Raw genomic sequence first — 113,063 nt, forward strand, 5'->3', positions numbered from 1 at the left:
GCCCCATCACCTTGGAGCGCAGGTCGGTCGGTACGTCGTCCTGACCGCAGCAGCGCTTCACCAGCTTCTTCACGGCCTGTTCGAGACCGTACTTCTCCAGGCAGGGAGAGCACTCACCGAAGTGCGTCTCGAACTTGGTGCAGTCGCTGTCGGGCATCTCCCGGTCGAGGAACTCGTAGAGGTGGTCCAGGACCTCTGAGCAATCCGTCTCGTGCGGCTCTCCGCAGCTCATGAGCCCGAGCCTTTCCGATCGTCCGACTCACCGGCGCCCGCCGGCACGAGCCCGCGGTCACGGGCGTAGTCCTCCAGCATGCCGCGCAGTTGACGGCGGCCCCGGTGCAGTCGGGACATCACCGTACCGATGGGTGTCCCCATGATGTCCGCGATCTCCTTGTAGGCAAAGCCCTCGACATCGGCAAGATAGACCGCGATGCGGAACTCCTCGGGGATCGCCTGCAGCGCGGACTTCACATCGGAGTCGGGCAGGTGGTCGAGGGCCTGGGACTCGGCGGAGCGCAGACCCGTCGACATGTGCGACTCGGCACGGGCCAGCTGCCAGTCCTCGATCTCCTCGGCGGCACTGCGCTGGGGTTCGCGCTGCTTCTTGCGGTACGAGTTGATGAACGTGTTGGTGAGGATGCGGTACATCCACGCCTTGAGGTTGGTGCCCTCACGGAACTGGTGGAAGGAGCCGTACGCCTTGGCGTACGTCTCCTGGACCAGGTCCTCGGCATCCGCGGGGTTGCGCGTCATGCGCAGCGCGGCCGAGTACATCTGGTCGAGGAAACCGAGGGCATCGCGCTCGAAGCGCGCGTTGCGCTCGGCGGTCGTCTCCTGCGGGCGGCCGTCGTCGGTCCCTGTGTCGGTCCCAGTGACCGGACCCACCTCCTCCAACGCTGTGGCGGAGCCGAAACCGGACCCGCTCGAATCGGAGAATAGTCGACCTTGGTCCGGCGCGGGCTGTCGATCCGATCCGCTCAGTGCCCGCTCGGGAGTGGTCCTGGCCGCGTGCAGCACCGTCCACTCCAGGTCAGCGGCGTTCGAGCGACGCGGGCAGATGGTCGAACCCATGCGACGGACTCCCTCTCCACATACGACGTTGGTGTACCGACATCCCGCACAACAGCGGCCCCTCGCCCAACATTCCCGGCTGCCGCGTCACACGGTTTCGGCCAGCCATCCGGTCACCGCGGAGGTGAGGGTCCGCATCGCCTGATCCTCGGTCACCCCGGAGCGCTTCGGTACGGCGAAGCCGTGGTCACCGTGCGGCACCTCGGTGATCCGGTACTCACCCGGAGGGAATTCGGCGGGCCTGCCGAACGGGTCGTTGCCGCCCTGGACGACGAGCGTGGGCACGCCGGAGGCCAGCAACTCGTCCGCCCGGGACTTCTCCGGGCGACCCGGGGGGTGCAGCGGGAAGCTGAGCGCGAGGACCGCGCGGGCGCCGAGCCCGGACGCGGTGCGGCAGGCCACCCGGGCACCGGCGCTGCGCCCGCCGGCGACGACCGGGAGCCCGGTGGCCGCCAGGACCGGCCACAGACCCCGCCAGCCGGTGTCCAGGGTCTTCGGGGCGGGGGCGAGCTTCTTCCCGGCGACCCGCCAGGGCTGCTCCACCAGAGCGACGCTCACTCCGTGGGCGGGCAGTACGGCGGCCAGCGCCCGCAGGTCCCGGGCCTCGATGCCGCCGCCGGCCCCGTGGCCGAGGGCGAGCAGGAGACGGGGCTCACTCGCGGGCAGCCAGCTGATCCGGGCGGTCCCGGCCTCGGTCTCGACCGTCTCTGTGCGGGGGTCCTTCTCGGTGGCGTTCACACCCCCATCCAACCAAGCCGTGGCGGGCCGGCCGGGGTCCGGCGCGTGGCTCGGAGCAACGTCCGGCAGAGCAGCGCGGCCCGGAGCACCGGGGCTCAGAACGGCGCGGCCCGCAGCGCGGATCAGAACAGCGTGCCGACCTCGGGCGCGGCCAGCTCGTCCTTCAGCTCGGGGCCGTTGTTGCGGACGTTGCTGACGGCGGTGGCCACGGGGTAGGCCCGCATCAGGCCGCCGGGCGGGGGCGTGAGCAGCCCCCGCAGCTCCTCCACGTCGGTGCGGGAGGGGTCCAGCCAGTCGTCCCAGCGGTCCGGGGTGAGCATCAGCGGCATCCGGGGGTGGATGTCGGCGAGCGCGGCGGGGCCCTCGGCCGGGGCGACGGCGAGCGGGCTCGTCTCCGCCTCGGTGGTGATCACCGAACAGGTTACCCACCAGGCCCGCGGATGGTCGTCCGGCAGGGTGCGGTCGCGCCAGAACTCGTAGAGGCCGGCCATCGCGAAGACCGACCCGTCGGCGGGCGTCACGAAGTACGGCTGCTTGCGCGGCCGCTTCTTGCGGCCCTTCTCCTCCAGCTGCCGCTCCTCGCTGCCGGTCACCCACTCGTAATAGCCGTCGGCCGGCAGGATGCAGCGGCGCGAGACGAAGGGGCGGCGGAAGGACGGCTTCTCGTGCACGGTCTCTGCGCGGGCGTTGATCATCCGGGCGCCGCCCTCCGGCGATTTGGCCCAGGAGGGGACGAGCCCCCATTTCAGCGCGCGCAGCTGGCGAACCGGACGCTGGTCATCCGCGTCTTTCACCGGACGCTCCAGTACGGCGTAGACCTCCTTGGTCGGCGCCACGTTGTAGTCGGGCTCCAGGGTCTCGGCCGGTTCCCACTTCTCCACATGGAAGAGCCCGGTCAGATCCTCGGGCCGCCGACTCGCTGCATACCGTCCGCACATAAGTGCCAGACTGCCACGACCGTCATCCCGACCGGACGTCAATACCGCAAGGAGCCGCCCGCGCCATGGACAGCACCGATCTCGGCAATCTCTGGGACCGCGTCTTCGGCACCCAGCCGGCCCCGGAGCAGTGGCTGGTCGTGGTGACCGCCACGGCCGCGCTCATCGCTGTCGTGCCGAACGTCATATGGCGGCTGACCCGCAACGCGATCACCATCGCGCACGAGGGCGGTCACGGGCTGGTCGCGCTGCTCAGCGGGCGTCAGCTGTCGGGCATCCGGCTGCACTCGGACACCAGCGGGCTGACGGTGAGCCGGGGCAAGCCGACCGGCATCGGCATGGTCCTCACCGCGGCGGCGGGCTACACCGCGCCGCCGCTGCTGGGGCTCGGGGGCGCCTGGCTGCTGGCCGACGGCCGGATCACGCTGCTGCTCTGGCTGGCCACGGCGCTGCTCGCGGTGATGCTGGTGATGATCCGCAATGTGTACGGGGCGCTGACGGTGATCTTCACCGGTTCGCTCTTCCTGCTGATGTCGTGGCTGGCCTCACCCGACTGGCAGTCGCTGTTCGCGTACAGCGCGGTCTGGTTCCTGCTGCTGGGTGGGGTGCGTCCGGCGTTCGAGCTGCAGTCCAAGCGGCGGCACGGCGGTGCGCCGGACTCGGACGCGGACCAGCTGTCCCGGCTGACGGACGTACCGGCCGCGCTCTGGCTGTTCCTGTTCCACGCCGTGTCGCTCTGCTCGCTGATCGGCGGCGGCCGCTGGCTGCTGGGCCTGTGAACCGTGACCGGCCGCTGGGCCCGCGCCTCCGTTCCCCTTACCACTCTCGCGTTACGTCCCGGTTTCCGCGTATTTGATCAAGATCTGGGTTTGCGGGGAGCCATTAAAGTGAGCCCATGACCGAAAGTTCCGTGCACCCCGCCCTCTGGCCCGCCCCTCACGCGAGCGGAGCCGTAGACGCGACCGTCACCGTGCCCGGATCGAAGTCGGTCACCAATCGCGCGCTGGTGCTGGCCGCGCTCTCCTCCGAGCCCGGCTGGCTGCGCCGGCCGCTGCGCTCCCGCGACACCCTGCTGATGGCGGACGCGCTGCGCGCGATGGGCGTCGGCATCGAGGAGACGGTGTCCTCCAGCTCCTCGGTCGCGGGCGGCCCGGACGGCTCCGGCGAGGCCTGGCGGGTCATTCCGGCGGGGCTGCACGGCCCGGTCACCGTCGATGTCGGCAACGCCGGCACCGTCATGCGCTTCCTGCCCCCGGTGGCGGCCCTCGCGGACGGCCAGGTCCGCTTCGACGGCGATCCGCGCTCCTACGAGCGCCCGCTGACCGGGGTGATCGACGCCCTGCGGGTGCTGGGCGCCCGGATCGACGACGACGGCCGCGGTTCGCTGCCGATGACGGTGCACGGTGGCGGCGCGCTGGACGGCGGCCCGGTCGAGATCGACGCCTCCTCGTCCTCCCAGTTCGTCTCCGCGCTGCTGCTGTCGGCGCCGCGCTTCAACCAGGGCGTGGAGGTGCGCCACACCGGCGCCCGGCTCCCGTCCATGCCGCACATCCGGATGACCGTCGACATGCTGCGGGCGGTCGGCGCCCAGGTCGACGAGCCGGAGACGGGCGGCGAACCGAACGTCTGGCGGGTCTCCCCCTCCGCCCTGCTCGGCCGCGACCTGACCATCGAGCCGGACCTCTCCAACGCCCAGCCGTTCCTGGCCGCCGCGCTGGTCACCGGCGGCCGGGTCACCGTGCCGGACTGGCCGCAGCGCACCACGCAGCCCGGTGACGCGCTGCGCGAGATCTTCACCGCGATGGGCGGCAGCTGCGAGCTGACCGAGCAGGGGCTCACCTTCACCGGCTCCGGCCGGATCCACGGCATCGACGTCGATCTCGGCGAGGTCGGCGAGCTGACCCCGGGCATCGCGGCGGTCGCGGCCCTGGCCGACTCCCCCTCCACCCTGAGCGGCGTGGCCCATCTGCGGCTGCACGAGACGGACCGGCTCGCCGCGCTCACCAAGGAGATCAACGAGCTGGGCGGTGAGGTCACCGAGACCGCGGACGGCCTCCACATCCGGCCGAGGCCGCTGCACGGCGGTACCTTCCATACGTACGACGACCACCGGATGGCCACCGCCGGGGCCGTCATCGGCCTTGCCGTCCCCGGAGTGGAGATCGAGAACGTGGCGACGACCGCCAAGACCCTGCCCGACTTCCCGCAGATGTGGACCGGAATGCTCGGGGCCTGAGACATGCGCCGCTACGGCAAGAACCCCGACGAGGACGACATCCGGGTCCGCCCCAACCGCAAGGGCAACCGGCCCCGTACCCATACCCGCCCCAAGCACGAGGACGCCGAGGACGGCATGGTCCTCACCGTCGACCGGGGCCGCCTCACCTGTCTCGTCGAGGGCCGCACGGTCATCGCGATGAAGGCCCGCGAGCTGGGCCGCAAGGCCGCCGTGGTGGGCGACACCGTCTCCATCGTCGGTGACCTGTCCGGCGACAAGGACACCCTCGCCCGGATCGTCCGGATCGGTGAACGCCGCTCGGTGCTGCGCCGGACGGCCGACGACGACGATCCGTTCGAACGGGTGGTGGTCGCCAACGCCGACCAGCTCGCGATCGTCACCGCGCTGGCCGATCCGGAACCCCGCCCGCGCATGATCGACCGCTGTCTGGTCGCCGCGTACGACGGCGGGCTCTCGCCCCTCCTGGTGCTGACCAAGTCCGATCTGGCCTCCCCGGACAAGCTGCTGGAGGCGTACACCCCGCTGGGCGTGCCGTTCATCGTCACCAACCGCGAGGAGCTGGAGAACGGCGACGCGGCGGAGCGGGTCCGCGAGCAGCTGAACGACCGGGTGACGGCCTTCGTCGGGCACTCCGGTGTCGGAAAGACCACACTGGTCAACGCCCTGGTACCGAAGGACAGACGGCGTACCACCGGGATCGTCAACGCGGTCACCGGGCGCGGCCGCCACACCACCACCTCGGCGCTGGCGCTCCCGCTGCCGGACTACCGGGGCTGGGTGATCGACACCCCCGGAGTCCGCTCCTTCGGCCTGCACCACATCGACCCGTCCCGGGTCATCAACGCCTTCCCCGACCTCCAGCCCGGCACCGAGGAGTGCCCGCGCGGCTGCACCCACGACAGCCAGCAACCGGAATGCGCGCTGGACGCCTGGGTGGCGGCGGGCCACGCCGATCCGGCCCGGCTGGACTCACTGCGCCGGCTGCTCTCCACCCGGGAGCGACGCGAAGGCGACTGATCCGGGCACGTTTGCGATCACTCGCCACCGGTAAGTGCATAATCACGAATCACGCCCAGTGATATGAGGCGGTCACCGATGCGGGAGGGGCACTGACGATGGCGTGGCTGCTGGTCGTGGTCGCGGGACTTCTGGAGACGGGCTTCGCCGTCTGTCTGAAGCTCTCGCACGGCTTCACCCGGCTCTGGCCGACCATCGCGTTCTGCATCTTCGCGCTGGGCAGCTTCGGCCTGCTGACCATGTCGCTGAAGAAGCTCGACGTCGGGCCCGCCTACGCGGTGTGGACCGGCATCGGCGCGGCGGGCACCGCCATCTACGGCATGGTCTTCCTCGACGACGTGGTCTCCACGCTCAAGCTGATCTCGATCTCGCTGGTGATCCTCGGCGTGATCGGTCTCCAGCTCTCGGGGTCCTCGCACTGACCGCGTGGCTCAGGCCGGCACGGCCTCCCGGGGGAAGTGGCAGGCGGCCGTGTGGCCCGTCCGGTCCGTGACCGGCACCTCTCTCTCGCAGCGCCCCCGCTGCTGCCCGTCCAGCTCCGCGTAGACCGGGCAGCGCGAGCGGAATCGGCAGCCCTCGTGCCGCTGGGCCGGACTCGGCGGGTCGCCCGGCAGCAGGATCCTGGCCCGCCTGCGCTCACGCTCCGGGTCGGGCAGCGGCACGGCCGACAGCAGGGCGCGGGTGTACGGGTGTGCCGGGTGCTCGAAGACCTCCGCCGCGGTGCCCGACTCGACCGTACGGCCGAGGTAGATCACACTCACCCGGTCCGCGATGTGCCGCACCACCGACAGATCGTGCGAGACGAAGAGATAGGCGAGTCCCAGCTCGGCCTTGAGCCGCTGGAGCAGGTTGACCACCCCGGCCTGCACGGACACGTCGAGCGCTGACACCGGCTCGTCCAGCACCAGCAGTTCGGGTTCGACGGAGAGCGCGCGGGCGATCCCGACGCGCTGGCGCTGTCCGCCGGAGAACTCGTGCGGGAACCGCCCCGCGTGCTCCGGTTCGAGGCCCACCTGCCTGAGCAGTTCCGGGATCCGCCGTGCCACGGTGGCCCGGTCGGCGCGCTGGGCGCGCAGTGGTTCGGCGACGATGTCCCCGACCGTCATCCGGGGGTCGAGGCTGGCCATGGGGTCCTGGAACACGATCTGGACCCGGCTGCGCAGTGCCTTGCGGTCGCGCTTGGAGAGTCCGTCGAGCGAGCGTCCGAACAGCTCGATCTCGCCTCCTTCGGGGCGGACCAGGTTCAGCAGTTCGAACAGGGTGGTGGACTTCCCGGACCCGGATTCGCCGACCAGGGCCAGCGTCTCACCGGCCCGGATGTCGAGGTCGACGCCGTCCACGGCGTGGATGCTGCCGACGCGCCGCTTGAACGCGGTGCCCTTGAGGACGGGGAAGGTCTTGGTGAGCCCGGTGACGCGCAGGACCGGTTCGCCGGGCGGCCGGCCGCGGGCCGGGATCGCCGGCACGGGGAAGACCTCGGCCGGGGACAGCGCGCGCCCGCCGATCTCGTCGGCGCGTACGCAGGCGGCGAGGTGCCCGCCGCCGTCTCCGTCGTCGGTTGCGCCAGGCCTGGCCAGCGGCGGTTCGGCGGCCCCGCAGCGGTCCTCGGCCAGCGGGCAGCGCGGCGCGAAGGCGCAGCCCTGCGGCAGCCGGCCCGCCGCGGGCGGGGAGCCGGGGATGGGGACCAGCACGTCGGACGGGCCGTCGATCCGCGGCACCGCGCCGATCAGCCCGAGGGTGTACGGCATCCGGGGGCGCCGGAAGAGCTCCGCCGCCGGTGCGGTCTCCACGATCCGGCCGGCGTACATCACCGCGACCCGGTCGGCCGCCCCGGCGATCACCCCGAGGTCGTGGCTGACCAGCAGCAGCGCGGCGCCGGTCTCCTGCTGGGCGGTGCGCAGGACATCCAGGACCTGGGCCTGGACGGTGACGTCGAGGGCGGTCGTCGGCTCGTCGGCGACGATGACGTCCGGGTCGTTGGCGATGGCCATGGCGATCATGGCGCGCTGCCGCATGCCGCCGGAGAACTCGTGGGGGAAGGCCTGCGCCCTGGTCCGGGGTTCGGGTATGCCGACGAGGTCCAGCAGGTCCACGGCTTCGGCGCGGGCGCGTTCGCGGGAGACGGCGCGGTGGGCGCGGATGGCCTCGGCGATCTGGTCCCCGATCCGGTACACCGGGGTGAAGGCGGAGAGCGGGTCCTGGAAGACCATGCCGATGCGGTTGCCGCGTACCGAGGACAGCACGCGGTCGTCGGCCCCGACCAGCTCGGTCGTCCCGCTCCTGTCGCCGCCGGCCGCGAGCCGGACGGATCCGCGTACGCCCGCGCCGGCCGGCAGCAGCCCCATCACGGCGAGGGCGGTGGCCGACTTCCCGGACCCCGACTCCCCGACCAGGCCGAGCACTTCGCCCCGGCGCAGGGTGAAGCCGACCCCGCGCACGGCCGCCACACCGTCGAAGTCGACGGCGAGGTCCGTCACTTCCAGTACGTCGGTCGTGCTCATCGGCCCTGCTCCTCTGTGTTCTTCTTTTCCCTGGTCTTCTTCGCCGTGGAGGTACCCCCGCGGCCGTGTCCGCTGGTCGGGTCGAGCGCGTCGCGCAGTCCGTCGCCGGCCAGGTTCACGGCGAGGACGAAGACGATGAGCAGCCCGGCGGGGAAGAAGAACATCCACGGGTACGTCACCGCGCCGCCGGTCGTGGAGGCGATCAGCGTGCCGAGCGACACGTCGGGCGACTGCACCCCGAAGCCGAAGTAGGAGAGTGCCGTCTCACTCATCACGGCTCCGCCCACCGCGATGGTCGCGTCGATGATGAGGAAGGAGGCGACGTTCGGCAGGATGTGCCGCCAGATGACGCGGAAGGGACCGACGCCCATGTACCGGGCGGCCTGGACGAATTCGCGTTCCTTGAGGGAGAGCGTCATCGAGCGCACCACCCGTGCGGTGATCATCCAGCCGAAGACCGCGAGCAGCCCGACGAAGGCGATCCAGCCGCCGCCCCGCAGCCTGGGCGAGATGATCGCGATGATCAGGAAGGCCGGGAAGACCAGCAGCAGGTCGATGCCGAACATCAGCAGCCGGTCCGTCCAGCCGCCGAAGTAGCCCGCGCAGGCACCGGCCAGCGAGGCCAGCACGGTCGAGAACAACGCCACCATCAGGCCGATCAGCAGCGACTTCTGCAGTCCGCGGACCGTCTGGGCGAAGACGTCCTGGCCGATCCGGTTGGTCCCCCACCAGTGCCGGCTGTCCGGTCCCTCGCGCAGCGCGGTGTAGTCGATGTGGGTGTAGTCCCAGTGGCTGATCAGCGGTCCGGCGAAAGCGAGCACGAAGAGCAGCAGCAGGACGGCCCCTCCGGCGAGCGCCCCGCGGTTGTGTACGAAACGGCGCAGCACCACGCCCGCCCGCCCGGCCGGGCGCGGCGGCTCGGCTCCCCCGGCGGCGGCGTCCGCGGCGGTCTCTATGACAGCGGTCATGACAGTCGTACTCCTCGGGAGGGTGTTCAGGCGTTCCGGATGCGCGGGTCGAGCGCGGCATGCAGAACATCCGCGAGGAAGCCGGACAGCAGGACCATCACGGCGGCGAACACATTGACGGCGACGACGGAGTTGACGTCGTTCTTGCCGACGGACGAGACGAACCATTCGCCCATCCCGTGCCAGCCGAAGATCGTCTCGGTGAAGGTGGCACCGGTGAACAGGGCCAGGAATCCGTAGCTGAAGTACGTCGACATGGGGATGAGGGCGGTGCGCAGGCCGTGCTTGAACAGGGCGGCGTTGCGGGTGAGTCCCTTGGCCTGGGCGGTGCGCAGATAGTCGGAGCCGAGGACGTCGAGCATGGTGGAGCGCTGGTAGCGGCTGTAGCTCGCGATGGTGCCGAGCGCGATGGAGACGGTCGGCAGCAGCAGGTGCACCGACCGGTCCTTGAGCACGGTCCAGAATCCGGAGTCCACTCCGGGGCTCTTCTCGCCGGTGAACTTGATGACGTCGGTGCCGGTGCGCTGGTTGAACCAGATGGCCCCGATCTTCAGCAGGACGGCCAGCAGGAACACGGGCGTCGACAGGAGGACGAACGAGACCACGGTGGTCAGCCGGTCGGAGAGCCGGTACTGGCGGATGGCCGTCCAGGCGCCCGCCAGCACGCCGACGACGGTCCCGAACACGGTGCCGAGCAGCAGCAGCCGCAGGCTGACCCCGATCCGGCGCCCGAACTCCTCCCCCACCGGGGTGCCGTCGATGGTCTGCCCGAGGTCCCCGTGCGCCACCTGCCCGGCCCAGGTGGTGAAGCGGGTGAGCAGCGGCTGGTGGTCGTTGACCCCGAGCGCGGTGAGGTGGTGGTCGACGGAGACCGGCGAGAGGGGCGGTTGCCGCCCCTCGTAGTACGCCCGCGGATCGAGCGCCAGCGAGGCCAGCAGGTACGAGAGACAGACGGCGGCCAGCAACAGGACCACGTAGTAGCCGAGTCGCTTGGCCAGGAACGCGGCCACTGGTATTGGTCCTTTGCTGGGGCGTTCAGGAGCCGCGCGAGGGGATCACCACCGCGGCGGGCTCCGTCGATGCAGGTTGTCGGGGTGCGGGACCAGCTTGACGGTTGATTGTTGCGGCCATGCAAAGAAAATATGAAAGCACCCCGGCTGCCCTCCCGCCAGGCCCGTGAATGGATCTACCGTCTGCGGAGCCTGTGGCCCCGATCGGGCCGCACACCGAACCGGAGGAATAAAACCCGATGCGCAGAACCACCCTGATCGCCATCGCCGCAGCCGTGTCGGCCACCCTGGCGGTGAGTGGCTGCGATTCCTCCGGCGGAGACGGAAAGGCACCCCGGAAGCAGGCGGCGCCCAAGGCCGACGGACAGAGCATCAACGTCCATCCGGCGAGCGACCTGAAGCAGGGCGGGTCGCTGCGGTTCGGCATCGACCAGTGGATCACGCAGTACAACATCAACCAGGTAGACGGCCAGCAGGGCGACGCCCAGGACATCATCACGGCCGTGCTCCCCGACCTGTTCGACTCCGACGCCAAGGGCGCGATCCACGCCAACCCGAACTTCCTCGTCTCGGCGAAGGTCACCTCGACCAGCCCCCAGGTGGTGGAGTACCAGCTCAACCCGAAGGCCAAGTGGTCCGACGGCAAGCCGCTGAGCTGGCAGGACTTCCAGGCCCAGTGGAAGGCGCTGAACGGCTCCGACGACGCCTTCGAAGCCGTCGACACCTCGGGCTACGAGCAGATCTCCAAGGTCGAGCGGGGCTCCGGCGCTCACGGCGTGAAGATCACCTTCTCCTCGCCGTACGCCGACTGGCAGCGCCTGTTCGACCCGCTGTACCCGGCGCCGTACATCGACACCCCGGAGAAGTTCAACAAGGGCTGGTCGCAGAAGGCCCTGGTGACCGCCAGCTCCTTCAAGGTCGGCAGGTACGACAAGACCGCGCAGACCATCACCCTCGTCCCGGACCCCGAGTGGTGGGGTGACAAGCCGAAACTGGATTCGGTCGTCTACCGCGTCATCGACTCCGCGGCGGAGACCGAGGCGTATCTCAACAAGGAGATCGACCAGGCACCCGCGCTGCTGCCCGAGGACTACAAGCGACTGGTCAAGGCCCCGGACACCGACATCAGGCGAGGAGCTCGCTGGGACGAGGTGCACATCACCCTCAACGGCGGCCGCGGTCCGCTGAAGGACGTGGCGGTGCGGCACGCCGTTCAGGCGGCGATCAACCGGAACGGCGTCAACGAGAGCTTCAGCAAGGACCTCTCCTTCGAACTGAAGCCGCTGAACAACCACTTCTTCATGCCCAACCAGGAGGGGTACCAGGACAACTCCAGCGAGTTCGACAAGTACGACCCCGAGAAGGCGAAGAAGCTCCTGGACGCGGCCGGCTGGAAGGGCCAGGGGGAGGGCAAGCCGCGCACCAAGGGCGGCGAGCAGCTCGCACTCGACTACACGCTGAGCGCGGGGTCCACGTCGTCCGCGACCGACCAGGCCGAGCTGGTGCAGCAGATGCTCGGCGCGGTCGGCATCAAGGTCAGCATCAAGCAGGTCCCGGCGAACGACTACTTCAACAAGTTCGTCAACACCGGCAACTTCGACATCGTCAGCTTCCGCAACGTCGACGCCGTCTACCAGACGATGCTGACCCCCGTCTTCATCAGGCCCAAGGGGAAGAACCTCTTCCAGAACTTCGGTTCGGTCGGCTCCCCGAAGATCGACGAGCTGCTGACGAAGGCCGCCGGAACCACCGACCACGCCGAGGCCGTCAAGCTGTACAACGAGGCCGACGTCGAGATCTGGAAGCTCGGCCACTCCATCGAGCTCTACCAGCGCCCGCAGATCAACGCGGTCCGCAAGGGCCTGGCCAACTTCGGCGCGTCCGGCCTCGGCAGCACGGACTACGCCAAGGTCGGCTGGCTCAAGTAACCTCCGCCCCCGGCGCGCCACGACCGGTTCCGGCAGCCGCGCCCGCGGCCCGCTCCACCACGTCCCGCACCAGCGGCACCCCGTCCCCCGGCGTCCCGGGGGACGGGGGCACCAGGGCGTACGACAGGGCGAGCCGCAGAACGAGTTCGCAGGTCGCCGCCAGCGCCGCCGGGTCACGCGGCGGGCGCCCGCCGTCGTCCAGCGCGGCCACCGCGCGGTCCCTGACCTGGCCGAGCAGCTCGGCGGGCGTCGGCGGCGCGGCATCGGCAGTCCGCCGCGCCGGTACGGGCGAGCCGGGCGGCCGGGCCCGGTGAGCGGAAGCGGCGGGGCCCGGTAACCGGTCCTCCCAGCAGCCGGTGAGCAGCCCCCGGACCAGGTCATCCGTCCGGGTGACGCGGGCCGTCCAGGCGGCGGTGGCGGCCAGTCTGTCGCCGGTACCGCCCGCTGTCCCCAGCGCCTGTTCGACCCCGGCCAGGTAGGCGTCGGCGGCCCGCCGGACCAGGGCGCGGGCCAGCCCGTCCTTGCCGCCGAACTCGTTGTGGAGGGTCTGCCGGGAGACTCCGGCGGCGGCTGCCACATCGACCATCCGCACGGCCGGCCAGGGCCGGGTGGTCAGGGCCGCGCGGGCGGCGTCCAGTAGTGCTTCTCGCGCTGTCGGCATCGTTGCCTCCCACGCCGGGGCCTGCGATTCAGCGTTGAGGCGCTCCCCCGGACTGTCAAGGGTCCAAGCAGCGTCGGGCCCCTGTGGCTCTGTTCACCTGCGGTCGATACTGTGACGGTCATGCCCGACTACCACGATGATCTGCGCCTTGCCCACGTGCTGGCCGACGCCGCCGACGCGACGACGATGGACCGGTTCAAGGCCCTGGACCTCAAGGTCGAGACCAAGCCGGACATGACGCCGGTGACCGAGGCCGACAAGTCCACGGAGGAGCTGATCCGCGGCCACCTCCATCGGGCCCGCCCGCGCGACGCGATCCTGGGCGAGGAGTTCGGAGTCGAGGGGACCGGCCCCCGGCGCTGGGTGATCGACCCGATCGACGGGACCAAGAACTACGTACGCGGTGTGCCGGTCTGGGCGACGCTAATCTCGCTGATGGAGGCCGGTGAGGACGGATTCCAGCCGGTCGTCGGCCTGGTGTCCGCGCCCGCGCTGAACCGGCGCTGGTGGGCGGCGAAGGGCGCGGGGGCGTTCACCGGCCGCAGTCTGACCTCGGCGTCCCGGCTGCGGGTGTCGAACGTGGAGCGGATCGCGGACGCGTCGTTCGCGTACTCCTCCCTGAGCGGCTGGGAGGAGCAGGGCCGGCTCGACGGCTTCATGGATCTGACCCGGGCCTGCTGGCGCACTCGCGGGTACGGGGATTTCTGGCCGTACATGATGGTCGCCGAGGGATCGGTCGACATCTGCGCCGAGCCGGAGCTCTCGCTCTGGGACATGGCGGCGAACGCGATCATCGTGGAGGAGGCGGGCGGCCGTTTCACCAGCCTGGACGGGGTCTCCGGACCGGGCGGCGGCAACGCGGCGGCCTCGAACGGAACGCTCCACCACGAACTGCTGGGCTATCTGAACCAGCGCTACTGAGCGCCCAGCCTCACGAGGACCTGGGCTGCCACGCGTCCCGGGCCCGGCGGTACGGCGCCGGCGGGCGTACCGGTCGCCGGAGGGGCGTGCCGCACCACCGCACGCCCCTCCGATGATCTTCACCACCCCTTGTTGCCACCTCTGATCAGTGCGACTCTGAGAGCTCCCCCGCTTGTGAACTTGTGAACCGACTCACAGAGTCGCTCACGAAGGAGGTGGCTCCCTTCATGCTCGTACGTGACGCCATGAGCACGGTGGTCCTCACCATCGGCCCCGCCCACACCCTCCGGCAGGCCGCCCGGCTGATGTCGGCGCGCCGGATCGGAGCAGCGGTCGTCCACGACCCGGACACCTGCGGTCTCGGCATCATCACCGAACGCGACATCCTCAACGCGGTCGGCTCCGGCCAGAACCCCGACGTCGAGACCGCCGCCGCCCACACCACCACCGACGTGGTCTTCGCCGCGCCCGCCTGGACCCTGGAGGAGGCGGCCGAGGCCATGACGCACGGCGGCTTCCGGCACCTGATCGTGCTGGACGACAACGGCCCGGTCGGCGTCGTCTCCGTGCGCGACATCATCCGCTGCTGGGCACCGGCCGGCCGGCCTCCGGCGGCACTGGTCGGCTGAGCGGGCCGGGACGGACGGCCGGACCCCGCGCGGGAGCAGCAAGGTGGCGGACGGCCGGGCCGCCACCATCGAACGCGCCGGCTCACGGCTGCGCGGGGTGGAGCAGCGGATTCGCCGCCCCACCCCGCGCCCGTCCGCGTCGTCGTCCTCAGCTGCGACGGGCCCGGACCGCCTCGTCCAGCCGCTTGCCGAAGTCGCCGTCGGCGCGGCGGAAGTTGCCGACCGCGCGTTCGGCGATGTCGTCGCGCGAGACCTTCGCGATGAACTGCGCCAGGTTGTCGATCAGCCGGGCCTTCTCGTCCTCCGAGAGGAGCCGGTAGAGGTCGCCGGCCTGCACGAAGTCGTCGTCCTCCGCGTGCACGGCGGCCTCGTGGTTGCCGGTGGCGCCGGTGACCTGGGTGGGCTCCCAGAGCGGGCGGCCGGTCTCGACCGGACCGCCGAAGCTGTTCGGCTCGTAGTTCTTGGCGCCCTTGTGGCGGCCGTCGTACAGGTAGCCGTCGCGCCCGTGCGTCCGCGCCTCGGCGGCGTGCGGGCGGTTCACCGGCAGGTGGTCGGCGTTGATGCCGACCCGGTAGCGGTGCGCGTCGCCGTAAGCGAAGAGACGGCCCTGGAGCATCTTGTCCGGGGACGGGCCGATGCCGGGCACGAAGTGCGCCGGGCTGAAGATCGACTGCTCGGTCTCCGCGAAGATGTTCTCCGGGTTCCGGTTCAGCTCCAGCTTGCCGATCTCGACCGGCGGGTAGTCCCCGTGCGGCCACACCTTGGTGAGGTCGAACGGGTTGAAGCGGTAGGTGGCCGCCTCGGCCGCCGGCATGATCTGGACCTGCACGGTCCAGGACGGGAACTCACCCCGCTCGATGGCCTCGCGCAGATCGCGCTGGTGGCTGTCCGGGTCCACACCGGAGAGGCGGTTCGCGTCGTCGGTGGTGAGGTTCTTGATGCCCTGGTCGGTCTTGAAGTGGTACTTGACCCAGAAGACCTCGCCGGCCTCGTTGTTCCACTGGTAGGTGTGCGAGCCGTACCCGTTCATGTGGCGCAGCGTGGCCGGGATGCCCCGGTCGCCGAAGAGCCAGGTCACCTGGTGGGTGGACTCGGGTGACAGCCCCCAGAAGTCCCAGACGTTGTCCGCCTCCTGCGAGCCGGTGTACGGGTCGCGCTTCTGGGTGTGGATGAAGTCGGGGAACTTGATGGCGTCCTTGATGAAGAACACCGGGGTGTTGTTGCCGACGAGGTCGTAGTTGCCGTCCTCGGTGTAGAACTTCAGCGCGAAGCCGCGGGGGTCACGCACCGCGTCGGCGGAGCCGAGGTTGCCCGCGACGGTGGAGAAGCGCAGGAAGGTCTCGGTCTGCTTGCCGACCTGGGAGAGGAACTTCGCGCGCGTCCACTGCGAGACGTCACGCGTCAGCGTGAAGGTGCCGTACGCGCCGGCGCCCCGGGCGTGCACGACGCGCTCCGGGATGCGCTCGCGGTTGAAGTGGGCGAGCTTCTCCATCAGCGACTGGTCCTGCACCAGCACCGGACCGCCGACGCCGGCGGTCTCGCTGTTCTGGTTGTCGGCGACCGGTACTCCGGCCTCTGTGGTGAGCGGTCCCTGCGTCACGTGCGCCTCCTGCGTCATTCCTGCACATTCGTCATGTCGTCATGCCGTGCACAGCCTGTCCCCTGGCCTGCCTCAAACATGATCCTACATTGGACTTAATCCAAGTCAAGGAGACATCCAGAGTCACACCAGTTCGGAACAGGACCCCTCCACTGCTAGGCTTGGCCTCATGAGTGACCTGCTGGAACGACTTCGTGGACGCGGCTGGCGCATGACCGCACAGCGGCGCGTCGTGGCCGAGGTGCTCGACGGGGAGCATGTACACCTGACGGCCGACGAGGTGCACGCCCGCGCCGTCGCCAGGCTGCCCGAGATCTCCAGGGCCACCGTCTACAACACACTGGGCGAGATGGTGACGCTCGGCGAGGTCATCGAGGTCTCCACCGACCGCCGCGCCAAGCGGTACGACCCCAACGCGCACCGCCCCCACCACCACCTGGTCTGTGCCACCTGCGGCGCCATCCGCGACGTGCACCCGGCGGGCGACCCGCTGGCGGACCTGCCGGCCGGTGAGCGCTTCGGCTTCACGATCTCCGACGTCGAGATGACATACCGCGGCATCTGCCCGGACTGCGCCGCGGCCGCCTGACGCCGCCCGCCCCCGGCGCCACCCTCTCGACCCCGCAGCCTCAGCCCCGCCCTCCCCGGCTCCGCACCGTCAGCCCCGCACCGGAGACCCGGCGCGGGGCTTTTCGGCTTGCGCCCGCGGCACTGACCCCCGCGTACCCCCTTCCCGAATCTGACGGGTCGTCATATCGTCATCGGCGATCACCGCCGCCCCGCGGCGGCTCCGCACCTCGAACACGTACGAGGAGAGACCCGTGGGAGACCCGCACCCGAACCCACCCCCCGCGTCACCGCCGCCGCCCTCCACCGACGCCCCCAAACTCCGCGCCCGCGCCCTGGCCCGCTCCTTCGGACGGGGGACCAAGGCCCTCGCCGCCCTCGGACCGGTCGATCTCGACATCGCGACGGCCGAGTTCGCCTGCATCGTCGGCCCCTCCGGCTGCGGCAAGTCCACCCTGCTCAGGATCGCGGCCGGACTGCTGCGCCCCAGCGCCGGCGAGCTGTCCATCCGTACGACGGCGGCCCGGCCCGCCGCGATGATCTTCCAGGACTACGGGATCTACGACTGGAAGACCGTCCTGGCCAACGTCCGCTTCGGCCTCGACATCCAGCGCGTCCCCCGCAAGGAGGCCGACGCCAGGGCGCACGACTGGCTGTCCCGGATCGGGCTCGCCGAATTCGCCGGCGCCTACCCGGCCGCGCTCTCGGGCGGGATGCGCCAGCGGGTGGCGATCGCCCGCGCACTCGCCGTCGAGCCCGAGATCCTGCTGATGGACGAGCCCTTCGCCGCGCTCGACGCCCAGCTGCGCACGATCCTCCAGGACGAACTGCTGGAGCTCACCCAGACCACCCGCACCACCACCCTCTTCATCACCCACAGCCTGGAGGAGGCGATCGTGCTCGGGGACCGGGTGCTCGTGATGTCCGCCCGCCCCGGCCGGATCATCGCGGAGCACCGCCCGCCGTTCGAGCGGCCGCGCACCGGCGACATCCGCTCGACACCGGAGTTCACCGCGCTGAAGAGCGAGTTGTGGGATCTGCTGCGCGGCGAGGTCCGCGGAGAGGCGGCCCTGGTATGAGCACCGCCGTGAAGTCCGCGCACGACGAGGAGCAGGTGCTGGTCCGCAGGCCTGGGCCGCAGGAACTGCACCCCGTACGCACCCACCGCAGGCGCCGCACCCTGGAGATCGCGCTCGCCGTCGCCGTCCCGCTGCTCCTGGTGCTGCTGTGGCAGCTGGCCGCCGCTCAGTCCTGGATCGACGACCGGGTCTATCCCGCGCCCTCCACGATCTTCGCGGACGGCTGGGACCGGGCCGCCGACGGCGATCTGTGGCCGGATGTGTGGGCCACGCTCAAGCGGGTTCTCGGCGGCTATGCGATCGGCACGGTCGCGGGCTACGCGCTCGGCCTGCTGATGGGCTCGCTCGCCCTGGTGCGGGCCGCGCTGGAGCCGTTGCTCGACGCCCTGTACGTCGTACCCAAACTGGCCCTGCTGCCGGTCTTCCTGAATATGTTCGGCCTCGGCGAAGGGCCGCAGATCGCGCTGGTCGCCGCCACCGTCTTCTTCTTCGTCTGGATCTCGACCATGGCCGCCGTGCTCGCCGTCCCGGTCGGCCACCGGGACGCGGGGCAGGTGTTCGGCGCCTCGCCCTGGCAGATGTTCCGGCACGTACTCCTGCCGGCGTCGCTGCCCGCGGTGCTGGTCGGCGCGCGGATCGCGGCCGGGGTGGCGGTGCTGGTCATCGTCGCGTCGGAGCAGATCGCGGCGGCGGACGGCCTGGGCCACCTCATCTTCGACTCCCGGGCGCTGTTCCAGAACGACGTGATGTTCGTCGGCATCGTCTGTGTGGCGGTGCTCGGCGTCGTCTTCTCCGAAGTGGTCCGGATCGCCGGCCGGCTGCTCACGCCCTGGGCCCCGCGCGACCGGGGCCGCAGCCAGTCGTGAACCGCAAACCTCGCTCCTCGTACGGAGGCACTGTGCGCACACGTACCCCCTTCACCCGCACCGTCGCGCTCGTGGCGGCATCCCTGCTCGGCGCGGCGGGCTGCGCCGGGGACGACTCCTCCGGCGACGACTCCGCCGGCACCGCCGCGCCCCGCATCGTCAAGCCCGTCGCGGGCTGCGGCGCCGGGAGCTGGACCGACCCCTCCGACCTGGCACCCGGCCGCAAGCCCGCCCGTTGCGAGAAGGGCGCGCCCGCTCCCCGGCCGCTGGCGAAGAAGCGGAAGATCGTGCTGGCCACCGGCACCCTGAGCGCGGAGTACGTCGCACCGCTCCAGGTCGCGGTGGCCAGGGGCGAGTTCGCGAAGGAGGGCCTGGACGTCCAGCTGAAGGTGCTCCCCACCCCGGACGCCCTGCCCCTGCTCGCCAAGGGGGACGTCGACGCCCAGTGGGCGGCGCCGGAGGTCGCGGTGATGAACGGCATCAACGGCGGCTTCGACATCAAGTGGGTCGCGGGCAACTTCTCCCCCGACCCGACGTCCAAGAGCGGACTGTGGGTGCGCCTCAAGGACGGCGAGAGCGCCGATCACGTCGACATGGCCGGCCGGAAGCTCGGCACGATGATCGGCAAGGGCTCGGTGATCGCCTACCCGATGGACACCTCGCTGAAGAAGCACGGCGGCGGGCTCGACAAGATCAGCTTCCAGCAGCTCGGCTCAGCGGACGTACTGACCGCCCTGCAGAACGGCGGCGTGGACTCCGCCTGGCTGCTCGACCCGATCTGGCGCAAGGTCGACGGCGACAAGAAGTTCGCCTTCCTCGGCGGCCAGCCGGTCGGTGAGCCGCTCGGCGGTCTCCTGTTCGGCCCGACGCTGCTGAACAAGGACCCGGACGCGGGCGTCGCCTTCCTCCGGGCCTACATCCGTACGGTGAACACCTACTTCGCCGGCGACTACAAGTCCGACCCCGCCTTTGTCAGCGAAGTGGCCGAGCTGATGAAGACCGACGAGGCCACCCTGCGCTCGACGCCCTCGATGCGGATGGACTGGGAGATCCGCAAGGGCACCACGGACCGGGTGCAGAAGGCGTACGCCGACTCGGGCGTCGGGACGGGCTCGCCGGTACCGGAGGAGAAGGCCGTGGACCGTGCGATGTACAGCGAGGCCGTGGGCCACAAGCCCTGAGCCGGGCCGCCGCGTGGGGGCATGCACAGAGGGCCGGACCCTCGAAAGGATCCGGCCCTCTGTCTTAGTAGCGGGGACAGGATTTGAACCTGCGACCTCTGGGTTATGAGCCCAGCGAGCTACCGAGCTGCTCCACCCCGCGCCGTTGTGGTCCCCACACTACGACACCCCTCCGGACCAGCGCAAATCAATGGGGAGAAGGCCCACCGGGCCCGCCCCACGACGGCGGGCCCCAGCAGAATCAAGCAACGGCACCGAGCCCGTGGGGACGGCGGACGCCGGCAGAGTCACGCCCGTCCGGCGATTGAGGACAAAGCGGGGGCCGAAAGGCACCGCGACCCGGCACCCCCCATCGGCACCCGCACCCGCCTACGCGGTCAGCTCCTGATGCAGCGCCTCGCGCAGCCGCGCGGCCCGCTCCGAGACCTCCGCCGGTCCCAGCTCGACCGCCCGCGCACACCACCGCTGCCCCTCCGTGAGCTCACCGCGGCGCGCGGCCAGCAGGGCCAGACGCAGCGCGGCCCGCCCGTGCCCTTCATTCGCGGCGCGGGTCCACCACAGCGCCGCCTCGCGCTCACTGCCCTCGCGGGCGAGCAGCAGACCGAGGTTGAAGGCCCCGTTGCGGCTGCCCGACTCCGCCGCCTCCCGGTACCACCGGCTCGCGCTCTCCACATCGCCCCGGGACGCGGCGAGCATCCCGACGCGCACCTGGGCCCGGCGATGGCCCTGCTCGGCGGCGCGCTCGTACCATTCCTCGCACTCGGACTTCGCGGGCATCGGCTCCCCCAGGGCGGGCGGCCCCGGCGGCGGCAGCCGCGAGTCCAGCACCCCGGCCAGCCGGAAGGCCGCCTCCGCGCTGCCGCCACCCGCGGCGCAGCGCAGGTGGCGCTCCGCCTCCTGCTCCTCACCGTGGTGCAGCAACGCCATGCCGACCTGGAGCGCCGCCTCGGTGTGGCCGGCCGCCGCCGCGCGCTCGTACCAGAGCAGCGCGGCCCGGTCCTCGTCGCGCCCGGCGTGCAGGATGCCCAGGTTGAACGCGGCGTCGACACTGCCGGCCTCCGCCGCCTTGGAGAACCACGGCTCCGCGCCGGTCGCGTCGCCCGCCTGGAGCAGGAGCACGGCCAGCGCGTTGGCGGCCTCCCGGTGACCGGCGTACGCGGCGCGCCGGTACCACTGCTCGGCCTGCGCGGTACGGTCCTGGGCGGCGCAGAGCAGCCCCAGGTTGTACGCGCCGTTGACGTCTCCGGCGTCCATGGCCGCGCGGTACCAGCGCTCGGCGGTCTGCTGCTCGCCGCGGGCCGCGTGCAGCGCGCCGAGCGCGTTGGCGGCGTTGCCGTCGCCCTCCTGTGCGGCACGCAGCCACCACACGGCCGCGCTCTCCCGGTCTCCGGCGTCACGGAGCAGGAAGCCGAGCGCGCACGCGGCCCGCGCCTCGCCCGCCTTGGCCGCGATGAGGTACCAGCGGCCGGCCTCCTTCAGCTCGCCGCGCTGCTCCAGGATGGCGCCGAGGTGCAGGGCGGCACGGCGGTGGCCTCGCGCGGCGGCCTGCCGGTACCACTGCTCGGCCTCACCGACCCGGCCCGCCTCGGGTCCGGCCACCGGGCTGTCGTCCTTGCGCACGGCGGCCCGGCCCCCGGTGGTCTCCACCCCGGAGTCCGTTCCGGTGCGGGGGCCGAGGCCGGGGCGGCCGAACGCGTCGTCCGCCGCCTTGCGCTCCACCATGCGGGCCAGCCGGTACGCGGCTTCGCGGTGCCCCTGCTCCGCGGCGGCACGCAGCCAGCGCTCGGCGCCGACGTCGCTGCGGTGCTCCAGCAGATCCGCGAGGGCGTACGCGCCCAGCGCGTGGCCCTGCTCGGCGGACTGGCGCAGCCAGTACTCCGCGCCGGGCTCGTCGCCGCGTTCGCGGTAGTGGCGCCCGAGGGCGTGCGCGGCCGCGGCGGAGCCGGCGACGGCCGCGATCCGCCACCAGTCGGCCGCCTCGTCCGGGTATCCACGCTGGTGCAGCAGAACGCCCAGGTTGTTGGCCGCCGCACGGTCGCCGTCGGCGGTGGCGGCACGCAGGTAGGCCTCGGCGCCCGCCAGATCGCCCCGGCGCAGCAGCAACGCGCCGAGGACGCTCATCGACGCGGTGTCTCCGGCGTCGGCGGCGCGACGGTGACGCGCCTCGCTCTCGGCGTTGTCCGCACTCTCTGCGGTCTCCGCGCTCTCGGCGTTCTCCACGCCGTCCGCGGACTCTGCGGTCTCTGCACTTTCGACGGTCGCGGCACACTCCGCAGTCTCGGCGGTCTTGATGTAGTCGTTGTACCGTGTGGCGGCGGCAAATGCCACATCCAGCACGTTTTCCGCCGGATGGGCGTGACGCTGACCAAACCGCCCTGTCTCCAACAGAGTTGCCCTGTCCCCCATAAATACCATCGTCGCACCACCTGTAACCCGCGTACACCTGGTATATCGCGGCCAGAGAGGTCACTTCAGCGTTTTGTCGACTTGCCCACAGAGAGACAAGTCAAACGCGCCCCTCCTCAACTGGTGCCCCGTAAAACGCACTTCACGCCGCCTGCACGGAAAAGTCACGACGACACGGCGAAGGCCCGGATCCTCGAAAGGATCCGGGCCTTCGTCTTTCAGTAGCGGGGACAGGATTTGAACCTGCGACCTCTGGGTTATGAGCCCAGCGAGCTACCGAGCTGCTCCACCCCGCGCCGTTGTGTTGAAACCGTACCACGGCGCGAAGGTGAGGCTTTACCGAGTCACTCAGCCACCACTATCGGCTTTGTCACTCTTGTCTTCCTTGTCTGAATTACTCGCCTTATCAGACTTATCGGCCTTATCAGCCCCGTCGGCCTTGTCCGCGTCGCCGGGGCTACCGGACTTGGGCTGCGCGGCCGCTGCCCGCTGCAGGGCGTCCTGCAGATCCGTCTGGGCCTTGCCGTAGGCGGTCCAGTCCTGCTTCTTCAGGGCTGCCTCGCCTTCCGTGTAGGCCTTCTGGGCGTCCGCGATCGCCTTCTTCAGCGCGGCGTCGCCGGTGGCCGGCGGCTCCGTGGTGTCACCCGGTGGCCGCGTGTTCTCGGCCGGTGGCTGGCCCGTATCGGAGTCGTCCACCCCGAAGACCGCGTTGAGCGCCTCCCCGAGACTGTTCTCGAAGACGATCTTCGACCCGTACGAGGCGGCTACCTTGCGCAGCAGCGGATAGTTCTGCGTGCCACCGCGCGTGTACACCGGCTCGATGTAGAGGAAGCCCCCTTCGAGCGGCACCGTCAGCAGGTTGCCGTACTCGATGTCGGAGTCGGTGCCCTTGAGGTTTCTCACGAACTCGGCGACGTCGTCGTTGCCGTTGAGCTCACTCTGTACCTGGCCCGGCCCCTTCACCGTGGTGGTGACTCTGAGCAGCCTTATCGTGCCGTAGTCCTTGCTCGACGCATCGGCGTCCACCGCCATGAACGCCCCCAGGTCGGGCCGTCCCTTGGGAGTGAACGTCGTCGTCAGCGAGAACTTCTGAGCCTTCTGGTCCGGCATCTTTATGCTCAGGTAGTACGGCGGAACGGCACCGGACTCCTTGTTGGTCGGGTCGTCCGGGACCTGCCACGCGTCACTGCCGCTGTAGAACTGGGCGGGGTTCTCCACGTGGTAGCGGGTCAGCAGCTCGCGCTGCACCTTGAACAGGTCCTGCGGATAGCGCAGGTGGTCCATCAGGTCCTGCGGGATGTCCGCCCGGGCCTTCACGGTCCCCGGGAACGCCTTGCGCCAGGTCTTGAGGATCGGGTCCTCGGTGTCCCACTCGTAGAGCTTGACCGTGCCGTCGTACGCGTCGACGGTGGCCTTCACCGAGTTGCGGATGTAGTTGACCTGGTTCTGCTGGGCGACGACGGCACGCTGGTTGGTGGTCAGCGAGTCGGCTGTGGTGTCACCCAGCGTCGTACGCGAGGCGTACGGGTAGCCGTTGGTCGTGGTGTACGCGTCGACGACCCACTGGATGCGGCCGTTGACCACGGCCGGGTAGGCGTCGCCGTCGATGGTCAGCCAGGGAGCGACCGCCTCGACCCGCTCCTTGGGGGTGCGGTTGTACAGGATCCGCGAGCCGTCGCCGATGGCTCCCGAGTACAGGATCTGCGGTTCGCTGAACGCTACCGCGTAGGCGGCGCGGTTGAACGCGTTGGAGAGACTGACCCCGCTCTTGCCCTTGTAGCTGGTGGTCTTCTCGCCGTCCTCCTCGTAGTCGAGCTCCTTCTGGGGCCCGCCGACGATGGAGTACTGCTCGGTCTTCTCGCCGTAGTAGATCTCCTGCTGGTACGAGCCCAGCTCACCGGTGGTCGGCAGGCCCGACTCGGTGAAGTCGGGAGACCCCTTCGGGTTCTTGCCGGTCGTGGTGCCCCGGGCGGCGATCGCACCGTAGCCGTGGGTGTAGGTGAAGTGGTCGTTGATCCAGTTGCGCTTGGGGATGCCCTCCAGGTTGAGCTCGCGCAGACCGATGACCGTGTCCTGCTCCTTGCCGGACTCGTCCTTGTAGCGGTCGACGTCCAGCGTCTTGGGGAACTGGTAGTAGTTCCTCTTCTGCTGGAGCTGCTGGAAGGCCGGGGAGACGACGTTGGGGTCCATCACCCGGTAGCTGGCCGCCGCGTCCGCGCTGGCGCGGAGCTTCGTCTCGTCGTCCGTGGTGCTCTTGCCCGCGTAGTCGTCGACCTGTGCGTCGTCGATGTCGTAGGCGTCCCGCGTGGCCTCGATGTTCTTCCGGATGAACGGGGCTTCCTTGGCCTGCTCGTTCGGCTGCACCTGGAACTTCTGCACGATCGCCGGGTAGAGCCCGCCGATCAGGATCGCGGAGAGGACCATCAGCCCGAATCCGATCACCGGCAGCTGCCAGGTGCGGCGCCAGAGCGTCGCGAAGAACAGCACGGCGCAGATCGCGGCGATGCAGAACAGGATCGTCTTCGCCGGGAGATAGGCGTTGGCGTCGACGTACCGCAGACCCGTCCAGTTGTCCGTGGCCTTGAAGTCGCTGGACTTCACGGCCAGCCCGTAGCGGTCGAGCCAGTACGCCACGGCCTTCAGCGCGACGAAGACGCCGAGCAGCACCGAGAGATGACCGGTGGCCGCCCCCGTCGCCCGCGCGCCGGGGCTGGTGATGCGCAGCCCGCCGTACAGGTAGTGCGTCAGCGCGGCGGCGACCAGCGAGAGCACCGTGGCCGCGAAGCCGAAGCCCAGCAGGAAGCGGTACCAGGGCAGGTCGAAGGCGAAGAAGGAGACGTCCAGATGGAACTGGGGGTCCTTCTGCCCGAACGACACGCCGTTCACATACATCAGCCAGGTACGCCACTGGCCGGAGGAGGACGCTCCGGCGATCAGACCGACGAGCGCGGTGATCGCGAGCAGCACCCACTTCTTGTACGGGGCGAGACTCATCCGGTAGCGGTCCAGGCTCTGCTGTTCCAGCGACATCGCGCTCAGCGGCGGCCGGAGCCGGTGCGCGAGCCAGATGTTCACGCCGACGGCCAGGGCCATCAGCAGTCCGAAGACGAGGAACAGTCCGATCTTGGTCCACAGGGTGGTGGTGAAGACGGATGAATACGCGACCGACCTGTACCAGAGCCAGTCCGTCCAGAACCCCGCGAACATGACGAACGCCATGGCGAGAATCGCCAGGACGCCCAGTGTCATGAGCAGGGTTCGGGCGCGCCGGGACGGGCGGCCGACTCTGATCCGTGGCCCTGTCGGGCCTCCGCCGCGGTCCGGCATCTGGAAAGCCAACGTGCGCACCTCAAAGTTCGCGGTCGTGTTGAAGGGGGCCCCGCGATCGTAGAGCCCACCTATGCAACTTACTGAGGCTTTACCTAGTTCCCGTTCCCGGGGCGGAAGGAGGCAGGATGTTAGCCATGTCCAACGTTTCCCCCTCAGGCCCTCCGATGGCCGCGAGCCCGCTCACCGTAGCGGTGCTCGAAATCGACGAATACATCTCCGGTCTCGGCTGGGATCAGCCCGCCCGGCTCTTCGCCCTCGTCGACACCGCCCGGCTGCGGGTCCAGGAGCCGGGCCTCGCCGCCCAGCTGGGCCTCGACGACGACGGCTCGAAGGCCGCCGCACTCACCCCTATCGAGCAGGAGGAGCTTCCCGCGGGTACCGCTCTGGACGAGTTCCTCGCCACGATCGCCTGGCCGGACGCGGTGGTCGGGTGCGCGATGACGGTGGAGCGGCTGATGCTGCCGCCGTCGGCCGAGGCCTCCGTCCCCGAAGGGCTCGACGACACCCAGCTGACCGAGTGGGTCGCCGAGCACCCCGACCGGCAGGAGGTGCGGATGACCGTGGCCGTCCTGCGGGACGGTGCCCGGGAGTCGGCCGTGCGGCTGCGGGAGAAGGACTCCCCGAACGACGTGCTGACCGGCGCGGGTCTGGTGCCGGGGCTGGCCGAGGCGCTGGCCGCGACCTTCGAGTCCTGACCCTCGCGGATCCGCCGGTACCGGTGCGGGGCCCGGTCAGCCTGTCGAGCAGCTCGCCAGGCCGGCCGTGTCCCCCGCGCGGATCTTGTCCAGGGACTTCTTGGCGTCGCCGATCGTCTTCACCCGCACCAGGGTGAGTCCGTCGGGGGTGTCGGAGGCGGCCGACTTGCAGTTGTCGTCCGGGGTCAGGAAGTAGCGCGCGCCGGCGTTGCGCGCGCCGACCAGCTTCATGTTGATCCCGCCGATGGGGCCGACCTCGCCCTTGTCGTCGATCGTCCCGGTGCCCGCGACGAACTTGCCACCCGTCAGCTGTCCGGGGGTGAGCTTGTCGATGATGCCGAGGGAGAACATCAGGCCGGCGCTCGGGCCGCCCACGTCGGCGAGCTTGATGTCGATGTCGAACGGGAAGGTGTGGTCCGTCCCCGCCTGGATGCCGACGATCGCCCGGTTCTCCTTGGGGGCCTTCGCGGTGGTCAGGGTGATCTTCTCGGTGCCCTCGGGCTTCTTGCCGGACTTCTCGGCCGCCGCCGCGGTCTTGGCCGGGATGACCGTGAAGGTGACGTCCTGGCCGGGCTTGTGCCGGGTGACGAGCTTCGCGACGTCCTCGGGCTGCTTGACCGCCGTACCGTCGACGTCCTTGATCACGTCACCGGCGTGCAGCTTGCCTTGTGCGGGGCTGTCCTTGACGACCGTGGAGACCACGACCCGTGACGACACCGGGATGCCCAGTTCGGTGAGGGCCGCGACCTTGGCGCTCTCCTGGGACTGGCTGAACTCCTCGGCGTTCTCCTGCGTCGACTGCTGCTCGGTCTTGCCGTCCGGGTAGAGGGTGTCGTGCGGTACGACCAGGCTGTCGTGGCCCAGCCATCCGTAGACGGCCTCGACGAGGTTCATGTTGTAGTCGGCGCCGGTCACCCTGACCGTCGTCATGTTGAGGTGCCCGGACGTCTTGTACGTCTTGTGCCCGGTGATCTGCAGGACCGGATCGCCGTCGACCTCGCCGAGGGTGTTCACGGTCGGCCCGGGGGACATCTCCGAGTACGGCACTTTGATCAGCACACCCGCGCAGAGCAGCGCGATCAGAACCAGGGTGGAGGCGAGCATCGTCGCGGTTCGGCGTGGCATGGAACGACAGTACGGGAAGGGTCCGTATGTCCACCGCCGGGGCCGGTCCGTACGAGGTCCGGGACGGGGCTGCGGAAATGCGCCGACCGGCCTCTGCGGACGACGCGGCGGTACGGATTGGCGACCGCGTACGTTCGGCGCGGCGTCAGACGTTCGATATCTGCTCGACCGGCTCCGAACCGGAGTCCGGCTTCTCCATCGCTTCGCGGAACCTGGCATAGCCGGCGAGTTCGGTCACATCGCCGGTCGTGCGATTACGGGCGGCCCAGCTTCCCCATATCGCCGCACCGCACGCAGCGAAAAACGGAATCAACAACCAGGCGAGTGCTGCCATGACGACCTCCCTGCCCCATGAGCAACCGCAACTGACCGATCAGCAGATTAACCATCCGCAGAGCCAACGCTCACGGCAGGGGCGCGGTTACGCAAATCGGGGGGAAGCCCACCCGGCGGGGTTTGCCCTCAGCAGGCGCCGACCCACTCCTCCCTGCCGTCCGAAAACCGCTGGTGCTTCCAGATCGGAACCTCGTGCTTCAGGTCGTCGATGAGCCTGCGGCAGGCCTCGAAGGCCTCCGCGCGGTGCGCGCAGGACACCGCCACGACGACGGCGAGATCGCCCACCTGCAGTTCACCCACTCGGTGGACGGCGGCGAGTGCCCGGACCGGGAAGTCTCCGGCCACCTTCTCCGCCACCCGGCGCATCCCGTCCTGCGCCGAGGGATGGCACGAGTAGCCGAGGGCCCCCACGTCCTGGCCACCGTCGTGGTCGCGCACGGTGCCGATGAAGAGCGCGGTACCGCCGGCGGCGTCGTCGCCGACGGCACGGAAGACCTCGTCCAGCGACAGCGGCGTGTCGCGGATCTCCAGCAGCCGGATGGGGTCCTGTGCCGCCTGCTCGCCGGGGTGGTCATACGTAGGTGCCATGCGGACCATCGTGCCGTACCGCTCCGACGTCATGGAATAGCGCAATCCGCTGGCGGGCCGCCGACGCTCTTGGAGCCTCCTACAGGCACCCGAACAGGACCTAGATGCGGCGGCGCGCCTTGCGGGCCCGTCGTACCAGGGCCGCGGTGCCGAGCAGGGCCACCGTCGCACCGGCGGCACCGGCCGCGGTGGCGTCCTTGCGCCCGAGCCGGCGCCCGGCGAGGGTGTGCCGCCCCTCCACCTCTTCGAGGAGCGCGGCGAGCACCTCCTCGTTGGTCCAGCTCGGGCGCCAGCCCGCGTCGTGCAGCCGGCTCACGCTCACCACCCACGGGTGCATCGTGTACGCCAGATCGCCCGCCGGGGACGGGGTGAGGCCGATCCGGTGCAGCCTGGCGGCGGCGCCGAGCGCGACGGCGGAGGGCAGCTCCATCCGGCGGACGCCGCTGATCTCCTCGACCTCCTCCTGTTCGAGCCAGCCGTCGCAGCCGACCGCGAACTCCCCGTCGATCTTCTCCAGCGCGGCGTACTCCAGCGCCGTGACCAGGTCGTCCACATGGCAGAACTGCCAGGTCGGGTGCGATCCGGCGACGACCAGGAGGCGCGGTGACTCAAAGTAACGGGTCAGTGCCGTGTCGGTGCCGCCGACGAGCACCGTGGGACGGACCACCGTGACGTGGAGTCCGGGGTGGGCGCGCGGCGCGCGGCGGCCGAGCCGTTCGATCTCCAGCAGGTCGCCGACACCGGTCGCCTCAGCGGTGGCCCGCAGCTCGGCGTCCTCGGCCAGCGGGATGTCGTTGTCGGGCAGCGCCCCGTAGACCATCGCGGAGGTGCACAGCACGACCCGGTGGACTCCGACGGCCGCGGCCGCGGTCAGCACGGTCTGGGTGCCGCGCACGTTGTAGGCGGTGCGGGCGGCGGGGTCGGTCTCCAGGTCCAGATCGAGTGCCAGGTGCACCACCACGTCCGCGCCCCGGAGCTTCTCCGCGATGGCCGGGTCGCGGACGTCGAGGATGTGCCAGGTCGCCTCCGAGACCTCTCCGCGGCGCTCGTCGATGGCGACGACCTGCTTGATCTCCTCCGAGGCCGCGAGCCGGGCCGCGAGCAGCTCCCCGACGCCCGTGGCGGCTCCGGTGATGGCCACGACGGGCCCCCGGCTCCTGGGGCGGCTCCGGGCGGCCTTGTCCTCGGCCCTGTCCCCGGTCCTGTTCACGGCCGTGCTGTCGGTGCTCCTGTTCTCGGTGCTCTCGTCCTCGGTCGTACTGTCGGTCGTGCCCTGCGGCTCGTTCTGCGGCGTGCCCTGCGACTTCTTCTGCGACTTGTTCGCGGGCGGCGGGTCGGCCAGGTTTCGCGCTGCGCGAACCTGTGGATCTGGGGAACTCACCGGGCGTCTCCAGCGGTTGTCTTCAGTACGTACCCGAATGACGCGTACGTACCAGGTGGCGTCCATCCTGCCGCAGGCCGGGAGCCGGCGGAGCACTGAGGCCCTGAGCGGACTTGGTGTCTACGCTGGATGGTGATGTCGGGCAGTCGCCGTCGGTTCCCTCCGGCGGCCCTACGAGCCGAGGAAACCCGTGAGTGACACCCCATTCGGATTCGGCCTTCCGCCGGAGGAGCCGGACGACGGCGACCATGGCAAGAAGAAGGACCCCACCGGAGGTGGGCAGGGTTCGGGCGGTCCGGCGAACCCGCTCGGCTTCGGCCCCGGCGCGGGCGGTGACAACCCCTTCGCCGCGATGTTCGGTTCGATGAACCCGAACGACCTGGGCGCCGCCTTCCAGCAGCTCGGCCAGATGCTGAGCTACGAGGGCGGTCCCGTGAACTGGGACATGGCCAAGCAGATCGCCCGCCAGACCGTCTCGCAGGGCAACGCGGACGGCACCAAGGACGCGAGCGTCGGTCCGTCCGAGCGCGCCTCCGTCGACGAGGCGCTGCGCCTCGCGGACCTCTGGCTGGACGGCGTGACGTCGCTGCCCTCCGGCTCCGTCTCCACCGTGGCGTGGAGCCGTGCGGAGTGGGTCGAGGCGTCCCTCCCCGCCTGGCAGAAGCTCGTCGACCCGGTGGCCGAGCGCGTCGGCCTCGCCATGGGCGATGTGCTGCCCGAGGAGATGCAGGCGATGGCGGGCCCCCTGATCGGCATGATGCGGTCGATGGGCGGCGCGATGTTCGGCCAGCAGATCGGCCAGGCGGTCGGGACGCTCGCCGGCGAGGTGGTCGGCTCGACCGACATCGGGCTGCCGCTGGGCCCGGCCGGCAAGGCGGCGCTGCTGCCGCTGAACGTCGAGCGGTTCGGCAAGGACCTGAGCGTGCCGCAGGACGAGGTGCGGCTGTACCTGGCGCTGCGCGAAGCCGCTCACCAGCGGCTCTTCGCCCACGTGCCGTGGCTGCGCTCGCATCTGTTCGGTGCCGTGGAGGGGTACGCCCGCGGCATCAAGGTCGACACCAGCAAGCTGGAGGACGTGGTCGGCCAGTTCGACCCGTCGCAGCCCGAGCAGCTGCAGGAGGCCCTTCAGCAGGGCATGTTCCAGCCGGAGGACACCCCGGAGCAGAAGGCCGCCCTGGCCCGGCTGGAGACGGCCCTCGCGCTGGTCGAGGGCTGGGTGGACGCGGTGGTGCACGAGGCCGCGAAGTCCCGGCTGACCTCGGCGGACGCGCTCCGCGAGACGATGCGCAGGCGGCGCGCCTCCGGCGGTCCCGCCGAGCAGACCTTCGCCACCCTGATCGGCCTCCAGCTGCGTCCGAGGCGGCTGCGTGACGCCTCGCGGCTGTGGGCCTCGCTCACGGACGCGCGGGGCCTCGACGGACGCGACGCGCTGTGGGAGCACCCCGACATGCTGCCGACCGCCCACGACCTGGACGATCCGGACGGCTTCGTGCACCACGAGCAGCTGGACTTCTCCGAGCTGGACAAGATGCTCGGCGAGGCCGCGAACGGGCCGCAGAAGCCCGCCGCCGGCACCGATGCCAAGGACGCCAAGGACGCCAGCGCCGCGGACGACGACGGCAGCGACAGCGACAGCGACAGCAAGGACAGCGGCGACACCCCCGGCGACGGCAAGGACGACACCGAAAAGTGAGCCTGCACGACGACGCCGTTCTCGTACTGGAGAACTACGGGGGCGGGACGGATGCCGTCCAGGAGGAGCTGCGCCTGGCCTACCTGGACCATCTGGCGCTCCATCCCGACGGCATGTGGAAGGCCTGTGGGGCCGGTCACCTGACGGCCAGCGCGCTGGTCGTGGACCCGGAGCGCGGCAGAGTGCTGCTCACCCTGCACCGGAAGCTGCGGATGTGGCTGCAGATGGGCGGCCACTGCGAGCCCGGAGACGCCTCGCTGGCCGGTGCGGCGCTGCGGGAGGCCGCGGAGGAGTCCGGTATCGCCGGTCTGACGCTGCTGGCGGGCGGCCCGGTCACCCTGGACCGGCATCCGATCCCGGCGCCCTGCAACTGGCACCTCGACGTCCAGTACGCCGCGCTGGCACCCTCGGGTGTCACGGAACGGATCAGCGACGAATCGCTGGACCTGCGCTGGTTCGGCTACGACGAGGTCGCCGAGGTCGCCGACTCCTCGGTGGTGCGTCTGGTGGAACGTACGCGGGCGGCGCTGGACGGCGCCGTCCGGTAGCGGAGCCACGACGGTACGGGTAGGGCCGCAGCGCGGACGACAGCACGGGTAAGGGGCGGCCTCCAGGGAGGCCGCCCCTTACCGATCGCACCGGGTGCGGCTCAGCTCCAGGCGTTGTTCTGGTTCTGGGCGTGGACGCCCTGCTGACCCATGCCGTACTGGGCTGCCAGCCCCTGGCCGATCTGGGCGCTCTGCGGCGGCAGCACCTCACTCGGCTGGACCAGGGCGAAGCCCTGCCCGAGGAAGCTGAGCTCCCAGCCCTCTCCGGTGTTGCCACGTCGGCGCATGACCCCGGAGGAGTGCGTCTGGGCCTGCATCTGCACGCGCAGCGAGCTGGACCAGGCGACGACGGCGTCCGCGTCGGCGTTGACGTACTTGTCGGGCGTGACCTGCATCATCAGGGGCTGGCCGGAGGTCATCAGGGCGACCTTGCCGCTGCCCGAGATGTTGAGCTGGTACTTGCCGGTGCCCGAGATGCCGTACTGACTGTCCACCGCGATGACCTCGGTGTGGAGTGACGAGTCGAGCGCCAGGACGTAGGCGCTGTCCACCGTCATGCCGTCGCGGTCGACATCCACCACGTGGACGTACTGCGCCAGGTTGGCGAGGTAGACGGTGCCCTGACCCGAGCACCGCATCAGGTCGAGGCCCTCACCGGTGCTCGCGCGGGCCCGGCGCTGTTCGTGCGACCGGTACTCGCCGTCGAACTCCATCAGTCCCTGGTAGGCGACCATGGCGCCCTTGCGGGCGAGGACGTCGTCGTGGCCGGTCAGCGAGACCCGCAGGAGCTGCGGGTTCTGCACCGCGTACCGGTCCTGGGACTGCTGTTCCGTGTAGCTGAAGAGCGGACTCTGCATGGTGTGTTCTCCCTCCCCGTCAGTTCCGGACCCGCAGGCGGTCGGTACTGTCCTCGCTCGGCTGGACGACGACGATCCCCTCGCCGGAGAAAGCCATCTGGAACGCCTCTCCGCTGCCCCGCCCGATGAGCGAGGAGGCCTTGAAGCTGCGCTTGCCCTTCACCTTGAGGTTCGGGGACCACGCCACCAGGGCGTCCGGGTCGACGTACGTCTCGTCCTCGCCGCGACCGCAGTCGACGACGATCGGCGTGCCGCGGGAGGTGATGGCAACCCATCCGGTGCCGGAGACGCAGACGTTCCACAGGCCCTGCCCCGCGAACTTGGCGAGGCCCTTGACGCGTTCGACACCCCAGGTGAGATGGGCGTCGAAGGCGAGGAGATTGGTGCCGTTGACCGAGAGGGAGTCGTTGTTGAGATTGATGACGACCACGTCCGCGCCGTAGTCCGCGAGGTAGAGCAGACCGTCACCGGAGCACTTCATCACGGGCGTGCCCTCGCCGGTGATCCACTGCGAGGCCATCTGCCGGACGGCGGGCGGGTTGGGCTCGTACTGGATGAAGCCCTCGTACGCCACCATCGAGCCGGTGCGCGCGTACAGGTCCTGGCCGGTGGCCATGGCCACCTTCAGCATCGAATGGCCGTGGTTCTCCATCCGGGCCGTGACGGGGGTCGGGGCGTAGCCCGCGAGTTGCTGATTCATGACGGGCTCCCTCAGACCTCGTAGGGCTGGACGACGATGAAGTTGCCGGGTGCGCCCCGGAACTGGAGGTTCACGGTCTCTCCGCTGTGTCCGGGGTAGGCGTTGCGGCGCAGCCGGACCTGACTGGAGACGATCACCTGGGACGCCGACGACCACGCCACGACGGCGTTGCAGTCGGCGAAGGTGGTCGGGGTGACCGGCAGGACGACCGGCACCCCGTGGGTCTTGACGACGACGGTGCCGGTGCCCTGGAACTGCATGGTGAACAGGGCGCCTCCGGGAATGCCGTGGCCCTCGATCCTGCGGACCTCGTACTGAAGCGACTCGTCGAAGGCGAGCACGTTCTCCGAGGAGACGCAGATGCCGTCGCCCTGGAGTTCGACGGCGTGCAGATGGGCGCCCTCCTCGGCGAGGAAGACCTGGCCCCGGCCGGTACAGCGCATCAGCTGCATTTCCTGGCCGGTGGCGTTGCCGACGATCCGGCCGGCGAAACCAGCGCCCTTGTAGCCGAAGTCGACCTTGCCCTGGTACATCACCATGCTGCCCTGCCTGGCCAGCACTCCCCCGGCACCGTTGGTGAGGTCGACCCGCATGAGCTGGTGGTTCTGCGAGGTCCAGCGCTGGCCGGTGGCCGTCTCCTTGTACGGCTGGAGCGCGGCCAGGAGCCCTGCCCCGGTCTGCGGCACCCCTTGCGGCACGCCCGGCGGCATGCCGCCCTGCATGCCGGGGGGCTGCTGGCCGTACGGAGCGGGAGGCTGCTGCCCGTACGGGGCCGGAGCCGGCTGGCCGTACGGGGCGGGAGCCTGCCCCGGGACCTGCCCGAACTGCGGCTGCTGGGGCGGCTGCCCCGGCTGCCCGTACGGAGCGGGCGGGGGCGGTGACGGCGGGGGGACGCTGCCGCCCTGCGGGGCCAGCGGCGCCACGATGGTGGGTGCGGCGTGCATCTGCTGCTGCGGAGGGGGCGCGGGCGCGGCCGGTGCGCCGAAGGCCGGTGCGGGCTGCGGGGCCTGCGGTGCGGCAGGGGCACCGAACGCCGGAGGGGGCGCCGAAGCCTGGGCGGGCGGGGCGAAGGACGGGACTGCGGACTGCGGCTGCGGAGCCGCGGGCTCCTCCTCCGCGACCTCGCCCCCGAAGTTCTTCAGCAGCGCGTCGAGACCGCCGTCGAAGCCCTGACCGACAGCGGCGAACCGCCAGACGTCCTTGAGGTAGAAGTCACCCAGCATCACCGCACGCTCGGTGGTGAACTCGGAGCCGGTGAAGGCGTACCTGACGACTTCCTCACCGCCCGCGACGATCCGGATGTACCCGGGGCCGACCTGCGCCATCTGTCCGGCGCCGTCCAGCGTGGCGGTGAAGGACAGTTTGTGGATGCTCGCCGGAATGCGGTCCAGAGTCACGCGGAACGACTCGGTGTCACCGGCCTGGGCACCCAGGAGCTGAATGGACTCCTCGGGCGATTTCGGCTGATTGAAGAAGATGAAATACCGGTCGTCGGAGAGCTGCTCATTGGCATCGAGGCCGAAGCAGCTGATGTCAAAGGTCAGTCCCGGGCCGGCGATCTGCACACCTACGTACAGGTCCGTCCCCGGTGTGAGATCGCTGATCTTGGCCTTGTGGCCGCGTTGGAATTCCCTGGCCATGCGTAACGACCGTCCCCCATCCGGATCCTGAATGCGTCGCGTCAGGCTAACCGCAAAGTCCGGCCCCGGGCCAAGCCGGTACAGACCCGGTACAGAATCGCCGAACGTCACTCGTCCCGTGCGGCGGGCAGAGGCGGCAGCCGGTCGGCCGCCACCACCCCTTCGAGATAGCCGCGCGCCCGCTCGGTACGGGGATAGGCGTCCAGGAGCCGCCAGAACCGCGGACCGTGTCCGGGCACCAGGAGATGGGCCAGTTCGTGGACGAGCACGTAGTCGACGACGTACTCCGGCATGCCCTGCAGCCGGTGCGAGAGGCGGATGCTTCCCTCGGCCGGGGTGCAGGAGCCCCACCGGGTGTTCTGGTTGGTCACCCACCGGACCGAGACGGGTCTGGCCCGGCCGTCGAAATACTGCGCGGACAGCCGCTCCGCCCGCTCGGCGAGCTCGCTGTCACCGAGAATGCGTCTGCTCTCCTGGGCGGCCAGCTTGTCGAGCATCACGCTCACCCAGCGCTGCTCCTCTGCCTCGGACATCCGGGCGGGGATCAGCACGATCGTGCGGTCGCCCTCCCGGTACGCGGAGACCGTTCTGCTGCGGCGGGAGCTCCGGCGGACCTCGACCGCGCTCGCCGCCGAGCCGCGGGGCGGGAGGTCTGCCGCGCTGCGCTGCTGGATTCCGGCGCTGCGCGCGGGGGTCTCCCCGGCGAGGCCGGGTGACGGGTCGGCGGGCACGGCACGACGTTACCCGTTGCCGGCGGGGGAAGTCCCGTCTCCTGAACGGTTCACGCATGATCCGCCACACGGCGTGCACCATTTGAACGACTAATACCCCCCGCCTGTGGATAACTTTCCGCCCGTTTCTGCGGCGCGCTGCATTCTGGCAATGGATCTCACGCAGACGTACAGACCGGGGGAAGCCGTGCATCCGATGTTGAAACCCGCACTGCGCCGCGCCTGGCGCGGCAGCGGCACCGTCCAATTCGGTGTGACGCCCGCGCATGCGGTGAAAGTCGGCCCGATGGACATCGCGACGGGCTGTTTCCTGGAGCTCCTCGACGGGACACGCGGGATGCCGCTGTTGCGCGAGGAGGCCAGGTCGCTGGAGCTCACCGAGAGCCAGGTGGACACCCTCGTCGTCCGCTTGCTGGACGCGGGGCTCATCGACGACGTACGGGCCGGCGGACCGGAGACCGACGCGTTACGGAAACGGGCGGACGCCATGGAGCGTCACCGGCCCGACCTCGCGTCCCTCTCCGTCGTGCATCCCGAACCCGGCGGCGGGATGCGCCGGCTGGCCGCCCGCCGCTCCATGCGCGTCCAGGTACGGGGAGCGGGACGGGTCGGTGCGGCCCTCGCCGCGGTGCTGGCCGGATCCGGGGTGGGCCACGTCGAGGTCCTGGACGGCGGCAGCGTCGAGCCGTGCGACGTCTCGCCGGGAGGACTGCCGCCCTCGTCGGCCGGAGAGCGGCGGGACAGCGCGGCCCGGCAGCTGGTCCGGCGCTCTGCTCCCTCCCCGGCGCCGCGGGCGGTCCGGTCGCCGGGCGGGCCGCCCGCGAGCGGCGAGCCGGGCCTGTCCCTGATCGTGGTGGCCCCTCGCGAGAGCCTCTCCGCCTACGTCCCCGATCCGCGCACCGCAGAGCCGTGGGTCGCCTCGGGCACACCCCATCTCTATGCCGGAGTGATCGAGGCCACCGGGTTCGTCGGCCCCCTGGTGCTGCCGGGCGGCACGGCGTGCGCGGGATGCCTCGATCTGCACCGGCGCGACCGGGACCCGGAGTGGCCGCGGATGCTGGCTCAGTGGCAGTCCGGCCGGCGCACCGCCGTGCAGGCCTGCGATCTGGGCCTGGCGACGGCGGTGGCGGGTCTGGCCGCCGCCCACGCACTGGCCTTCCTCGACGGGGAGCTGCCCGCCTGCACCGGGGCCCGGTGGGAAGCCGCGCTGCCGCTGTTGGACTGGCGGTCGGAGCGGATCCGGGCGCACCTCGACTGTTCCTGTGGAGCGGGTGGGCACACTGAAGGGGTGCGCACCTCCGGGGCCGGCACGGCGCACGACACAATGGCCGGGTAGCCGCCGCACGCAGCGCGGCAGTCTGGGATTTGGAGGGGCATATGTCTGATCTTCCCCGGAAGGCGGTCACCCGAACCGCCAAGCTGGCCGCGCTGCCTTTGGGGTTCGCGGGCCGCGCCACCTGGGGGCTGGGCAAGCGCATCGGCGGGAAGTCCGCGGAGCTTGTCGCCCGCGAGGTTCAGCAACGGACCGCCGACCAGCTCTTCAAGGTCCTGGGCGAGCTGAAGGGCGGGGCGATGAAGCTCGGGCAGGCTCTGTCCGTCTTCGAGTCCGCCCTGCCGGAGGAGGTCGCCGGCCCCTACCGCGCGGCCCTCACCAAACTCCAGGAGGCCGCACCTCCGATGCCGAACAGCACGGTCCACGCGGTGCTGGCCGAGCGGCTCGGTGAGGACTGGCGGGAGCTGTTCCTGAGCTTCGAGGACAAGCCGTCGGCCGCCGCGTCGATCGGGCAGGTACACCGGGCGGTGTGGCACGACGGGCGCGACGTCGCGGTGAAAGTGCAGTACCCGGGCGCCGGGGAGGCGCTGCTCTCGGACCTGACCCAGCTCAGCCGGTTCGCCCGGCTCCTCGGCCCGCTGGTTCCGGGCATGGACATCAAGCCCCTGATCACGGAGCTGCGCGACCGGGTGTCGGAGGAGCTGGACTACGAGCAGGAGGCGCAGTCGCAGCGGGAGCACGCGGAGGAGTTCGCCGACGATCCGGATGTCGTGGTCCCGGGCGTGGTCCACCAGTCCGATCAGGTGCTGGTCACGGAGTGGATCGACGGTGTGCCGCTGGCCGATGTGATCGCGGACGGAACCGCGGAGCAACGGGACCGGGCCGGTCAGCTGCTGGCCCGGTTCCTCTTCTCCGGCCCCGCGCGCACCGGACTGCTGCACGCCGACCCGCACCCGGGCAACTTCCGGCTGCTGCCCCCGGACCCGGCCGAGCCGTCAGACCCGGCGGACCCGGAGGACACCGACGGCACGGCCGACCCTGCCGACCCGGCGGACACCGACGGCACGGCGGAGACCGGGGCCGACCGGTGGCGGCTCGGTGTCCTCGACTTCGGGACGGTGGACCGGCTGCCAGGCGGACTGCCGCCGACCATCGGGAACTCGTTGCGGCTGACCCTCCAGGGCGACGCGGACGCGGTGTACGAGCTGCTGCGCGAGGAGGGGTTCGTCAGGGATTCGGTCGACCTCGCGCCGGACGCGGTGCTCGACTACCTGCGGCCGATCATCGAACCCGCCCTGGTGGAGGAGTTCGCCTTCAGCCGGGGCTGGATGCGCAATCAGGCCGCCCGGATAGCGGATCCGCGTTCTCCCGCCCACCAGTTGGGCAAGCAGCTGAATCTGCCCCCCGCCTATCTGCTCATACACCGCGTGACGCTGAGCACGATAGGGGTGCTCTGCCAGCTCGGCGCGACGGTCCGGCTGCGCGAGGAGCTCGAATCCTGGCTGCCGGGGTTCCTGCCGCAGGAAGAGGAGGAGTGGGCCGAGGAGGAGTGTCCCGGGGAGGCCCCGTCGGAGCTCGCGACATAGCGGCCCTTCACCCACCGGTCGGAGTCGACGCGGCGCCACGCGGAACGGCCTCGGGGCCGGTCCGCGTGGACCGGCCCCGAGGCAGGGGTGGTGAATTCGGTACTGGGTACCGTTCGCTGCGGGTCAGAGAGCGGCTGCCCCGCAGCGGTACGGCCCGGCGTTCGGTACCGCTGTGCTCGTCTACTGCTGCGTCTTCTTCACTGCGGCGTCTTCTTTACTGCCGTGTCTTCTTTACGCTGCGTTCTGTCCTGCGTTCCGTCCTGCGTCTGTCCTGCCCGGATCAGTGCATGACCGCCATGGCGAGCGCGCGCCGGGCACGCATCGAGGCGCGCTCGGCCCGGCGCTGCATCCGCCGGGCGGTGACCAGGCGCACGGCCTGACGGTCCGCGTCGGCTTCCCGCAGGCGGTCGTGCATATGGGCACGAGCCAGGGCTTCTGGGATGAGTTGCATTTCACGGGTCCTGTTCTGACGCGAGTCGTTCGCGCCGATGATGGTGACGTCCGGTGTCGCGGAGCCGACGGGCTCCCTCGTGGGGATGGTCATTGGTGCCTGGTTTCGGGGGTCGTGGGTCTGGGGACGGTCGATGGTTCCGATGCGCTTCATGGGTTTGGGGGCCGTGACCTCCAGGCCGGCGATCATGCCGCGACCGGGTTCTTGCGCGGGCGGCCACGCGGACGCTTGCGAGCAACGACGACGCCCTGGATGAAGAGCTCGCCACCCCAGACACCCCACGGCTCGCGACGCTCCTTGGCGCCGGCGAGACAGGCCTCGACGAGCGGGCAGGTGCCGCAGAGGGACTTGGCGTACTCGACGTCCGCCGGGGACTCGGCGAAGAAGACCTCGGGGTCGTAGGAACGGCACGGGACGGGCACGCCGAGGTTCTCGATGGCGTCGTCGAGCGCGGTGAGCGCGGTGAGGGGCTGCAAGGCGGAGTCCTCCGTGAGGCCGGGCGGGGGGATCGTTTCGGAAGGCGGTACGGACGGGGCGTGCGCTTCGAGTTGCACGGTGGTGGTGTCCTCGTCTGGTCGTTTCCGGCCTGTTGGCCGGGGGGCGGCTGGTACCAGTTGTTGCTTGTCCCGAGGCTCCTTCGTGCTGTCTCGTCCGTTTGGGCAAAACAAAAGGGCCGCGGATCCCGAGTGGGGTTCCGCGGCCCTGAAGGCGCCGGCCTGATCGTCGATCAGGCTGGATCTCTCCAGGGTTCAGGCCCACGGAAGGCCCACATCGAGTGGTGATGCGTCGTCTGCTTCGTGACTCCGGCTTCCGCTCCCGCACCGACGGCCGCAAAGGCATAGGCCTGGGCCTGTCCCTTCGCTACTGCTGCTGTCGGTGCCTGGGTCGGTCGCTCATTACGCTCCTGCTCGGGAAGACTCACCAGGGACAGCGGGCTGACGGCGGAGATGCCGGACATACCGGTGCCACGCAGGGAAGACGTCGAAGAGCAGGCGAGGCCGAGCGAGCAGGCGGAGACGACCGAGAGATCGGTCATTTTCTTGGTCTCAATGGTGCTGATCACTTCAATCGCCTCCTCTCGGCGTCTAGGGCGGACCGACCGAGCCGGTCCTACGTATTCGGATAAGTACAGCACAGGATCAGGGCTTCAGAGAAGTCGCTGTTCCCGTGGTTAAGAACCTATGGTGATGACTGGGGCGGGCGCAAACTATTTTTTCGACGAGTTTTTCTCACACCTCCTCGTCGGCCTCCGCGGACTCCTCCGCCCCGTCCCCACCTGCGCAGATGTCCAGCACGGCGCCACCGAAGCGGCCCAGCTTCCGCGCGCCGACGCCGGGGATCCCGGCCAACTCGCCCTCGCTGCCGGGCACTGCCTCCGCGATCGCCATCAGCGTCTTGTCGGTGAACACGCAGTAGGCGGGCTGGCTGATCTCCCGGGCCCGGACCGCGCGCCAGTCGCGCAGCCGCTCGTACAGCGCCTCGTCCATGTCCGACGGGCAGTCGTCGCAGCGCATCAGCTTCATCTCACCGGCGTCGGTGAGGGTTCTGCCGCACACCCTGCACAGCGCGGGCCCGCGACGCTTGCGCCGGGCCGCCGCCGGCCGCTCGATGCCGCCGCTGCCGCCCGCCGCACTCCTGGAGCCCAGCGCCGCGGAGCCGGGGCGCAGCCCGTTCAGGAAGCGGCTCGGGCGGCGTCCGGACCGGCCGCCGGGCGAGCGGGCCAGCGACCACGACAGCGAGAGGTGGAAGCGGGCCCGGGTGACACCGACGTACAGCAGCCGGCGCTCCTCCTCGATCTGCTCGTCCGTCTTGGCGTAGGTGATCGGCATCATGCCCTCGGTCAGTCCGACCAGGAACACGGCGTCCCACTCCAGGCCTTTCGCCGAGTGCAGCGAGGCCAGCGTGACTCCCTGGACCGTGGGGGCGTGCTGGGCCGCGGCCCGCTCGTCCAGCTCGGCGACCAGATCGGAGAGGGTCGCGCCGGGCCTGGCCCGTTCGAAGTCCTCCGCGAGCCTGACCAGGGCGGCCAGGGACTCCCAGCGGTCGCGCACCGCGCCGGAGCCGGCGGGCGGCTCGCTCCGCCAGCCCTTGGTGGACAGCACCGCGCGGACCTCGGCGGGCAGCCCCTGCGCGTCGTCCAGCAGGGAGTCATTGCCCCCGGCACGGGCCGCGCCGCGCAGGGCGACGCCCGCTTCCCGTACCTCCGGGCGCTCGAAGAACCGCTCGGCGCCCCGCAGCTGGTACGGCACCCCCGCGTCGGCCAGGGCCTGTTCGTAGACCTCGGACTGGGAGTTGACCCGGTAGAGCACCGCGATCTCGCCCGCCGGGACACCGGCCGCGATCAGGTCGCGGATGCGGCGGGCGGTGCCCTCGGCCTCCGCAGGTTCGTCCGCGTATTCCGTATAGGCGGGCTCGGGGCCGCGCTCGCGCTGCGAGACCAGTTCGAGCCGGTGCTCGGCGGCCCTGCCCCGGGCCTGGCCGAGCAGCCCGTTGGCCAGGTGGACCACCTGGGGCGTGGAGCGGTAGTCCCGCACCAGCTTGACGACGGTGGCCCGGGGGTGGCGGGTGCGGAAGTTCAGCAGGTGGTCGGGGGTGGCTCCGGTGAAGGAGTAGATCGTCTGGCTGGCGTCGCCCACCACGCAGAGGTTGTCCCGGTCGCCCAGCCAGAGGTCGAGCAGCCGCTGCTGGAGCGGGCTGACGTCCTGGTACTCGTCGACGACGAAGTGCTGGTACTGCCTGCGCACATGGTCCGCGATGTCGTGCCGGTCCTGGAGGATGCCGACGGTCAGAAGCAGCACATCCTCGAAGTCGATCACCGTGCGGTCCCGCTTCAGCTGCTCGTACATCGCGTAGACCTGCGAGATCTCGGCGGGATCGCGCGGGGCGTCGCGCTGGGACTTGGCGACCACGGCCGGGTAGTCGGCGGGCACGGTCTGGGTGACCTTGGCCCATTCGATCTCGCTCGTGACATCGCGCAGCTCGTTGCGGTCGAGCCGGATGTTGCAGCGGGCCGCCGCCTCTGCCACCAGCTGGACCTTGCGCTCCAGCAGCCGGGGCAGATCACCACCGACGGCTTTCGGCCAGAAGTACTGGAGCTGGCGCAGGGCCGCGGAGTGGAAGGTCCGCGCCTGCACCCCGCCCGCCCCGAGCTGGCGCAGCCGTCCCCTCATCTCCCCGGCGGCCCGGTTGGTGAACGTGACGGCGAGCACACTCGTCGGCTGGACTATCCCGGCGCGCACCCCGTAGGCGATGCGGTGGGTGATGGCGCGCGTCTTGCCCGTACCGGCTCCGGCCAGCACGCACACCGGGCCCAGCAGAGCCGTGGCGACCTCGCGCTGCTCGGGATCGAGCCCGTCCAGGATGGCGTCGGCGGAGTCGGGGACCTGAGGGAAGAGGGTGGAATGCGTTGCTGATGTCACCCCGCCATGCTGCCAGGTCGGTAGAGGCGGACGCGGAAGTTGTCCACAGGGGTGACGCATCAGTCGTACTAATCCCGGACCGGCGCACCCTGACCGGGAACAGCGCGGGCAGCGGCGCCGGGAATGGCGGCCAGGTCATGTGCGTTCCCTACTGCGTGCGGCAACGCACGTTCCGGCTCGTGCGTACGACGGACGAGCTCGTGCGCACGACGGACGAGACCGTGCCGGGATGTGACGGGTTTGCCGGGACCGAAGAGACAAAGGAGCGCCAAGACATGCCGGGCACTGTGACGATGTACAGCACCACGTGGTGCGGATACTGCCGTCGGCTCAAGGGTCAGATGGACCGCGAGGGCATCGCGTACACCGAGATCAACATCGAGCACGACCCGGACTCCGCGGCCTTCGTCGAGAAGGCGAACGGCGGGAACCAGACGGTCCCGACCGTTCTCTTCCCGGACGGTTCGACGCTGACGAACCCTTCGCTGGCCCAGGTGAAGCAGGCGCTCGGCGCCTGACCCGCGCTGACGCGCACGCCCCCGACCGGCCCGGTGCCGGATCGGGGGTTTTCCATGTCCGCCGGTTTCCCCGGGTCCGCCCTGGGAGGCCGGCTCGCGGGTAGCGTGATCGGCATGGCGACCGGGGGCGGGGCGGACGGCGAGGCACTGTACGGAGGCATGGCGAACGCGGGCGCCGTCTTCCGCCGGGGCGAGCTGGTGGACCGGCCGGCACCGCCGCACGCCCCCGCCCTCCACGCCCACCTCCGCGCGCTGCGGGAGCAGGGATTCGACGCCGCTCCGACTCCCGTCGGCCTCGGCGCCGGCCGTGAGCAGCTGACCTTCGTTCCCGGCGAGGTGGCTCTGCCACCCTTTGCGGACTGGGTGCTGACGACGACGGCCCTCGAATCGGTGGGGCGGCTGTTGCGCCGCCTGCATGCGGCGAGCGAGGCCGTCGGGGTCGGTGCGGACGTCGGCTGGCCGCAGGATCTCGCCGACCCGGCGGGCGGAACGATGGTGTGCCACAACGACGTGTGCCCGGACAACGTGGTCTTCCGCGACGGCCGGGCCGCCGCCCTGATCGATTTCGACATGGCGGCTCCGGGCCGCCCCCTCTGGGACCTCGCCATGGCCGCCCGCTACTGGGTGCCCATGCTCGATCCGGTGTCCGCGGCCGCCCTGTATCCCGGCGGGCCGGATGTGTGCGCCCGGCTGCGGATCCTCGCCGACGGCTACGGCCTCCCGACGGCGGAACGTGCCGCGTTGCCGGGTGCGATCGAGCAGGCCACGGAGACCTGCCGGGGCTTCGTCGCCCGCCGCGTGGCCGACGGTGACCCCGTCTACCTCCGGGCACTGGCCGACCGAGGCGGATGGGAGCGCTGGGACCGCATGCAGGCCTGGCTGGCCGCCCACCGACAGACGTTCGCGGCCGCTCTGTTGAACTGACGTATACGGACGCGTACAGGCGCGTACGGACGCGTACGGAGTGCAGACATGTGCAGACGCGTACAGGCGCGCACGGACGGGTACTGGCGTGTTCAGGCGCGTACTGGCATGTTCGGGCGTCGGCCGTCCCACCCGGTGAAAACGCGCCGCTGACCGTGCGGACGCCGTGAGCGCCGGCACGGTCGGCGGCCCGCCCGGGGTCAGCTCAGGCCGAGCTGGCGGGACGCTGCCGCCACCGTCTGTTCGAGGAGGACGGCGATGGTCATCGGGCCGACTCCGCCGGGGACCGGGGTGATCAGGCTCGCGCGCTCGGCCGCTGTCTCGAAATCGACGTCACCGACGTTGCCCTCGTTGTAGCCCGCGTCGATCACCACAGCGCCGGGCCTGATGTCGGCCCCGGTGATGAAGCGCGGCCGGCCGACCGCGACCACCAGCACGTCCGCCTGCCGCACGATCGAGGGGAGGTCGGCGGTGTGCGAGTGGCAGTACGTCACCGTGGCGTTGCGGCCGAGGAGGAGCATTCCGGCGGGCTTGCCCAGGATGGCGCTGCGTCCCACGACCACCGCGTGCTTGCCCGCGAGGCCGACCTCGTACGCGTCGAGCAGCCGCATGATGCCGCCGGGGGTGCAGGAGACGAAGCCGGGGAGGCCGAAACCCATCGCCGCGAAGGAGTGCATGGTGACCCCGTCGACGTCCTTCTCGGGGGCGATCGCCTCGAAGGCGGCCCGTTCGTCGACGTGCGCGCCCATCGGGTGCTGCAACAGGATGCCGTGGACTCCGGGGTCGTTCGACAGCGCGGTCACCGCGGCCACCACGTCCGCGGTGGTGGCGTCGGCCGGGAGCGCCACGTGCCGGGACTCGATGCCCGCACGCGCGCACCGGTTTCGCTTCATCTTGACGTACGTCACGGAGGACGGGTCCTCGCCGACGAGGACCGTGGCCAGGCAGGGCGGTGTTCCGGTGCGCAGCCGGATCTCCGCGGCCGCGGCGGTGGTCTCCTCGACGCTCCGGCGGGCGAGGCCGGTGCCGTCCATCAGCTGAGCCGTGCGGGTCGGGTTCACGAGGTACTCCTGGGCGCTCGGGCGATCACGTCGGCCGACGGGCCGCGGGGATCGCGGGATCGTGGTCGGTCGCCCAGGCGCACGGCTCCGGCAGCCCCATGGACTGCCGGTGTTTCTCTGCGGCCGCTCCCCGGTGGTGCTCCACCTCAGCGCCAGTCACGGCCCGCGTCCACTGTAGAGGTGCGCGAGCGGCGCGGGGAGTGCGGCCGCGCGTTTCCCCGCCGGCGCGCGTCCCCGCTCGCCTCGCGTCCTCGCTCCGGGGTCAGCCGGCGCTGCGCGGCCTCGGGAGGGGCTTGCCGTACCAGATCTCGATCAGCCGGGCCGCGATCGAGATGCCGAACGGGGGCAGGATCGCGCCCGACTCGAAGGCGGCTGTGAGCTCCTCGCGGGAGAACCAGCGTGCCTCCTCGATCTCCTCGCCGTCGACGTTGATCTCGTACGTCGTGGCCCGTGCCATGAAACCGAGCATCAGGCTGGACGGGAAGGGCCAGGGCTGGCTGGCGACGTACTCGACCTCGCCCACCGTGATGCCCGCTTCCTCGAACACCTCGCGCGCCACGGACTGCTCGATCGACTCGCCCGGCTCCACGAAACCGGCCAGGGTGGAGAAGCGGCCCTCCGGCCAGTGGACCTGGCGGCCCAGCAGGGCCCGGTCCTGGTCGTCGGTGACGAGCATGATGACCGCGGGGTCGGTGCGCGGGTAGTGCTCCGCGCCGCAGGCCTGGCAGCGGCGGATGTGTCCGGCCGCCGCGATGACCGTGCGTTCGCCGCAGCGCGAGCAGAAGCGGTGCAGCCGCTGCCAGTTCTCCAGCGCCACCGCGTGCACCATCAGTCCGGCGTCGCGGGCCCCGAGGAGCAGTCCGGCCTCGCGCAGCCCGGCGGGGCGCGCCGACTGGTCCATGCGGCCCGGCAGGGAGTCCTTCTGGAGGGCGAAGTAGCTGACGCCGTCCTCGTCGGTGCCGAGGAAGTAGCGGTGGGTCTCGGTGAGGGGCGCCTCGAAAGCGGGGGTCATCACGAGTTCGGTGCCGTCGTCGGTGTCGTCGATTAGCACCTGCCCGCCGGAGACGACGAAGACCCGGGTCGTCGGGTGACTCCACGCCGCGGCCAGCCAGGCCTCGTCGAGGCGGTGGTGTGCGGCGCGGTCGATGCCGCTGGGCGCGGTCAGACCGATGGGCCGGTCGGTGGTGGCGTTGTCGAAGGTGCTCACAGGTGCTTCCTACTCCCCCGGGATGGATCGGGTGTTCAGAGGATTCAGCGGAGTGCGGCCGCCAGTTCGCCCCAGAGGTGGGCGGTGGTCTCCACGCCCTTGAGCAGCAGGTCGAGTTCGACCTTCTCGTTGGGGGCGTGCCAGCCGTCGGACGGTACGGAGATGCCGAGGAAGAGGACGGGGGCGCCGAGCACGTCCTGCAGGTCCGCGGCGGGTCCCGAACCTCCTTCGCGGGTGAAGAGGATCTTCTTGCCGAAGGCCCGGCCCATGGCGCGGGCGACGGCCTGCAGGGCGGGGTGGTCGAGCGGGGTGAGGCAGGGGCGGGTGGCGGGGAGGAAGGTGATCCGGTGGCCGATCCCTGCCGGGATACGGGCCTCGGCCCAGGCCTGTACGGCCTCCTGGACGCGGTCCGGCTCTTGGCCCGCGACCAGCCGGAAGCTGATCTTGACCCGGGCTGCGGACGGGATGATCGTCTTGCTTCCGGCGCCCTGGTAGCCGCCGCCGATGCCGTTGACCTCGGCGGTGGGGCGGGCCCAGACGCGCTCCAGGGTGGAGTAGCCGGCCTCGCCGGAGGCGGCCTGCGACTTGGCGGTGCGCAGCCAGGTGGTCTCGTCGAAGGGGAGCGCGGCGAAGAGCTCGCGTTCGGTGCTGGTCAGTTCGGCCACGCCGTCGTAGAAACCGGGGATTGCGACCCGGCCGTCCGGGTCGTGGAGCGCCGCGACGAGCCGGGCGATCTCGGTCGCCGGGTTGGGGACCGCGCCGCCGAACGAGCCGGAGTGGATGTCCTGCCCGGGACCGCGCAGCTCGATCTCGCACTCGGCCAGCCCTCGCATGCCGGTGCAGACGGTCGGGGTGCTCTCGTCCCACATGCCGGTGTCGGAGACGATCACGGCGTCCGCGGTGAGCCGGCCGGCCCGCTGCTCGACCAGGGCGCGGAAGTGCGGGGAGCCCGACTCCTCCTCGCCCTCGACGAGGAGCTTGAGGTGCACGGCGGGGCTGGTGCGGCCGGTGGTGGCGAGGTGGGCCCGGACGCCGAGGGTGTGGAAGAACACCTGGCCCTTGTCGTCAGCCGCGCCGCGCCCGTACATCCTGCCGTCCCGGATGACCGGCTCGAACGGGTCGGTGTCCCAGCCGTCCTCGCGGGCGGCGGGCTGCACGTCGTGATGCCCGTACACCAGGACCGTGGGGGCGTCCGGGTCGTCGGACGGCCACTCGGCGTAGACGGCCGGCGCGCCGTCCGTCTCCCAGATCTCGGTGACCGGGAAACCGGTCTCCTTGAGCTTGGCGGACAGCCACTGAGCGCTGCGCCGTACGTCCCCTTCGTGCTCCGGCTGCGCGGATACGGAGGGAATGCGCAGCCACTCCGCGAGGTCGTGGAGGAAGGCTGTGCGGTGCTGCTCGGTGTACGTACGGACGGCGCTGTCCGGGGTGTCGCTCATGACCTTCAGCTTATCCGTCCGTGGGAGGTGGCTCGTCCAGGAGGATGCGCTCCAGTTCCCGGCGGCCCGGGAGGCGGCCGGGGCGGACGCTCTCGCCGGTGCGGACGAAGAGGAACGTGGCCGAGACGTCGGTGAGCGGCAGTCCGTGCAGCTCGGCCCAGGCGAGGCGGTAGACGGCGAGCTGGAGGGGGTCGGCGGTGTTGGTGCGGCTGGTCTTCCAGTCGACGATCTCGTACGTGTCCCCGGTGCGGTACACCGCGTCGATCCGGCCCCGGACGATCCGGCCGGCCAGCGTGATCTGGAACGGCGTCTCGACGCGGTACGGGGTCCGGCGGGCGTACGGGGTCCGCTCGAAGGCCTCCTTGAGCAGCGCGAGATCGTGCTCGTCCGCGATGTCGGCGTCGCTCTCCTCGCCGCCGGGCAGCTCCTCGGGGCCGAGCATGGGCAGCGGCAGCTCCTCGAAGCGGGACTCGACCCAGGCGTGGAAGCGGGTGCCCCGGCGGGCGGCGGGCTGCGGGGGGCGGGGCATGGGCCGGGCCAGCTCCTGGGCGAAGCCGTCCGGGTCGTCCGCCAGGCGCATCAGCTGGGTGGCGGAGAGCGAGGCGGGGACGAGGACGTCGCGCACGGTGGCGCGGGCCCGGCGCAGCTCCCCGGCGAGGGCGTCGAGGTCGCGGTCCCAGGAGGCGAGGGTGCGGGACTCCTCGGGGGTGAGGGTGCGCGACTCCTCGGGGGTGAGGCGCGCGGGGGCCCGCTCGGGCAGCCGGGCGGCGGGGATGTGCGGGGCCCCGGGGATGTGCGGGGCGGCGGGCTCGTCGTCGTCATCCGGGAAGGGCGCTTCGTCCAGGAAGGGATCGTCCTCGGGGAACAGCTCGTCGCCGAGGGGCCCGGGGCGGGTGTCGTCCGGTGGAGGCGGCTGCTCCGCCGCCCCGTACGCGTCAGGCACCGGCCCCGCCTCGGCCAGGGCCGTCAGGTGGGCCATCACCGTCTCGGCGGCGGCCCTGCGGCGGAACAGCGCGGTGTCGTCCAGCGGCAGCGGCCAGGCGTGGTCGGCCGCCGACTCGGCCAGGGCCGGGTTCTCCTCGTCCTCGGCCGGCTCGTCCGCCCAGGCCTCGATCTCGCCGTGACCGGCCGCGCAGTGCTCGTACAGCGCGTGCAGGAAGCCGGACGGGCCGCGCGTCTTCTTCTGGCTGGGGCCCCACCAGTGGCCGGAGCCGAGCAGCAGGGTGCGGGGGCGGGTGAAGGTGACGTATCCGAGGCGCAGCTCCTCGGTGTGCTGGTGCTCCTTCATCTCCTCCTTGAAGCCCTTGAGCCCCTTGGCGTCGAAGGAGTGGATGACGGGCAGGGTGGCCGTGTCGCCGCGCAGGGCGTGCGGGAGGACCTTGGACTGGGAGGTCCAGGCGTCGCGGGACTGGCCGCTGGGGAACTGGCCGCTGACCAGGCCGGGCACGGCGACGACGTCCCATTCGAGGCCCTTGGACTTGTGGGCGGTGAGGACCTTGACGGTGTTCTCGCCGCCGGGCAGCGCGTTGTCCAGGCCCTTCTCGTACTGCGCGGCGGTGCGCAGGAAGCCGAGGAAGGCGAGGAGCGTGGCCTCACCGTCGACGGCGGCGAAGCGGGCCGCGACGTCGAGGAAGTTGGCGAGGGTCTCGCGGCGGCGGGCGGCCAGGGCCTGCGGGGAGGCGGAGAGCTCGACTTCGAGTCCGGTGGCGCTCAGGACCCGGTGCAGTACGTCCATCAGGGGGTCGGCCAGCGAGCGGCGCAGTTCGCGCAGTTCGGTGGCGAGGCGGGCGAAGCGGATGCGGGCCTCGGTGGAGAACGGCAGCCGGTCGTCCTCCTCGCCCCCGGAGTCGAGGAAGGTGTCCAGGGCGTCGGCCAGCGAGATCACCTCGGCCGGGTCGATGCCTTCGACGGCCTCCGCGAGGCGGCGGTCGGGGTCGAAGTCCTCGTCGTCGGCGTGGGAGGCCCGGTGGACGAGGAGGCGGGCCCGGCGGCCGAGCAGCGCCAGGTCGCGGGGGCCGATCCGCCAGCGGGGGCCGGTGAGCAGCCGGACCAGGGAGGCGTTGGCCCCCGGGTCCTGGAGGACCTCGCAGACCGCGACGAGGTCCGCGACCTCGGGGAGGTGCAGCAGCCCGGAGAGGCCGACGACCTCGACCGGGATGTCCCGGGCCACCAGCGCTGCCTGGATCTGCGGGAAGTCGCCGGCGGTACGGCACAGGACGGCGATCTCGCCGGGCGCCTTGCCGGTCCGCACCAGGTGGGCGATCGAGTCCGCGACCCAGTCGATCTCCTCGGTGTGGGTACGCAGCAGGGCGCAGCGGACGAGACCGTCGCGCTCGGCGCCGGGTGCGGGGCGCAGTGCCTCGACGCCCTCGTGCATGGCGCGCAGCGGTTCGGCCAGTCCGTTGGCGAGGTGGAGGAGGCGGCCGCCGCTGCGGCGGTTCTCGCTGAGGGAGTAGCGGGTCGCGGGGGCGCCGTCGGCCTGCGGGAAGTGGCTCGGGAAGTCGTCGAGGTTGGCCACGGAGGCGCCGCGCCAGCCGTAGATGGCCTGGCAGGGGTCACCGACCGCGGTGACCGCGTGCCCGGACGGGATGCCGTCGGGGCCGCTGCCGAAGAGGGCGGAGAGCAGGAGGCGCTGGGCCACGGAGGTGTCCTGGTACTCGTCGAGCAGGACGACCCGGTACTCCTCGCGCAGGATCGCGCCGACCTCGGGGCGGGTGAGGGCGAGCTGTGCGGAGAGCGCGATCTGGTCGCCGAAGTCGAGGAGGTCTCGGCTCCGCTTCGCCTCGCGGTAGCGCCGGGTCAGCGAGAGCAGCTCGCGGCGGGCCTCCGCGGTCTCGGGGATCTTGCGCAGTTCGGCGTTGCTGAGCTTGGCGCTCTCCAGCGTCTGGAGCAGTTCGGTGTCGTACTCCGCGAGCTGTTCCGGGCGTACGAGATGCTCGGCCAGCTCGGCGTCCAGCGCCAGCAGATCACTGACCAGGGTGGGAAACGACCTGGTCAGGGCCGGGTAGGGGCCGGGCGCCTCGCGCAGTACGCGGGCGGCGAGCTGAAAGCGGGTGGCGTCCGCGAGGAGGCGGATGGTGGGTTCGAGCCCTATCCGCAGCCCGTGCTCGGTGAGGAGCCGGCCGGCGAAGGCGTGGTACGTGGAGATGCTGGGCTCGCCCGGCGGGTTGTCCGGGTCGATGACCTCCGGATCGGTGACGCCGGCCGCGACCAGCGCCTTGCGGACGCGCTCCGCCAGCTCGCCGGCCGCCTTGTTGGTGAAGGTGAGGCCGAGGACCTGTTCGGGGGCGACCTGTCCGGTGCCGACGAGCCACACCACACGGGCCGCCATCACCGTGGTCTTCCCGGACCCGGCTCCGGCGACGATCACCTGCGGGGCGGGCGGCGCGGTGATGCACGCCGTCTGCTCCGGGGTGAAGGGGATCCCGAGGAGCTCCTTGAGCTGCTCGGGATCGGTGAGGTGTGAGGACACTCCACAGAGGCTAACCGGACGCGCCGACAACCCACGAAGCCGTGAGCGGGCGCACCCGGACGACCGTGAGCAGGCGCACACCGACAGCTCTGAGCCGGGCGCACGCAGACGGTTGCGAGCGGGCGCGTACCGCCGGCAGCGAGCGGAGCGCACGCAGACAGCTGTGAGCCGGGCGCACGCAGACACCGGTGAGCGGGCGGTCAGCTAGCGGGCCCTCAGCTCACAGCCGCCCATCTCACCGGAGCGTCCGAGGGTGCTCCTGTTCTGGCCGGTACCGGGGTGCAGGCCGTTACAGACCGTCTAGATTGGCGCGTGTCGTGTCAGTCGTATCAGTCGCATCAACATCCCTACGAGGACGGTCAGATGAGCTCCGACGCCCCCGCAGCCACCTCCGACACCGCCGGCCTCAGGCAGCGCATCGACACCACCAAAGCGCATCCGGCCCGGGTCTACGACGTCTTCCTCGGCGGCAAGGACAACTACCCCGCCGACCGCGAGGCAGCGGGCCTGGCCCTGAAGGCCAATCCGCGCGGGCATCTCGACGTACGGCACAACCGGGACTTCGTCCGGCGGGCCGTGACCGCGCTGGCCGGCGAGGCGGGCATCCGGCAGTTCCTCGACGTCGGGACCGGGCTGCCGACCCAGCAGAACGTCCACCAGATCGCCCAGGCCATCGCACCGGACGCGCGGATCGTCTACGTGGACAACGACCCGATCGTGCTGGTCCACGCGCAGGCCCTGCTCACCAGCGGATCCCAGGGCAGCACCGACTACATCGAGGCGGACCTCCGCGACCCCGCCAAGATCCTCGAAGCCGCCCGCCGCACCCTCGACTTCGACCGGCCCATCGCGCTCGTTCTCGCGGCCGTCCTCCACTTCATCGAGGACGAGGAGGCCTACCCCGTCGTCAGGCAGCTCGTGGAGGCGCTTCCGTCCGGCAGCCACCTGGTCCTGAGCCATCTCAGTGCCGATATGAACCCGGTGCCGATCAACAAGGTGGCGGACACGTTCCGCAAGCGCGGGTTCTCCTTCGTACTGCGACCGCGCGAAGAGATCGGGCGCTTCCTGAGCGACAACGGCCTGGAGCCGCTGGAGCCCGGCATCGTCCCGTCCCGCCACTGGCGGCCCGACCACGCTGCCGACGCGACCGAGGCACGGGGAACGGCGCCGGAGCACCTCGAACAGCTCGACCACCTCGATCAGGGGCAGTACGTGAGCCTCGCAGAAGCGACGGACGAGGACGTCAACATCTACGTCACGGTCGCGCGCAAGCCGTGAAGGCGCGGGCGTCCGGACCGGCACCCCCCCGCACACCACAGTCGCATGTCTCATGCCAACAGCCCTACGAGGAAGTCCAGATGAGCTCCGACACCCCCGCAGTCACCTCCGACACCGCCGGCCTCAGGCAGCGCATCGACACCACGAAGGCGCATCCGGCCCGGGTCTACGACGTCTTCCTCGGCGGCAAGGACAACTACCCCGCCGACCGCGAGGCAGCGGCCATGGCTCTGAAGGCCAATCCGCGCGGGTACCTCACCGTGCGGCACAACCGGGACTTCATGCGGCGCGCGGTAACGCTCGCGGCCAGGAACGGCGCCCGGCAGTTCCTGGATGTCGGCACGGGGCTGCCGACCCAGCAGAACGTCCACCAGATCGTGCAGGCCATCGCGCCCGACGCGCGGGTCGTGTACGTGGACAACGATCCGGTGGTGCTGGTCCACGCGCAGGCCCTGCTCACCAGCGGGCCCCAGGGCAGCACCGACTACATCGAGGCGGACCTCCGCGACCCCACCAAGATCCTCGAAGCCGCCCGCCGCACCCTCGACTTCGACCGCCCCGTCACCCTGGTGCTCGCGGCCGTCCTCCACTTCATCGAGGACGAGGAGGCCTACCCGATCGTCAGGCAGCTCGTCGACGCCATCCCGTCGGGCAGCCATCTCGTGCTGAGCAACGTCAGCTCGGACCTCAACCCCGAGCAGGTCGGCCAGGTGACGAAGGCCTTCAAGGAACGCGGCTTCGCCATGGTCCGCCGCTCGCACGCCCAGGTGGAGCGCTTCGTGACCGACAACGGTCTGGAGATGCTCGACCCCGGCGTCGTCCCCGTGCACCGCTGGCGTCCCGAGCGGGTCACCGATCTACCGGAGGCCGCCGATCCCGACCGGGAGTTCGTGGCGAGCCTGGACGTCCTGGACCGGACGCGCTACCAGGACATCAACGACGTCACCGACGCGGACGTCAGTGTGTACGGGGTGATGGCCCGCAAACCGTGACGGGCCGGGGCCGGGCGCACCCGCCGGCACACGCCGGTCCGGACCCGCCCGCTCGCGCGCCCGCTCACTCCAGAACCTGCCGCCCCTCCGGCTGGGCACTGCACGAGGCCCTGAACGCGCAGTGGGTGCAATGCTGGCCGGTCGTCGGGGTGAACCGTTCGTCCAGGACCCGGCCCGCGGCGGTCGCCAGCAGGTCGGAGACCCATTCGGTGTCCGGCGGCTGCTGGGCCTGCACCTTGGGGACGGCGTCGCCGCCCTCCTTCTTGGGCGCGGGCTGGCGCAGCTGTACGAGTTCGGCGCCGCCGGACTCCGGGCGCCGGCCGTCGAAGACGTCGTCGACCGCGCCTTCCCGGACGGCCAGCTGGTACACGGCGAGCTGGGGGTGGCGGGCGACCTCCTCCTTCGTCGGGGACTGCTTGCCGGTCTTGAAGTCGACGACGTAGGCGCGGCCGTCGGCGTCCCGTTCCACCCGGTCCATGGAGCCGCGGATGCGCACCTCGTACTCCCCCGCCTCCAGCGTCACGTCGAAGTCGTGCTCGCTGGCGGCCGGGGTGCGGCCGGTGCGGTCCATGACGTGCCAGCGCAGGAAGCGTTCCAGGGCGACGCGCGCCTGTTCCTTCTCCTGCTGCGACTTCCAGGGGGCGTCGAAGACCAGCCCGTCCCAGACCGAGTCGAGCCGCTCCATGAGGACGGCCAGATCGGCGGGGGTACGGCCGGAGGCCACCTCGTCGGCGAGTACGTGGACGACGTTGCCGAAGCCCTGGGCGGCGGTCGCCGGGGCGTCGGCCTTCACCTCGCGGCCCAGGAACCACTGGAGCGCGCAGGTGTTGGCGAGCTGGTCGAGCGCGCTGCCGGACAGGGCGACGGGCTGGTCCCGGTCGCGCAGCGGGACGGCCGAGCGGGTCGGCTCGTACAGGCCCCACCAGCGGTAGGGGTGGGCCGACGGCACGAGCGGCTGCCCCTCGTCGTCGGTGAGCGCCGCGAGCCGGGCGAGGCGGTGGGCGGCCTCCTCGCGCAGGGCGTCGGAGGCGCCGGGGTCGACGGTGGTGGCGCGCAGTTCGGCCACCAGGGCGGCCACCGCGAGGGGTCGGCGCGGGCGGCCGGTGACGTCGCGGGGCTCGACGCCGAGTTCGGCCAGGAAGCGGGACGGCTGGTCACCGTCGTCGGCGGGCGCCTTCACGGCGGTGACGACGAGCCGTTCGCGGGCGCGAGTGGCCGCGACGTAGAACAGCCGGCGCTCCTCGGCGAGGAGTGCGCCGGGAGTGAGGGGTTCGGCGAGACCGTCGCGGCCGATCCGGTCCGCTTCGAGCAGCGAGCCCCGGCGGCGCAGGTCGGGCCAGAGGCCTTCCTGCACCCCGGCGACGACGACCATGCGCCACTCCAGGCCCTTGGACCGGTGCGCGGTCATCAGCCGTACGGCATCGGGCCGGGCGGAGCGCCTGGAGAGGGTGTTGGCCGCGATGTCCTGGGCGTCGACCTCCTCCAGGAAGTTGAGCGCGCCGCGCCCCCCGGTGCGCTCCTCCGCGCGGGCCGCCGTGTCGAACAGGGCGCAGACCGCGTCGAGGTCGCGGTCGGCGTTGCGGCCGCCCGCGCCGCCGCGCAGCGCGGCCCGCTCCAGCCTGCCCGGCCAGGGGGTGCCGGACCACAGCTCCCACAGGGCCTCCTCCGCGGTGCCGCCGCCCTCCAGGAGTTCGCGCGCCTTGCGCAGCAGGGCGCCGAGGCGCTGGGCACCACGGGCGTACGCCGGATCGTGCGCGACGAGCCGCTCCGGCTCTGCCAGGGCGCGGGCCAGCAGATCTCCGGAGGGCGCGGGCACCCGGTTCCCGGCGGCGCGCTCCTCGTCGCGCAGGGCCCGGCCGAGCCGGCGCAGATCGGCGGCGTCCATGGAGCCGAGGGGGGAGGCGAGGAGGGTCAGCGCGGTCTCGGTATCGAGCCAGGGCGCCGTGACGGGGGGCTCTGCTTCTGCCTCTGCCTCTGCTTCCGCCTCTGCCTCCTCCTCTTCTTTCTGTTTCTGTGCCGGCGCGTCCACCTCGGCTTCTGCCTCTGCCTCTGCCTCCGCCTCGGCCTTTGCCTCTGCCTCTGCCTCCGCCTCGGCCTTTGCCTCTGCCTCTGCTGGCGCGTCCGTGTCCGCCTCTGCTGGCGTGCCCGGGTCCGCGTCCGCGTCCGCCGACGCCTCCGCGTTCCGGCGGAGTGCCGCCGTCGCCACCGTGCGCAGGGCGGTCAGGAGCGGGGCCACCGCGGGTTCGTGGCGCAGGGGCAGGTCGTCGCCGTCGACCTCCAGGGGAACGCCCGCCGAGGTCAGGGCCCGGCGCATCGCGGGGATCGTGCGCCCGCCGGCCCGGACCAGCACCGCCATCTCGTGCCACGGCACCCCGTCCTCCAGATGCGCCCGGCGCAGCAGGTCCGCGATGTTGTCGAGCTCGGTGGAGGCGGTCGGGTAGGTGTACGTCTCCACGCTGCCGCCCTCGCGGACCGCGCCGAGCTCCCGGTGGGCCCGGACCTTCGCGGAGGGCAGCCGGGTCAGCGGCATCCGGCGGGTGAGCAGCCGGGTGGCCGCCAGCAGCCGCTCCCCGGAGCGGCGCGAGACGGTGAGGACGCCGACCGGGGCCGGAGCGCCGTCCGCCCGCCGGAAGACCTCGGGGAAGTCGAGGATGCCGTTCACGTCGGCGCCCCGGAAGGCGTAGATCGACTGGTCCGGGTCACCGAACGCGATCAGGTCCCGGCCACCGCCGCCCCCCGGGGTGCTCCCCCGGTTCCCGGCCAGCGCGTGCAGCAGCCGCACCTGGGCCGGATCGGTGTCCTGGTACTCGTCGACGAACACCAGGTCGTACTGGCCGGCCAGCAACGCGGAGACCTCGGGGCGCTCCGCGAGCAGCACCGCCCGGTGGACCAGCTCCGCGTAGTCCAGCACCCCCTGTGCGTCCAGCACGTCGAGGTACTCCGCGAGGAACTCGGCGGCGGCGCTCCAGTCGGGGCGGCCGGTGCGCCGGGCGAAGTCCGCGAGGGCCTCCGGGCCGAGGCCCAGCTCACGGCTGCGGGCGAGCACCGCGCGTACCTCGTCCGCGAAGCCGCGGGTGGTCAGGCAGGCCCGCAGCTCGTCGGGCCAGCGGATGTGGGCGCGCCCCTGCTTCTCCAGGTCGAGCTGGCCGGCCAGCAGATCGCGGACCGTGACGTCCTGCTCGGGACCGGAGAGCAGCCGCAGCGGGTCGGCGAAGAGATCGGCGTCCTGATGGGCGCGGACCAGGGCGTAACAGAAGGAGTGGAAGGTGGTGGCCTGCGGGCTGCGGACGGCGCCGAGCCGGGCGGCCATCCGGTCGCGGAGCTCGACGGCGGCCTTGCGGCTGAAGGTGAGCACCAGGACGCGGGCCGGGTCCGCGCCCCGCGCGACGCGTGACGCGACGGTCTCGACGAGCGTGGTGGTCTTGCCCGTACCCGGTCCGGCGAGGACCAGCAGCGGCCCGCCGGGGTGGTCAACCACCGCACGCTGCGCCGCGTCCAGGAGAGGGGGGTCCACGGAGCCCGGCGGGGTACGCACCAGCCGGTACGCGCCCGTGGTCCCACGCCGTGCCTGACGGTGCGGACTGTGCCGGGTGGTGGAGGAGGAGCTCACGTGGGTCGCCGGTCCTGGTGGGTGTGCTGATGGTGAGGGTGCGGCAGCTGCCGCGAACTGACGACGCTACTCCGGCGACGGCCCCGATCGCGGCGGTACGGATGCGGGGATCGTCACGTTCGGCCCGGCCGGCGAACACGGTGGAGGCGGTCCGGACGACAGCGGGCGTGACGGGAGCGGGCGTGACGAGGGAGGACGTGACGAGGGCGGCACAACCCGTGCCGACGGAGTGCGCCCTCCGACCGGCGCACTCCGCGCGAACCGCGCACACCCGGCGGGCAGCACGGCGCGCGCGTCACGCTTCCCGTACGCCGTACGGACCCGGCTCCGCACGTTGGGCCGCCGGATGGCCGAAGCTGTCAGGTGTGAGCACCCCCGCCGCCGTCCGCTCCCGGACCGCATGCCCTGCCGTCCGCCCCGGCGTCCGCCGCCGGCCCCGGTACTCCGTCCCACCGCGCGCGTCTCATGTCCAGGCGCGGGACGTGACCGTCCGCACTGGCCGGGGCCTCGCGCAGCGGGGTGTTCTCCGCGCGGTAGTGGTTCAGCGCGCGCAGCTCGTGGCCGGGCAGCAGCGTCCCGTCGGAGCGCACCACGCGCCACCACGGCACCGCCGACCCGTACAGCGCCATGGCCCGGCCGACCTGCCGCGGTCCGCCGTCCCCCAGCCACTCCGCGATGTCGCCGTACGTCATGACGCGGCCGGGCGGGATCAGCTCGGCGACGTCGAGCACGCGCTCCGCATACTCCGGCAGCGCGTCACTCGTCGGGTTCTCGCTCATCCGGCCCATCCTGCCGTATGCCACCGACAGCGCGGTCGATTCCGTATCGGGTCGCTCACGCGGCGTGCGGAGGCCGTGAAAGGGGCGTATTTTGCGCTTCGCGCGCCCCTGCATCGCACCCTGATGCCCTCCTCCGTCCACAGGCCGTGCCACCATCATCCGGGCGGTGACCGGTGATACGAGACCACGAAGACCAATCAGAGGCGACGAAGGAGCAGGGCGTGCAGCCACCGAAGGCGGCCGGCTCCTCTGATGCCGAGCCGCGCCCGGAAGAGGGCCGGCCGGACTCGGACACCGGTCCGGACAGCCCTTCCGGGAGCCTGGCCGGCTCGACGTTGTCGACCTCGGAAGAGGAACCGACCGAGCGCGTCTCGGGGGACGAACCCCTGCTCCCCGCCCGGGTGCACCGTCCCTCCGACCTGCTGCGGCTCCTCATCGGCGTCCTGGCGATCGTCGTGCTGTTCTCCGTCGCCGCGTTCGCCCACGGCACGACCACCGGTCTTGAGGAGGACATCAACAAGGGCACCGGCCAGGCGCCCGACGTGCTCATCAAGATCGCCGGGCTGGTCTCCAGCATCGCCGTCCTGCTGGTGCCGGTCGCCTTCGCGATCGAGCGGCTGATCAAACGCGACGGGCTGCGGATCGCGGACGGTGTGCTGGCCGCCGTACTGGCCCACGGGGTGACGCTCGCGGCGGATCTGTGGGTCGCCAAAACTGCCTCCGGAACGATCCAGGACGCCCTGACCCAGCCGGCGCCCGGTGACGCGCTCACTGATCCCGTGCACGGCTATCTCGCCCCCGTGATCGCCTATATGACGGCGGTCGGGATGGCGAGACGGCCGCGCTGGCGGGTCGTGCTGTGGGTGGTGCTGCTGCTCGACGCCTTCGCCATGCTGGTCGGCGGCTACACGACACCCCTCTCGATCATCCTCACGGTGCTGATCGGCTGGACGGTGGCGTACGGCACGCTCTACGCGGTCGGCTCGCCGAACGTCCGGCCGACCGGCCAGCACCTGATGGCGGGTCTGCGCCACGTCGGCTTCCACCCCGTCACCGCGATGCGGGCCGACGACGCCCCCGACGCCGGCGACCAGAACGACCGGGGCCGCCGCTACCTGGTCTCCCTGGAGGACGGCCCGCCGCTCGACGTGACGGTCGTCGACCGGGAACAGCAGGCCCAGGGCTTCTTCTACCGGGTGTGGCGCAGGCTCACCCTGCGCGGGATCACCCAGCGGCGGTCCATCCAGTCGCTGCGCCAGGCACTGGAGCAGGAAGCGCTGCTCGCCTACGCGGCGATCGCCGCCGGAGCCAACGCGCCCAAGCTGATCGCCACCTCCGAGCTGGGCCCGGACGCCGTGATGCTGGTCTACGAGCACATCGGCGGCCGCTCGCTGGACGCGCTGGAGGACGCCGACATCACCGACGACCTGGTGCGCGGCGCCTGGCGCCAGGTGCAGGCGCTCCAGTCCCGGCGGATCGCGCACCGCAGGCTCACCGGCGACGCCCTGCTGGTGGATCATTCCGGCAAGGTGTTCGTCACGGACCTGCGGGGCGGCGAGATCGCGGCCGGCGATCTGGTGCTGCGGATGGACATCGCCCAGCTGCTCACCACGACCGGTCTGCGGGTGGGCGCGGAGCGGGCGGTGGCCGCCGCGCTCGCGGTCGTCGGTCCCGACACCGTCGCGGACTGCCTGCCGCTGCTCCAGCCGATCGCGCTCAGCCGCTCCACCCGGGCGCATCTGCGCAGACTCGCCCGGGAGCGGTCGCAGCGGGAGCGCGAGGCGGTGCTCGACGCCTCGGACGCGGCGAAGCGGGCCCGTACCCATGGCGCGGAGCTCGCCGGGGACGAGGACCGCAAGGCCGCCCGCAAATCGCTGCGTACCGAGAAGCAGGCCGAGAAGCGGGCCATGGACGACGCGCTGGACGGGGCGCGCGAGGAGGATCTGCTCACCCTGATCCGCCGGGAGGTGCTGCTGATCCGGCCGCAGGCCCCGGTCGAGCCGGTCCGGCTGGAGCGCATCAAACCCCGCACCCTGCTCAGCTTCATCGCCGGTGCCATCGCCGCGTACTTCCTGATCTCGCAGGTCACAGAGGCCGACTTCGGTGCGGTGGTCGAGCAGGCGGAGTGGGGCTGGGTGGCGGCCGCGCTCGGCTTCTCGGCCCTCAGCTACATCGCGGCGGCGATGAGCCTGCTGGGTTTCGTGCCGGAGCGGGTGCCGTTCGGCAAGACGGTGCTGGCGCAGATCGCCGGGTCGTTCGTGAAGATCGTGGCGCCCGCCGCGGTGGGCGGCGTCGCACTGAACACCCGGTTCCTGCAACGCTCCGGCGTACGCCCGGGGCTGGCGGTCGCGAGTGTCGGCGCCTCGCAGCTCTTCGGCCTCGGCTGCCACATCCTGCTGCTCGGCGCCTTCGGCTATCTGACCGGCACCGAGAAGACCCCGTCCTCGCTCACCCCGTCCAGGACCGTGATCGCGGGGCTGCTGACGGTCGCGGTGCTGGTGCTGGTCGTGACGGCCATCCCGTTCCTGCGGAAATTCGTGGTGACCCGGGTGAGGTCGCTGTTCGCCGGGGTCGTACCGCGCATGCTCGACGTCGTACAGCGGCCGCAGAAGCTGCTCACCGGCATCGGCGGGATGCTGCTGCTCACCGGCCTGTTCGTGATGTGCCTGGACGCGTCGGTCCGGGCGTTCAGCGGTCCCGACACCCCCCACCTCAGCTACGCGAGCATCGCGGTGGTCTTCCTCGCCGGCAACGCGCTGGGCTCCGCGGCACCGACCCCCGGCGGTATGGGCGCGGTCGAGGGTGCGCTGACGCTGGGTCTGATCGCGGTCGGCCTGCCGAAGGAGGTCGCGGCCCCGGCGGTTCTGCTGTTCCGGCTGATGACCCTGTGGCTGCCGGTGCTCCCCGGCTGGATCTGCTTCAACCACCTCACCCGCAAGGGCGAGCTCTAGGGTCTGTCCGGTGGATCATGGCCGGGCTCGCATGCCCGGCAGCGGGCCACCCGCTTGGACCGGCGCCCCGTGCACCCTCCCCGTCCCCGCCGCACGATGGAGCGATGAGGACCTCCCCTGCCCTGCGCGCCGCGGCCCTCGCCGCCACCGTTACCGTGCTGCTTCCGCTCACCGGCTGCTCGGACGGCGGTGACAACGACGCACCGGACCGCTCGCAGGGTTCGCCGCACCCGGCGAACGCCGCCGCGAGCCCCGGTCCGTCCGCTCTCGCCGCCCAGCAGCTGACGTGGAAGCGCTGCCCCGCGCCGTCCCAGGCGGAGGGCGGCGGCGCCGCACCCTCGCCGCTGCCCGGCGGAGCCGTCTGGGAGTGCTCCGTCATGAAGGTCCCGCTCGACCACGCCAAACCCTCGGGCGACACCATCGGACTGGCGCTCGTCCGCGCGAAGGCCATGGACCAGAAGAAGCGCATCGGCTCCCTCATCTTCAACTTCGGCGGCCCCGGCGCCTCCGGCGTCGCCACCCTGCCCGCCTTCGGCACCGAGTACGACAAGCTGCGCACCCGCTACGACCTGGTGAGCTTCGACCCGCGCGGGGTCGGCCGCAGCGACGGCGTGCGGTGCGAGACCGACAAGCAGCTGGACGCCCGCTACCAGGCCGACGGGACGCCGGACGACGCCGCGGAGGAGAAGGCGTTCACCGAGGACACCAAGGCGTACGCGGCCGCCTGCGAGAAGAACTCCGGCCGGGAGCTCCCCTTCGTCGGGACGACGAACGCCGCCCGCGACATGGATCTGATGCGCCAGGTGCTGGGCGACCACCAGCTGCACTACTTCGGCATCTCGTACGGCACCGAACTGGGCGGCGTCTACGCGCACTTGTTCCCCAGGAACGTGGGCAGGTCGGTGCTGGACGCGGTGGTGGACCCGACCGAGGACGCCGAGCAGTCCTCGCTGGGCCAGGCCAAGGGGTTCCAGCTCGCGCTGGACAACTTCGCCGAGGACTGCGCGAAGCGGGGCGACGCCTGCAAGCTGCCGGGCTCCGACGCCGACGGGGTCGAGCAGGGGATCTCCGGCCTCCTGGACCGGCTGGAGAAGCGGCCCGTGTCCGGGCTCGGTGCCCGCAAGCTGACCCAGACCCAGGCCACCACCGGCATCGCGGCGGCCCTGTACTCCAAGGAGACCTGGCCGCTGCTGGAGCAGGGCATCGACGAGGCCGACGGCGGCAGCGGCGGACTGCTGCTGGCGCTGGCCGACTCCCTCAACGGCCGCTCCGACAAGGGCCACTACGACAACTCCGCCGCGGCCAACACCGCCATCAGCTGCGCCGACTCCAAGGAGCGGTTCACGCTGGAGGAGACCAAGGCGAAGCTCCCCCGGTTCCGTGAGGCCTCACCGGTCTTCGGTGACTACCTGGGCTGGGGACTGATGGCGTGCACCGAATGGCCGGTGGCCGGCGTCTGGGAGCACCCCGATGTCAGCGCCCCCGGTTCGGCCCCCCAGCTGGTCATCGGCAACACCGGCGACCCGGCGACCCCCTACAAGGGCGCCAGGGCGATGGCCGAGGAGCTCGGCAAGGGCGTCGGCGTGGAGATGACGTACAAGGGCGAGGGGCACGGCGCGTACAACAGCGGCAACGCCTGCGTGCAGAAGGCGGTGGGCGGCTATCTGCTGGACGGCAAGGTCCCGGCGGCCGGAACGGTCTGCGGCTGAGGCGGTCCCGGCACCGTCCTGCGCCGTCCCGGCACCGTCCTACGATGGGCGAACTGCCGACCGGGCAGGGCGAGAACCGGGGGACACAGGGGAGGGACACACGTGGTCTCATACGCACGGGCCGGGGCGCTGGCCGCCGCCGCGCTGCTGCTGACCGGGGCGCTCGCGGGGTGCGACGACGCTACGGACGACAAGCCCGGCAAGGCGGCGGACGGCGGTACGGCCGGCTCACCGCCCGCCGCGGCTGCGCCCACCGCGGACGGGAAGCCCACGCGGCTCCCGGCACTGCCCGGCACGCTCACCTCGCAGCACCCGGACTGGAAACGCTGCGGGGCCCCCGAGGGCGGGACCGCTCCCGGTCCGGACTGGCGCTGCGCGACGGTCCGCGTCCCGCTGGACTACGCGGAGCCGGCGGGCGACACGATCGGGATCGCGCTGATCCGCAAGGAGGCCCGCGAGAAGGGCCGGCGCCTCGGCTCGATGCTGTTCAACTTCGGCGGCCCCGGCGGTTCCGGCGTCTCCATCCTGCCGCGCGCCGCCGGTTCGTACCAGAAGCTCAACACCCGTTACGACCTGGTGGGCTTCGATCCGCGCGGGGTGGCCGGGAGCGCCGGGGTGCGGTGCCGCTCCGACCAGGAGCAGGAGGACGCCGCCCGGAAGGTGGACATGACTCCGGACACGGCGGCGGAGGAGGCGGCGTTCATGAAGGACGGCGCGGACTTCGGCGCCGGCTGCGAGCGCCGCTCCGGCAAGGTCCTGCCGTTCGTCGGCACGACGAACGCCGCCCGGGACATGGACCTGATCCGCGAGGTGCTCGGCGACCGGAAGCTGACCTACTTCGGCATGTCGTACGGGACCGAGCTGGGCGGCACGTACGCGCACCTCTTCCCCGCGAACGTGGGGCGCGCCGTCCTGGACGCCGTCGTCGACCCCACGGCGGACGCCGTCGGCCACGCCCGCAACCAGGCGACCGGCTTCCAGCGGGCACTGGAGAACTACCTCAGGGACCGCGGCCAGGACCCGGGGACGGGCACCCGGCGCATCGCCCGGCTGCTGGCGGAGATCGACAGGAAGCCGCTGCCGACCGGCACGTCCCGCGAGCTCAACGAGTCGCTGGCCCTCACGGGCATCGTGATGCCGCTCTACTCCAAAGACAGCTGGCCGTTCCTGACCCAGGCGCTGGACGAGGCGGAGGGCGGCCGGGGCAGCAAGCTGCTCCAGCTGGCCGACTCGTACAACAGCCGGGACGAGAAGGGCCATTACGGCACCGAGAGCCACTCGCAGCGGGCCATCTCCTGCGCGGACAGCAACGCGCGGCCGACGGCGGCCGAGGCGAAGGCGCTGCTGCCCGGGTTCGAGAAGCTGTCGCCGGTCTTCGGCGCCTTCCTGGCCTGGGACACGGCGGGCTGGTGCGCTGACTGGCCGGTGAAGGGTGAGCGCGACAACCCGGAGGCGAGCGCTCCCGGAGCCGGTCCGATCCTGGTCGTGGGGACGACCGGCGACCCGGCGACCCCGTACGAGGGCGCCCGGAAGATGGCGGACGAGCTGGGCAAGGGCGTCGGCGTGCTGCTCACCAACAAGGGCGAGGGGCACGTCGCCTACGGCCGGAACACCTGCGTGACGTCGACGGTGGACAGGTACTTCCTGGACGGGAAGGTCCCGGCCGACGGCAGGACCTGCTCGTAGCGGAGCGCGGTGGTTACGCCGAAGGGGCCGGCCCGCACGATGCGGACCGGCCCCTTCGCAGCGTTCTAGTACACCGGCTTCTCGGGCTCGATCTGGTTGACCCAGCCGATCACGCCGCCGCCGACGTGCACCGCGTCCGCGAAGCCCGCCGACTTGAGGACCGCGAGGACCTCGGCGCTGCGGACACCGGTCTTGCAGTGCAGCACGATGCGCTTGTCCTGCGGGAGGTCCTGGAGGGCGTTGCCCATCAGGAACTCGTTCTTCGGGATCAGCTTCGCGCCGGGGATCGAGACGATCTCGTACTCGTTCGGCTCGCGGACGTCGATGATCTCGATCTTCTCGTCACCGTCGATCCACTCCTTGAGCTGCTTGGGAGTGATCGTGGAGCCGAGCGCCGCCTCCTGGGCCTCCTCGGACACGACGCCGCAGAAGGCCTCGTAGTCGATGAGCTCGGTGACGGTCGGGTTCTCGCCGCAGACCGCGCAGTCGGGGTCCTTGCGGACCTTGACCTGGCGGTACTGCATCTCCAGCGCGTCGTAGATCATCAGCCGGCCGACGAGCGGGTCACCGATTCCGGCGAGCAGCTTGATGGCCTCGTTGACCTGGATGGAGCCGATGGACGCGCAGAGCACGCCCAGCACCCCGCCCTCGGCGCAGGAGGGGACCATGCCGGGGGGCGGCGGCTCCGGGTAGAGGCAGCGGTAGCAGGGGCCGTGCTCGGACCAGAAGACGGACGCCTGGCCGTCGAACCGGTAGATGGAACCCCAGACGTACGGCTTGTTCAGCAGTACGGCCGCGTCGTTGACGAGATAGCGGGTGGCGAAGTTGTCCGTGCCGTCCACGATCAGGTCGTACTGGGCGAAGATGTCCATCACGTTCTCGGCTTCGAGCCGTTCCTCGTGAAGGATCACGTTCACCAGGGGGTTGATCCCCTGCACGGTCTCCTTGGCCGACAAGGCCTTGGACTTGCCGATGTCGGCCTGGCTGTGGATGATCTGCCGCTGCAGGTTCGACTCGTCGACCTCGTCGAACTCCACGATGCCGAGCGTTCCGACACCGGCGGCGGCCAGGTACATCAGGGCCGGCGAGCCGAGACCGCCGGCGCCCACACAGAGCACCTTCGCGTTCTTCAGCCGCTTCTGCCCGTCCATCCCGACATCCGGGATGATCAGGTGGCGGGAGTACCTGCGGACCTCGTCGACGGTGAGCTCAGCAGCTGGCTCGACCAGGGGTGGCAGCGACACAGGAACCTCAACAATGCAGGTGGTCGGTTTCTACGTACTTCGACTACGTACGGTTGTTCTTGCCGTAACACTGCCACGCCCCCTCTCATTCCGAGATACCAGGTCCGATCCGCGAGACGATTTCGTCCCAGTAGCTGGGCAGCGTCCCGAATGGATCGGTTTGTCCACGCCCGTGCGCCGGATCCGCCGCCCCGGTGCGGTCGGTGAAGAAGATCGTCCCGGCGCCCTGCCAGCGGGCGATCCGCATCGCCTCCTCCAGATGGCTGCGCGGGACGCCGTGGACGAAGTGCGCGAACCGGCCGGGCGGGTAGGCGGCGGTCCACTCCGCCACCTGCGACCAGCGGTAGTCGGTCCACGGACCGCGGAAGGTGACGAGCTGGTCGGCGGCTTCCGCGTAGCCGGGATACGGATGGGTGTCGTGACCGAGCACCAGGTGCCCGCCGTCCCGCGTGCTGTCGCTGTCCGCCAGGAGCGCGGCGAGCGTGCTGGTGAGCCGGCGCACCGCCGGGAGGCCGGGGCGGTCGGCCGGGCACCGGTCGAGGTAGAAGCCGTCGACGCGGTACCAGTCCAGGAAGGACCGGGCGTCGCTGAGCAGCTTGTCGAACGGCCGGTTGCCGAAGGCCAGATCGAGCCGGCCGAGCAGTCGGCCGGCCGAGGCCCGCACGGCGTCCAGCGCCTCGTCCCCGTGCACGGCCCGTTCGCGGGCGTTGCGGAGCCGGCCCGCGGCCGCCAGGCAGTGCGGGTCGGGGCGGGTGCCGGGGCCGTTGTCGATGTCGAGGACGGCCCAGTGCAGCGGGGTGCCGGGGCGGGCCAGCTCGGCCCATTCGACGGGCGCCAGCAGCGGGTGGGCGTAGCCGGGGACGCCGAAGCCGAGCCGCTCCGCGCCGCTGGTGCGGCGGGCTGTGCCGCTGCTGGTCAGATACGGCACGCCGCCTCCATCCAGATGTCCGCGAGGGACTCCTCCAGGTTGATCCGGGGGCGCCAGCCGAGCCGGTCCCTGGCCGTGCGGACGTCGGCCTGCTGCCAGGCGCCGCAGCCGTCCGGGTAGGGCGACGGGGTGGCCGAGAGGTGCTCCATGACCGATTCGGCGGAGGTGCGGGGGGCGCCGATGGGCAGCCGGGCGGGGGGCGTGTCCAGCTCGTGGAGCGCGCCGGCGTACCCGGCGACCTTGGCGAGTACGGCGGCGGTGTCACGCAGGCGCACGGCCCGGCCGGTACCGATGTTGACGACGCCCTGGGCGGCGGAGAGCGAGGCGGCGTGCACGGCGCGTGCGACGTCGCGCACATCGACGAAGTCGCGCTGCACGCCGAGGCCGCTGAGCTTCAGCTCGCCGTCACCGGACTGCATGGCGCGGCGCATCGCCTCCGCGAGCCGGCCGAGCGGTGAACCGGCCGGGGTGCCGGGGCCGACCGGCGAGAAGACCCGCAGCACGACCGCGTCGAGGCCGGAGCCGAGGACGAGTTCGGTGGCGGCGAGCTTGCTGACGCCGTACGGGCCGCCGGGGCGCGGGATGGCGTCCTCCGCGGTGGACGAGCCGGGCTGCGAGGGGCCGTACTCCGAGGAGCAGCCGACCTGGACCAGCCGGGCGGTGCAGCCGCTGCGCCGCATCGCCTCGCAGACGGTGGCGACGGCGACGGTGTTGTGACGGGTCAGGTCGCGCGCCCCGCCCCGGGTGGCCCCCGCGCAGTTGACGACGACTCCGGGGTGGACGGCGTCCAGGAACCGGGTGAGCGCTCCCGGGCTGCCGCTGGCGAGGTCGAACCGTACGTCGGCGTCGTCACCGCGGCCGAGCGCCGTGAGGTGGACGGCCGGGTCGGCGAGCAGCCGGTCGGCGACGAACCGGCCGAGGAATCCGTTGGCTCCGAGCAGCAGCACCCTCATCGTGCGCCCCCTGGGTGCCGACGGCGGGCTGCCGGTGCGAGGTATTGGGGGGTCATGTCCGTGTCTCCTTGAGGCAGTTGCGTGCGGTGCGGGAAGGGACCCGCGGCGTCGGCTCCGCGGGGTGTCTGTGGTGCGTCGTGGTGTGCGTCAGGCGGCGGTGTGGGCGGAGGCTCGGGAGAGCGCGACGGTGGCGGTGGTCAGCAGGCCGAGCGCGGCCGCGCCGCAGGCCACGGCGGGTACGGCTCCGGCGCCCGCCGCCGCGACGAGCACGTCGACGGGCCGGGCGAGGGGGTGGAGACCGGGCAGCCGCCCGGCCAGGACCAGGGCGGGGGCGGCGGCCTCGACGGCGCAGGCGGCGGCGAGTCCGGTGGTCGCCGGTTCGGGGTAGCCGTGGACGGTGAGGAGCCGGGCCAGCAGGAGCAGCACCCCGAGCCCGGCGGCCCCGACGGGGGCGCCGCCCCCGGTCCCGAGCCCGGCCAGGTACAGCAGCCCGGTGACGGCACAGAGGAAGAACGCGACGGCGCCGAACAGCAGGGGGCGCACGCCTGCCGCGAACTCCTCAAGTGCGCGGCTGCCGTTGAGTTTGCGGTGGGCGTGCACGGAGAAGAGGTGCGCGGACCAGGCCGCCGGGGCGACCGCGACGGCGAGCCCGAGCAGCGGCGCCGGGGTGACGTCCCAGGGGCCTTCGGGTCCGCCGCTGAGCACCTGGTGGAGCAGGGCCTGGCCGTACAGGGCGTAGCCGAGCAGCCAGCAGCCGTACAGGTTGGCGGCTCCCGTGGGGCGGCCGCCGGTGGAGAGCGGCCCGGTGCGCAGGGCGACGGCGAGCCCGGCGAACGCGAGGAGGGCGCCGCCACCGCCGATGGCGAGCCGCGCCCCGCCGCCGAGCACCCCTTCGGTGAGCCGCAGCGTGAGCAGGGTCGCCAGGCAGGCGGCGCCCGGGAGCAGCGCCCGGAGCGACCACGCGGCGCGCGTCTGGATGTCGCGCGCCGGAGCGGAGAGCACCGCGACGGGCTCCCGTGCGGTACCCGGCACCCGTGCGAACAGTTCCTCCGCGAGCGAGAAGACGTCACGGTGCCGGTAGCGGGCGGCGGTGCGGTCGGTGACGCCGTGGGCTTCGAGACCGGCGGCGATCTCCAGCGGATCGACGGCCCGCTCGCAGAGTTCGCGGTGCCGGTGCATGAGGGACTTCACCGGGTCGGCGGGACCGTACCGCCCGGTGGTGAGCTTGCGCGCCGGGGTGGCGTGCGCGATCTCGGGGGCGCGGGTGGGGAGCGCGGAGAAGGTGGAGGGTGCGGAGGCGGGGGAGGGGGCGGAGGAGGTGGAGGGTGCGGCGGAGGTGGAGTGCCCGACGGGTGGGGCGGGCTCGGAGTGCGCGGCGGACTTGGCGAGCCCGCAGCGCTCGGCGGGATCGGCGGGCGCGGCGGGCCCGGAGTGCGCGGCAGGCTTAGCGGGATCGGCGGGATCGGCGGGATCGGCGGGATCGGCAGGCTCGGCGGGCGCGGCAGGCTCGGTGGTCCCGGCGTGCGCGGCGAGAACGGCGGGCGCTCCGGGATCGGCGGACCCGGCAGGCGCGGCGGACCCGGCGCACACGGCCGGCGTGGCGGACCCGGCAGGTGGGCCGGGGACGAGCGCCCGTGAGCGGGGGTCCCAGCCGCTTCCGGTCGCCGGTGTGCCGGGCGCCTCGGTCGGGCGGCCCGTCGTCGTTCCTCCGTGCTCCCCGGCGGGGGCGCTGGGCGGCCCGGTCCGGTCGTCGGTACGGCGGCCCGCTCCGGCCGCTTCCTGCTCACGCATCGCTGTCCCCCGCTCCACGCGCCCCCGCGCCGACTCCGCTCCCGGCCCAGCTGGGTGTGCGTTCGGCCGGTTCCGGGGCGAGGCCTTCGTCCAGCTCCGGCCACAGGCCGAGGACATGGGCCTCCGGCGGCATGGCGAAGGGGCGCGGTCCGCCGGTCCCGTTCGCCGTCGTCGCGTCCCCGCGCACCGGCGCCCGAGCGATCAGCTCCAGGTAGATGGAGCGAAATGCCGCGAGGTTCTGTTCGACCGTGAAGAGTTCGAGCGCGCGGGCGCGGGCGGCCGCGCCCAGGCGCGCACGGCGCTCGGGGTCGCGCAGCAGTGCCAGGCAGGCGTCCGCGAGCGCCCGGGGATTGCGCGGCGGCACCACGAGCCCCGTTCCGCCGATGACCTCGACGACCGCGCCGACGTCCGTGGAGACCGTGGCCCGGCCGCAGAACATCGCCTCGACCAGGCTGATCGGGAAGCCCTCGACCACGCTGGAGAGCACCACGACCCCGCCGGCCCCGTACGCCTGGGCGAGGCCGGGCACCTCGGCCCCGCCGATCTCCTCGAAGGAGACCGGGTTGTCGCCCACCGCGTGCGCGTCGGCGGCCTCGTCCGGGAAGAGCTGGGCGGCGAGCGCCCGGCACTGTGCGAGGTAGCGCGCGCCCTCCGGCCCCTGGGCCGCCGCGCCGATGATCCGCAGCCGGGCGCCGGGTTCTGCCCGGCGCACCTCCGCGAAGGCGTGCAGCAGGGCGACCAGGTCCTTGGCGGGCTCGATCCGGCCGACCCACACCAGGGTGTCCGGGCCGCCGTCGCCCTCGGTCTCGCCCAGCGCCGCGAACCGGCCGGACTCCATGCCGGGGTAGACCGTGCGCACCTTGGCGGGGTCCGCGCCGCAGCGCTCCTGCCAGCGGCGGGCGTGGGTGTTGCCCGGGGTGATCAGCGCGGCCTGGCGGTACACCTCGGCGGCGAACCGGCCGTGGAAGTTCGCGAGGAGCGCGCGCACCGGCGCACTGAGCGGGGTGCCCGCCGCCGCGAGGTAGTGCGACCGCAGGCGCACGGAGTGCTCCGTGACCAGCAGCGGCACGCCGAAGAAGCGTTTGGCCAGCAGTCCGGGCAGGGCGGCGGCGCCTCCGGAGGCGGCGTGGCAGAGGTCCACGGCGCCGAGGCCCTCCTCGTCGTACCAGTCGAGGGAGAGCGGGCGGAGCACCCGGTCGAGCTCCGCGGCGAAGGCGAGGAGGTCGGGGACGGTGGCGGCCTGGACGGTGCGGCCGGTGCCGGGCGCGCGGCAGGCCGCCTCCAGGATCCGTACCGCGGTCTCGGAGCGGAGCGCCGCGGGAAGTCCGCCGTGTTCGCAGGCCAGTTCGGCCAGACCGTAGAGGCCGTCCGCGAACCGCGCGTCCTCGGGGGAACGCGCGTCGCCAGGCCGCCCGGCATCGGCCGGCCGCGCGTCCCGTCCGCACCGGGCGTCCTCGGCGGGCAGCCCGCCCTCGGGGCCGTCGCCCCGCTCGGCCAGTGACGCGCCCGCGGCGCAGACCGAAGTCGCGAGCGCCGTGAAGTGGGTGGTGAAGCGCCGTCGTTCACGCCGTCCGTAGGAGTGCGCGCCCCCGCCGGTCAGCAGTCGGGCGAGCAGCCCTCTGGGGGCGTGCAGACCCAGGGCGCCCCCGTCCGCGGTCCACAGCGGCGCCGTCCGCACCCGGCTCACCTGGAGGGGGAGCTGGACCCAGCCGCGCGCCTCCTGTTCGGCGTCCCGGCTCAGCGCGAAGAGATCGAACTCGTGTGGCGAAAGTCCCCGCACCAGACGGTCGCACCAGAGTCTGGACTCACCGGTCGCATACGGATAACCACCGTCGGTGAGGAGTCCGATCCGCACGAGCACACCCCCGATCTCCCTTGTGGGCGGCCACCGTTGGATCGGCGACTCGCAGCGGGACGACCGTAAGCGGATACGCCGGTGGTGCGACGGACGGTTGTCCGTCGCACCACCGAAAGGGGTGAACCGGCGTAACTTTCCCACCCCTGTGGCGTTCCGTCGCGCTATAGAGGCGGTCGACTACGTACGGTCAGGCGGCGGCGACCTCCGCCCGCGCCGCGCGGCGGACCGCCGCGAGGGCCGGATCGAGCGCCGGAACGGCCGCCAGGAGCTGCCTGGTGTACGGGTCCCGGGGCGATCCGTAGACCTGTTCCACCGGCCCCTCCTCGACGACCCGGCCGAGGCGCATGACGGCCACCCGGTCGCTGACCTGCCGGACGACCGCGAGATCGTGCGCGATGAAGACCAGCGCGAGTCCCAATTCCCGCTGGAGCTCGGCCAGCAGCGCGGTCACCTGGGCCTGGGTCGTCACGTCGAGGGCGGAGACCGCTTCGTCGCAGACGATCAGCCTCGGCTCCGCGGCCAGCGCCCGCGCGATGCCGACGCGTTGGCGCTGCCCGCCGCTGAACTCGTGCGGATAGCGGTCGTACTGCTCCGGATCGAGTCCGACGCGCTCCAGCAAATCCCGTACCCGCGCCCTGACCGCGCTCTCGTCGCGCTGACCGCGCGCCCGCAGCGGGTCCGCGACGGACTCGCCCACGGAGCGGCGCGGGTTGAGCGAGGAGACCGGGTCCTGGAAGACCATCTGCACCCGGTCCACCCGGCTGAGCCGGCCGGAGGTGGGCTCCAGGAGCCCGACGAGCATCCGCCCGAGGGTGGTCTTGCCGCTGCCGCTCTCCCCGACGATGCCGAGCGTCTCGCCGTGGCGCACGGTGAGGGAGACCCCGTCGACGGCGGCCAGGGCGGACTTCCCCCGCCCGAACACCTGCCGCAGGCCGTCGGCCTCGACGAGCACCTCGGCCGTGTCGGGAACAGTGCGCCCGGCCGCGCCGCCCGGCTCCGGAGCGATGCGCGGAACCGCGGAGAGCAGCGCCTTGGTGTAGGGCTCGCGCGGTGCGCGCAGGACCTCGGCCACCGGCCCCCGTTCCACCGCGAGGCCGGACCGCATGACCAGCACCTCGTCCACCGACTCGGCCGCCACCCCCACGTCATGGGTCACCAGCAGCAGCCCCATGCCCGTCTCGCGGCGCAGGTCGTGCAGCAGGTCGAGGATCTGGGCCTGGACGGTGACGTCCAGCGCGGTCGTCGGCTCGTCCGCGATCAGCAGCTCCGGCTCGCAGGCCAGCGCCATCGCGATCAGCGCGCGCTGCCGCATCCCGCCGGAGAACTCGTGCGGCCGGGAGCGGGAGCGGCGTACCGCGTCGGGAATGCCGACCCGGTCCAGCACCTCGACGGCCCTGCTCCGGGCCGCCCGCCGGGAGACCCGGTTGTGGACCCGGTACACCTGGGCGATCTGGTCGCCCACCGCGTAGTACGGGTCCAGCGAGGAGAGCGGGTCCTGGAAGACCATCGCCGCCTTCGCCCCGCGCAGCCCGCGCAGTTCCGCGTCTCCGGCGGCCTGGACGTCCACGCCCGCGACCCGGACCGAGCCGCCGACCTTCGCGCCGGTCCCCCGGTGCAGTCCGAGCAGGGCGTACGCGGAGGCGCTCTTGCCGGAGCCGGACTCACCGACGACGCCGAGCGCGCCGCCCGCCTCCAGCGAGAACGACACTCCGCGCACCGCCCGCACATCGCCGAAGGAGATCGAGAGATCGGTGACCTCGACGAGACTCATGACAGCACCACCCGTCGGTCGGCCATCGCCTGCAGAATGTCGGCGACGGCATTGGCGAGGACGACGAAGAACCCGGTGACCAGCACCAGGCCGACGACGACCGGGAGGTCCACGTTCCGCACGGCCGCGACGAGTTCGCGGCCGACGCCCGGAATCCCGAAGAGGGACTCGGTGAGCACGGCGCCGCCGAACATCGCGCCGATGTCCACCGCGCCGAGCGCGATGACCGGGGCGAGCGCACCGCGCAGGGCGTGCCGTCCGACGATCACGCGCTCGCTGACCCCGTACGCCCTGAAGGTGCGTACATGGTCCTCCGCGAGCGTCTCCAGCATCGAGGCGCGGGTCATCCGCGCGTACGGGGCGGCGGAGACGAGTGCCAGGGAGATCCAGGGCAGCAGCAGGTTCCAGGCCCACTGCTCCGGGTCGTCCGTGAACGGCACGTAGTCCGGGAACGGCAGGATCTGGAGCGCCGTGACGCAGATGATGATCAGCAGCAGGCCGATCACGAAGACCGGTGTGGCCATGCCGGCCAGGGTGATCCCGGTGAGGACGCGCTCGGTGGCACGGCCGCGCCGCCACACCGAGAGCACTCCGGTGCCGACCCCGAGCACCATCCACAGCACGAAGGCGCCGACGGCGAGCGAAGCGGTGGCCGGCAGCTTGGCGACGATCAGCTGGGTGACCTGCTGGCCGCTCTGGTACGAGAGGCCGAGGCAGGGGGCCTGGCAGTGCACCACACCGGTTCCGGTGGAGTAGTCGCGGCCGGTGAGCAGTGCCTGGAGGAAGTGCGCGTACTGCACGTACACCGGGTCGTCGAGCCGTAGCTGCTCGCTGACCTGGGCGACCTGGGCGGGCGAGCAGCGCGGGCCGCAGGCGATCTGCGCGACGTTGCCGGGTGCCACGTAGAACGCGGCGTAGACGACGACGCTCAGGGCGAGCAGCACGAAGAGTGCTCCGCCCAGGCGCCGCAGCAGGAAGGACGTCATGCCCCGGCCTCCTTCTTCGCGCCGGTGCCGATCCGCAGCCGGGAGGCGGCGCGCGGGTCGAGCGCGGTGCGCACGCCCTCGCCGAGGACGGTCAGCGCCAGCACCGTGACGAAGAGCAGTCCGGCCGGGATCAGCAGATAGGTGGGCGCGGCCTGGTACCAGGTGTCGGCGTCGCTGAGCATCTGTCCCCAGGACGGCGTGGGCGGCTTGATGCCGACGCCGAGGAAGGACAGCGCGGCCTCGACGACGATGTTGGACGGGAAGAGCAGTACGGCGTACGTGATGACGGGCGCGGCCAGCGCGGGCAGCAGTTCGCGCCGGGCGATCTGCCAGGGCCCCCAGCCGCTGAGCCGGGCGGCGGCGACATGGTCGAGCGATTTCAGGGCGAGGGTCTTCGCGCGCACGATCTTGGAGATGTGGGTCCAGCCGACCAGTCCGACGAGCAGTGCGATCAGTACCGGGCGCGGGAATCCGGCCGGGACGACGGCGAGCGCGCCGAGTGCGGCCACCATGACCGGCAGGGCGACCATGACGTCGGTGATCCGGCTGAACACCTGGTCGACGAAGCGGTTGCCGAGTCCGGCCGCGAGGCCGACGGCGACACCGATGGCGACCTGGAGCAGTGTCGCGCCGAGCGCCACGCCGAGCGAGACCCGGGCGCCGTACACGATGCGGGCGAAGAGGTCGCGTCCGGTGAGCGGTTCGACGCCGAGCCAGTGCTCGGCGCTGATCCCGCCGAAGGAGCCGAGCGGCACCCCGCCGGTGGCGGAGTCGACGAGATCCGGGTGGTACGTGGTGGGGTTCTGGCCCTCGATGCCCGCGAGCAGCGGTGCGGCGAGCGCGGTCAGGACCAGCAGGGCGACGAGGACGGCGGCGACCAGGGCCGAGCGCCGGGTGCGCAGCCGCCGCCAGAACGGATGGGCCCCGGAGGCGGGTGCCTCGACGGCCCCCGCCTCCTTGACCAGCAGTGCTTCGGTCATGGCTACTTGACCGCGACCTGCGAGATGTCGAGCACGCCGGTCCAGTCGCTGATCACGATGTTCTTGACGGACTCGCCGTACAGGCGCTTGTAGACCGGGTGGAAGAGCGGCACGGTCAGCGCCCGCTCACCGACCTTCTTGTCGAGCGCGCCCCAGCGCTTGGCGGCGGCGCCCAGGTCGGTCAGCTTGTTGATCTCGTCGATCTCCTTGTTGACCGCGGGGTCGTTCAGCTGGGAGGAGTTGAAGTTGTACCCGGCCTTGACGATCTGGCGTCCGTCGAAGACCGGGGCGAAGAACGGGCCGCCCGAGGGCCAGTCGGCGCCCCAGCCGCCGAGGAAGAAGCCGGGCTCGGTCTTCACGTTGTAGACGGTGTCCGAGTAGGCGTTGTCCTCCAGGCCCCGGAGCTTGACGGTGATGCCGGCCTTCTTCAGCGCCTCCTGGAGCGCGGTGGCGATCTCAGGGCTGGTGGCGAAGTTCTTCTCGTTGTCGTGCGTGAGGGTGACGGTCAGCCCCTTGGGGTATCCGGCCTCCTTCAGCAGCTCCTTCGCCTTGGCCGCGTTGCCGTTCTTTCCGGCCGGGAAGGCGTCGTACGGCGTGTAGCCGAAGGAGGCCTGGTCGGGCAGGAAGGTGGTGGCGGGCTCGGCGAGCGAGGAGCCGCCCGCGGCGTTGACGACGGAGGTGCGGTCGACGGCGTACGAGATCGCCTGGCGCACCTTCGGGTTGTCGAACGGCTTCACCTTCGGGTTGAAGGCGATGTAGTTGGTGTAGCCGAAGTGGCCGGTGCCGACCCGGGCGGCGAGCTTCTTGTCGCCGCTGACCTTGGCCAGCTCGGCCGGGCCGAGGTTGGTGTCGGTGGTGACGGCGGCGGCGTCGGCGCCCTGCGAGGCGGACAGCCGCTGGTTGATGACGGCGGAGTCGAGGCCGGAGCGGACGTCGATCCGGTCGGGATAGGCCTTGCGCTCCTTGTCGGTGGCGGCCGACCAGTGCGGGTTGCGCTCCAGGATGAGCCGCTCGCCGTCGCCCTCGTTCTTGACGACCTTGTACGGGCCGGAGGAGAGCGGGTGCTCCTCGTACTTCGTGCCGGTGTCCTTGGCCTGGGGTACGGGAGTGGTCTGCGTCTGGGTGGCCAGGAAGGGGAATTCGCCCTCGGGCTTGTTGAGGTGGAAGACGATCGTCTTCGCGTCGGGCGTCTCGATCGAGTCGAGGCCCTTCTTGTCCTTGTACGGGCCCTGGTAGCCGGCCCCGCCGATCAGCCAGTCGCGCAGGTAGGGCGCGCCGCCGGAGAGTTCGGCGGCGAAGGAGCGCTCGACGCCGTACTTGATGTCGGCGCTCGTGATCGGAGTGCCGTCCTCGTACGTGAGGTCGTCCTTGAGCGTGTACGTCCAGACGGTGGCGTTCTTGCTGGGCCGGCCGAGGTCGGTCGCCAGGTCGGGGACGACCTTCGAGCCGGCCGCGCCGTCCTCCCGGTTGCGGGTGGTGAGGGTGCGGAAGACGAGTGAGGGGACGTTGCCGCCGCCGGAGGTGTAGAGCCGGCCGGGGTCGAAGTCCTCCTGCGGGGCGCTGTTGAGGACGGTCAGCGTGCCGCCCTTCCCGGGCGCGCCCGCCGCGCCGGAGCTCTCGTCGCTCCCCTTGCCGCTGCCCTCCGGCCCACAGGCCGCGGCGGTTGCGGCCACGACGAGTACTGCGGCGGCCGCTGCTGCGCGGCGCGATATGACGGACGGTTGACGCATCGGAAGATGACCTCTCGGAGAACTGCCTGGGTGAGGGATACAGGAGCGGATCCGTGCAGGCGGCGAGAGGGACATGTGCGTACGACCGGTCGGTACCGGGACCGGAACACTGGACAACTGCCGCGCCTGCGGACGGAGTGCGCCCGGTGCGGCAGTCGGGAAGGGGCCGGCCGGCCGGTCAGGGCTCGGACGGCGGGGCCGACGCGCACTCGGGCAGGCGTCAGCAACAGTCGACGTCGGCGACACTGTGCCCGGTCACACCGATGAGCGCCAGCTCGATGGCTGCGCGTCCGGAGGTGTGGGGGCTGTGTGACATGCCGAGAAATATGGGCGACGGCCCACACGATGTCAACGCGATACGAGACGGCCGTCTCATCATTCGGACGGGCAGCGTCGAGAGACCGCCCCCGACGGTCCGGCGGCCGGCCTCCCGGCCACCGGGCCCGCACCCTCTCCCGCGACCGCGGGCCGAGCTCAACCCTTCGGATACACCCAGGCGTTGGGCCGGCACTTGATGTTGTCGATATCGAGCGATTTGGTCTGCTGCTGCATCACCGGAGCGAGGGTGCCCGGCGTGCGGCAGCTCACATGGTTGTGCCCCAGCCGGTGGCCCACCTCGTGGTTGATCAGCATCTGGCGGTAGGGGTAGAGCTTGTCCGGACCGAAGGTGGACGAGCCCTGGGCCCAGCGATAGGCGTTGATCATCACGCGCTCGGTGGCGGCGGAGTCGCAGGAGACGTTGTCCACGGTCGTGTCCAGACCCGACTTCTCGCACCAGACGCCGGTGGTTCCCGGACTGGCCAGCGTGATCACGAAATCCGGATCGCCGGTGGAAATCCGTTCGAAGGTCATCGCGCCGTCGTGCGCCCAACTGCGTTCATCATTGAGGGTTTTCTGGACCGCCTCGGCAAAGAGCGCGGAATCGAGCCCGAGCCCCTTCTCGACATCGATCCGGTAGACGTACCGGTGCCCCTTGCCCGGAGCCTTCGCCGCACCCGGCACCGCCTCGAATTTCCCGGAACCCTTGAGCTTCGGTGCCAGGGGAAAGGGCTTGGCCATTTTCTGCTGGTACGTCAGAGGCTTGACCGCCGCCTTGGGCGCGGGGGTCTTCCTGCCGTCCGAACGGGAGGCCCCGTCGGTGCCCTCCCGGTCGACGCCCGCGGCCTGCGCGGCGCCCGACCGGCCGCCGCCGTCGTGGGCGACCTGGCCCGCCACGATCACCGCCAGCACCGTGGTCACCGCGGCGGCCGCGATGCCGGTGAAGGTGCGGCCCCTGCCGCCTCTGGAGTCCTTGGGCGCGCCGTCCTCGCCGCCGGGCGGCTGCTTGCCCCGCTCACCGGCGGAGCTGTGCGGGTCGGCGGGGGCGTCCTGCTCCAATGCCGGGCCGCGGGACGGCGGGGCGGACTGGGTGGACTGGGCCGGCTGGGCCGGCTGGGCGTCGAACGCCTCGACGAACTCCTTGCGCGGTCCCGGCAGCAGCGGCTTGGCGCCGGTCCCCTGAGCCTCCGGACGCGGGGGCGCCGAAGGCAGGACACCGGTGCGGCCGGGTCCGCCGCGCGGCGGACCCGGCCGCTCGATGGGTCCGGTACCCCAGCCGCCACCGGGTTCACGCTGCTCCGGGTGGCCGCCGCGCACCTGGGGTGCGCCCTGGAACGGGGCGGGGCCGCCGGTGGCCGGTGGCGCCTCGCCCGGCCGCCTGCGCCGGCCGTTGCCGGGTGCCGGCCTGGTCCCCTCGCGCCCGGAGTCCGCTTCCGCCGGGGCGGAAGCGGACTCCGGGGCCTGGGGCCCAGCGCTCTTTCGACTGTGTCGTCCCACTCCCCGGATCAGCTCCCGCCGTCTTCGTCGAGCAGTTCCCGGAACGCCTGGGCGACCGTCTCCGGGTACTCCATCATCGCCACGTGCCCCGCGTCGGGCAGCGTGAGCAGTCGCGAATCGCGGAAGGCCGCGGACGCCCTGCGTGCCATCCGGTACGAGACGAGCCGGTCCCGTCCGCCGTACACGAGCTGGGTCGGTGCGAGCACCCGCTCGGCCTGGCGCCACAGCCCGTGCTGACCGCCCAGCGTGTACGCGTCGACGATGCCACGTGCCGAGCGCGCCATGGCGTCCCAGAAGTACGGCAGTTCCAGCCGTCGTTCCATTTCGGCCACCGCCGCGCGGAAGCCCTCCTCCGAGACGCGTGCCGGATCGCCGTAACAGAGTGCCATGACTCCGCGGGTGCGTTCTTCCGCGGTCCAGTCCCGGGACATCCGGGAGAACAGGGATACGACGCCCGGAACCGCGAGCAGCGCGGTCGGCGCGGCCGACAACTGCACCCGGATCTCGGGGAGCGCGGGCGAGATCAGGGTCAGCGTGCGCACCAGGTCGGGCCGGACCGCGGCGACCCTGGTGGCCACCGCGCCACCGAGGGAGTTGCCGAACAGGTGCACGGGCCCGCGCTCCGCCGCGTCCAGGAAGCGGATCACCGCGCGGGCGTGACCGGTGACCGAGTAGTTGCCGTCGTCCGGGGGCGGGGAGTCCCCGAAGCCCGGCAGGTCCAGCGCCTCACCGTCCACCACGTCCTGGAGCAGCGGCATCAGCGCCGACCAGTTCTGCGAGGAACCGCCGAGGCCGTGGACGTAGAGGGCGGGCGCCAGGCCCGTCCGCTCCGGCGGCCGCGATCGGACGTTCAGCGTGAGTCCGGCCAGCGTGACGGAGCGGAGTCTCTCGCCCTCCGCGACCCTGACGGTGCTCACCGTGGGGGCCGCCGCTGCGGCGGCGGCACGGACTCCCGGCAGCTCGGTCGAAGACATGCGGCAATGTTACGAGACGATCACACCGCGATTGATGTGTTCGCCGTCACACACCGCATAGCGGCATCGGGGCCTTGCTCCTAGGCTCGGAGCAAGGAAGGGAGTCACCATGACGGTCGACCCCAGTGACCCGGAGTCCTTCGAGGACGTCCAGCCCGACGGACCCGGCCAGGAGACACCGGAGGCGGACGCCGCCGAGCAGCAGGCGGATCTGCGGCCCGGGAGCGACGAACCGCTGACGGAACTCGACCGGAACCGTGCGAACGAGGCGGACGCGGCGGAACAGGCCCGCGCCGTCTCGCACGACGAGCACGACGAGGACGATTACCGCTGATACGTCCCGCTTTACGGCAGAGGTCAGCAGGATCTGTGGCTACCGCGGGCGTCCGGTCCGTGAAATTCTGCGTCCGCGCCGCGCATACCCCGGTTACCCGAAAGTACGATGGCGGTATGGCACGGCGAGTACGGAACGGCTGTGTCGGAACACAAATTTGGGAGGCGGCGTGACAGCCATCGAGCAGACCGAGGCGGCGCGCCCGCGGGGCACTCGCCTGCCGCGTCGCGCCCGACGCAATCAGCTCCTGGGCGCCGCCCAGGAGGTCTTCGTCGCGCAGGGCTACCACTCCGCCGCGATGGACGACATCGCGGAGCGGGCCGGGGTCAGCAAGCCGGTGCTCTACCAGCACTTCCCGGGCAAGCTGGAGCTCTACCTGGCCCTGCTGGACCAGCACTGCGAGTCGCTGCTCCAGGCGGTCCGCACGGCGCTCGCCTCGACGACCGACAACAAGCTGCGCGTGGCCGCGACGATGGACGCCTACTTCGCGTACGTCGAGGACGAGGGCGGCGCCTTCCGGCTGGTCTTCGAGTCCGACCTCACCAACGAGCCCGCCGTGCGCGAGCGGGTCGACCGGGTCTCGCTCCAGTGCGCCGAGGCGATCTCCGATGTGATCGCCGGTGACACGGGCCTGTCCAAGGACGAGTCCATGCTGCTCGCGGTCGGGCTGGGCGGGGTGTCCCAGGTGGTCGCTCGCTACTGGCTCTCCAGCCGGTCCGCGATCCCGCGCGACACGGCGGTGCAGCTCCTCACCTCGCTGGCCTGGCGGGGCATCGCGGGCTTCCCGCTGCACGGCATCGATCAGCACTGAGATCAGCACCGGGCGGGGCGGCCGGCGCCCGTGTTCGCTGCGGGCGTTGCCCGCGGACCCTGGTCACCGTCCGCAGCGGGCTAATGTGTGCTGCGTACGGCGCGGTTCACCGCGCAGGGACTGACCGTCGGAGGGACATAGCCGTGGAGGTCAAGATCGGGGTGCAGCACACGCCCCGGGAGATCGTTCTGGAGAGCGGGCTTTCCGCCGAAGAGGTCGAGAGCGCGGTTTCCGAGGCTCTCGCCGGCAAGGCGCAGCTGCTCAGCCTCACGGACGAGAAGGGCCGCAAGGTCCTGGTGCCGGCCGACCGGATCGCCTACGTGGAGATCGGCGAGCCCAGCACACGACGGGTGGGGTTCGGCGCGCTCTAGTGCCTGTCCGGTGGATCAGGGTCGGATAGGGCGCGGCGTCTGGTGCGGTGCATCGCTCGGCACCGGGAGCGCGCGGACACAGCGCAATGGAAAGCGGCCCGGCGGGGGATTCCCCGCCGGGCCGCTTTCCGTTGCGCGTCCGGTTCCGTTGCGCGTCCGGCAGCAACCCCGCGCGGCGGCGGCCGTTTCGTGTACGACAGTCGAATTCCTGTGCGTTCCTGTGCGACGGCTGGGCGAAGCCTGTCCGCGGGATGATTGTGTGCCTCGGCCCGGGGGTAGTACCGCGTAGACCGAATTGCCCGTCCCGTACCTGCGAGGTGATCGTCTGTGATCTTGGAAACCCTGGGCTCCGTCGTGCTCGGACTGGCCCTCTCCTGGGCGGCACTGCGCTCTCTGTCGCCCCGTCTCCCGTCCCGCCGGACCGTCTTCGGTGCCGGAGCGCTGGGATCCCTGTTCGGCCTGTATCTGATGCACTCGGTGCTGGGCCCCGGCCACGCGGCGGCGACGATAATCGGCGCGGCGGTCATCTCCGCGGTGACGGTGTCCCTGCTGATCCGGCCGCGCAGCCGCCGGATCAGCCGGTCGGCGGCTGCCTGACGCCGGGGCGGCCCTGAGGGCCTCTGGATCCGGACGAGCGGCCCCGGGCTGTCCCGCCTGTCGGGACAGCCCTCAGGCCGCGAGCCCCAGGGTGGCCATCCGCTTGGTGTGCGCCTCGGTGATCCGCGAGAACATCCGGCCGACCTCGGCCAGATCGAATCCGTCGGCCACCCCGCCCACCAGCATGGTGGACAGCGCGTCCCGGTCGGCCACCACGCGCTGCGCCTGCGAGAGCGCCTCGCCCATCAGCCGGCGGGCCCACAGCGCGAGCCGGCCGCCGAGCCTCGGGTCCGCCTCGATCGCGGCGCGCACCTTCTCGACGGCGAAGTTGCCGTGGCCCGTGTCGTCGAGCACCGCGAGCACGAGGGAACGGGTGTCCGAGTCGAGCCGGGCCGCGACCTCACGGTAGAAGTCACTGGCGATCGAGTCGCCGACATAGGCCTTGACCAGGCCTTCCAGCCAGTCCGACGGGGCGGTCTGGCGGTGGAAGTCGTCGAGCGCCTTCGCGAACGGCTCCATCGCGGCGGTCGGCTCCACCTCGATCGCCGTCAGCCGGTCGGTCAGCCGCTCGAAGTGGTGGAATTCCGCGGACGCCATCTTCGCCAGCGCCGCCTTGTCACCCAGCGTCGGCGCGAGTTTCGCGTCCTCGGCGAGCCGCTCGAAGGCCGCCAGCTCCCCGTAGGCGAGTGCTCCCAGCAGGTCCACGACAGCGGCCCGGTACTGCGGCTCCGTGGACGCGGTGGCCCAGTCCTGGTCGGCGATTCTGGTGGATGCGGGGGTTTCAGTGGCGTTGTCAGGCGTCTCCATGGAGCGCAGAATAGCCCGCCCGCCGAGGGACGGAGGGGTCCGGCCGCAGACCGACGTCACACCGTTCCGATGAATTCGCCCAACACAGATGCGCGGATCCGGGGTACAGTGGTATTGCGCTTACTGAGCATTTTGCAACTGCTCGTGGCGCGAAATTGAATGAGGATGCCCGGTCGGTGGCCCGATCGGCTCCGACCCGACAGCCCTCCACGCGAGGCGTACGCCACGTACGACCGCAGATGAGGGGCCCCCTCAGCGGCACGAGCGCTCGAGCGACGGCAGTGGTCCCGCGCCACCCGGCCCATCCACGGCCGGATGACCAACCCCGGCACGGTACGACCCCCTTCGTTCGCCTCGGACCGCGTTTCACAGAAGAGGCAATACCCTGACTACGTTCCGAGACCTCGGGATTCTTCCCGAGACGGCCGAGGCACTTGAGTCCGTCGGCATCATGTCCCCCTTCCCCATCCAGGAGATGACGCTCCCCGTAGCGCTCTCCGGCTCCGATGTCATCGGACAGGCCAAGACGGGCACCGGCAAGACGCTCGGTTTCGGGCTGCCGCTGCTTGAGCGCGTCACCGTCCTCGCGGACGTCGAGGCGGGCCGGGCCGCGCCCGAGAAGCTGACCGACGCACCGCAGGCCCTGATCGTCGTCCCCACCCGCGAGCTGTGCCAGCAGGTCACCAACGACCTCCTGACCGCCGGCAAGGTCCGTAACGTCCGCGTCCTCGCGATCTACGGCGGCCGGGCGTACGAGCCCCAGGTGGAGGCCCTCAAGAAGGGCGTCGACGTCGTCGTCGGCACCCCGGGCCGGCTGCTCGACCTGGCGGGCCAGCGCAAGCTCGACCTCTCGCACATCCGCGTCCTCGTCCTCGACGAGGCCGACGAGATGCTGGACCTGGGCTTCCTGCCCGACGTCGAGCGCATCATCACGATGCTGCCGGCCAAGCGGCAGACCATGCTGTTCTCCGCGACGATGCCGGGCGCGGTCATCAGCCTCGCGCGCCGCTACATGTCGCAGCCGACGCACATCAACGCCACCTCGCCCGACGACGAGGGCACGACCGTCAAGAACACCGCGCAGTACGTCTACCGCGCGCACAACATGGACAAGCCCGAGATGGTCTCGCGCATCCTCCAGGCCAACGGCCGCGGACTCGCGATGATCTTCTGCCGTACGAAGCGCACCGCCGCCGATATCGCGGAGCAGCTGGAGAAGCGCGGTTTCGCCTCCGGCGCCGTCCACGGCGACCTCGGCCAGGGCGCCCGCGAGCAGGCGCTGCGCGCCTTCCGCAACGGCAAGGTCGACGTGCTCGTCTGCACCGACGTCGCGGCGCGCGGTATCGATGTCGAGGGTGTCACCCACGTCATCAACTACCAGTCGCCCGAGGACGAGAAGACATACCTGCACCGGATCGGCCGGACCGGCCGCGCGGGCGCCAAGGGCATCGCGATCACGCTGGTCGACTGGGACGACATCCCGCGCTGGCAGCTGATCAACAAGGCTCTGGACCTGAAGTTCCCGGACCCGCCGGAGACGTACTCCACCTCCCCGCACCTGTACGAGGAGCTGGACATCCCGGCCGGCACCAAGGGTGTCCTGCCGCGTACCGAGCGCACCCGCGCCGGTCTGCGGGCCGAGGAGATCGAGGACCTCGGGGAGACGGGCGGCCGCGGCCGCAAGTCCGCCGCCGCCTCCGCACCCGCCGTCCGCGAGGAGCGCCCCCCGCGCACGCCGCGTCAGCGCCGTCGCACCCGGGGCGGTTCCGCCGCGGAGGAGAACGCCGCCACGGTGCCCGCACCGGCCGCGGAGGCCGCCGAGACCTCCGTCGTCGACGCCGTCGCCGTCGAGACGCCCGCGGCCGAAGGCGCCACGGAGCCGCGTACGCCGCGTCGGCGCAGGCGCGGCCGCGTCGCCGCCCCGGAGGTCGCGGCCGAGGCCGTGGTGGAGGTGGCGCAGCCCCCGGTCGTCGTCATCGACACCGAGCCCGCCGTGAAGACCAGGACCAGGGCGCCCAGGGCCAAGGCCGATGTCACGGTGGAGGTGACGGCCGAGGCCGTGACCGCCGCGAAGCCGCGTCGCAGCCGCGCCCGGGTCGCGAAGCCGGTGACGGAGGAGGTCGACTTCCAGACCGCCCCCGTGGCCGAGCCCGCCGCGGAGACGAAGACGGTGACCAAGCCGCGCCGCCGCACCCGGGTGATCAAGCCGGCCGAGGACGAGGTCGACTTCCAGATCGCGCCGATCGCCGAGCCCGAGAACGACACCAGGCCGCGTCGCCGCACCCGTGCGGCCGCGAAGCCGAAGGCGGAGGCCGTGGCGGACGTCTCGGCCACCGAGGGCGAGGCCAAGCCGCGCAGGCGCCGGGCACCGCGAGCGGCCGCCGCGAAGACCGAGAGCTGAGACCGGCGCCCGACCGCGCCGGAGTGCCCGAGGGGCCCGGGGGATCCCCCCGGGCCCCTCGGGCGTTCACGGCATAACCTCGTCCCATGAGCCGGCCACCCACCTTCGTCCCGCCTCCCTGCACCCGGGCCCGTGCGCTGCACACGGCGCGCGGGGACTTCGCCGTCCTGGACGCGTCCCCGCGTACCGCACCACGCGGCACCGCCCTCCTGCTGCCCGGCTTCACCGGCAGCAAGGAGGACTTCATCGCGCTGCTGGAACCACTCGCAAAGGCCGGCTACCGCGTGGTCGCCGTCGACGGGCGCGGGCAGTACGAGAGCGACGGGACGGACCGCCAGGAGTCCTACGCACAGGACGAGTTGGCGCGTGACGCACTCGCGCAGACGGCCGCGCTCGGCCTCGGCGGCAGCGGGGTCCACCTGCTCGGGCACTCGCTGGGCGGGCTGATCGCCCGCGCCGCGGCCATCCTGGATCCGGCACCGTTCCGGTCGCTGACCCTGATGTCCTCCGGGCCCGGCGTGGTCGTCGAGGCCCAGCGGTTCAAGCTGAAGATCCTGGGCGACGCGCTGGCGACCAGGGGCATGGAGCAGGTCTGGGAGGCCATGCGCGCCTTCGACCCGCCCGCGGAGGCCGAGGCGGACGACGGCGAGGACCTGCGGCGGCGCTGGATGCGTCACCGGCCGGCCCAGCTGATCGCCACCGGCCGCCAGCTGGCCACCGAGCCCGACCGGGTGGCCGAGGTCGCCGCCACCGGGCTGCCGGTCCACGTGGTCTCCGGTGAGCGCGACGACGTCTGGCCGGTGCCCCAGCTCGACGCGATGGCCCAGCGGCTGGGCGCCCGGCGGACCCGGATCGAGGGCGCGGAGCACTCCCCCAACACGGACCGGCCGGGGCCGACGGCCGCCGCGCTGGCCTCCTTCTGGGACAGCCTGTAGTCGGCGCGGAGCTCCGCGACGGCTGCGGTTCCGCGCTGCGCCGGTACGGCGTTCAGTACCGCGTTCAGTACTGCGACTGGAGGTGCTGCCAGAAGCCGTCGCGCAGCGCCCGCCGGAGATGGGCGTGGCCGCGCAGCGAGTGCTGGAGCAGGCGTTCGGCCTCGACCAGCAGGTCCTGGTCCACGGAGCCCGGCAGGTACGGGTGGCCGGGCAGCAGGTCGGCCAGGGAGTCGCGGCCGCGGGCGGAGAGCCAGGTCGCGGCGATCTGCGTGCCGACGAAGCGGACGTCGTCGCGGGAGGGCGCCGGGGAGTCGTCCTCGTAGGTGGTGACGGGCCGTCTGGTCACGTAGGGGCGGCAGAAGTCGAGGTCGAAGGTGCGCTGGCTGTCGACCTCCCAGAGCAGCGGCTCTGCCTGGTTGCGCCCTTCACCGGCCTCGATGCCCCAGAGGTGGACCCGGGCCCCGTACCCCTGCGCCGCCTCGACGGCGGAGACCAGGTCCTCGTCGCCTCCGACGAGTGCGGCGTCGCTGATGGCGCGGTGGCGGGCAAGGGATTCGAGGTCGGTGCGGATGAGTGAGTCGACGCCCTTCTGCTGGTTGTTGGCGTTGAGGTTGCCGAGTCTGACCTTGACGTCGGGGAGTTCCGCGATGGACTGCTGCTCGACGGTGTGGATCCGGCGCCTGGCCCCGTCGTACCAGTAGACGCGCAGGAGGCGGCTGTCCGCGAAGATCGTGCGGGCCTTGTCGATGAAGGCCTCGATCAGCCCCTCCGAGTCGAGGTCGAAGGAGCGCCGGTCCTCCGTGCCGGTGACGAGCAGCCCGGCCGCGGCGTACACATAGCCCGCGTCGACGAAGATCGCGTGGGTCGAGGGGGTCTTCGACACCTCGGCGAGCACGCGCTGGAGCAGCTCATTGGTGCGGTCCAGGCGCTCGCCGATCTCTGCCTCGTTCATACGGGCCTCGTCGCGGATGTCGTCGTCCGCGCATGCTCGGTTACCTGCTGGTACTTAGACATCCAAAAAATTTCCTTAGCGTAGGGAATGATTGCAGGGAGCAAGCCGTTGTACACCTCGTGGGGCGCGAGGCGTACCAGCCTGGCGCTCCTCATCCTTGCGGACGGGTCACCCGTCCACCCAGTAGTTCTCCAGCAGGAGGATCAGACGAAGGGAAGCCATATGCGCTTCGAGATCATGCGACTCGACGATGTCGACGGTACCGCCGTGGACAGCACCGTCGTGGACGCCGCCTCCGTCAACCGGATCGTGCAGCAGGCCGCGGCATTGGGCCAGCGCATCTATATCCGCCCGGCCGAGACCTCGGCTTCGTAACACCCTTGACGAACACCTTGCCGAGCACCTTGCAGATATAAAGACGAGCGCCCCCGCACGGATCGATCGTGCGGGGGCGCTGTGCTGCGCGGGGCCGGGTCAGGCGTTCTGGATGACCTGGGTGACGCCGTTGATGATCTGCTGCACGGCGATGGCGGAGAGCATCATCCCGGCCAGCCTGGTGACCAGCACGACGCCGCCGTCCTTGATGACCCGGATGATCAGCAGCGAGTAGCGCATGGTCAGCCAGAGCACGACGTGCATGGCGACGATCGCCGTCCAGACCGAGAGCTGGCTCCCGACGCTGTCGGCGTGCTGCACGGCGAGGATCACCGAGACGATCGCGCCGGGACCGGCGAGCAGCGGCATGCCCAGGGGGACGAGCGCCACGTTGACGTCCTTCGTCTGCGTCGGCTCGTCGGTCTTGCCGGTCAGCAGGTCCAGCGCGATCAGCAGCAGGAGCAGTCCGCCCGCGATCATCAGGGCGGGTACGGAGACGTGCAGGTAGTCCAGGATCTGCTGGCCGAGCACGCCGAAGACGGCGATCACGCCGAAGGCGACGGAGACCGCCTGGAGCGCCATCCTGCGCTGCGTCCTGGCGGGGCGGCCGGCGGTGAGGGCCAGGAAGATCGGGGTGATTCCGGGCGGATCCATAATCACAAAAAGCGTGAGAAAAAGGGATCCGAAGACAGCGACGTCGAACACAGTGAGCCTTGCGGGGAGAGAGCGGGAATGCGGCGGAGGCGGCGCACCGGACAGCTGCCGGACCGGCGTCCGCAGGAGGATTCCGGCGGACGCCGCGGCGGGCCGGTGCGCGGGGGCGGGACGGGCGGCGTCGCGATGCGGGCGCCGCCGGGGGTGGAGAAAGTTGCGCGTGGGCCGTTACGGGACGAGCGGTCCGCCGGCTCCCGGCACCGGGAAGGCCCCGGTGGCGCGCCGGGTGATCTCGGCGTAGATCTCGGGGTCGGTGACGTTCTCGCCGAGCCGTACGGTCTTGCGGCTGCCGTGGTAGTCGCTCGACCCGGTGGTCAGCAGCCCCAGCTCGCGGGCGAGCCCGCGCAGCCGGGCCCTGGTCGCCTCGTCGTGGTCCATGTGGTCGGCCTCGACACCGCCGAGCCCGGCCGCGGCCAGCTCCGCGATGGCGGATTCGGGGACCACGTGGCCGCGTTTGACGGCGGCCGGGTGAGCCAGGACGGTGACGCCGCCGGCCGCCTTGACCAGCCGGACCGCCTCGAAGGGGTCGAGCTCGTGCTTCTCGGCGTGGGCGCGCCCGCCGTCGGCCAGCCACTGCGGGGTGAAGGCGTCGGAGACGCTCGGCACGACGCCGAGCTCGACCAGGGCGGCGGCGATGTGCGGCCGCCCGACCGATCCGTCACCGGCGATCCGCGCGACCCGCTCCCACTCGACCGGCACGCCCAGCTCCTGGAGCTTGCGCACCATGGTCCTGGCGCGCGGCACCCGGTCGTCGCGCACCAGCTCGCGCTCGCGCGCCAGCTCGGGCTCCTCGGGGTCGAAGAGGTACGCCAGCATGTGCAGGCCGCCCACCCCGTCGAGCCGGCAGGACAGCTCCGCACCGGTGACCAGGGTGAGCCCCTCCGGCAGCGCCGCGATCGCCTCCGCGTGCCCGCGGACCGTGTCGTGGTCGGTGAGGGCGACGACGTCCAGACCCGCGACGGCGGCGTTGCGCACCAGCTCGGCGGGGGTGTCGGTACCGTCCGACGCGGTGGAGTGAGTGTGCAGGTCGATGCGCACGACGCGGACTCCAGTTGCTCGCGGCCGGATAGCCGGATAGCCGGATAGGGGGACATCCAAGGATAACCGGCGGACGGGTGGTTTCCGGACCGGCCGGAGGGCGCCCGGCAGCCGCTCAGGGCCCGCCGAGCAGCCGGGGGGTGAGCGCGCCGCAGGGCACCAGGTCGACCTCTCCCCCGGCGTCACGCAGATCGGTGAGCACCAGCTCGTCGTACATCAGGAGTGCGGACTGCTCGGGCCAGACGATCGCCCAGAGCCACAGGCCGCGTGCCTCACCGGCGAAGACGGCCCGGTCGTCGGGGGCGTCCTTCACGTGCCAGAGCGGGGTGGGACGTCCGGCGGCGAGCACCTTGACGTCCGGCGGGCCGTCCACCCGCAGGTACGGGCCCGGGTCGGGGCCGTCGATCCCGGCGTACCGGGCACCGAGTCCGACGCCGAGCTCCTCCGCGACGAGCAGCAGCTCGCCGATGCCGCCGAGCGGCCCCGGTCCCGAGCAGGCGACGGCGGTCGCCCGGCCGCCGCCCCGGTCGTCGCCCGCGCACGCCACTCCGGTGAAGAGCCAGCCCACCGGCAGCGGCCAGGGCATCCACACCGGCACCTGGGCGCGGTGGACGACCACTCCCAGCGCCTCGACGCTGGGCGGGATGACCGGCTGCATCGGCTGCACGCTGCCGTGCGCGTCGCACTGCCAGGTGTCGTCGAAGAAACCGGGCGCCTTGACCCGGCCTCCACACTTCGGGCAACTGGGTTCGCCCCTCATAACAACCAACCGTCCTCCCCGGCCGTCGCCGCGTCAAGGACGATCACCCTTCCGCGGTGAGGCTCTCATCAGCGGATTTAGATGTAGCTTGCATTTATTAGCCCCTCTAACTTATTCTGTGCATAACGCATCGATCTAGTGGAGAGCGAGTAGTCCCATGCAGGGAGAGGATCCGTTCGAACAGGGGACGGTCAGCATCCTGCGCCAGCCGAAGGCCGTCTGGGCCACAGCGGGCGCTTCTGTTGTCGCGTTCATGGGAATCGGCCTGGTGGACCCGATTCTGCCGTCCATCGCCAAGGGCCTCGAAGCGACACCGAGCCAGGTGTCGCTGCTCTTCACCTCCTACTTCCTGATCACCGCCGTCGCGATGCTGGTGACCGGTTTCGTCTCCAGCCGCATCGGCGGGCGCAAGACGCTGCTGGCCGGACTGGCGCTCGTCGTGGTCTTCGCCGCACTGTCTGGCACCTCGTCCTCCGTCGCGGAACTCGTCGGCTTCCGGGCCGGCTGGGGCCTGGGCAACGCCCTCTTCGTATCGACCGCGCTCGCCGTGATCGTCGGTGCGGCGGCGGGCGGCAGCTCGGCGGCGATCCTGCTGTACGAGTCGGCGCTGGGGCTCGGCATGGCCTGTGGACCACTGCTCGGCGCGCTGCTCGGTGACGCCAGCTGGCGCTACCCGTTCTTCGGCACGGCCGCGCTGATGGCGATCGGCTTCGTCTGCATCACGGCGTTCCTCAGGGAACAGCCCAAGCCGGCCCGCAAGACCTCGCTGCTGGACCCGATCAGGGCGCTCGGCCACGGCGGGCTCGCCTCCGTCGCCACCTCGGCGTTCTTCTACAACTACGCGTTCTTCACGATCCTGGCGTTCACGCCGTTCGTACTGAACATGTCGCCGTACAAGTCCGGTGCCGTCTTCTTCGCCTGGGGCCTGCTGCTCGCGGTCTTCTCGGTACTCGTCGCGCCGAGGCTGCAGAAGCGCTTCGGCTCGCTCAGGGTGGTCGGCGCCTCACTGGTGCTGCTCGCCGCCGACCTGGTGATCCTCGGCTACGGAAACCACACCACGGCCATCGTCTGCACGATCGTCTCCGGCGCCTTCATCGGCATGAACAACACCGTCTACACGGAACTGGCACTCGGGGTGTCCGACGCGCCGCGTCCGGTGGCCAGCGCCGGCTACAACTTCGTCCGCTGGTTCGCCGCGGCCGCCGCGCCCTTCCTGGCCCCGAAGATCGAGGAGTGGAGCGACATCCACATCCCGTTCGTGGTCGCCGCCGTCGCCGCCGTCGTCGGCGCGATCGTCATCTGGGTGCGGCGCTCGGCCCTGAGCCACGAGGCCGAGGAGCTGGAACCGAAGCACGCGACCGAGGACGGCGTCACCGTCTTCGCCAACTGAGCCGCCGGACCGGGGCCCGTACCGCTCCGGCCCCGCCCCCGTACCGCCCCGCCCGTGGCCGCCTCCTCGCCGCGCGGCGGGGCTTTCGGCTGTCCCGCACGCACGCCGGGGTACCGCCGCTCGCCCGGTATCAGTCCAGGGCCACCGAGGCGCGCAGCGGATCCCGCAGGTCCGTCCCCCGGGCCAGCCACCGCTCCTGGAGCTCCTGCGCGCCCCGGACCCGCTTCCAGGCCGCCTCGTTGGGCGTCATCGGCAGCAGCGGCAGGAACCGCACCGCCTCCATGGGGGCCTCCAGCTCCAGGTCCTCCACCAGTCCACCGGACTCGGCCACGAGCACCGAGCTGAACGGCGCACCCGGCCAGAGCGGCTCACCGACGTCCAGCGAGGCCCCCGGCGCCACGATCAACCCCTCCACCTGCGGCGAGGCCGCCAGCACCGCGAGCCTGCGCAGCACCTGGTCGGTGTCCGCGAGGCCGGCCCGCACCGAGAGGACCAGCTCGGCCCGCGGTCCCTTCACCGGGTCGGGAAACGGGTCGGAGGGGTCGGCCATCGGCTGCGCGGACATGCCGAGCGTGGCGTACCTCACCACGTCGCCGTCGATGAAGCGGAGCACCTCGATCCGGTCGGTGCCCAGGAACGTCACTGCCGCGCGTGCGTCCGGTTCGCCCAGGGCCGCGCGCAGACGGGCCTCGACCGGAGCAAGAATTTCTGCCATGCGGCGAGCATAAGACGCGTATGGAACGGGCAAAGTAAGAGATTGGCCCTGTGGCTGCTGATAGCCTGGGCCCGCCGGTCGGGACAGCACGCAGAAGCGTCGCTCTCAAGTCCCGACGCAATGTCGTCCCTCACGGGGGACCGACCGGAGGAGGTGGGGCTGCGGTGGATCCAAGTCGACCGTGCAGTACCAACCGCTCTTCCGCCCGACACCTTTCTTCTGTGATCTGACGCCTGCCCGGCCACGGCCCATGGCGTTTCGCACGACGGAAGAGCACCCCCTTTTTGCCTGTCTGTAGCGAACGCCGTCATCGCGCCGCCGCGGTGCCGCCCGCTTTGCGGACGTGAGCCCACGTCCCCATTCCGGGCTGTTCCACGCCCTCGCCGACGGCCCTCCGTGAAGGAGCCAGCCATGTCGATGATCCGTGACCTGCGCGCTGTGGTGCGCCCGTCCCTGCGCAAGACCAACACCCTGCACAGCAGTTACGACGCCACCCGTGACCCGTCCGCCTCCAGCGCGGTCGTCGACTGCGCGGTCTACCGCGACGGACGCCGCGTCGCGGAGGTGGACGGCACCTGCCGAACGCCGCACGAGGCGATGCTCCGGGTGCGGGAGAAGGGCGGCTTCGCCTGGATCGGCCTCCACGAGCCGACCGAGGAGGAGTTCGCCGGCATCGCCCGGGAGTTCGGGCTGCACCCGCTGGCCGTGGAGGACGCCGTCCACGCCCACCAGCGGCCGAAGCTGGAGCGGTACGACGACACCCTGTTCACCGTCTTCAAGACCATCCACTACGTCGAGCACGCCGAACTGACCGCGACCAGCGAGGTCGTGGAGACCGGCGAGGTGATGTGCTTCACCGGCCGGGACTTCGTCATCACCGTGCGGCATGGCGGCCACGGCTCGCTGCGCGCGCTGCGCCACCGCCTCCAGGACGACCCCGAGCTGCTCGCCAAGGGCCCCTCGGCAGTGCTGCACTCCATCGCGGACCATGTGGTCGACGGCTACATCGCGGTGGCCGGCGCGGTGCAGGAGGACATCGACGAGGTGGAGATCGAGGTCTTCTCCACCCCCGACAAGGGCGGCCCGCGCGGCTCGGACGCCGGCCGGATCTACCAGCTGAAGCGCGAGGTGCTGGAGTTCAAGCGGGCCGTATCGCCGCTGCTGCGTCCGATGCAGCTGCTCAGCGAGCGGCCGATGCGGCTGATCGACCCGGACATCCAGAAGTACTTCCGGGACGTCGCGGACCACCTCGTCAGGGTGCAGGAAGAGGTCATCGGCTTCGACGAGCTGCTGAACTCCATCCTCCAGGCCAACCTGGCACAGGCGACCGTCGCGCAGAACGAGGACATGCGCAAGATCACCTCCTGGGCGGCCATCATCGCCGTCCCGACGATGATCTGCGGGGTCTACGGCATGAACTTCAAGCACATGCCGGAGCTGCGCTGGACCTACGGCTATCCGATGGTGCTGGGCTTCATCGGGGTGGTCTGCTTCTCCATCCACCGCATGCTCAAGCGCAACGGCTGGCTCTGACCTGCTCCCGCCCGTCGCCCCGGGGCGCCCGTCTAAGCTCTGCTGCATGACTGCTGCTGACACGCTGCTCGGACCGGCCCTCGTCGAGGAGGCCACCAAGAAGTCGGGGCTGGTCTGGGTGCGCGGCACCGGGCCCGCGCGGGCGCTGTGGCACGTGTGGCACGAGGGGGCGGCGCTGCTCGTCGGGGACGGCCCCGGCGAGCAGCCGTTCCCGGCCGGCCTCACGGACGGCGGCACCGCGGAGGTGACCGTCCGCAGCAAGGACAAGGGCGGCCGGCTCGTCGCCTGGACCGCCTCCGTGGCCCAGCTCGCCCCGGACTCCCAGGAGTGGGAGACCGCGGTGGCCGAGCTGAAGGGCAAGCGGCTGAACGCACCGGACGCCGAGCAGCTGACCGGGCGCTGGGCGCGCGAGTGCCGGATCCTGCGGCTGACGCCGCTCGATTCCCGTACCGACCTGCCGGAGGGCTCGGGGGCGGCGGCGCCGCTGCCCACCACCGCCACCACCCGGCTGCCGGTACCGGCCGGGCTGCCGCGCCTGCTGAAGCGCTCGCTCAGGAACAGGAAGCCGTAGCCGGCCCTCGCCCGGCGGCGGGTCTACGACGACGTCGTCTTGGGCAGCTGCTGTCCGTAGTCGACCGTGTCTCCCTCGGCCGGGGCCTTCAGCGCGAAGTCCTTGCCCCAGTCCGCGAGCGTGATGACGCCCCCGCCGCCGCCGCGTGCGAAGCGCAGCGGGTACGGCTCGCCCTCCAGGGACACGTCGAGCGCGCCGCCCTCGCCCTTGCCGCCGGTGATCCGGATGGTGCGCTCCCCGCCGACCTTGTCCCGGCCCCCCTTGCCGACCTCGCCGTGCAGCGTGAGCAGCCCGTCGAGCAGCACCTTCTTGTCGGTGAATCCGCGCAGCTGCTTGTACGTGGGGTCGTCCTCGGGGACCTTCACGTACTTGTCGTCCAGCTTGTCCGCCGCCGCCCCGTCGGCATCGCTCGTCCTCCCGGCGCCGGCCGTGCCGTGGTTCCAGAAGCCGGCGTCCGCCTTGAGGTAGAGCACGTCCCCGATCCGGAGCAGCTCGAAGGTGCTGTTCCTCGACGTGACGGAGCCCGCCCCGCCCTTGTCCTTGAGCCGCATGTCGAGTCTGTACGTGCCGCCCTTGCTGACCAGGGTGCCGGCCAGCCGGACCGTGCCGGAGGAGTCCGCCGCGGCCCGCGCCTTCTTCTCGATCTCCGGCGCGTCCAGTCTGCCGACGCCGTTGGTCCCCTTGTCCGGATCCTCGTCCGCGCACGCGGTGAGCGCCGCGGTCAGCCCGGCGCAGAGCACGACGGCGAGGGTGGCGGTCCGGCGGCGGGCCCGGACGGCCGGGACGGAAGAGGTCACAGGCGCACTGCCTCTCATCTGCGTGGCGGTGGGTGGCAGACGGCAGCGTACCTGTGCGGCCTACACCTTCCGGCAGAGAGTCGTGACGACCGCCCTCCAGGGCGACCTGCGAGAGTACGGGCTAGCCTGATCCCGTCATAACGGTGCAATAAACGTCACAACAGACCGGATGCGCAAGCCGGCGACGCAGAAGGAGGCGCAGGCATGGCAGCAGGAACGCCCCGGGTCTTCGTCTCGCACCTCTCCGGTGTGCCGGTCTTCGACCCGAACGGGGACCAGGTGGGGCGCGTCCGGGACCTGGTCGCGATGCTCCGGGTCGGCGGCCGGCCGCCCCGGCTGCTCGGCATCGTCGTCGAGGTGGTGAGCCGGCGCCGGATCTTCCTCCCGATGACCCGGGTGACGGGCATCGAGTCGGGACAGGTCATCACCACCGGCGTGGTCAACATGCGACGCTTCGAACAGCGGCCCACCGAACGTCTGGTGCTGGGCGAGTTCCTCGACCGGCGGGTCAGCCTGGTGGAGACCGGCGAGGAGGTCACGATCCTGGACGTCGCGATCCAGCAGCTGCCGGCCCGCCGGGACTGGGAGATCGACAAGTACTTCGTGCGCAAGGGCAGGGGCGGAGCGCTGCGCCGCAAGGGCGAGACCCTGACGGTCGAGTGGTCGGCCGTCAGCGGATTCTCGCTGGAGGAGCACGGGCAGGGCGCGGAGTCGCTGGTCGCCACGTTCGAGAAGCTGCGCCCGACCGACGTGGCCAACGCCCTGCACCACCTCACCCCGAAGCGGCGCGCGGAGGTCGCCGCCGCGCTCGACGACGACCGGCTGGCCGATGTCCTGGAGGAGCTCCCGGAGGACGACCAGGTGGAGATCATCGGCAAGCTCCAGGAGGAGCGCGCCGCGGACGTCCTGGAGGCGATGGACCCCGACGACGCGGCCGACCTGCTGTCCGAGCTGCCGGAGGAGGACAAGGAGCGGCTGCTGACGCTGATGCGCCCGGACGACGCGGCGGACGTCCGGCGCCTCATGTCGTACGAGGAGCGGACGGCGGGCGGGCTGATGACCACGGAGCCGATCATCCTGCGCCCGGACGCGACGGTGGCCGACGCGCTCGCCAGGGTCCGTCAGCAGGACCTCTCCCCCGCGCTCGCCGCCCAGGTGTACGTGTGCCGGTCGCCGGACGAGACGCCCACGGGCAAGTACCTGGGCACGGTGCACTTCCAGCGGCTGCTGCGGGATCCGCCGTTCACCCTGGTCAGCTCGATCGTCGACAGCGATCTGATGGCGCTGGCGCCGGACACCCCGCTGTCCGTGGTGACCAGCTATCTGGCGGCGTACAACCTGGTCTCGGTGCCCGTGGTGGACGAGAGCGGCTCGCTGCTGGGCGCGGTGACCGTCGACGACGTGCTCGACCACCTGCTGCCCGACGACTGGCGGGAGACCGACTTCCACGGGCGCGAGGGGGTGCTCCGTGGCAGGTGAGGACCGCTCCAGGGCGTCGAACGGCTCGACGGCGCTGACCCGTACCCCCAGGACCCGGCTGGACCAGCCGAAGGACCCCCGGCGGCGGCTGCTGCCGGAGTACGACCCGGAGGCGTTCGGCCGGTTCTCGGAGCGGATCGCGCGGTTCCTGGGGACCGGGCGGTTCATCGTCTGGATGACGCTGATCATCATCCTCTGGGTGGTGTGGAACATCTTCGCGCCGGAGAACCTGCGCTTCGACGAGTACCCGTTCATCTTCCTGACCCTGATGCTCTCCCTCCAGGCCTCCTACGCGGCCCCGCTGATCCTGCTCGCGCAGAACAGGCAGGACGACCGCGACCGGGTCACCCACGAGCAGGACCGGGCCCAGAACGAGCGCTCGATCGCCGACACGGAGTACCTGACCAGGGAGATCGCGGCACTGCGGATGGGCCTCGGGGAGGTCGCCACCCGGGACTGGATCCGCTCCGAGCTGGAGGACCTGGTGAGGGATCTCGACGGCCGCCGGACACCGGCCGGGGCCGAGAGCGACGAGGACCGGTGACGGGGGCTACCCGCGCGTAGGTGCAGGCGCTCGACGCCCTCCCGTCGCCCGCCACCACCCTTTCAAGGAGCGCTGCGCGCACCCGTACTATCGAGGTATGGCTACGGAAGACGCGGTGCTTGAGGCACTGGCGACAGTGAACGACCCGGAGATCCACCGCCCGATCACCGAGCTGGGCATGGTGAAGTCGGTCGAGATCGATCCTGACGGTGTAGTCGCTGTCACGGTGTATCTCACCGTCTCCGGCTGTCCGATGCGCGAGACGATCACCAACAACGTGACCGACGCGGTGGCCCGCGTCGAGGGAGTGTCCCGGGTCGAGGTCACGCTCGACGTGATGAGCGACGAGCAGCGCAAGGACCTGGCGTCATCGCTGCGCGGCGGCACGGCCGAGCGCGAGGTGCCGTTCGCCCAGCCCGGCTCGCTGACCAGGGTGTACGCGGTCGCCTCCGGCAAGGGCGGCGTCGGCAAGTCCTCCGTGACCGTGAACCTGGCGGCCGCGATGGCCGCCGACGGGCTCAAGGTCGGCGTGGTCGACGCGGACATCTACGGGCACAGCGTGCCCCGGATGCTCGGCGCGGACGGCAAGCCGACCCAGGTCGAGAACATGATCATGCCGCCGTCCGCGCACGGCGTGAAGGTCATCTCCATCGGCATGTTCACCCCGGGCAACGCCCCGGTGGTGTGGCGCGGCCCGATGCTGCACCGCGCGCTCCAGCAGTTCCTCGCCGATGTGTACTGGGGCGATCTGGACGTCCTGCTGCTCGACCTGCCGCCGGGCACCGGTGACATCGCGATCTCCGTGGCCCAGCTGGTGCCGAACGCGGAGATCCTGGTCGTCACGACCCCGCAGCAGGCCGCGGCCGAGGTGGCGGAACGGGCCGGCTCGATCGCCGTCCAGACCCACCAGAAGATCGTCGGCGTCGTCGAGAACATGTCGGGCATGCCGTGCCCGCACTGCGACGAGATGGTCGACGTGTTCGGCTCCGGCGGCGGCGCCCGGGTCGCGGAGGGGCTGACCAGGACGGTCGGCGCCGAGGTGCCGGTGCTCGGCTCCATCCCGATCGACGTACGGCTGCGCGAGGGCGGCGACGAGGGCAAGCCCGTCGTGCTGTCCGACCCCGACTCGCCCGCGGGCAAGGCGCTGCGTTCCATCGCGGACAAGCTGAGCGGCCGTCAGCGCGGCCTGTCCGGCATGTCCCTGGGAATCACCCCGCGCAACAAGTTCTGACCCGTGACGGGCCCGTGGCGGGCCGGGGGCTGGTGCTCCCGGTCCGCCGCGGGCCCGTCGGTTGCCAGGGTCTGTCCGGCGGATCATGGCCGGACAGGTTCTAGGCGTACGACGTGATGTCACCGACGACGGAGAAGCCCAGCCCGTACGCGCTCATTCCGCGTCCGTACGCGCCGATGTGCACCCCGCCGTGCGCGGAGCCGGCCAGCACCCAGCCGAACTCGGACTCGCGGTAGTGGAACGCCACCGGCACCCCGTCGACCGGCAGCGAGAGCGCCGACCACGCGGGGCCGTCCAGATCGTCGGCCAGCTCGAAGGCCGTCTCCGTCTGCTGGTCCAGCCAGTCGTCCCGCAGGGTGTGGTCCATCTGCGCGGGCCAGGTGTAGGCCAGCAGTCCGGAGCCGGCCAGCCAGGCCGCGGAGGAGACCGTCGTCGCGTCCAGGACGCCCGTGCCGTCGCCGCTGCGCCGCACCGGGCTGCTGGCGACGGTCACCACGACCGCGAACCGCTGTCTGTCCTCGCCCGCGTCGCTCCGTACCGAGGGTTCGTCGCCGTGGCCGGTGGAGCCGTGCTGCACCGTGCCGTCCGCGGCGGTGCCCACCTGCATCAGCCAGCGCGGCCCGGTGAACGCCTCGTCAAGTCCGTACCAGGGGAACGGTGCCTGCAGATAGCCGTCGACCGTGAGCCGGGCCGCCGGCACCCCCTCTGCCGTGCCTGTGTCCGGCGCACCATCCGCGCCCACCCGACTCGTTGTCTCCATCTGTCCGGCCGCCTCCTCGATCCGTAGGGTCCGGAGCGGCCCGCCCCCCTCGGGCGTCCTCACAACCGGACAGATGGAGAATAGCCATACCGTCCGGACGAGTCGGGATTGACGGGGGTCAGGTGGCGTCTGCGTCGAACGGCGGGTGATCGTCCTTCGCCGGCTGCTCACGCTTCTTGAGCAGGTCGGGGCCGCCCGCAGAGCCGTTCGCCGCGGTGACCGCGGAACCGCCCGACACGCCGCTCTTCGCCTCCACGGACGAGGTCGCGCGGCCGTTGACCACGTCGGTGACCTCGGAGACCTCCTTGCGCAGGTCGAAGCTCTCGCGGATCTCCTTCAGCCCCAGGTCGTCATTGCCGTCCATGAGCTGCTTGCGGACGAACGTCTTGGGGTTGAGGTCCTCGAACTCGAAGTCCTTGAACTCCGGGCCGAGCTCCGTACGGATGTCCTCCTTGGCGCTCTCCGAGAACTCACGGATCTTGCGGATGAAGCGCGAGACGTCCTGGATGACCTTGGGCAGCTTGTCCGGACCGAAGATGAGCACGCCGATGATCGCGAGCGCCACCAGTTCGAGCGGTCCTATGTCATTGAACACCTTGCGGCTCCTCGTGTTCTCCGCGACCAGGTCGGATGAGGTCCGGACCCGGACCACGGTACCCGTCGAAGCCATCCGCGCGGTAGCTTCCCGTGGCCGTCACGTGCCGGTTGCCGAGCCGAGCGTCAAACTCATGGTCAGGTCTTTACCACCGCGGGTCAGCTTGAGGTCCAGCCGGTCACCGGGCCGGTGCGAGCGGATCTTCACGATCAGCTCCTCACCGCTGTGCACCCGCCCGCCGTTCACCTCGGTGATGACGTCACCGGGCCGGATGCCCGCCTTGGCGCCCGGACCGCCCTCCGTGACGGAGGACTTGCCGTCCGCGCCCCGCTGCCCGACCTTGGCGCCGTCACCGGTGTACTTCATGTCCAGCGTGACGCCGATCACCGGGTGGGTGGCCTTCCCGGTGTTGATCAGCTCCTCGGCGACGCGCTTGCCCTGGTTGATCGGGATGGCGAAGCCGAGGCCTATGGAACCGGCCTGGCCGCCCTCGGTGGTCGAGCCGCTGTCGGCGGCACGGATGGCGCTGTTGATCCCGATGACATGCGCGTCGGTGTCGACCAGCGGTCCGCCGGAGTTGCCGGGGTTGATCGGGGCGTCGGTCTGCAGCGCGTCGACGTAGCTGATGTCGCTGCCGTCGCCCTTCTCGCCGCCTGCCGTGATCGGCCGGTCCTTGGCGCTGATGATGCCGGAGGTGACCGTGTTGGACAGGTCGAACGGTGCCCCGATGGCCACCACCGGATCGCCCACCCGCACGTTGTCGGAGTTGCCGAGCGGCAGCGGCTTGAGCCCCGAGACACCGCTGACCTTGACCACGGCCAGGTCGTAGCCGCTGTCCTTGCCGACCACCTCGGCGTTGGCCGTCTCACCGCCACTGAACGTCACGGTGATCTCGCCGGACGGACCGGCCGGTGCGACGACGTGGTTGTTGGTGAGGATGTGGCCCTTGTTGTCGAGAACGAAGCCGGTGCCGGTGCCGGATTCGGTGCTACCGCTGACATGCAGGGTGACCACGCTGGGCAGCGCGCTGGCCGCGATACCGGCGACGCTGTCGGGGGCGCGGCCGCCGCCGTCGCGTGCGTCCTGGTCCAGTTCGATCTGGGTGAGGCCGCCGTTGCGCTCGATGTAGGCGCCTATCCCGCCGCCGATGCCGCCCGCCACCAGGGCCAGCAGCAGCGCGCCGACGAGGACGGAGCCGCGCCGGTTCCTCCGCTTGCCGGCGTCGGTGGCAAGCGGGGGGCCGGGGTTGGTGATCAGCGACTGCCGGGGCGCACCCCAGGGGTCGTACTGGAGCCACTGCGGCGACGGGGGGTGGTGGGGCTGCGGGTGCGGCTGCGGCTGGTGCTGGCCCTGGGGCTGCTGGAGAGGCTGTTGCGTCGGGGGCTGCTGCGGCTGGTGGCCCTCCGCCTGCTGGGGCAGCGGGGGCGGGAAGGCGGCCGGTGGGGTGGGGGCCTGTGCGGGAGCCGCCGCGATGCCCGCGCCGTTCGTCCCCGAGTAGGGCGGCGGTACGGGGGTGCCGTGCGCCGGTGTCCGGACCGGCCGCTGCACGGGGGGCGCGGGCGCCCATGGGCCGGGGCCGCCGTAGGGCGGGGTGCTGTACTGGTCGGGCTCGTGGAGCGGCTTCGCGGCCTGCGGCAGGGGCTCCGCCGTCACGGACGCAGCCGGCTCCGCGGCCGCTTCCGTCCCGGCGCTCACCGCGGTCACGTCCGACGCGGGTACCGCGTCCTCAACGGGCGACGGCTCCTGAGGCGCTGCGCTCGCACCGCTCCCCGGCGTGGGCCGGCTCCACCACTTCGCCTTCGGCTCGGTGGGCTTCCCGTCGTCCATGCTCTCCCCGCAACTGCCTCAACTGGCCTCTGCACGCCCCGCAGGGGGCGTCCCTCCCGGAATCCTGCCGGAATTCAACCAGGTTTGTGCATGCCCTGCGCCGGCCCGCGTCAGCGACGCGGAAGGAGCGGCAGTCCGTGGTTGGCGGGAACCGGCAGTCCGGCGGCCGAGGTGGGGGTCCTGGACGGCTGGGGGGACGCCGTGGAAAGCCCACTGCCGAGTGCCTGCGCGAACAGCGGGCCGGTGCCGTTGGGACGTATCAGCGAAGGCGCGGACACGTCGGTCCGGACGGGCAGCGCGTACCGGCTTCCGGTGAGACCGCCGCCGCCGAGCAGGGAGGGCGCGGAGGAGAACGCCAGCGGCGCGGCGTTCATGGCGAGGGACACCGGGCGGTCGCCGGTACCGGCCGCAGCGAGCGTGCCGTGGCCGCCGCCGCGGCGGCTCACCGTGGTGCCGCGCTCGGCACGCGCGTCGGCGTCCAGCGGTGCGACGCTGCTGCCCGGCCCCTCGGCACGGGTCGGGGAATCGGGTCCCGCGTCCGTCGGGAGAGCACCGCCCAGGGCGATGGCGGCCAGCGAGACGGCGCTGGCGGCGGCGAACGCGAACCTGCGGCCCCGCCACGGCGAGCGCTCTGCCTCGCGGCTGACCTCGTGGATACGGAACGTGGGCCGGTCCGCTCCGGCGGGCAGGACCGCGGCGGAGCCGTGCGCGGCCGGGAGGTAGCCGAAGCCGTCCAGCGGGGAGCCGCCGGAGGGCGAATCAGCCCGGCCGCCGGAAGGACGCGTCACGGGGAAGGCTCCGTCACCGAAGCGGCCCGAGCCGCCCATTGGTCTTCCCCGACCGTCGCCGTCACCCCCCGGACCGCCGGGAAGGCCCTGCAACCGGGCAAGGAAGCCCTCGGAGGGACAGGGCGGGGCCGACTCGGCGAAGACACTCTTCAGGCGCCGCTGGGCGGCAGCCTCGGCCTTACACTTGGCGCAGGTCGCGAGGTGGGCGAGCACCCGGTCACGGGCGTCGTGTTTGAGCTCCCCGTCGACGAGCGCGGCGAGCCTGTCCCCCAGGTGTTGTTCCGCGGAGGTCGGACCTGTGCCACTCACGCCGCTCCGCCCTCCCCTGCCGCGAGGACCCCCGTCAGCGAGCGCTGCTCCGCGCGGGCCTCCGGCGAACGGTGCTTCAGCGCCTTGCGCAGGTGGGAGCGCCCGCGGTGGATACGGCTGCGCACAGTGCCGAGCTTCACGCCGAGGGTCGCGGCGATCTCCTCGTACGAGAGTCCCTCGATGTCACAGAGCACGACCGCGGCCCGGAACTCGGGCGCGAGGGTGTCCAGCGCCTGCTGGACGTCGGCGTCGAAGTGGGTGTCGTTGAAGACCTGCTGCGGCGAGGGCTCGCGGCTCGGCAGCCGCTCGGCGGCGTCGTCGCCGAGGGAGTCGAAGCGGATCCGCTGCTTGCGGCGCACCATGTCCAGGAACAGGTTGGTCGTGATGCGGTGCAGCCAGCCCTCGAAGGTGCCGGGCGTATAGGTCGACAGCGAACGGAACACCCGGACGAAGACCTCCTGGGTGAGGTCCTCCGCGTCGTGCTGGTTACCCGTCAGTCGATAGGCAAGGCGGTAGACACGACCGCTGTGCGTGCTGACGATCTCTTCCCATGAGGGCGGCGTCCACGCCTGGGAGGCATCCGAGGCGAAGGTCGCGGTCGTTGCGGAGTCGTTGGAAGAACGGTCAGCAATGTTGGTCACGGATTTCGGCTCACCCGCCGACCTGAGGAAGCGCCACAGCACTCCTCCCCGATCCACAGGCGCAGCCGCACCTCCCCTATCGGCTCTGGTGGTGTCCAGTGGAGCCCCTACCATAGCCACCTCGCCCGTTAGCTCCGGATAAGCCTTTTTCCTGCTGGGGCCGGGGACGACCCCGGTAACCGCCTGCCCGTGATCCCCGGACCCGATCTGCGGGCCGATCCACGGGCTTTCCCCTGTCCTTTCATAACGCCCGGTCCCATCTGCGGGTTCCCGGGTGCAGCGGATACAGTCACCGTTGCGCCAACTACGGGGACAGGAGAGGGCCATCACAGCCAACCGGCAGACGAGCTGGGCGTTCGCCGACGCCTTTGTCGCCGAGGACGAAGCACTGCGCTGGGCCCGGGACCGGGCCCGGGACGCGGGGCTCCGCTCGGTGTCACCAGGCACCGGCGCAGCGCTGCGCCTGCTCGCTGCCACGACGGACGCCAAGGCGGTCGCCGAGATCGGCACCGGCACGGGCGTGTCCGGCATCTATCTGCTGCACGGCATGCGGCCGGACGGGGTGCTGACCACGGTCGATCCGGAACCCGAGCGCCAGCAGTTCGCCCGTCAGGCCTTCCGGGCGGCGGGCTTCGCCGCCAACCGGGCCCGCTTCATCCCCGGCCGCGCCCTGGACGTGCTCCCCCGGCTGGCGGACGGCGGATACGACCTCGTCTTCTGCGACGGTGACCGGATGGAGAGCCTGGACTGCCTCGCTGAATCGTTGCGCCTGCTGCGGCCTGGTGGCCTGGTGTGTTTCGAGGGTGTCTTCGCGGACGGCCGCACGGTCGACTCCGCGCCCCAGCCCGCGGAGGTGCTGCGCCTGCGCGAGCTGCTGCGCGCGGTCCGCGAGAGCCAGGAGCTGATGGCGACGCTGCTGCCGGTGGGCGACGGCCTGCTCTGCGCGGTACGACGCGGCTGAGGGCTGCCCCGTAGGGTCTGCCCGGCGGAAAACGGCCGGGCCACGGTCACCGCCGACGCCTCACATGTCACGTGGATCACACCAGGATCACCGGCACCGAACGCACTACTGCCCCGGCACGGATTCCGTGCCGGGGCAGTAGTGAAGTGTGGGCTCCTCTGCGTCAGCCGACGACCTTCTTGAGGGCATCGCCCAGCGCACCGGCCTCGTCCGGAGTCAGCTCCACGACAAGCCGACCGCCGCCTTCGAGCGGAACGCGCATGACGATGCCCCGCCCCTCCTTTGTCACCTCGAGCGGGCCGTCGCCCGTCCGCGGCTTCATGGCCGCCATGCTCGTTCCCCTTCCTGAAACCAGCTCATCGCAACCGGCGGCCCCATGACAGGCGCTGCCTCACCGGCATCGAACACATTGCTTCCAGGCCATTATCCCGCATCACAGACCCCGATGACCAACATCGCTCTGCATCGCTTGCGCAACGCGCTCGCTCAAAACCACCCAATTCGGCGAAGGGACTGCGATACTCCGTCCCCCGCAGCCCTCCATCGGGGCGGAATTGTTAGACGCAGGTCACATGTTCGCCTCCGCCGAAGTCGGCCATGCTTGCCTCGACAGACTTTGGACGAGGCGCAAAAGGGGATCCCACATGGCCGACGCCGTGCTCTGCGACGTGAGCGACGGGCTCGCGACGATCACGATCAACCGTCCCGACGCGATGAACGCGATGAACACCGCGACCAAGGTGGCGCTGCGTGACGCGCTGACGTCCGTCGCCGCCGATCCCGCCGTACGGGCGGTGCTGCTCACCGCCGCGGGCGAGCGCGCCTTCTGCGTCGGCCAGGACCTCAAGGAGCACGTCGCCAAGCTGGCGGAGGCCAGCGAGTCGGCCGACGGCAACGCGCTCAGCACCGTACGGGAGCACTACAACCCCATCGTGCGGGCCATCACGGAGATGCCGAAGCCCGTCGTCGCCGGGGTCAACGGGGTCGCGGCCGGTGCCGGATTCGGTTTCGCGCTCGCCTGCGACTACCGGGTGGTCGCGGACACCGCGTCGTTCAACACCTCGTTCGCCGGTGTCGCGCTCACCGCGGACTCGGGCGTCTCCTGGACGCTGCCCCGGCTGATCGGCCAGAGCCGCGCCGCCGACCTGCTGCTCTTCCCGCGCTCGATCTCCGCGAAGGACGCCCATGACCTGGGCATCGTGAACAGACTCGTACCCGGCGCCGAGCTCGCCGCCGAGGCCGCCGCGGTGGCCCGCGCGCTGGCGGACGGCCCGACCGTGGCCTACGCGGCGCTCAAGGAGTCCCTCGCGTACGGGGCGGGTCACACCCTGGGCGAGGCGCTGGAGAAGGAGGACGAACTCCAGACGCGGGCGGGCGCGTCGCAGGACCACGCGATCGCGGTGCGGGCCTTCCTCGACAAGGAGCGGCCCACGTACCTGGGGCAGTAGCCGCCCCGGACCGGGCCCTACGCCTCGGTGCCGCGGGCCACGCAGCCGACGAGATGGTCGTCGACCAGGCCGCACGCCTGCATCAGGGCGTAGGCGGTGGTGGGGCCGATGAAGCGGAGTCCCCGCTTCTTGAGGTCCTTGGACAGCGCCGTCGACTCCGCGGTGACCGCCGGGACGTCCCCGAGCGTGCGGGGGGCGGGCCGGGTGGCCCGGTCCGGGGCGTACGACCAGATCAGCTCGTCCAGCTCACCGCCCTGCCAGTCGGCCAGCAGCTTGGCGTTGGCCATGGTGGCGTCGATCTTCGCGCGGTTGCGGATGATTCCCGCGTCGGCCAGCAGCCGTTCCCGGTCGGCGTCGGTGAACCGCGCCACGGCGGGGATGCTGAACCCGGCGAACGCGGTGCGGAAGCCTTCCCGGCGGCGCAGGATCGTCAGCCAGGACAGCCCGGACTGGAACGCCTCCAGGCACAGTCGCTCGAAGAGCGCGTCGTCGCCGTGGACCGGGCGGCCCCATTCCGTGTCGTGATAGGCGAGGTAGTCCTCTGTGGACAGGCCCCAAGGACAGCGCAGCCGGCCGTCCGCCGCGGCTTCGGCTCCGCCGCTCATCGCCCGCCCTCCTCGTCCGGCCGCGGCGCGGCGCCGCCGGCCCCCGGGCTCCCCGGCGGCTGCTCCTGCTGCGACTGGGGCCGGGGCTGGGGCTGCCAAGGTGCCTGCCAGTGCGTCGGAGGCAGCTCCTGGGGCTCCTTGAGGAGATCCGGGCCGCCCGCCCTGGTGGCCTGCGCACCGGCGAGCGCCGACTCCAGCTCCGCGATCCGCGCGTCCCGCTCGGCGAGCTCGGCGCCGAGCCGGCCCAGCGCCTCGTCGACATCCGTCATCCGGTAGCCGCGGGCGGCGACCGGCAGTCTGAGCGCATCGACATCCGCGCGGCCGACCGGACGCGCCGCGGGCAGCGGATCCGTCAGCTGCTCGGGCGCCACGTCCTGAAGGATGGCGCTCCTCCCTCCGCCGATCACCGCGAGGGTGACCGCGGCGACCACAACCACCATCGCGAGCAGCAAGAACCAGAACACGCGCATCTCCCCGGGAGCGGAATTTCGTCCGGGTCCGATCGTGCCATGCGGCACTGACAGTTAGGGTCGCAGTCAGTCCCGGCGGGCGATCTGCCGGGGATTCACAGGGAGAAGACACGGGATGCGAAGCGGTGCGCTCAGGCTGGGGCGGCGCGAGTTCGGTGCGCACGAGCCGGTGATCATGGCGATCGTGAACCGCACCCCGGACTCGTTCTACGACCAGGGCGCGACCTTCCGTGACGAGCCGGCGCTCTCCCGCGTCGAGCAGGCGGTGGCGGACGGTGCCGCGATCATCGACATCGGCGGGGTGAAGGCGGGGCCCGGCGAAGAGGTGACCGCCCAGGAGGAGGCCCGCCGGACCGTCGGATTCGTCGCCGAGGTGCGCCGGCGTCACCCGGACGTGGTGATCAGTGTCGACACCTGGCGCCACGACGTCGGTGCGGCGGTCTGCGAGGCCGGCGCCGACCTGCTGAACGACGCGTGGGGCGGCGTCGATCCGAAGCTCGCGGAGGTCGCCGCGCGGTACGGGGCGGGGCTGGTGTGCACGCACGCGGGCGGCGCCGAGCCGCGCACCCGGCCGCACCGGATCGGGTACGAGGACGTGATGGCCGACATCCTCCGGGTGACCGTGGGGCTGGCCGAGCGGGCCGTCGGGCTGGGGGTCCGGCCGGACGGCATCATGATCGACCCGGGTCACGACTTCGGGAAGAACACCCGCCACTCGCTGGAGGCGACGCGCCGGCTCGGCGAGATGGCGGAGACGGGCTGGCCGGTGCTGGTCTCGCTGTCCAACAAGGACTTCGTGGGCGAGACGCTCGACCGCCCGGTGAAGGAGCGCCTGACCGGCACGCTGGCGACGACCGCGGTGTCCGCGTGGCTGGGGGCGCGGGTGTACCGGGTGCACGAGGTGGCGGAGACCCGGGACGTCCTGGACATGGTGGCGTCCATCGCCGGGCACCGGGCACCGGCCGTGGCGCGGCGCGGGCTGGCGTAGCGGGGCCGGTGGGCCGGTGCGGGCGGGTGCGCTACCGGCCGACCTCCTTCGTCACCAGGTTCACCGCCTCGTCCACGTCGTCCGTGACGTGGAACAGGAGCAGGTCCTTCGCGGACGCCTTGCCCTGGGCGATCACCGTGTCCCGCAGCCAGTCGACCAGGCCTCCCCAGTACGCCGTGCCGAACAGCACGATCGGGAAGCGGGTGACCTTGCCCGTCTGGACCAGCGTCAGCGCCTCGAAGAGCTCGTCCAGGGTGCCGAGTCCGCCGGGCAGGACGACGAAGCCCTGGGCGTACTTCACGAACATCGTCTTGCGGACGAAGAAGTAGCGGAAGTTGACGCCGATGTCGACGTGCGGGTTGAGGCCGGACTCGAAGGGCAGCTCGATGCCCAGGCCGACCGAGACCCCCTTCGCCTCCCGCGCCCCCTTGTTCGCCGCCTCCATCGCTCCGGGCCCGCCCCCGGTGATCACCGCGAAGCCCGCCTCGACCAGCGCCCTGCCGATCCGTACGCCCGCCTCGTACTCCGGCGAGTCGGCCGGGGTCCGGGCCGAGCCGAAGACGCTGATGGCGCTCGGCAGTTCGGCCAGCGCGCCGAACCCCTCGACGAACTCCGACTGGATGCGCATGACCCGCCAGGGGTCGGTGTGCACCCACTCGGAGTCACCCTCGGAGTCCAGCAGCCGCTGATCGGTGGTGCCGGGCTGTACCTGGTCCCTGCGGCGCAGCACCGGGCCGAGTCGCTGTTCCTCCGGCCTGACCGCGCCCTCGGGGATCTCCGCACCTTCGGGGATCCGCGCATCCTCGGGGTTGCCCATGACCTGCTCCCTCCGCCGACTTCGGAGGCGTCCTGCGACGCCCCGTCTCCCGCCAGCGTAGATCGCCGGAGGTTACGGACAGGGGAATGCCGGAGGTCAGGTCGTGAGCCAGGAGCGGAGCCGCTCCTCGCAGTGGGTGATCCGCTCGACCGCCACGTGCTCGTCGCGCTTGTGGGCGAGGATCGGGTCACCGGGGCCGTAGTTCACCGCGGGGACGCCGAGCGAGCCGAAGCGCGATACGTCGGTCCAGCCGAACTTGGGCCGGGCGGTGCCGCCGACCGCGTCCATGAACGCCTTGGCCGCGGGGTGCGAGAGGCCGGGCATCGCCGCGCCGGAGTGGTCGTCGACGATGAACTCGGCGACGCCGCAGCCGGCGAAGACCTCGTGGACGTGGGCCAGTGCCTCTTCGGGGCCCAGATCGGGTGCGTAGCGGTAGTTGACGACGACGGTGCAGGCGTCGGGGATGACGTTGTTGGCGACGCCGCCCTCGATCCGTACGGCGTTGAGCCCCTCGTGGAACTCCAGCCCGTCGATCACCGGCTTGCGCGGTTCGTACGCGGCGAGCCTGGCCAGGATCGGGGCGGCGCCGTGGACGGCGTTGGACCCCATCCAGCTGCGCGCGGAGTGCGCCCGCTCCCCCTCCGTACGGAGGAGGACGCGCAGCGTGCCCTGGCAGCCGCCCTCGACCTCGCCGTTGGAGCCCTCCAGGAGGACGGCGAAGTCGGCCGCCAGCCAGTCGGGGTGGGCGTCCGCGATGTGTCCGAGGCCGTTGAGGTGTGCGGCGACCTCTTCGTTGTCGTAGAAGACGAACGTGAGGTCGCGGTTGGGCTCCGGCACCGTCGCGGCGATCCGCAGCTGGACGGCGACACCGGACTTCATGTCGGAGGTCCCGCAGCCCCACAGCAGCCCGTCGGCGTCGAGCCGGGAGGGCACGTTGTCCGCGATCGGCACGGTGTCGATGTGCCCGGCGAGCAGGACGCGCTCGGCGCGGCCGAGGTCCGTCCTGGCGACGATGTTGTTGCCGTACCGCTCCACGGTCAGGTGCGGGAGGGTCCGCAGCGCCGTCTCGATGGCGTCCGCGAGGTCCTTCTCCTCCCCGCTGACCGAGGGGAAGTCGACGAGCCGGGCGGTGAGCGCGGGCCCGTCCAGAGTGAGGTCAAGGGTGCTTTCGGCCATGGCTACGACCCTAGTGCCTCGCGTACGGTGGCCCCGTGCCCCGGACCGATTCCTCCGCCCGACGCCGCAGCCGCCGGCTGCGCGTCGCGGCCGCCTTCGCCGTGCTCGTGGCCGTGGGCGGCTATCTGACCGTCTCGTACCTGTCGGGCGGCAGGAGCTCCGACCAGTGCACCGTGCACTCCGCGGACGGTTCGTCCGGTGAGGGGCGTACGTACCGGCTGAGTCCGGAACAGGCCGCGAACGCCGCGACGATCTCGGCTGTCGGCACCACGCGCGGGATGCCGGAGCGGGCGGTGACGATCGCGCTGGCGACGGCTCTCCAGGAGTCCGGGCTGCGCAACATCGACCATGGCGACCGGGACTCCCTCGGGCTGTTCCAGCAGCGTCCCTCGCAGGGCTGGGGCACCGGGCAGCAGATCCTGGACCCGGTCTACTCGGCCGGGAAGTTCTACGAGCACCTGGCCGAGGTACCGGGCTACTCGCGGCTGCCGCTGACGGTGGCCGCGCAGCGCGTGCAGCGCAGCGGTTTCCCGCAGGCGTACGCGAAGCACGAACCTGACGCCGCGCTGCTGGCGGCCGCGCTGACCGGCCGGACCCCGGCCGCGCTGACCTGCGCGCCGCCGCGCGCCACGGCCGGGACGGGCGACGTCAAGAAGGTCAGGGCCGCGCTGACCCGTGCCTTCGGCAAGGGCGCGCTGCCGGCCGCGGACGCGGCGGAGGGCCGGGCCCCGACCGCGGGCGCGACGGCTCAGGGGGCGCTCTCGGTGCCGGTGCGGTCGGGCGGCGCGGCCACCGAGGGCGGCGTTCCGCAGCACGGCTGGGAACTCGCGCACTGGGCGGTGGCGCAGTCCGAGGTGCTGGGCATCGACGAGGTCGCGTACGCGGGCCAGGCCTGGAAGGCCGGCTCCGGCTGGCGGACGGAAAGCGGGAAATCGGGCACCGCAGAGGTCCGGATGCGCTTCGTGCATTAGTACGGCGGGTCCCCCTTGCAGGGGGTCCGGGCATTCCCGCGACAGCCTCCGCACACGGGTTCGCGCACCCCCTTCCGGACGGCCCGATTTCCTTGTGCCCAAAGGGAAGTGAGGGCTCATCGCACGGCCGGGGAATGCGTTGTCCATCCGGGTTCCTCCGCTGCGGATTATCTGACGCATTGCCGACTCTTTACGTCGGTCCACCGCAACCTCCCCCGCCCCCAGGACGGTTGTCATGGCGTCCGGTCCACGGACAGACAGATTCCACATCCCGTCGAAGGAGCATCATGTCCCTCCCCCTGACCCGTCGGATCGCCCGTACCGCGCTGCTGATCGCGGCGGGTGCGGCCCCCGTGGTCGGTGCGGCCGGCGCCGCCGGTGCCGCTGAGCTCCCGCAGGCCCCGGATCTCGGCGGCCTCACCTCCGTCGACGGTGCCGGTCTCGGCAAGGCCGTCGACGGCACCGGTCTCGGCAAGACGGTCGACGGCGTGTCCAAGCAGGGCGCCAAGACCGGCGGCAAGGTCGTCGGGACCACGCTGCCGGTGGCGAGCAAGACCCTCGGCGAGACGGCCGGCAAGGCCGCCCCCGTCGTCGGCAAGGCGGCGGCCGGCGGTGCGACCGGCAGCCTCGGCGGCCTCCCCACGCAGGGCCTGCCGCTCGGCTGATCCACGCCGGCCGGTGCAGTGACGCGCGAGGGCCTGAGGGGTGCGCACCCCTCAGGCCCTCGCGCGTGTCCGTCGGCGGGCGCTCAGCCCAGCCGCTTGACCGCCGCGGCCACCCGCTCGTCCGTGGCCGTGAGCGCCACGCGCACGAAGCGGGCGCCGGCCGGTCCGTAGAAGTCCCCGGGCGCCACCAGGATGCCCAGCTCCGCCAGGTGGGCCACGGTGTCCCAGCAGGGCTCGTCACGGGTCGCCCAGAGGTAGAGGCTCGCCTCGCTGTGCTCGATGCGGAAGCCGTGGGCCTCCAGGGCCGTGCGCAGGGCGGCACGCCGGGCGGCGTACCGGGCGCGCTGCTCGGCCACGTGCGCGTCGTCACCGAGCGCCGCGACGGTGGCGGCCTGGACCGGCGTGGACGTCATCATCCCGCCGTGCTTGCGGATCTGCAGCAGCTCGCCCAGGACGGCCGCGTCGCCCGCGACGAAGGCGGCCCGGTACCCGGCGAGGTTGGAGCGCTTGGAGAGCGAGTGGACGGCGACGACGCCCTCGTACGTACCGCCGCAGACGTCCGGGTGGAGCACCGAGACCGGCTCGGCCTCCCAGCCCAGCTCCAGGTAGCACTCGTCGCTGAAGACCAGCACGTCGTGCTCGCGCGCCCAGGCGACGATCCGGGTCAGCGCGTCCTTGCCCAGCACCTCTCCGGTGGGGTTGGACGGGGAGTTGAGCCAGAGCAGCTTGAGCCCGGCCGGGTCCAGCTCGGTCGGGTCGTCGTACGCGACCGGCTCGGCGCCGCAGAGCCGGGCGCCGACCTCGTAGGTCGGGTAGGCGAGCCGCGGGTGGGCGACCTTGTCCCCGGCGCCGAGGCCGAGCTGGGTCGGCAGCCAGGCCACCAGTTCCTTGGACCCGACGACGGGCAGCACGTTCTCGTGGGCCACGGAGACCGCGCCGAGCCGCCGTTCCACCCAGCCGGTGAGCGCGTCGCGCAGCTCGGGGGTGCCCCACACCGTCGGATAGCCGGGGCTGTCGGCCGCGGCCACGAGCGCCCGCTGGATCAGCTCGGGCACCGGGTCGACGGGGGTGCCGACGGACAGGTCCACGATGCCGTCCGGGTGGTCCCCGGCAGTCGACTTGTAGGGCGCGAGCCTGTCCCAGGGGAAGACGGGGAGGCGGGAGGAGACTGCTGCGGGCACGGATCTCTGCTTTCTCGTACGGGGGTTCGGGCGGGACCCCGGCGACGTGCACAAACGCCTCGGTCCCGCACGGTGACGAGCCGTACGGGACCGGGGTGACGCACGTGCCGGAGGCTGTTACTGGTTCTGCGGCGGCAGTGCCGCGATGAACGCGTGGTCGCGCTCGATCAGACCCAGCTTGGAAGCCCCGCCCGGCGACCCGAGGTCATCGAAGAACTCGACGTTCGCCTTGTAGTAGTCCTTCCACTCCTCCGGAGTGTCGTCCTCGTAGAAGATCGCCTCGACCGGGCAGACCGGCTCACAGGCTCCACAGTCGACGCACTCGTCCGGGTGGATGTACAAGGACCGCTGGCCCTCGTAGATACAGTCGACGGGGCACTCTTCGATGCAGGCCTTGTCCTTTACGTCGACACAAGGCTGCGCGATGACGTAGGTCACGCTGTCGTTCCTCCTCGGTAGGGCGTTGGCTCTCGCGCGGGAGCGCGGCGTCGTCGATGCCCGCACCTAGTATCTCCGTTCCCGGGCACGATCCGAACAGGAGGGGCGGACAGAGCTGTGGAATTCACCATCGGCGGACGGCTGGAGATCCGGATCACACCGGCTGACGTGGGCAAACGGGTCTCGGTCCGGTGTCTGCTCCAGGAGGGTCCGCCGGGGCCGAAATTCACCGACACGGTTGGCGTTCTCACATCGTGGACCGACGGTGTGCTGTCCGTCACACCGAAGAGCGGTGAATCGGTCCGCATCGTGGAATCGTCCCTGGTGGCCGGTAAGACCGTGGCCGCCGCCCCGCCCCGGCGACGCGGCCCGGCCGCCTCCTTCGGTGAACTCGCCCGGGTCTGCGCCCGCGCCTGGCAGCCGGTGGAGAGCGAGCCGCTCGGCGACTGGCGGCTGCGGGCCTCCGCCGGGTTCACCCGGCGCGCCAACTCCGTGCTGCCGCTGGGGAATCCGGGCGTTCCGCTCGACACCGCGCTGGCGCGGGTCCGGCAGTGGTACGCGGACCGGGGGCTGCCGCCGTACGTCCAGACGGCGACCGGCGCTGAGGGCACCCAGGAGGAGCTGTGCGCGGCGCTGGAGAGCGCCGGGTGGCGCCGCGAGGTGACGGCGGAGGTGCGGATCGCGGCGCTGGCGCCGATCGGTGATCTGGCGGCCGAGGTGTCGCGGGTGCGGCTGAGCC

General features: G+C 71.5%; 102 protein-coding genes and 2 tRNA genes (2 of these 104 only partly in view). 42 read left to right on the forward strand and 62 right to left on the reverse strand.

The window, feature by feature from the left end; genetic code table 11:
- The 4 genes from rsrA to ACIP89_RS13720 form a co-directional block, all read right to left on the reverse strand.
- Positions 1-232: the 5' portion of a mycothiol system anti-sigma-R factor gene (gene rsrA / locus ACIP89_RS13705; protein WP_073737027.1), read on the reverse strand. Its footprint begins 89 nt before the window's first position; the window shows 232 of its 321 coding nt (coding positions 1-232); it begins with the start codon at positions 230-232; the stop codon falls past the left edge of the window.
- On the reverse strand, positions 229-885 hold the full coding sequence (locus tag ACIP89_RS13710; RefSeq protein WP_018105559.1) for a sigma-70 family RNA polymerase sigma factor: 657 nt from the start codon (positions 883-885) through the stop codon (positions 229-231). Before ACIP89_RS13710 ends, rsrA begins: the two co-directional genes overlap by 4 nt.
- Positions 886-1,158: 273 nt before the next feature.
- On the reverse strand, positions 1,159-1,809 hold the full coding sequence (locus tag ACIP89_RS13715; protein WP_401920679.1) for an alpha/beta family hydrolase: 651 nt from the start codon (positions 1,807-1,809) through the stop codon (positions 1,159-1,161).
- 122 nt (positions 1,810-1,931) lie between these two features.
- On the reverse strand, positions 1,932-2,747 hold the full coding sequence (locus tag ACIP89_RS13720) for an SOS response-associated peptidase (RefSeq protein ID WP_401920681.1): 816 nt from the start codon (positions 2,745-2,747) through the stop codon (positions 1,932-1,934).
- Positions 2,748-2,812: 65 nt separating this feature from the next.
- Between ACIP89_RS13720 and ACIP89_RS13725 the strand changes: the two genes are divergently transcribed.
- The 4 genes from ACIP89_RS13725 (at position 2,813) to ACIP89_RS13740 (ending at position 6,425) form a co-directional block, all read left to right on the forward strand.
- On the forward strand, positions 2,813-3,526 hold the full coding sequence (locus ACIP89_RS13725; RefSeq protein ID WP_401927691.1) for a M50 family metallopeptidase: 714 nt from the start codon (positions 2,813-2,815) through the stop codon (positions 3,524-3,526).
- Positions 3,527-3,642: 116 nt separating this feature from the next.
- Complete coding sequence (aroA, locus tag ACIP89_RS13730) at positions 3,643-4,983, forward strand: 3-phosphoshikimate 1-carboxyvinyltransferase (protein WP_401920684.1); 1,341 nt, start codon at positions 3,643-3,645, stop codon at positions 4,981-4,983.
- Positions 4,984-4,986: 3 nt separating this feature from the next.
- The gene (rsgA, locus tag ACIP89_RS13735) at positions 4,987-6,003 is read left to right on the forward strand and encodes a ribosome small subunit-dependent GTPase A (protein WP_401927688.1); all 1,017 of its coding nucleotides are present in this window, start codon (positions 4,987-4,989) and stop codon (positions 6,001-6,003) included.
- Between the two features lie 98 nt (positions 6,004-6,101).
- Positions 6,102-6,425, forward strand: a complete 324-nt coding sequence (locus ACIP89_RS13740) for a multidrug efflux SMR transporter (protein ID WP_219567587.1) — start codon at positions 6,102-6,104, stop codon at positions 6,423-6,425.
- Positions 6,426-6,434: 9 nt separating this feature from the next.
- On the opposite strand, the gene ACIP89_RS13745 is transcribed toward ACIP89_RS13740, so the two are convergent.
- The 3 genes from ACIP89_RS13745 to ACIP89_RS13755 are packed head-to-tail and all read right to left on the reverse strand — an operon-like array spanning position 6,435 to position 10,482.
- Complete coding sequence (locus tag ACIP89_RS13745; RefSeq protein WP_402114980.1) at positions 6,435-8,504, reverse strand: dipeptide ABC transporter ATP-binding protein; 2,070 nt, start codon at positions 8,502-8,504, stop codon at positions 6,435-6,437.
- Positions 8,501-9,472 carry an ABC transporter permease gene (locus ACIP89_RS13750; protein ID WP_401927684.1) on the reverse strand — a complete coding sequence of 324 codons (972 nt, stop codon included), beginning with the start codon at positions 9,470-9,472 and terminating at the stop codon, positions 8,501-8,503. Before ACIP89_RS13750 ends, ACIP89_RS13745 begins: the two co-directional genes overlap by 4 nt.
- A gap of 26 nt (positions 9,473-9,498) precedes the next feature.
- A complete protein-coding gene (locus ACIP89_RS13755; protein WP_401927682.1) occupies positions 9,499-10,482 on the reverse strand; it encodes an ABC transporter permease in 984 nt (327 codons plus the stop codon).
- Positions 10,483-10,721: 239 nt separating this feature from the next.
- On the opposite strand from ACIP89_RS13755, the gene ACIP89_RS13760 reads away from it, so the two are divergent.
- Entirely contained in the window at positions 10,722-12,410 is a 1,689-nt protein-coding gene (locus ACIP89_RS13760; protein ID WP_402114984.1) for an ABC transporter family substrate-binding protein, read from the forward strand.
- On the opposite strand, the gene ACIP89_RS13765 is transcribed toward ACIP89_RS13760, so the two are convergent.
- Positions 12,403-13,071 (reverse strand): TetR/AcrR family transcriptional regulator, encoded by a 669-nt coding sequence (locus ACIP89_RS13765; RefSeq protein WP_401920693.1) that lies wholly within the window; start codon positions 13,069-13,071, stop codon positions 12,403-12,405. The genes ACIP89_RS13760 and ACIP89_RS13765 overlap by 8 nt on opposite strands.
- Positions 13,072-13,191: 120 nt before the next feature.
- Here ACIP89_RS13765 and hisN point away from each other — a divergent pair, with 120 nt between their 5' ends.
- Positions 13,192-13,992, forward strand: coding sequence for a histidinol-phosphatase (gene hisN, locus ACIP89_RS13770; RefSeq protein ID WP_371776238.1), 801 nt, complete (start codon positions 13,192-13,194; stop codon positions 13,990-13,992).
- Between the two features lie 227 nt (positions 13,993-14,219).
- The gene (locus ACIP89_RS13775) at positions 14,220-14,621 is read left to right on the forward strand and encodes a cyclic nucleotide-binding/CBS domain-containing protein (protein ID WP_401920695.1); all 402 of its coding nucleotides are present in this window, start codon (positions 14,220-14,222) and stop codon (positions 14,619-14,621) included.
- A gap of 148 nt (positions 14,622-14,769) precedes the next feature.
- Here the strand turns inward: ACIP89_RS13775 and ACIP89_RS13780 are convergent, their stop codons facing one another.
- Positions 14,770-16,239, reverse strand: a complete 1,470-nt coding sequence (locus ACIP89_RS13780) for a catalase (RefSeq protein WP_402114986.1) — start codon at positions 16,237-16,239, stop codon at positions 14,770-14,772.
- Between the two features lie 151 nt (positions 16,240-16,390).
- Between ACIP89_RS13780 and ACIP89_RS13785 the strand changes: the two genes are divergently transcribed.
- The 4 genes from ACIP89_RS13785 to ACIP89_RS13800 all read left to right on the forward strand — a co-directional run bounded on the left by ACIP89_RS13785 (position 16,391) and on the right by ACIP89_RS13800 (position 19,914).
- Complete coding sequence (locus tag ACIP89_RS13785; protein ID WP_401920698.1) at positions 16,391-16,810, forward strand: Fur family transcriptional regulator; 420 nt, start codon at positions 16,391-16,393, stop codon at positions 16,808-16,810.
- 232 nt (positions 16,811-17,042) lie between these two features.
- Positions 17,043-17,867: an ABC transporter ATP-binding protein gene (locus tag ACIP89_RS13790; protein ID WP_402114988.1), complete on the forward strand. Its 825-nt coding sequence runs from the start codon at positions 17,043-17,045 to the stop codon at positions 17,865-17,867.
- Positions 17,864-18,733 carry an ABC transporter permease gene (locus tag ACIP89_RS13795; protein ID WP_401920702.1) on the forward strand — a complete coding sequence of 290 codons (870 nt, stop codon included), beginning with the start codon at positions 17,864-17,866 and terminating at the stop codon, positions 18,731-18,733. The genes ACIP89_RS13790 and ACIP89_RS13795 overlap by 4 nt, the downstream gene beginning before the upstream one ends.
- Before the next feature lie 32 nt (positions 18,734-18,765).
- Positions 18,766-19,914, forward strand: a complete 1,149-nt coding sequence (locus ACIP89_RS13800) for an ABC transporter substrate-binding protein (RefSeq protein ID WP_402114989.1) — start codon at positions 18,766-18,768, stop codon at positions 19,912-19,914.
- Between the two features lie 68 nt (positions 19,915-19,982).
- Here ACIP89_RS13800 and ACIP89_RS13805 read toward each other — a convergent pair.
- The 4 genes from ACIP89_RS13805 to ACIP89_RS13820 form a co-directional block, all read right to left on the reverse strand.
- Positions 19,983-20,056, reverse strand: a tRNA-Met gene (locus tag ACIP89_RS13805).
- A gap of 227 nt (positions 20,057-20,283) precedes the next feature.
- Positions 20,284-22,329 (reverse strand): tetratricopeptide repeat protein, encoded by a 2,046-nt coding sequence (locus tag ACIP89_RS13810; protein WP_402114991.1) that lies wholly within the window; start codon positions 22,327-22,329, stop codon positions 20,284-20,286.
- 213 nt (positions 22,330-22,542) lie between these two features.
- Positions 22,543-22,616: transfer RNA gene (locus ACIP89_RS13815), tRNA-Met, on the reverse strand.
- A 52-nt stretch (positions 22,617-22,668) separates the two neighbouring features.
- Positions 22,669-25,647 (reverse strand): UPF0182 family protein, encoded by a 2,979-nt coding sequence (locus ACIP89_RS13820; RefSeq protein ID WP_401921065.1) that lies wholly within the window; start codon positions 25,645-25,647, stop codon positions 22,669-22,671.
- A gap of 128 nt (positions 25,648-25,775) precedes the next feature.
- On the opposite strand from ACIP89_RS13820, the gene ACIP89_RS13825 reads away from it, so the two are divergent.
- Positions 25,776-26,345, forward strand: coding sequence for a PPA1309 family protein (locus ACIP89_RS13825; RefSeq protein ID WP_401920706.1), 570 nt, complete (start codon positions 25,776-25,778; stop codon positions 26,343-26,345).
- A 36-nt stretch (positions 26,346-26,381) separates the two neighbouring features.
- On the opposite strand, the gene ACIP89_RS13830 is transcribed toward ACIP89_RS13825, so the two are convergent.
- From ACIP89_RS13830 to ACIP89_RS13845, 4 genes are all read right to left on the reverse strand, one after another.
- Positions 26,382-27,470 carry a PDZ domain-containing protein gene (locus tag ACIP89_RS13830; protein WP_401920707.1) on the reverse strand — a complete coding sequence of 363 codons (1,089 nt, stop codon included), beginning with the start codon at positions 27,468-27,470 and terminating at the stop codon, positions 26,382-26,384.
- Positions 27,471-27,615: 145 nt separating this feature from the next.
- Positions 27,616-27,804: a hypothetical protein gene (locus ACIP89_RS13835; protein ID WP_401920709.1), complete on the reverse strand. Its 189-nt coding sequence runs from the start codon at positions 27,802-27,804 to the stop codon at positions 27,616-27,618.
- Between the two features lie 128 nt (positions 27,805-27,932).
- Entirely contained in the window at positions 27,933-28,394 is a 462-nt protein-coding gene (locus ACIP89_RS13840; protein WP_401920710.1) for a molybdenum cofactor biosynthesis protein MoaE, read from the reverse strand.
- A gap of 100 nt (positions 28,395-28,494) precedes the next feature.
- On the reverse strand, positions 28,495-29,775 hold the full coding sequence (locus tag ACIP89_RS13845) for an SDR family oxidoreductase (RefSeq protein ID WP_401927641.1): 1,281 nt from the start codon (positions 29,773-29,775) through the stop codon (positions 28,495-28,497).
- Between the two features lie 190 nt (positions 29,776-29,965).
- Here ACIP89_RS13845 and ACIP89_RS13850 point away from each other — a divergent pair, with 190 nt between their 5' ends.
- Together ACIP89_RS13850 and ACIP89_RS13855 are read left to right on the forward strand one after the other, a co-directional pair.
- Entirely contained in the window at positions 29,966-31,468 is a 1,503-nt protein-coding gene (locus tag ACIP89_RS13850) for a zinc-dependent metalloprotease (protein ID WP_402114994.1), read from the forward strand.
- Entirely contained in the window at positions 31,465-32,016 is a 552-nt protein-coding gene (locus tag ACIP89_RS13855) for an NUDIX hydrolase (RefSeq protein ID WP_401920714.1), read from the forward strand. Before ACIP89_RS13850 ends, ACIP89_RS13855 begins: the two co-directional genes overlap by 4 nt.
- A 101-nt stretch (positions 32,017-32,117) precedes the next feature.
- Here the strand turns inward: ACIP89_RS13855 and ACIP89_RS13860 are convergent, their stop codons facing one another.
- The 4 genes from ACIP89_RS13860 to ACIP89_RS13875 form a co-directional block, all read right to left on the reverse strand.
- Positions 32,118-32,873 (reverse strand): AIM24 family protein, encoded by a 756-nt coding sequence (locus ACIP89_RS13860; protein ID WP_401920715.1) that lies wholly within the window; start codon positions 32,871-32,873, stop codon positions 32,118-32,120.
- A gap of 19 nt (positions 32,874-32,892) precedes the next feature.
- Positions 32,893-33,573: an AIM24 family protein gene (locus ACIP89_RS13865; RefSeq protein ID WP_024492722.1), complete on the reverse strand. Its 681-nt coding sequence runs from the start codon at positions 33,571-33,573 to the stop codon at positions 32,893-32,895.
- An 11-nt stretch (positions 33,574-33,584) separates the two neighbouring features.
- Positions 33,585-35,213, reverse strand: coding sequence for a TerD family protein (locus ACIP89_RS13870; RefSeq protein WP_402114996.1), 1,629 nt, complete (start codon positions 35,211-35,213; stop codon positions 33,585-33,587).
- Between the two features lie 107 nt (positions 35,214-35,320).
- The gene (locus ACIP89_RS13875) at positions 35,321-35,944 is read right to left on the reverse strand and encodes a M48 family metallopeptidase (RefSeq protein WP_401920718.1); all 624 of its coding nucleotides are present in this window, start codon (positions 35,942-35,944) and stop codon (positions 35,321-35,323) included.
- Between the two features lie 187 nt (positions 35,945-36,131).
- Between ACIP89_RS13875 and ACIP89_RS13880 the strand changes: the two genes are divergently transcribed.
- The gene (locus ACIP89_RS13880; RefSeq protein ID WP_401921067.1) at positions 36,132-37,280 is read left to right on the forward strand and encodes a ThiF family adenylyltransferase; all 1,149 of its coding nucleotides are present in this window, start codon (positions 36,132-36,134) and stop codon (positions 37,278-37,280) included.
- A gap of 41 nt (positions 37,281-37,321) precedes the next feature.
- Positions 37,322-38,803, forward strand: a complete 1,482-nt coding sequence (locus tag ACIP89_RS13885) for an ABC1 kinase family protein (RefSeq protein WP_402114998.1) — start codon at positions 37,322-37,324, stop codon at positions 38,801-38,803.
- Positions 38,804-39,083: 280 nt separating this feature from the next.
- Here ACIP89_RS13885 and ACIP89_RS13890 read toward each other — a convergent pair whose 3' ends face one another.
- From ACIP89_RS13890 to ACIP89_RS13905, 4 genes are all read right to left on the reverse strand, one after another.
- Positions 39,084-39,443: a hypothetical protein gene (locus ACIP89_RS13890; protein ID WP_401920721.1), complete on the reverse strand. Its 360-nt coding sequence runs from the start codon at positions 39,441-39,443 to the stop codon at positions 39,084-39,086.
- A complete protein-coding gene (locus ACIP89_RS13895; protein WP_401920723.1) occupies positions 39,440-39,808 on the reverse strand; it encodes a WhiB family transcriptional regulator in 369 nt (122 codons plus the stop codon). The genes ACIP89_RS13890 and ACIP89_RS13895 overlap by 4 nt, the downstream gene beginning before the upstream one ends.
- Positions 39,809-39,981: 173 nt before the next feature.
- Positions 39,982-40,317, reverse strand: coding sequence for a hypothetical protein (locus ACIP89_RS13900; RefSeq protein ID WP_401927632.1), 336 nt, complete (start codon positions 40,315-40,317; stop codon positions 39,982-39,984).
- 166 nt (positions 40,318-40,483) lie between these two features.
- Entirely contained in the window at positions 40,484-42,673 is a 2,190-nt protein-coding gene (locus ACIP89_RS13905) for an ATP-dependent DNA helicase UvrD2 (protein WP_402115001.1), read from the reverse strand.
- A gap of 275 nt (positions 42,674-42,948) precedes the next feature.
- Between ACIP89_RS13905 and ACIP89_RS13910 the strand changes: the two genes are divergently transcribed.
- The gene (locus ACIP89_RS13910) at positions 42,949-43,191 is read left to right on the forward strand and encodes a mycoredoxin (protein WP_401920727.1); all 243 of its coding nucleotides are present in this window, start codon (positions 42,949-42,951) and stop codon (positions 43,189-43,191) included.
- Positions 43,192-43,305: 114 nt separating this feature from the next.
- Entirely contained in the window at positions 43,306-44,115 is an 810-nt protein-coding gene (locus ACIP89_RS13915) for a phosphotransferase (RefSeq protein ID WP_402115003.1), read from the forward strand.
- Positions 44,116-44,315: 200 nt separating this feature from the next.
- Here the strand turns inward: ACIP89_RS13915 and ACIP89_RS13920 are convergent, their stop codons facing one another.
- The 4 genes from ACIP89_RS13920 to ACIP89_RS13935 all read right to left on the reverse strand — a co-directional run bounded on the left by ACIP89_RS13920 (position 44,316) and on the right by ACIP89_RS13935 (position 51,294).
- Positions 44,316-45,149: a bifunctional 5,10-methylenetetrahydrofolate dehydrogenase/5,10-methenyltetrahydrofolate cyclohydrolase gene (locus tag ACIP89_RS13920; protein ID WP_401928290.1), complete on the reverse strand. Its 834-nt coding sequence runs from the start codon at positions 45,147-45,149 to the stop codon at positions 44,316-44,318.
- 289 nt (positions 45,150-45,438) lie between these two features.
- Positions 45,439-46,383: an NAD(+) diphosphatase gene (gene nudC, locus ACIP89_RS13925; protein ID WP_401920731.1), complete on the reverse strand. Its 945-nt coding sequence runs from the start codon at positions 46,381-46,383 to the stop codon at positions 45,439-45,441.
- A 44-nt stretch (positions 46,384-46,427) separates the two neighbouring features.
- A complete protein-coding gene (locus ACIP89_RS13930; RefSeq protein WP_402115004.1) occupies positions 46,428-47,822 on the reverse strand; it encodes a dipeptidase in 1,395 nt (464 codons plus the stop codon).
- 10 nt (positions 47,823-47,832) lie between these two features.
- Positions 47,833-51,294: a UvrD-helicase domain-containing protein gene (locus ACIP89_RS13935; protein ID WP_402115007.1), complete on the reverse strand. Its 3,462-nt coding sequence runs from the start codon at positions 51,292-51,294 to the stop codon at positions 47,833-47,835.
- A gap of 363 nt (positions 51,295-51,657) precedes the next feature.
- On the opposite strand from ACIP89_RS13935, the gene ACIP89_RS13940 reads away from it, so the two are divergent.
- Entirely contained in the window at positions 51,658-52,572 is a 915-nt protein-coding gene (locus ACIP89_RS13940) for an SAM-dependent methyltransferase (protein WP_402115010.1), read from the forward strand.
- Positions 52,573-52,652: 80 nt separating this feature from the next.
- A complete protein-coding gene (locus ACIP89_RS13945) occupies positions 52,653-53,564 on the forward strand; it encodes an SAM-dependent methyltransferase (protein WP_402115012.1) in 912 nt (303 codons plus the stop codon).
- Positions 53,565-53,628: 64 nt separating this feature from the next.
- Here ACIP89_RS13945 and ACIP89_RS13950 read toward each other — a convergent pair whose 3' ends face one another.
- Positions 53,629-57,174 (reverse strand): ATP-dependent helicase, encoded by a 3,546-nt coding sequence (locus tag ACIP89_RS13950; protein WP_402115013.1) that lies wholly within the window; start codon positions 57,172-57,174, stop codon positions 53,629-53,631.
- A gap of 359 nt (positions 57,175-57,533) precedes the next feature.
- On the reverse strand, positions 57,534-57,953 hold the full coding sequence (locus tag ACIP89_RS13955) for an MGMT family protein (RefSeq protein WP_401920741.1): 420 nt from the start codon (positions 57,951-57,953) through the stop codon (positions 57,534-57,536).
- 221 nt (positions 57,954-58,174) lie between these two features.
- Here ACIP89_RS13955 and ACIP89_RS13960 point away from each other — a divergent pair, with 221 nt between their 5' ends.
- From ACIP89_RS13960 to ACIP89_RS13970, 3 genes are all read left to right on the forward strand, one after another.
- Positions 58,175-60,904, forward strand: coding sequence for a YbhN family protein (locus ACIP89_RS13960; RefSeq protein ID WP_401927612.1), 2,730 nt, complete (start codon positions 58,175-58,177; stop codon positions 60,902-60,904).
- 104 nt (positions 60,905-61,008) lie between these two features.
- The gene (locus tag ACIP89_RS13965; protein ID WP_402115015.1) at positions 61,009-62,613 is read left to right on the forward strand and encodes an alpha/beta fold hydrolase; all 1,605 of its coding nucleotides are present in this window, start codon (positions 61,009-61,011) and stop codon (positions 62,611-62,613) included.
- Positions 62,614-62,715: 102 nt separating this feature from the next.
- On the forward strand, positions 62,716-64,299 hold the full coding sequence (locus ACIP89_RS13970) for an alpha/beta hydrolase (protein WP_401927608.1): 1,584 nt from the start codon (positions 62,716-62,718) through the stop codon (positions 64,297-64,299).
- A gap of 65 nt (positions 64,300-64,364) precedes the next feature.
- Here the strand turns inward: ACIP89_RS13970 and moeZ are convergent, their stop codons facing one another.
- The 12 genes from moeZ to ACIP89_RS14030 all read right to left on the reverse strand — a co-directional run bounded on the left by moeZ (position 64,365) and on the right by ACIP89_RS14030 (position 79,329).
- Complete coding sequence (gene moeZ, locus ACIP89_RS13975) at positions 64,365-65,543, reverse strand: adenylyltransferase/sulfurtransferase MoeZ (RefSeq protein ID WP_311303375.1); 1,179 nt, start codon at positions 65,541-65,543, stop codon at positions 64,365-64,367.
- A gap of 85 nt (positions 65,544-65,628) precedes the next feature.
- Positions 65,629-66,471 carry a phage tail protein gene (locus tag ACIP89_RS13980; RefSeq protein WP_401920748.1) on the reverse strand — a complete coding sequence of 281 codons (843 nt, stop codon included), beginning with the start codon at positions 66,469-66,471 and terminating at the stop codon, positions 65,629-65,631.
- Positions 66,459-67,424: an NAD-dependent epimerase/dehydratase family protein gene (locus ACIP89_RS13985; RefSeq protein ID WP_401920750.1), complete on the reverse strand. Its 966-nt coding sequence runs from the start codon at positions 67,422-67,424 to the stop codon at positions 66,459-66,461. Before ACIP89_RS13985 ends, ACIP89_RS13980 begins: the two co-directional genes overlap by 13 nt.
- A gap of 147 nt (positions 67,425-67,571) precedes the next feature.
- Entirely contained in the window at positions 67,572-69,215 is a 1,644-nt protein-coding gene (locus ACIP89_RS13990) for a hypothetical protein (RefSeq protein ID WP_402115017.1), read from the reverse strand.
- On the reverse strand, positions 69,208-71,070 hold the full coding sequence (locus ACIP89_RS13995; protein WP_402115212.1) for a glycosyltransferase: 1,863 nt from the start codon (positions 71,068-71,070) through the stop codon (positions 69,208-69,210). The genes ACIP89_RS13990 and ACIP89_RS13995 overlap by 8 nt, the downstream gene beginning before the upstream one ends.
- Before the next feature lie 190 nt (positions 71,071-71,260).
- Positions 71,261-72,844 (reverse strand): dipeptide ABC transporter ATP-binding protein, encoded by a 1,584-nt coding sequence (locus tag ACIP89_RS14000; RefSeq protein WP_402115018.1) that lies wholly within the window; start codon positions 72,842-72,844, stop codon positions 71,261-71,263.
- Positions 72,841-73,830 (reverse strand): ABC transporter permease, encoded by a 990-nt coding sequence (locus tag ACIP89_RS14005; protein ID WP_401920756.1) that lies wholly within the window; start codon positions 73,828-73,830, stop codon positions 72,841-72,843. The genes ACIP89_RS14000 and ACIP89_RS14005 overlap by 4 nt, the downstream gene beginning before the upstream one ends.
- Positions 73,827-74,810: an ABC transporter permease gene (locus ACIP89_RS14010; protein WP_401920757.1), complete on the reverse strand. Its 984-nt coding sequence runs from the start codon at positions 74,808-74,810 to the stop codon at positions 73,827-73,829. Before ACIP89_RS14010 ends, ACIP89_RS14005 begins: the two co-directional genes overlap by 4 nt.
- A gap of 2 nt (positions 74,811-74,812) precedes the next feature.
- Positions 74,813-76,540 (reverse strand): ABC transporter substrate-binding protein, encoded by a 1,728-nt coding sequence (locus tag ACIP89_RS14015; protein ID WP_402115020.1) that lies wholly within the window; start codon positions 76,538-76,540, stop codon positions 74,813-74,815.
- A gap of 220 nt (positions 76,541-76,760) precedes the next feature.
- A complete protein-coding gene (locus ACIP89_RS14020; protein ID WP_401920760.1) occupies positions 76,761-76,856 on the reverse strand; it encodes an Ms4533A family Cys-rich leader peptide in 96 nt (31 codons plus the stop codon).
- A gap of 158 nt (positions 76,857-77,014) precedes the next feature.
- The gene (locus ACIP89_RS14025; RefSeq protein WP_402115022.1) at positions 77,015-78,355 is read right to left on the reverse strand and encodes a DUF3152 domain-containing protein; all 1,341 of its coding nucleotides are present in this window, start codon (positions 78,353-78,355) and stop codon (positions 77,015-77,017) included.
- 8 nt (positions 78,356-78,363) lie between these two features.
- Positions 78,364-79,329: an alpha/beta fold hydrolase gene (locus ACIP89_RS14030; RefSeq protein ID WP_401920764.1), complete on the reverse strand. Its 966-nt coding sequence runs from the start codon at positions 79,327-79,329 to the stop codon at positions 78,364-78,366.
- Positions 79,330-79,438: 109 nt separating this feature from the next.
- Here ACIP89_RS14030 and ACIP89_RS14035 point away from each other — a divergent pair, with 109 nt between their 5' ends.
- The 4 genes from ACIP89_RS14035 (at position 79,439) to ACIP89_RS14050 (ending at position 81,442) form a co-directional block, all read left to right on the forward strand.
- Positions 79,439-79,663 carry a hypothetical protein gene (locus ACIP89_RS14035; protein WP_401920766.1) on the forward strand — a complete coding sequence of 75 codons (225 nt, stop codon included), beginning with the start codon at positions 79,439-79,441 and terminating at the stop codon, positions 79,661-79,663.
- A gap of 169 nt (positions 79,664-79,832) precedes the next feature.
- The gene (locus ACIP89_RS14040; RefSeq protein WP_018105511.1) at positions 79,833-80,474 is read left to right on the forward strand and encodes a TetR/AcrR family transcriptional regulator; all 642 of its coding nucleotides are present in this window, start codon (positions 79,833-79,835) and stop codon (positions 80,472-80,474) included.
- 143 nt (positions 80,475-80,617) lie between these two features.
- Positions 80,618-80,845, forward strand: coding sequence for a DUF3107 domain-containing protein (locus tag ACIP89_RS14045; RefSeq protein ID WP_024490505.1), 228 nt, complete (start codon positions 80,618-80,620; stop codon positions 80,843-80,845).
- A gap of 327 nt (positions 80,846-81,172) precedes the next feature.
- Complete coding sequence (locus ACIP89_RS14050; RefSeq protein WP_401920767.1) at positions 81,173-81,442, forward strand: hypothetical protein; 270 nt, start codon at positions 81,173-81,175, stop codon at positions 81,440-81,442.
- A 72-nt stretch (positions 81,443-81,514) separates the two neighbouring features.
- Here the strand turns inward: ACIP89_RS14050 and ACIP89_RS14055 are convergent, their stop codons facing one another.
- Entirely contained in the window at positions 81,515-82,249 is a 735-nt protein-coding gene (locus ACIP89_RS14055) for a ferritin-like fold-containing protein (RefSeq protein ID WP_393616405.1), read from the reverse strand.
- A 451-nt stretch (positions 82,250-82,700) separates the two neighbouring features.
- Between ACIP89_RS14055 and ACIP89_RS14060 the strand changes: the two genes are divergently transcribed.
- Together ACIP89_RS14060 and ACIP89_RS14065 are read left to right on the forward strand one after the other, a co-directional pair.
- Positions 82,701-84,650 carry a DEAD/DEAH box helicase gene (locus ACIP89_RS14060; RefSeq protein ID WP_401929432.1) on the forward strand — a complete coding sequence of 650 codons (1,950 nt, stop codon included), beginning with the start codon at positions 82,701-82,703 and terminating at the stop codon, positions 84,648-84,650.
- Between the two features lie 86 nt (positions 84,651-84,736).
- Positions 84,737-85,585, forward strand: coding sequence for an alpha/beta fold hydrolase (locus tag ACIP89_RS14065; protein ID WP_402115024.1), 849 nt, complete (start codon positions 84,737-84,739; stop codon positions 85,583-85,585).
- A gap of 64 nt (positions 85,586-85,649) precedes the next feature.
- On the opposite strand, the gene ACIP89_RS14070 is transcribed toward ACIP89_RS14065, so the two are convergent.
- Positions 85,650-86,537 (reverse strand): NYN domain-containing protein, encoded by an 888-nt coding sequence (locus ACIP89_RS14070; protein WP_073736584.1) that lies wholly within the window; start codon positions 86,535-86,537, stop codon positions 85,650-85,652.
- A gap of 222 nt (positions 86,538-86,759) precedes the next feature.
- Between ACIP89_RS14070 and ACIP89_RS14075 the strand changes: the two genes are divergently transcribed.
- The gene (locus tag ACIP89_RS14075) at positions 86,760-86,912 is read left to right on the forward strand and encodes a hypothetical protein (protein WP_266905512.1); all 153 of its coding nucleotides are present in this window, start codon (positions 86,760-86,762) and stop codon (positions 86,910-86,912) included.
- A gap of 99 nt (positions 86,913-87,011) precedes the next feature.
- Here the strand turns inward: ACIP89_RS14075 and ACIP89_RS14080 are convergent, their stop codons facing one another.
- The 3 genes from ACIP89_RS14080 to ACIP89_RS14090 form a co-directional block, all read right to left on the reverse strand.
- The gene (locus ACIP89_RS14080; protein WP_401920772.1) at positions 87,012-87,617 is read right to left on the reverse strand and encodes a MarC family protein; all 606 of its coding nucleotides are present in this window, start codon (positions 87,615-87,617) and stop codon (positions 87,012-87,014) included.
- Between the two features lie 177 nt (positions 87,618-87,794).
- Positions 87,795-88,664: a PHP domain-containing protein gene (locus ACIP89_RS14085; protein ID WP_402115027.1), complete on the reverse strand. Its 870-nt coding sequence runs from the start codon at positions 88,662-88,664 to the stop codon at positions 87,795-87,797.
- A gap of 115 nt (positions 88,665-88,779) precedes the next feature.
- The gene (locus ACIP89_RS14090; RefSeq protein WP_401920775.1) at positions 88,780-89,424 is read right to left on the reverse strand and encodes a DUF6758 family protein; all 645 of its coding nucleotides are present in this window, start codon (positions 89,422-89,424) and stop codon (positions 88,780-88,782) included.
- Between the two features lie 157 nt (positions 89,425-89,581).
- Between ACIP89_RS14090 and ACIP89_RS14095 the strand changes: the two genes are divergently transcribed.
- Positions 89,582-90,814, forward strand: coding sequence for an MFS transporter (locus tag ACIP89_RS14095; protein ID WP_401920776.1), 1,233 nt, complete (start codon positions 89,582-89,584; stop codon positions 90,812-90,814).
- 130 nt (positions 90,815-90,944) lie between these two features.
- Here the strand turns inward: ACIP89_RS14095 and ACIP89_RS14100 are convergent, their stop codons facing one another.
- Positions 90,945-91,529 carry a suppressor of fused domain protein gene (locus tag ACIP89_RS14100; RefSeq protein ID WP_401920778.1) on the reverse strand — a complete coding sequence of 195 codons (585 nt, stop codon included), beginning with the start codon at positions 91,527-91,529 and terminating at the stop codon, positions 90,945-90,947.
- 411 nt (positions 91,530-91,940) lie between these two features.
- Between ACIP89_RS14100 and ACIP89_RS14105 the strand changes: the two genes are divergently transcribed.
- Positions 91,941-93,062, forward strand: coding sequence for a magnesium and cobalt transport protein CorA (locus ACIP89_RS14105; protein WP_401920779.1), 1,122 nt, complete (start codon positions 91,941-91,943; stop codon positions 93,060-93,062).
- Between the two features lie 46 nt (positions 93,063-93,108).
- Positions 93,109-93,633: a hypothetical protein gene (locus tag ACIP89_RS14110; RefSeq protein ID WP_402115029.1), complete on the forward strand. Its 525-nt coding sequence runs from the start codon at positions 93,109-93,111 to the stop codon at positions 93,631-93,633.
- 23 nt (positions 93,634-93,656) lie between these two features.
- Here the strand turns inward: ACIP89_RS14110 and ACIP89_RS14115 are convergent, their stop codons facing one another.
- Positions 93,657-94,430: a hypothetical protein gene (locus ACIP89_RS14115; protein ID WP_402115032.1), complete on the reverse strand. Its 774-nt coding sequence runs from the start codon at positions 94,428-94,430 to the stop codon at positions 93,657-93,659.
- Between the two features lie 204 nt (positions 94,431-94,634).
- Between ACIP89_RS14115 and ACIP89_RS14120 the strand changes: the two genes are divergently transcribed.
- From ACIP89_RS14120 to ACIP89_RS14130, 3 genes are all read left to right on the forward strand, one after another.
- Positions 94,635-95,909 carry a magnesium transporter MgtE N-terminal domain-containing protein gene (locus ACIP89_RS14120; RefSeq protein WP_401920783.1) on the forward strand — a complete coding sequence of 425 codons (1,275 nt, stop codon included), beginning with the start codon at positions 94,635-94,637 and terminating at the stop codon, positions 95,907-95,909.
- Positions 95,899-96,453, forward strand: coding sequence for a DUF1003 domain-containing protein (locus ACIP89_RS14125; RefSeq protein ID WP_401920785.1), 555 nt, complete (start codon positions 95,899-95,901; stop codon positions 96,451-96,453). Before ACIP89_RS14120 ends, ACIP89_RS14125 begins: the two co-directional genes overlap by 11 nt.
- A 97-nt stretch (positions 96,454-96,550) precedes the next feature.
- Entirely contained in the window at positions 96,551-97,684 is a 1,134-nt protein-coding gene (locus ACIP89_RS14130; protein WP_123523726.1) for an Mrp/NBP35 family ATP-binding protein, read from the forward strand.
- 100 nt (positions 97,685-97,784) lie between these two features.
- Here ACIP89_RS14130 and ACIP89_RS14135 read toward each other — a convergent pair whose 3' ends face one another.
- From ACIP89_RS14135 to sigE, 5 genes are all read right to left on the reverse strand, one after another.
- Positions 97,785-98,444 carry a hypothetical protein gene (locus ACIP89_RS14135; RefSeq protein WP_037777598.1) on the reverse strand — a complete coding sequence of 220 codons (660 nt, stop codon included), beginning with the start codon at positions 98,442-98,444 and terminating at the stop codon, positions 97,785-97,787.
- A 118-nt stretch (positions 98,445-98,562) separates the two neighbouring features.
- On the reverse strand, positions 98,563-99,039 hold the full coding sequence (locus tag ACIP89_RS14140) for a sec-independent translocase (RefSeq protein ID WP_401920787.1): 477 nt from the start codon (positions 99,037-99,039) through the stop codon (positions 98,563-98,565).
- 99 nt (positions 99,040-99,138) lie between these two features.
- Positions 99,139-100,866 carry a trypsin-like peptidase domain-containing protein gene (locus tag ACIP89_RS14145; protein WP_402115034.1) on the reverse strand — a complete coding sequence of 576 codons (1,728 nt, stop codon included), beginning with the start codon at positions 100,864-100,866 and terminating at the stop codon, positions 99,139-99,141.
- Positions 100,867-100,976: 110 nt separating this feature from the next.
- Positions 100,977-101,963 (reverse strand): zf-HC2 domain-containing protein, encoded by a 987-nt coding sequence (locus tag ACIP89_RS14150; protein WP_402115036.1) that lies wholly within the window; start codon positions 101,961-101,963, stop codon positions 100,977-100,979.
- Positions 101,960-102,718, reverse strand: coding sequence for an RNA polymerase sigma factor SigE (gene sigE / locus ACIP89_RS14155; RefSeq protein WP_199884446.1), 759 nt, complete (start codon positions 102,716-102,718; stop codon positions 101,960-101,962). Before sigE ends, ACIP89_RS14150 begins: the two co-directional genes overlap by 4 nt.
- A gap of 181 nt (positions 102,719-102,899) precedes the next feature.
- Here sigE and ACIP89_RS14160 point away from each other — a divergent pair, with 181 nt between their 5' ends.
- Positions 102,900-103,565, forward strand: coding sequence for an O-methyltransferase (locus ACIP89_RS14160; RefSeq protein ID WP_401920792.1), 666 nt, complete (start codon positions 102,900-102,902; stop codon positions 103,563-103,565).
- Positions 103,566-103,728: 163 nt separating this feature from the next.
- Here the strand turns inward: ACIP89_RS14160 and ACIP89_RS14165 are convergent, their stop codons facing one another.
- Positions 103,729-103,896: a DUF3117 domain-containing protein gene (locus ACIP89_RS14165; protein ID WP_069086806.1), complete on the reverse strand. Its 168-nt coding sequence runs from the start codon at positions 103,894-103,896 to the stop codon at positions 103,729-103,731.
- Between the two features lie 313 nt (positions 103,897-104,209).
- Between ACIP89_RS14165 and ACIP89_RS14170 the strand changes: the two genes are divergently transcribed.
- Entirely contained in the window at positions 104,210-105,013 is an 804-nt protein-coding gene (locus tag ACIP89_RS14170; RefSeq protein WP_401929455.1) for an enoyl-CoA hydratase/isomerase family protein, read from the forward strand.
- A gap of 17 nt (positions 105,014-105,030) precedes the next feature.
- Here the strand turns inward: ACIP89_RS14170 and ACIP89_RS14175 are convergent, their stop codons facing one another.
- Positions 105,031-105,618, reverse strand: a complete 588-nt coding sequence (locus tag ACIP89_RS14175) for a DNA-3-methyladenine glycosylase I (protein WP_401920796.1) — start codon at positions 105,616-105,618, stop codon at positions 105,031-105,033.
- Positions 105,615-106,082: a hypothetical protein gene (locus ACIP89_RS14180; RefSeq protein ID WP_402115038.1), complete on the reverse strand. Its 468-nt coding sequence runs from the start codon at positions 106,080-106,082 to the stop codon at positions 105,615-105,617. The genes ACIP89_RS14175 and ACIP89_RS14180 overlap by 4 nt, the downstream gene beginning before the upstream one ends.
- Positions 106,083-106,203: 121 nt before the next feature.
- On the opposite strand from ACIP89_RS14180, the gene folP reads away from it, so the two are divergent.
- The gene (gene folP, locus ACIP89_RS14185) at positions 106,204-107,076 is read left to right on the forward strand and encodes a dihydropteroate synthase (RefSeq protein ID WP_401920799.1); all 873 of its coding nucleotides are present in this window, start codon (positions 106,204-106,206) and stop codon (positions 107,074-107,076) included.
- A 31-nt stretch (positions 107,077-107,107) separates the two neighbouring features.
- Here folP and ACIP89_RS14190 read toward each other — a convergent pair whose 3' ends face one another.
- Positions 107,108-107,893 (reverse strand): TIGR00730 family Rossman fold protein, encoded by a 786-nt coding sequence (locus tag ACIP89_RS14190; protein ID WP_311303411.1) that lies wholly within the window; start codon positions 107,891-107,893, stop codon positions 107,108-107,110.
- A gap of 96 nt (positions 107,894-107,989) precedes the next feature.
- Positions 107,990-109,069 carry a succinyl-diaminopimelate desuccinylase gene (dapE, locus tag ACIP89_RS14195; protein WP_402115039.1) on the reverse strand — a complete coding sequence of 360 codons (1,080 nt, stop codon included), beginning with the start codon at positions 109,067-109,069 and terminating at the stop codon, positions 107,990-107,992.
- Between the two features lie 35 nt (positions 109,070-109,104).
- Between dapE and ACIP89_RS14200 the strand changes: the two genes are divergently transcribed.
- A complete protein-coding gene (locus ACIP89_RS14200) occupies positions 109,105-110,040 on the forward strand; it encodes a hypothetical protein (RefSeq protein ID WP_401920802.1) in 936 nt (311 codons plus the stop codon).
- A 287-nt stretch (positions 110,041-110,327) separates the two neighbouring features.
- The gene (locus tag ACIP89_RS14205; protein ID WP_401920803.1) at positions 110,328-110,705 is read left to right on the forward strand and encodes an ATP-binding protein; all 378 of its coding nucleotides are present in this window, start codon (positions 110,328-110,330) and stop codon (positions 110,703-110,705) included.
- Positions 110,706-110,788: 83 nt separating this feature from the next.
- Here the strand turns inward: ACIP89_RS14205 and ACIP89_RS14210 are convergent, their stop codons facing one another.
- Together ACIP89_RS14210 and fdxA are read right to left on the reverse strand one after the other, a co-directional pair.
- Positions 110,789-111,886 (reverse strand): bifunctional succinyldiaminopimelate transaminase/glutamate-prephenate aminotransferase, encoded by a 1,098-nt coding sequence (locus ACIP89_RS14210; protein ID WP_401929463.1) that lies wholly within the window; start codon positions 111,884-111,886, stop codon positions 110,789-110,791.
- 117 nt (positions 111,887-112,003) lie between these two features.
- Complete coding sequence (gene fdxA / locus ACIP89_RS14215) at positions 112,004-112,324, reverse strand: ferredoxin (RefSeq protein ID WP_018956287.1); 321 nt, start codon at positions 112,322-112,324, stop codon at positions 112,004-112,006.
- A 117-nt stretch (positions 112,325-112,441) separates the two neighbouring features.
- Here fdxA and ACIP89_RS14220 point away from each other — a divergent pair, with 117 nt between their 5' ends.
- Positions 112,442-113,063 carry the 5' portion of a GNAT family N-acetyltransferase gene (locus ACIP89_RS14220; protein ID WP_402115041.1) on the forward strand. Its footprint extends 389 nt past the window's final position, so the window shows 622 of its 1,011 coding nt (coding positions 1-622); its start codon is at positions 112,442-112,444; its stop codon lies off the right edge, out of view.

Source organism: Streptomyces sp. NPDC088730 (assembly GCF_044751215.1).
GTDB lineage: Bacteria > Actinomycetota > Actinomycetes > Streptomycetales > Streptomycetaceae > Streptomyces.

Bases quoted from the DNA above. Each gene is read 5' to 3' on its own strand.
- ACIP89_RS13720 (WP_401920681.1), bottom strand. From the start codon at position 2,747: ATGTGCGGACGGTATGCAGCGAGTCGGCGGCCCGAGGATCTGACCGGG.
- ACIP89_RS13725 (WP_401927691.1), top strand. From the start codon at position 2,813: ATGGACAGCACCGATCTCGGCAATCTCTGGGACCGCGTCTTCGGCACC.
- aroA (WP_401920684.1), top strand. From the start codon at position 3,643: ATGACCGAAAGTTCCGTGCACCCCGCCCTCTGGCCCGCCCCTCACGCG.
- rsgA (WP_401927688.1), top strand. From the start codon at position 4,987: ATGCGCCGCTACGGCAAGAACCCCGACGAGGACGACATCCGGGTCCGC.
- ACIP89_RS13740 (WP_219567587.1), top strand. From the start codon at position 6,102: ATGGCGTGGCTGCTGGTCGTGGTCGCGGGACTTCTGGAGACGGGCTTC.
- ACIP89_RS13745 (WP_402114980.1), bottom strand. From the start codon at position 8,504: ATGAGCACGACCGACGTACTGGAAGTGACGGACCTCGCCGTCGACTTC.
- ACIP89_RS13750 (WP_401927684.1), bottom strand. From the start codon at position 9,472: ATGACCGCTGTCATAGAGACCGCCGCGGACGCCGCCGCCGGGGGAGCC.
- ACIP89_RS13760 (WP_402114984.1), top strand. From the start codon at position 10,722: ATGCGCAGAACCACCCTGATCGCCATCGCCGCAGCCGTGTCGGCCACC.
- ACIP89_RS13765 (WP_401920693.1), bottom strand. From the start codon at position 13,071: ATGCCGACAGCGCGAGAAGCACTACTGGACGCCGCCCGCGCGGCCCTG.
- hisN (WP_371776238.1), top strand. From the start codon at position 13,192: ATGCCCGACTACCACGATGATCTGCGCCTTGCCCACGTGCTGGCCGAC.
- ACIP89_RS13775 (WP_401920695.1), top strand. From the start codon at position 14,220: ATGCTCGTACGTGACGCCATGAGCACGGTGGTCCTCACCATCGGCCCC.
- ACIP89_RS13780 (WP_402114986.1), bottom strand. From the start codon at position 16,239: ATGACGCAGGAGGCGCACGTGACGCAGGGACCGCTCACCACAGAGGCC.
- ACIP89_RS13785 (WP_401920698.1), top strand. From the start codon at position 16,391: ATGAGTGACCTGCTGGAACGACTTCGTGGACGCGGCTGGCGCATGACC.
- ACIP89_RS13795 (WP_401920702.1), top strand. From the start codon at position 17,864: ATGAGCACCGCCGTGAAGTCCGCGCACGACGAGGAGCAGGTGCTGGTC.
- ACIP89_RS13810 (WP_402114991.1), bottom strand. From the start codon at position 22,329: ATGGTATTTATGGGGGACAGGGCAACTCTGTTGGAGACAGGGCGGTTT.
- ACIP89_RS13820 (WP_401921065.1), bottom strand. From the start codon at position 25,647: ATGCCGGACCGCGGCGGAGGCCCGACAGGGCCACGGATCAGAGTCGGC.
- ACIP89_RS13825 (WP_401920706.1), top strand. From the start codon at position 25,776: ATGTTAGCCATGTCCAACGTTTCCCCCTCAGGCCCTCCGATGGCCGCG.
- ACIP89_RS13830 (WP_401920707.1), bottom strand. From the start codon at position 27,470: ATGCCACGCCGAACCGCGACGATGCTCGCCTCCACCCTGGTTCTGATC.
- ACIP89_RS13835 (WP_401920709.1), bottom strand. From the start codon at position 27,804: ATGGCAGCACTCGCCTGGTTGTTGATTCCGTTTTTCGCTGCGTGCGGT.
- ACIP89_RS13840 (WP_401920710.1), bottom strand. From the start codon at position 28,394: ATGGCACCTACGTATGACCACCCCGGCGAGCAGGCGGCACAGGACCCC.
- ACIP89_RS13860 (WP_401920715.1), bottom strand. From the start codon at position 32,873: ATGCAGAGTCCGCTCTTCAGCTACACGGAACAGCAGTCCCAGGACCGG.
- ACIP89_RS13865 (WP_024492722.1), bottom strand. From the start codon at position 33,573: ATGAATCAGCAACTCGCGGGCTACGCCCCGACCCCCGTCACGGCCCGG.
- ACIP89_RS13870 (WP_402114996.1), bottom strand. From the start codon at position 35,213: ATGGCCAGGGAATTCCAACGCGGCCACAAGGCCAAGATCAGCGATCTC.
- ACIP89_RS13885 (WP_402114998.1), top strand. From the start codon at position 37,322: ATGTCTGATCTTCCCCGGAAGGCGGTCACCCGAACCGCCAAGCTGGCC.
- ACIP89_RS13890 (WP_401920721.1), bottom strand. From the start codon at position 39,443: ATGATCGCCGGCCTGGAGGTCACGGCCCCCAAACCCATGAAGCGCATC.
- ACIP89_RS13910 (WP_401920727.1), top strand. From the start codon at position 42,949: ATGCCGGGCACTGTGACGATGTACAGCACCACGTGGTGCGGATACTGC.
- ACIP89_RS13915 (WP_402115003.1), top strand. From the start codon at position 43,306: ATGGCGACCGGGGGCGGGGCGGACGGCGAGGCACTGTACGGAGGCATG.
- ACIP89_RS13920 (WP_401928290.1), bottom strand. From the start codon at position 45,149: ATGGACGGCACCGGCCTCGCCCGCCGGAGCGTCGAGGAGACCACCGCC.
- ACIP89_RS13930 (WP_402115004.1), bottom strand. From the start codon at position 47,822: ATGAGCGACACCCCGGACAGCGCCGTCCGTACGTACACCGAGCAGCAC.
- ACIP89_RS13940 (WP_402115010.1), top strand. From the start codon at position 51,658: ATGAGCTCCGACGCCCCCGCAGCCACCTCCGACACCGCCGGCCTCAGG.
- ACIP89_RS13945 (WP_402115012.1), top strand. From the start codon at position 52,653: ATGAGCTCCGACACCCCCGCAGTCACCTCCGACACCGCCGGCCTCAGG.
- ACIP89_RS13955 (WP_401920741.1), bottom strand. From the start codon at position 57,953: ATGAGCGAGAACCCGACGAGTGACGCGCTGCCGGAGTATGCGGAGCGC.
- ACIP89_RS13965 (WP_402115015.1), top strand. From the start codon at position 61,009: ATGAGGACCTCCCCTGCCCTGCGCGCCGCGGCCCTCGCCGCCACCGTT.
- ACIP89_RS13985 (WP_401920750.1), bottom strand. From the start codon at position 67,424: ATGAGGGTGCTGCTGCTCGGAGCCAACGGATTCCTCGGCCGGTTCGTC.
- ACIP89_RS13990 (WP_402115017.1), bottom strand. From the start codon at position 69,215: ATGCGTGAGCAGGAAGCGGCCGGAGCGGGCCGCCGTACCGACGACCGG.
- ACIP89_RS14000 (WP_402115018.1), bottom strand. From the start codon at position 72,844: ATGAGTCTCGTCGAGGTCACCGATCTCTCGATCTCCTTCGGCGATGTG.
- ACIP89_RS14005 (WP_401920756.1), bottom strand. From the start codon at position 73,830: ATGACGTCCTTCCTGCTGCGGCGCCTGGGCGGAGCACTCTTCGTGCTG.
- ACIP89_RS14010 (WP_401920757.1), bottom strand. From the start codon at position 74,810: ATGACCGAAGCACTGCTGGTCAAGGAGGCGGGGGCCGTCGAGGCACCC.
- ACIP89_RS14015 (WP_402115020.1), bottom strand. From the start codon at position 76,540: ATGCGTCAACCGTCCGTCATATCGCGCCGCGCAGCAGCGGCCGCCGCA.
- ACIP89_RS14020 (WP_401920760.1), bottom strand. From the start codon at position 76,856: ATGTCACACAGCCCCCACACCTCCGGACGCGCAGCCATCGAGCTGGCG.
- ACIP89_RS14030 (WP_401920764.1), bottom strand. From the start codon at position 79,329: ATGTCTTCGACCGAGCTGCCGGGAGTCCGTGCCGCCGCCGCAGCGGCG.
- ACIP89_RS14035 (WP_401920766.1), top strand. From the start codon at position 79,439: ATGACGGTCGACCCCAGTGACCCGGAGTCCTTCGAGGACGTCCAGCCC.
- ACIP89_RS14055 (WP_393616405.1), bottom strand. From the start codon at position 82,249: ATGGAGACGCCTGACAACGCCACTGAAACCCCCGCATCCACCAGAATC.
- ACIP89_RS14060 (WP_401929432.1), top strand. From the start codon at position 82,701: ATGTCCCCCTTCCCCATCCAGGAGATGACGCTCCCCGTAGCGCTCTCC.
- ACIP89_RS14065 (WP_402115024.1), top strand. From the start codon at position 84,737: ATGAGCCGGCCACCCACCTTCGTCCCGCCTCCCTGCACCCGGGCCCGT.
- ACIP89_RS14070 (WP_073736584.1), bottom strand. From the start codon at position 86,537: ATGAACGAGGCAGAGATCGGCGAGCGCCTGGACCGCACCAATGAGCTG.
- ACIP89_RS14075 (WP_266905512.1), top strand. From the start codon at position 86,760: ATGCGCTTCGAGATCATGCGACTCGACGATGTCGACGGTACCGCCGTG.
- ACIP89_RS14090 (WP_401920775.1), bottom strand. From the start codon at position 89,424: ATGAGGGGCGAACCCAGTTGCCCGAAGTGTGGAGGCCGGGTCAAGGCG.
- ACIP89_RS14095 (WP_401920776.1), top strand. From the start codon at position 89,582: ATGCAGGGAGAGGATCCGTTCGAACAGGGGACGGTCAGCATCCTGCGC.
- ACIP89_RS14100 (WP_401920778.1), bottom strand. From the start codon at position 91,529: ATGGCAGAAATTCTTGCTCCGGTCGAGGCCCGTCTGCGCGCGGCCCTG.
- ACIP89_RS14105 (WP_401920779.1), top strand. From the start codon at position 91,941: ATGTCGATGATCCGTGACCTGCGCGCTGTGGTGCGCCCGTCCCTGCGC.
- ACIP89_RS14110 (WP_402115029.1), top strand. From the start codon at position 93,109: ATGACTGCTGCTGACACGCTGCTCGGACCGGCCCTCGTCGAGGAGGCC.
- ACIP89_RS14120 (WP_401920783.1), top strand. From the start codon at position 94,635: ATGGCAGCAGGAACGCCCCGGGTCTTCGTCTCGCACCTCTCCGGTGTG.
- ACIP89_RS14130 (WP_123523726.1), top strand. From the start codon at position 96,551: ATGGCTACGGAAGACGCGGTGCTTGAGGCACTGGCGACAGTGAACGAC.
- ACIP89_RS14135 (WP_037777598.1), bottom strand. From the start codon at position 98,444: ATGGAGACAACGAGTCGGGTGGGCGCGGATGGTGCGCCGGACACAGGC.
- ACIP89_RS14145 (WP_402115034.1), bottom strand. From the start codon at position 100,866: ATGGACGACGGGAAGCCCACCGAGCCGAAGGCGAAGTGGTGGAGCCGG.
- sigE (WP_199884446.1), bottom strand. From the start codon at position 102,718: ATGGTAGGGGCTCCACTGGACACCACCAGAGCCGATAGGGGAGGTGCG.
- ACIP89_RS14165 (WP_069086806.1), bottom strand. From the start codon at position 103,896: ATGGCGGCCATGAAGCCGCGGACGGGCGACGGCCCGCTCGAGGTGACA.
- ACIP89_RS14170 (WP_401929455.1), top strand. From the start codon at position 104,210: ATGGCCGACGCCGTGCTCTGCGACGTGAGCGACGGGCTCGCGACGATC.
- ACIP89_RS14175 (WP_401920796.1), bottom strand. From the start codon at position 105,618: ATGAGCGGCGGAGCCGAAGCCGCGGCGGACGGCCGGCTGCGCTGTCCT.
- folP (WP_401920799.1), top strand. From the start codon at position 106,204: ATGCGAAGCGGTGCGCTCAGGCTGGGGCGGCGCGAGTTCGGTGCGCAC.
- ACIP89_RS14190 (WP_311303411.1), bottom strand. From the start codon at position 107,893: ATGGGCAACCCCGAGGATGCGCGGATCCCCGAAGGTGCGGAGATCCCC.
- dapE (WP_402115039.1), bottom strand. From the start codon at position 109,069: ATGGCCGAAAGCACCCTTGACCTCACTCTGGACGGGCCCGCGCTCACC.
- ACIP89_RS14205 (WP_401920803.1), top strand. From the start codon at position 110,328: ATGTCCCTCCCCCTGACCCGTCGGATCGCCCGTACCGCGCTGCTGATC.